This is a genomic window from Campylobacter sp. BCW_6468 (assembly GCF_001762865.1).
Classification (GTDB): Bacteria; Campylobacterota; Campylobacteria; order Campylobacterales; family Campylobacteraceae; genus Campylobacter_D; species Campylobacter_D jejuni.
In genome coordinates this window covers 1-114516 of sequence record NZ_MJXQ01000019.1, presented here as the reverse complement: position 1 = coordinate 114516, position 114516 = coordinate 1, and the positions used below count along the sequence as shown (strand labels likewise).

The 114516-nt window shown below is 30.8% G+C and carries 121 protein-coding genes, 9 tRNA genes and 4 pseudogenes (1 of these 134 only partly in view); 68 read left to right on the top strand and 66 right to left on the bottom strand.

The window, feature by feature from the left end; genetic code table 11:
* The 5 genes in view from rplF to secY are tightly spaced (at most 11 nt apart) and all read left to right on the top strand, a layout consistent with a single transcriptional unit that may run on beyond the window.
* Positions 1–143 carry the 3' end of a 50S ribosomal protein L6 gene (gene rplF / locus AJ889_RS01680; protein WP_002851302.1) on the top strand. The gene continues 394 nt to the left of window position 1, outside the view, so the window shows 143 of its 537 coding nt (coding positions 395–537); the start codon falls outside the window, past its left edge; the stop codon is at positions 141–143.
* A gap of 9 nt (positions 144–152) precedes the next feature.
* Positions 153–509, top strand: a complete 357-nt coding sequence (gene rplR / locus AJ889_RS01675) for a 50S ribosomal protein L18 (RefSeq protein ID WP_002785535.1) — start codon at positions 153–155, stop codon at positions 507–509.
* 11 nt (positions 510–520) lie between these two features.
* The gene (rpsE, locus tag AJ889_RS01670) at positions 521–964 is read left to right on the top strand and encodes a 30S ribosomal protein S5 (RefSeq protein ID WP_002779428.1); all 444 of its coding nucleotides are present in this window, start codon (positions 521–523) and stop codon (positions 962–964) included.
* A gap of 4 nt (positions 965–968) precedes the next feature.
* Complete coding sequence (rplO, locus tag AJ889_RS01665) at positions 969–1361, top strand: 50S ribosomal protein L15 (RefSeq protein ID WP_002851292.1); 393 nt, start codon at positions 969–971, stop codon at positions 1359–1361.
* Entirely contained in the window at positions 1361–2626 is a 1266-nt protein-coding gene (gene secY / locus AJ889_RS01660) for a preprotein translocase subunit SecY (protein WP_032584524.1), read from the top strand. The genes rplO and secY overlap by 1 nt, the downstream gene beginning before the upstream one ends.
* A gap of 27 nt (positions 2627–2653) precedes the next feature.
* Here the strand turns inward: secY and AJ889_RS01655 are convergent, their stop codons facing one another.
* Positions 2654–3925 carry an MFS transporter gene (locus tag AJ889_RS01655; RefSeq protein WP_002934799.1) on the bottom strand — a complete coding sequence of 424 codons (1272 nt, stop codon included), beginning with the start codon at positions 3923–3925 and terminating at the stop codon, positions 2654–2656.
* Between the two features lie 194 nt (positions 3926–4119).
* Here AJ889_RS01655 and topA point away from each other — a divergent pair, with 194 nt between their 5' ends.
* The 6 genes from topA to AJ889_RS01625 all read left to right on the top strand — a co-directional run bounded on the left by topA (position 4120) and on the right by AJ889_RS01625 (position 11253).
* A complete protein-coding gene (gene topA / locus AJ889_RS01650; protein ID WP_002867521.1) occupies positions 4120–6222 on the top strand; it encodes a type I DNA topoisomerase in 2103 nt (700 codons plus the stop codon).
* A 1-nt stretch (position 6223) separates the two neighbouring features.
* Positions 6224–7060 carry a biotin synthase gene (locus AJ889_RS01645; protein ID WP_002873256.1) on the top strand — a complete coding sequence of 279 codons (837 nt, stop codon included), beginning with the start codon at positions 6224–6226 and terminating at the stop codon, positions 7058–7060.
* Positions 7041–8216 (top strand): cation:proton antiporter, encoded by a 1176-nt coding sequence (locus tag AJ889_RS01640; protein ID WP_002892047.1) that lies wholly within the window; start codon positions 7041–7043, stop codon positions 8214–8216. Before AJ889_RS01645 ends, AJ889_RS01640 begins: the two co-directional genes overlap by 20 nt.
* Before the next feature lie 114 nt (positions 8217–8330).
* Positions 8331–9599 carry a citrate synthase gene (locus tag AJ889_RS01635; RefSeq protein WP_002851494.1) on the top strand — a complete coding sequence of 423 codons (1269 nt, stop codon included), beginning with the start codon at positions 8331–8333 and terminating at the stop codon, positions 9597–9599.
* Between the two features lie 79 nt (positions 9600–9678).
* Positions 9679–10443: a 3'(2'),5'-bisphosphate nucleotidase CysQ gene (locus tag AJ889_RS01630; RefSeq protein ID WP_002851337.1), complete on the top strand. Its 765-nt coding sequence runs from the start codon at positions 9679–9681 to the stop codon at positions 10441–10443.
* A gap of 39 nt (positions 10444–10482) precedes the next feature.
* A complete protein-coding gene (locus tag AJ889_RS01625) occupies positions 10483–11253 on the top strand; it encodes a hypothetical protein (RefSeq protein WP_074484720.1) in 771 nt (256 codons plus the stop codon).
* Positions 11254–11276: 23 nt separating this feature from the next.
* On the opposite strand, the gene AJ889_RS01620 is transcribed toward AJ889_RS01625, so the two are convergent.
* From AJ889_RS01620 to AJ889_RS01610, 3 genes are read right to left on the bottom strand one after another with little or no spacing between them, the layout of a single operon-like run.
* Positions 11277–12053 carry a UDP-N-acetylmuramate dehydrogenase gene (locus AJ889_RS01620; RefSeq protein ID WP_032584519.1) on the bottom strand — a complete coding sequence of 259 codons (777 nt, stop codon included), beginning with the start codon at positions 12051–12053 and terminating at the stop codon, positions 11277–11279.
* Positions 12050–12319 (bottom strand): flagellar biosynthesis protein FliQ, encoded by a 270-nt coding sequence (gene fliQ / locus AJ889_RS01615; RefSeq protein ID WP_002851290.1) that lies wholly within the window; start codon positions 12317–12319, stop codon positions 12050–12052. The genes AJ889_RS01620 and fliQ overlap by 4 nt, the downstream gene beginning before the upstream one ends.
* A gap of 11 nt (positions 12320–12330) precedes the next feature.
* Entirely contained in the window at positions 12331–13191 is an 861-nt protein-coding gene (locus AJ889_RS01610; RefSeq protein ID WP_032584517.1) for a menaquinone biosynthesis family protein, read from the bottom strand.
* Positions 13192–13297: 106 nt separating this feature from the next.
* Between AJ889_RS01610 and recA the strand changes: the two genes are divergently transcribed.
* From recA to AJ889_RS01545, 13 genes and pseudogenes are all read left to right on the top strand, one after another.
* A complete protein-coding gene (recA, locus tag AJ889_RS01605) occupies positions 13298–14329 on the top strand; it encodes a recombinase RecA (protein WP_002851424.1) in 1032 nt (343 codons plus the stop codon).
* The gene (eno, locus tag AJ889_RS01600) at positions 14329–15573 is read left to right on the top strand and encodes a phosphopyruvate hydratase (protein ID WP_032584515.1); all 1245 of its coding nucleotides are present in this window, start codon (positions 14329–14331) and stop codon (positions 15571–15573) included. The genes recA and eno overlap by 1 nt, the downstream gene beginning before the upstream one ends.
* Before the next feature lie 65 nt (positions 15574–15638).
* Complete coding sequence (locus AJ889_RS01595; RefSeq protein WP_002839177.1) at positions 15639–15842, top strand: hypothetical protein; 204 nt, start codon at positions 15639–15641, stop codon at positions 15840–15842.
* On the top strand, positions 15832–16494 hold the full coding sequence (gene cgpA / locus AJ889_RS01590; RefSeq protein WP_002851387.1) for a glycoprotein CgpA: 663 nt from the start codon (positions 15832–15834) through the stop codon (positions 16492–16494). Before AJ889_RS01595 ends, cgpA begins: the two co-directional genes overlap by 11 nt.
* A complete protein-coding gene (locus AJ889_RS01585) occupies positions 16494–17342 on the top strand; it encodes a DNA ligase (RefSeq protein WP_002860115.1) in 849 nt (282 codons plus the stop codon). The genes cgpA and AJ889_RS01585 overlap by 1 nt, the downstream gene beginning before the upstream one ends.
* A 42-nt stretch (positions 17343–17384) precedes the next feature.
* Positions 17385–17462 (top strand) — tRNA-Pro (locus tag AJ889_RS01580).
* A gap of 24 nt (positions 17463–17486) precedes the next feature.
* Positions 17487–17563, top strand: a tRNA-His gene (locus AJ889_RS01575).
* 3 nt (positions 17564–17566) lie between these two features.
* Positions 17567–17643: transfer RNA gene (locus AJ889_RS01570), tRNA-Arg, on the top strand.
* A gap of 14 nt (positions 17644–17657) precedes the next feature.
* Positions 17658–17734, top strand: a tRNA-Arg gene (locus AJ889_RS01565).
* 4 nt (positions 17735–17738) lie between these two features.
* Positions 17739–17823 (top strand) — tRNA-Leu (locus AJ889_RS01560).
* A gap of 175 nt (positions 17824–17998) precedes the next feature.
* Positions 17999–18408, top strand: a pseudogene (locus AJ889_RS01555) (hypothetical protein).
* 65 nt (positions 18409–18473) lie between these two features.
* The gene (locus AJ889_RS09485; protein ID WP_009883136.1) at positions 18474–18617 is read left to right on the top strand and encodes a hypothetical protein; all 144 of its coding nucleotides are present in this window, start codon (positions 18474–18476) and stop codon (positions 18615–18617) included.
* 90 nt (positions 18618–18707) lie between these two features.
* On the top strand, positions 18708–19145 hold the full coding sequence (locus tag AJ889_RS01545) for a DUF411 domain-containing protein (RefSeq protein WP_002867532.1): 438 nt from the start codon (positions 18708–18710) through the stop codon (positions 19143–19145).
* 9 nt (positions 19146–19154) lie between these two features.
* Here AJ889_RS01545 and AJ889_RS01540 read toward each other — a convergent pair whose 3' ends face one another.
* From AJ889_RS01540 to AJ889_RS09540, 9 genes and pseudogenes are all read right to left on the bottom strand, one after another.
* Positions 19155–19658, bottom strand: a complete 504-nt coding sequence (locus AJ889_RS01540) for a conjugal transfer protein TraF (protein WP_070293213.1) — start codon at positions 19656–19658, stop codon at positions 19155–19157.
* Entirely contained in the window at positions 19619–20107 is a 489-nt protein-coding gene (locus tag AJ889_RS01535; protein WP_002851267.1) for a TlpA disulfide reductase family protein, read from the bottom strand. The genes AJ889_RS01540 and AJ889_RS01535 overlap by 40 nt, the downstream gene beginning before the upstream one ends.
* The gene (locus tag AJ889_RS01530; protein WP_002860103.1) at positions 20104–20757 is read right to left on the bottom strand and encodes an ABC transporter ATP-binding protein; all 654 of its coding nucleotides are present in this window, start codon (positions 20755–20757) and stop codon (positions 20104–20106) included. Before AJ889_RS01530 ends, AJ889_RS01535 begins: the two co-directional genes overlap by 4 nt.
* The gene (locus tag AJ889_RS01525; protein ID WP_002858987.1) at positions 20754–21872 is read right to left on the bottom strand and encodes an FtsX-like permease family protein; all 1119 of its coding nucleotides are present in this window, start codon (positions 21870–21872) and stop codon (positions 20754–20756) included. The genes AJ889_RS01530 and AJ889_RS01525 overlap by 4 nt, the downstream gene beginning before the upstream one ends.
* Positions 21862–23154 carry an ABC transporter permease gene (locus tag AJ889_RS01520; protein ID WP_074484721.1) on the bottom strand — a complete coding sequence of 431 codons (1293 nt, stop codon included), beginning with the start codon at positions 23152–23154 and terminating at the stop codon, positions 21862–21864. The genes AJ889_RS01525 and AJ889_RS01520 overlap by 11 nt, the downstream gene beginning before the upstream one ends.
* Positions 23141–24544: a Fe-S-containing protein gene (locus tag AJ889_RS01515; protein ID WP_002910134.1), complete on the bottom strand. Its 1404-nt coding sequence runs from the start codon at positions 24542–24544 to the stop codon at positions 23141–23143. Before AJ889_RS01515 ends, AJ889_RS01520 begins: the two co-directional genes overlap by 14 nt.
* Before the next feature lie 88 nt (positions 24545–24632).
* Positions 24633–25172 carry an iron transporter gene (locus AJ889_RS01510; protein WP_002778842.1) on the bottom strand — a complete coding sequence of 180 codons (540 nt, stop codon included), beginning with the start codon at positions 25170–25172 and terminating at the stop codon, positions 24633–24635.
* Positions 25169–27259: an FTR1 family protein gene (locus tag AJ889_RS01505; RefSeq protein WP_032584512.1), complete on the bottom strand. Its 2091-nt coding sequence runs from the start codon at positions 27257–27259 to the stop codon at positions 25169–25171. The genes AJ889_RS01510 and AJ889_RS01505 overlap by 4 nt, the downstream gene beginning before the upstream one ends.
* A gap of 351 nt (positions 27260–27610) precedes the next feature.
* A pseudogene (locus AJ889_RS09540) lies at positions 27611–27813 on the bottom strand (hypothetical protein).
* A gap of 322 nt (positions 27814–28135) precedes the next feature.
* On the opposite strand from AJ889_RS09540, the gene AJ889_RS01500 reads away from it, so the two are divergent.
* From AJ889_RS01500 to map, 6 genes are all read left to right on the top strand, one after another.
* A complete protein-coding gene (locus tag AJ889_RS01500; RefSeq protein WP_002787583.1) occupies positions 28136–28318 on the top strand; it encodes a YjfB family protein in 183 nt (60 codons plus the stop codon).
* Between the two features lie 142 nt (positions 28319–28460).
* Positions 28461–29609: a Na+/H+ antiporter NhaA gene (gene nhaA, locus AJ889_RS01495; RefSeq protein WP_002787585.1), complete on the top strand. Its 1149-nt coding sequence runs from the start codon at positions 28461–28463 to the stop codon at positions 29607–29609.
* Positions 29606–30775, top strand: a complete 1170-nt coding sequence (nhaA, locus tag AJ889_RS01490) for a Na+/H+ antiporter NhaA (protein ID WP_002872280.1) — start codon at positions 29606–29608, stop codon at positions 30773–30775. Before nhaA (AJ889_RS01495) ends, nhaA (AJ889_RS01490) begins: the two co-directional genes overlap by 4 nt.
* Positions 30776–30783: 8 nt before the next feature.
* Positions 30784–31242 carry a C40 family peptidase gene (locus tag AJ889_RS01485; protein ID WP_002860097.1) on the top strand — a complete coding sequence of 153 codons (459 nt, stop codon included), beginning with the start codon at positions 30784–30786 and terminating at the stop codon, positions 31240–31242.
* A 1-nt stretch (position 31243) separates the two neighbouring features.
* Positions 31244–31987 (top strand): glutamate racemase, encoded by a 744-nt coding sequence (murI, locus tag AJ889_RS01480; protein WP_002935217.1) that lies wholly within the window; start codon positions 31244–31246, stop codon positions 31985–31987.
* 9 nt (positions 31988–31996) lie between these two features.
* On the top strand, positions 31997–32755 hold the full coding sequence (gene map, locus AJ889_RS01475; protein ID WP_002935216.1) for a type I methionyl aminopeptidase: 759 nt from the start codon (positions 31997–31999) through the stop codon (positions 32753–32755).
* Positions 32756–33125: 370 nt separating this feature from the next.
* On the opposite strand, the gene AJ889_RS01470 is transcribed toward map, so the two are convergent.
* The 13 genes from AJ889_RS01470 to dnaG form a co-directional block, all read right to left on the bottom strand.
* Entirely contained in the window at positions 33126–33626 is a 501-nt protein-coding gene (locus AJ889_RS01470; RefSeq protein WP_002851413.1) for a flagellar FLiS export co-chaperone, read from the bottom strand.
* Positions 33627–33681: 55 nt separating this feature from the next.
* Positions 33682–34281 (bottom strand): ABC-type transport auxiliary lipoprotein family protein, encoded by a 600-nt coding sequence (locus AJ889_RS01465; RefSeq protein WP_002867543.1) that lies wholly within the window; start codon positions 34279–34281, stop codon positions 33682–33684.
* Entirely contained in the window at positions 34281–35171 is an 891-nt protein-coding gene (locus AJ889_RS01460) for an MlaD family protein (RefSeq protein WP_002860094.1), read from the bottom strand. The genes AJ889_RS01465 and AJ889_RS01460 overlap by 1 nt, the downstream gene beginning before the upstream one ends.
* A 2-nt stretch (positions 35172–35173) precedes the next feature.
* Entirely contained in the window at positions 35174–35896 is a 723-nt protein-coding gene (locus AJ889_RS01455; RefSeq protein ID WP_032584509.1) for an ABC transporter ATP-binding protein, read from the bottom strand.
* Complete coding sequence (locus AJ889_RS01450; RefSeq protein ID WP_032584507.1) at positions 35897–37006, bottom strand: ABC transporter permease; 1110 nt, start codon at positions 37004–37006, stop codon at positions 35897–35899.
* A 1-nt stretch (position 37007) separates the two neighbouring features.
* Positions 37008–38906: a transketolase gene (tkt, locus tag AJ889_RS01445; protein ID WP_002858974.1), complete on the bottom strand. Its 1899-nt coding sequence runs from the start codon at positions 38904–38906 to the stop codon at positions 37008–37010.
* Between the two features lie 9 nt (positions 38907–38915).
* Positions 38916–39761, bottom strand: a complete 846-nt coding sequence (locus AJ889_RS01440) for a polyprenyl synthetase family protein (RefSeq protein ID WP_002851379.1) — start codon at positions 39759–39761, stop codon at positions 38916–38918.
* Positions 39758–40852, bottom strand: coding sequence for a PDZ domain-containing protein (locus AJ889_RS01435; RefSeq protein WP_002870243.1), 1095 nt, complete (start codon positions 40850–40852; stop codon positions 39758–39760). Before AJ889_RS01435 ends, AJ889_RS01440 begins: the two co-directional genes overlap by 4 nt.
* The gene (locus AJ889_RS01430; RefSeq protein WP_002870244.1) at positions 40849–41160 is read right to left on the bottom strand and encodes a YbaB/EbfC family nucleoid-associated protein; all 312 of its coding nucleotides are present in this window, start codon (positions 41158–41160) and stop codon (positions 40849–40851) included. The genes AJ889_RS01435 and AJ889_RS01430 overlap by 4 nt, the downstream gene beginning before the upstream one ends.
* Before the next feature lie 3 nt (positions 41161–41163).
* A complete protein-coding gene (locus tag AJ889_RS01425; RefSeq protein WP_032584505.1) occupies positions 41164–42447 on the bottom strand; it encodes a UDP-N-acetylmuramoyl-L-alanyl-D-glutamate--2,6-diaminopimelate ligase in 1284 nt (427 codons plus the stop codon).
* Positions 42431–42994: a hypothetical protein gene (locus tag AJ889_RS01420; RefSeq protein WP_002914268.1), complete on the bottom strand. Its 564-nt coding sequence runs from the start codon at positions 42992–42994 to the stop codon at positions 42431–42433. The genes AJ889_RS01425 and AJ889_RS01420 overlap by 17 nt, the downstream gene beginning before the upstream one ends.
* The gene (locus tag AJ889_RS01415) at positions 42981–43253 is read right to left on the bottom strand and encodes a NifU family protein (RefSeq protein ID WP_002858971.1); all 273 of its coding nucleotides are present in this window, start codon (positions 43251–43253) and stop codon (positions 42981–42983) included. Before AJ889_RS01415 ends, AJ889_RS01420 begins: the two co-directional genes overlap by 14 nt.
* An 81-nt stretch (positions 43254–43334) precedes the next feature.
* The gene (gene dnaG / locus AJ889_RS01410; protein ID WP_002870199.1) at positions 43335–45152 is read right to left on the bottom strand and encodes a DNA primase; all 1818 of its coding nucleotides are present in this window, start codon (positions 45150–45152) and stop codon (positions 43335–43337) included.
* A gap of 69 nt (positions 45153–45221) precedes the next feature.
* On the opposite strand from dnaG, the gene AJ889_RS01405 reads away from it, so the two are divergent.
* Genes AJ889_RS01405 through aroC form a run of 4 tightly spaced genes read left to right on the top strand, consistent with a single transcriptional unit; the run spans position 45222 to position 48384 of the window.
* Positions 45222–46208, top strand: coding sequence for a CDC27 family protein (locus tag AJ889_RS01405; protein WP_002858970.1), 987 nt, complete (start codon positions 45222–45224; stop codon positions 46206–46208).
* The gene (gene rnhA / locus AJ889_RS01400; RefSeq protein WP_002851277.1) at positions 46195–46635 is read left to right on the top strand and encodes a ribonuclease HI; all 441 of its coding nucleotides are present in this window, start codon (positions 46195–46197) and stop codon (positions 46633–46635) included. Before AJ889_RS01405 ends, rnhA begins: the two co-directional genes overlap by 14 nt.
* The gene (gene rnc / locus AJ889_RS01395) at positions 46622–47296 is read left to right on the top strand and encodes a ribonuclease III (RefSeq protein WP_002901704.1); all 675 of its coding nucleotides are present in this window, start codon (positions 46622–46624) and stop codon (positions 47294–47296) included. The genes rnhA and rnc overlap by 14 nt, the downstream gene beginning before the upstream one ends.
* Entirely contained in the window at positions 47296–48384 is a 1089-nt protein-coding gene (gene aroC, locus AJ889_RS01390) for a chorismate synthase (RefSeq protein WP_002901702.1), read from the top strand. The genes rnc and aroC overlap by 1 nt, the downstream gene beginning before the upstream one ends.
* Before the next feature lie 85 nt (positions 48385–48469).
* On the opposite strand, the gene AJ889_RS01385 is transcribed toward aroC, so the two are convergent.
* On the bottom strand, positions 48470–49453 hold the full coding sequence (locus AJ889_RS01385) for an MnmA/TRMU family protein (protein ID WP_002901700.1): 984 nt from the start codon (positions 49451–49453) through the stop codon (positions 48470–48472).
* A 94-nt stretch (positions 49454–49547) separates the two neighbouring features.
* Here AJ889_RS01385 and AJ889_RS01380 point away from each other — a divergent pair, with 94 nt between their 5' ends.
* Complete coding sequence (locus tag AJ889_RS01380) at positions 49548–49709, top strand: hypothetical protein (RefSeq protein ID WP_002804949.1); 162 nt, start codon at positions 49548–49550, stop codon at positions 49707–49709.
* Between the two features lie 3 nt (positions 49710–49712).
* The gene (locus tag AJ889_RS01375; protein ID WP_032584496.1) at positions 49713–50582 is read left to right on the top strand and encodes a hypothetical protein; all 870 of its coding nucleotides are present in this window, start codon (positions 49713–49715) and stop codon (positions 50580–50582) included.
* A gap of 12 nt (positions 50583–50594) precedes the next feature.
* Here AJ889_RS01375 and AJ889_RS01370 read toward each other — a convergent pair.
* The 3 genes and pseudogenes from AJ889_RS01370 to exbB form a co-directional block, all read right to left on the bottom strand.
* Positions 50595–51144 (bottom strand): annotated as a pseudogene (locus tag AJ889_RS01370) (TonB family protein).
* Positions 51141–51530 (bottom strand): TonB system transport protein ExbD, encoded by a 390-nt coding sequence (exbD, locus tag AJ889_RS01365; RefSeq protein WP_002901693.1) that lies wholly within the window; start codon positions 51528–51530, stop codon positions 51141–51143. Before exbD ends, AJ889_RS01370 begins: the two are co-directional and overlap by 4 nt.
* On the bottom strand, positions 51523–51948 hold the full coding sequence (exbB, locus tag AJ889_RS01360; RefSeq protein WP_002901691.1) for a TonB-system energizer ExbB: 426 nt from the start codon (positions 51946–51948) through the stop codon (positions 51523–51525). Before exbB ends, exbD begins: the two co-directional genes overlap by 8 nt.
* A gap of 157 nt (positions 51949–52105) precedes the next feature.
* Between exbB and AJ889_RS01355 the strand changes: the two genes are divergently transcribed.
* The 4 genes from AJ889_RS01355 (at position 52106) to AJ889_RS01340 (ending at position 56217) form a co-directional block, all read left to right on the top strand.
* Positions 52106–52807: a DUF4261 domain-containing protein gene (locus AJ889_RS01355; protein ID WP_070293211.1), complete on the top strand. Its 702-nt coding sequence runs from the start codon at positions 52106–52108 to the stop codon at positions 52805–52807.
* Positions 52808–52912: 105 nt separating this feature from the next.
* Positions 52913–53329, top strand: a complete 417-nt coding sequence (locus AJ889_RS01350) for a PepSY-like domain-containing protein (RefSeq protein ID WP_002843383.1) — start codon at positions 52913–52915, stop codon at positions 53327–53329.
* Positions 53330–53587: 258 nt separating this feature from the next.
* On the top strand, positions 53588–54838 hold the full coding sequence (locus tag AJ889_RS01345; RefSeq protein WP_002851351.1) for an amino acid transporter: 1251 nt from the start codon (positions 53588–53590) through the stop codon (positions 54836–54838).
* Positions 54839–54852: 14 nt separating this feature from the next.
* Positions 54853–56217: an L-serine ammonia-lyase gene (locus tag AJ889_RS01340; protein ID WP_002873884.1), complete on the top strand. Its 1365-nt coding sequence runs from the start codon at positions 54853–54855 to the stop codon at positions 56215–56217.
* A gap of 7 nt (positions 56218–56224) precedes the next feature.
* On the opposite strand, the gene AJ889_RS01335 is transcribed toward AJ889_RS01340, so the two are convergent.
* The 7 genes from AJ889_RS01335 to AJ889_RS01305 form a co-directional block, all read right to left on the bottom strand.
* On the bottom strand, positions 56225–56746 hold the full coding sequence (locus AJ889_RS01335; protein ID WP_002935061.1) for a hypothetical protein: 522 nt from the start codon (positions 56744–56746) through the stop codon (positions 56225–56227).
* Complete coding sequence (gene ribD, locus AJ889_RS01330; protein WP_002935060.1) at positions 56727–57707, bottom strand: bifunctional diaminohydroxyphosphoribosylaminopyrimidine deaminase/5-amino-6-(5-phosphoribosylamino)uracil reductase RibD; 981 nt, start codon at positions 57705–57707, stop codon at positions 56727–56729. The genes AJ889_RS01335 and ribD overlap by 20 nt, the downstream gene beginning before the upstream one ends.
* A 231-nt stretch (positions 57708–57938) precedes the next feature.
* Positions 57939–58026, bottom strand: a tRNA-Ser gene (locus tag AJ889_RS01325).
* Positions 58027–58047: 21 nt separating this feature from the next.
* A tRNA-Cys gene (locus tag AJ889_RS01320) sits at positions 58048–58121 on the bottom strand.
* 18 nt (positions 58122–58139) lie between these two features.
* A tRNA-Leu gene (locus AJ889_RS01315) sits at positions 58140–58228 on the bottom strand.
* Between the two features lie 9 nt (positions 58229–58237).
* Positions 58238–58312 (bottom strand) — tRNA-Gly (locus AJ889_RS01310).
* Between the two features lie 71 nt (positions 58313–58383).
* Entirely contained in the window at positions 58384–59136 is a 753-nt protein-coding gene (locus AJ889_RS01305) for a hypothetical protein (RefSeq protein WP_002909849.1), read from the bottom strand.
* A gap of 72 nt (positions 59137–59208) precedes the next feature.
* On the opposite strand from AJ889_RS01305, the gene mutY reads away from it, so the two are divergent.
* Entirely contained in the window at positions 59209–60228 is a 1020-nt protein-coding gene (mutY, locus tag AJ889_RS01300) for an A/G-specific adenine glycosylase (RefSeq protein WP_002860074.1), read from the top strand.
* Here mutY and AJ889_RS01295 read toward each other — a convergent pair.
* A complete protein-coding gene (locus AJ889_RS01295) occupies positions 60214–61473 on the bottom strand; it encodes an MFS transporter (RefSeq protein WP_002874088.1) in 1260 nt (419 codons plus the stop codon). The two genes, mutY and AJ889_RS01295, sit on opposite strands and share 15 nt — an antisense overlap.
* Positions 61474–61638: 165 nt before the next feature.
* Between AJ889_RS01295 and AJ889_RS01290 the strand changes: the two genes are divergently transcribed.
* Entirely contained in the window at positions 61639–62496 is an 858-nt protein-coding gene (locus AJ889_RS01290; protein ID WP_032584493.1) for a radical SAM/SPASM domain-containing protein, read from the top strand.
* Here AJ889_RS01290 and AJ889_RS01285 read toward each other — a convergent pair.
* The 4 genes from AJ889_RS01285 to AJ889_RS01270 are packed head-to-tail and all read right to left on the bottom strand — an operon-like array spanning position 62493 to position 67156.
* Positions 62493–63299: an ABC transporter substrate-binding protein gene (locus tag AJ889_RS01285; RefSeq protein WP_002868296.1), complete on the bottom strand. Its 807-nt coding sequence runs from the start codon at positions 63297–63299 to the stop codon at positions 62493–62495. The genes AJ889_RS01290 and AJ889_RS01285 overlap by 4 nt on opposite strands.
* Complete coding sequence (locus AJ889_RS01280; RefSeq protein WP_002868297.1) at positions 63296–64072, bottom strand: ABC transporter ATP-binding protein; 777 nt, start codon at positions 64070–64072, stop codon at positions 63296–63298. Before AJ889_RS01280 ends, AJ889_RS01285 begins: the two co-directional genes overlap by 4 nt.
* Positions 64072–65058 (bottom strand): iron ABC transporter permease, encoded by a 987-nt coding sequence (locus AJ889_RS01275; RefSeq protein WP_002851460.1) that lies wholly within the window; start codon positions 65056–65058, stop codon positions 64072–64074. Before AJ889_RS01275 ends, AJ889_RS01280 begins: the two co-directional genes overlap by 1 nt.
* Positions 65033–67156: a TonB-dependent receptor gene (locus AJ889_RS01270; RefSeq protein WP_002935133.1), complete on the bottom strand. Its 2124-nt coding sequence runs from the start codon at positions 67154–67156 to the stop codon at positions 65033–65035. Before AJ889_RS01270 ends, AJ889_RS01275 begins: the two co-directional genes overlap by 26 nt.
* Positions 67157–67349: 193 nt before the next feature.
* Between AJ889_RS01270 and AJ889_RS01265 the strand changes: the two genes are divergently transcribed.
* Entirely contained in the window at positions 67350–68105 is a 756-nt protein-coding gene (locus AJ889_RS01265) for a HugZ family heme oxygenase (protein ID WP_002856189.1), read from the top strand.
* A gap of 13 nt (positions 68106–68118) precedes the next feature.
* On the opposite strand, the gene prfA is transcribed toward AJ889_RS01265, so the two are convergent.
* The 6 genes from prfA to AJ889_RS01235 all read right to left on the bottom strand — a co-directional run bounded on the left by prfA (position 68119) and on the right by AJ889_RS01235 (position 73189).
* Complete coding sequence (prfA, locus tag AJ889_RS01260; protein ID WP_002868299.1) at positions 68119–69186, bottom strand: peptide chain release factor 1; 1068 nt, start codon at positions 69184–69186, stop codon at positions 68119–68121.
* An 18-nt stretch (positions 69187–69204) separates the two neighbouring features.
* Positions 69205–69468, bottom strand: coding sequence for a 30S ribosomal protein S20 (rpsT, locus tag AJ889_RS01255; protein ID WP_002856547.1), 264 nt, complete (start codon positions 69466–69468; stop codon positions 69205–69207).
* Between the two features lie 78 nt (positions 69469–69546).
* Positions 69547–70047 carry a phosphatidylglycerophosphatase A gene (locus tag AJ889_RS01250; protein WP_002851418.1) on the bottom strand — a complete coding sequence of 167 codons (501 nt, stop codon included), beginning with the start codon at positions 70045–70047 and terminating at the stop codon, positions 69547–69549.
* Positions 70048–70051: 4 nt separating this feature from the next.
* Entirely contained in the window at positions 70052–71212 is a 1161-nt protein-coding gene (locus AJ889_RS01245; RefSeq protein WP_002860066.1) for a sulfate adenylyltransferase, read from the bottom strand.
* Positions 71190–72077, bottom strand: coding sequence for a response regulator (locus AJ889_RS01240; protein ID WP_002868301.1), 888 nt, complete (start codon positions 72075–72077; stop codon positions 71190–71192). Before AJ889_RS01240 ends, AJ889_RS01245 begins: the two co-directional genes overlap by 23 nt.
* On the bottom strand, positions 72074–73189 hold the full coding sequence (locus AJ889_RS01235; RefSeq protein WP_002868302.1) for a bifunctional 2-C-methyl-D-erythritol 4-phosphate cytidylyltransferase/2-C-methyl-D-erythritol 2,4-cyclodiphosphate synthase: 1116 nt from the start codon (positions 73187–73189) through the stop codon (positions 72074–72076). The genes AJ889_RS01240 and AJ889_RS01235 overlap by 4 nt, the downstream gene beginning before the upstream one ends.
* A 122-nt stretch (positions 73190–73311) precedes the next feature.
* On the opposite strand from AJ889_RS01235, the gene AJ889_RS01230 reads away from it, so the two are divergent.
* Together AJ889_RS01230 and AJ889_RS01225 are read left to right on the top strand one after the other, a co-directional pair.
* Positions 73312–74418, top strand: a complete 1107-nt coding sequence (locus AJ889_RS01230; protein ID WP_002867572.1) for an Mrp/NBP35 family ATP-binding protein — start codon at positions 73312–73314, stop codon at positions 74416–74418.
* A gap of 25 nt (positions 74419–74443) precedes the next feature.
* Entirely contained in the window at positions 74444–75604 is a 1161-nt protein-coding gene (locus tag AJ889_RS01225; RefSeq protein ID WP_002851311.1) for a tetrahydrodipicolinate N-succinyltransferase N-terminal domain-containing protein, read from the top strand.
* A 24-nt stretch (positions 75605–75628) separates the two neighbouring features.
* Here the strand turns inward: AJ889_RS01225 and hisIE are convergent, their stop codons facing one another.
* The 16 genes and pseudogenes from hisIE to AJ889_RS09535 form a co-directional block, all read right to left on the bottom strand.
* A complete protein-coding gene (hisIE, locus tag AJ889_RS01220; protein WP_002935143.1) occupies positions 75629–76252 on the bottom strand; it encodes a bifunctional phosphoribosyl-AMP cyclohydrolase/phosphoribosyl-ATP diphosphatase HisIE in 624 nt (207 codons plus the stop codon).
* A gap of 1 nt (position 76253) precedes the next feature.
* A complete protein-coding gene (hisF, locus tag AJ889_RS01215) occupies positions 76254–77021 on the bottom strand; it encodes an imidazole glycerol phosphate synthase subunit HisF (RefSeq protein ID WP_032584491.1) in 768 nt (255 codons plus the stop codon).
* The gene (locus AJ889_RS01210) at positions 77022–77960 is read right to left on the bottom strand and encodes an HTH domain-containing protein (RefSeq protein ID WP_002935145.1); all 939 of its coding nucleotides are present in this window, start codon (positions 77958–77960) and stop codon (positions 77022–77024) included. It lies immediately after the preceding gene.
* On the bottom strand, positions 77945–78676 hold the full coding sequence (gene hisA, locus AJ889_RS01205) for a 1-(5-phosphoribosyl)-5-[(5-phosphoribosylamino)methylideneamino]imidazole-4-carboxamide isomerase (protein ID WP_002860060.1): 732 nt from the start codon (positions 78674–78676) through the stop codon (positions 77945–77947). The genes AJ889_RS01210 and hisA overlap by 16 nt, the downstream gene beginning before the upstream one ends.
* On the bottom strand, positions 78673–79260 hold the full coding sequence (hisH, locus tag AJ889_RS01200) for an imidazole glycerol phosphate synthase subunit HisH (RefSeq protein ID WP_002851270.1): 588 nt from the start codon (positions 79258–79260) through the stop codon (positions 78673–78675). The genes hisA and hisH overlap by 4 nt, the downstream gene beginning before the upstream one ends.
* Positions 79257–80315: a bifunctional histidinol-phosphatase/imidazoleglycerol-phosphate dehydratase HisB gene (hisB, locus tag AJ889_RS01195; RefSeq protein ID WP_070293210.1), complete on the bottom strand. Its 1059-nt coding sequence runs from the start codon at positions 80313–80315 to the stop codon at positions 79257–79259. The genes hisH and hisB overlap by 4 nt, the downstream gene beginning before the upstream one ends.
* Entirely contained in the window at positions 80312–81598 is a 1287-nt protein-coding gene (gene hisD, locus AJ889_RS01190; RefSeq protein WP_002867578.1) for a histidinol dehydrogenase, read from the bottom strand. Before hisD ends, hisB begins: the two co-directional genes overlap by 4 nt.
* 7 nt (positions 81599–81605) lie before the next feature.
* A complete protein-coding gene (gene hisG, locus AJ889_RS01185; protein WP_002886568.1) occupies positions 81606–82505 on the bottom strand; it encodes an ATP phosphoribosyltransferase in 900 nt (299 codons plus the stop codon).
* A 159-nt stretch (positions 82506–82664) separates the two neighbouring features.
* Positions 82665–83018: a 50S ribosomal protein L17 gene (gene rplQ, locus AJ889_RS01180; protein ID WP_002851332.1), complete on the bottom strand. Its 354-nt coding sequence runs from the start codon at positions 83016–83018 to the stop codon at positions 82665–82667.
* Between the two features lie 3 nt (positions 83019–83021).
* Positions 83022–84035, bottom strand: a complete 1014-nt coding sequence (locus AJ889_RS01175; protein WP_002855748.1) for a DNA-directed RNA polymerase subunit alpha — start codon at positions 84033–84035, stop codon at positions 83022–83024.
* A gap of 12 nt (positions 84036–84047) precedes the next feature.
* On the bottom strand, positions 84048–84674 hold the full coding sequence (gene rpsD, locus AJ889_RS01170) for a 30S ribosomal protein S4 (protein ID WP_002858938.1): 627 nt from the start codon (positions 84672–84674) through the stop codon (positions 84048–84050).
* A gap of 27 nt (positions 84675–84701) precedes the next feature.
* Positions 84702–85094, bottom strand: a complete 393-nt coding sequence (rpsK, locus tag AJ889_RS01165; protein WP_002779544.1) for a 30S ribosomal protein S11 — start codon at positions 85092–85094, stop codon at positions 84702–84704.
* Positions 85095–85103: 9 nt separating this feature from the next.
* On the bottom strand, positions 85104–85469 hold the full coding sequence (rpsM, locus tag AJ889_RS01160; protein ID WP_002800121.1) for a 30S ribosomal protein S13: 366 nt from the start codon (positions 85467–85469) through the stop codon (positions 85104–85106).
* Between the two features lie 2 nt (positions 85470–85471).
* Positions 85472–85585 (bottom strand): 50S ribosomal protein L36, encoded by a 114-nt coding sequence (rpmJ, locus tag AJ889_RS01155; RefSeq protein WP_002781429.1) that lies wholly within the window; start codon positions 85583–85585, stop codon positions 85472–85474.
* A 171-nt stretch (positions 85586–85756) separates the two neighbouring features.
* Complete coding sequence (infA, locus tag AJ889_RS01150; protein WP_002781436.1) at positions 85757–85975, bottom strand: translation initiation factor IF-1; 219 nt, start codon at positions 85973–85975, stop codon at positions 85757–85759.
* An 87-nt stretch (positions 85976–86062) separates the two neighbouring features.
* Positions 86063–86859: pseudogene (locus AJ889_RS09535) on the bottom strand (MBL fold metallo-hydrolase).
* An 87-nt stretch (positions 86860–86946) separates the two neighbouring features.
* Here AJ889_RS09535 and AJ889_RS01135 point away from each other — a divergent pair.
* Positions 86947–88242, top strand: a complete 1296-nt coding sequence (locus tag AJ889_RS01135) for an MFS transporter (protein WP_016818312.1) — start codon at positions 86947–86949, stop codon at positions 88240–88242.
* Between the two features lie 49 nt (positions 88243–88291).
* Positions 88292–89923 (top strand): multidrug ABC transporter permease/ATP-binding protein, encoded by a 1632-nt coding sequence (locus AJ889_RS01130; RefSeq protein ID WP_002851469.1) that lies wholly within the window; start codon positions 88292–88294, stop codon positions 89921–89923.
* A 19-nt stretch (positions 89924–89942) separates the two neighbouring features.
* Here the strand turns inward: AJ889_RS01130 and cgb are convergent, their stop codons facing one another.
* Positions 89943–90365: a single-domain globin Cgb gene (cgb, locus tag AJ889_RS01125; RefSeq protein ID WP_002862237.1), complete on the bottom strand. Its 423-nt coding sequence runs from the start codon at positions 90363–90365 to the stop codon at positions 89943–89945.
* Positions 90366–90517: 152 nt separating this feature from the next.
* On the opposite strand from cgb, the gene AJ889_RS01120 reads away from it, so the two are divergent.
* From AJ889_RS01120 to AJ889_RS01020, 21 genes are all read left to right on the top strand, one after another.
* Positions 90518–93289 (top strand): FAD-binding and (Fe-S)-binding domain-containing protein, encoded by a 2772-nt coding sequence (locus AJ889_RS01120; protein WP_070293209.1) that lies wholly within the window; start codon positions 90518–90520, stop codon positions 93287–93289.
* Positions 93290–93398: 109 nt separating this feature from the next.
* Complete coding sequence (locus AJ889_RS01115) at positions 93399–94934, top strand: ABC transporter substrate-binding protein (RefSeq protein ID WP_032584489.1); 1536 nt, start codon at positions 93399–93401, stop codon at positions 94932–94934.
* Entirely contained in the window at positions 94934–95878 is a 945-nt protein-coding gene (locus AJ889_RS01110) for an ABC transporter permease (RefSeq protein WP_032584486.1), read from the top strand. The genes AJ889_RS01115 and AJ889_RS01110 overlap by 1 nt, the downstream gene beginning before the upstream one ends.
* Positions 95865–96659, top strand: a complete 795-nt coding sequence (locus tag AJ889_RS01105) for an ABC transporter permease (RefSeq protein ID WP_074484724.1) — start codon at positions 95865–95867, stop codon at positions 96657–96659. The genes AJ889_RS01110 and AJ889_RS01105 overlap by 14 nt, the downstream gene beginning before the upstream one ends.
* A complete protein-coding gene (locus AJ889_RS01100) occupies positions 96656–97366 on the top strand; it encodes an ATP-binding cassette domain-containing protein (RefSeq protein WP_011050003.1) in 711 nt (236 codons plus the stop codon). Before AJ889_RS01105 ends, AJ889_RS01100 begins: the two co-directional genes overlap by 4 nt.
* Positions 97359–98024: an ATP-binding cassette domain-containing protein gene (locus AJ889_RS01095; RefSeq protein WP_002867588.1), complete on the top strand. Its 666-nt coding sequence runs from the start codon at positions 97359–97361 to the stop codon at positions 98022–98024. The genes AJ889_RS01100 and AJ889_RS01095 overlap by 8 nt, the downstream gene beginning before the upstream one ends.
* Positions 98025–98136: 112 nt before the next feature.
* Positions 98137–98526 carry an NAD(P)H-quinone oxidoreductase subunit 3 gene (locus AJ889_RS01090; RefSeq protein WP_002824972.1) on the top strand — a complete coding sequence of 130 codons (390 nt, stop codon included), beginning with the start codon at positions 98137–98139 and terminating at the stop codon, positions 98524–98526.
* The gene (locus AJ889_RS01085) at positions 98508–99011 is read left to right on the top strand and encodes an NADH-quinone oxidoreductase subunit B family protein (protein WP_002824974.1); all 504 of its coding nucleotides are present in this window, start codon (positions 98508–98510) and stop codon (positions 99009–99011) included. Before AJ889_RS01090 ends, AJ889_RS01085 begins: the two co-directional genes overlap by 19 nt.
* The gene (locus AJ889_RS01080; RefSeq protein ID WP_072224518.1) at positions 99008–99802 is read left to right on the top strand and encodes an NADH-quinone oxidoreductase subunit C; all 795 of its coding nucleotides are present in this window, start codon (positions 99008–99010) and stop codon (positions 99800–99802) included. The genes AJ889_RS01085 and AJ889_RS01080 overlap by 4 nt, the downstream gene beginning before the upstream one ends.
* A 1-nt stretch (position 99803) precedes the next feature.
* Positions 99804–101030 carry an NADH dehydrogenase (quinone) subunit D gene (nuoD, locus tag AJ889_RS01075; protein WP_002858926.1) on the top strand — a complete coding sequence of 409 codons (1227 nt, stop codon included), beginning with the start codon at positions 99804–99806 and terminating at the stop codon, positions 101028–101030.
* A complete protein-coding gene (locus tag AJ889_RS01070) occupies positions 101027–101254 on the top strand; it encodes an NADH-ubiquinone oxidoreductase subunit E family protein (protein WP_002824979.1) in 228 nt (75 codons plus the stop codon). The genes nuoD and AJ889_RS01070 overlap by 4 nt, the downstream gene beginning before the upstream one ends.
* Positions 101251–101943: a hypothetical protein gene (locus AJ889_RS01065; RefSeq protein ID WP_002870002.1), complete on the top strand. Its 693-nt coding sequence runs from the start codon at positions 101251–101253 to the stop codon at positions 101941–101943. Before AJ889_RS01070 ends, AJ889_RS01065 begins: the two co-directional genes overlap by 4 nt.
* Positions 101940–104402 (top strand): NADH-quinone oxidoreductase subunit G, encoded by a 2463-nt coding sequence (locus AJ889_RS01060; protein ID WP_032584482.1) that lies wholly within the window; start codon positions 101940–101942, stop codon positions 104400–104402. Before AJ889_RS01065 ends, AJ889_RS01060 begins: the two co-directional genes overlap by 4 nt.
* The gene (gene nuoH / locus AJ889_RS01055) at positions 104395–105393 is read left to right on the top strand and encodes an NADH-quinone oxidoreductase subunit NuoH (protein WP_032584480.1); all 999 of its coding nucleotides are present in this window, start codon (positions 104395–104397) and stop codon (positions 105391–105393) included. Before AJ889_RS01060 ends, nuoH begins: the two co-directional genes overlap by 8 nt.
* A 9-nt stretch (positions 105394–105402) precedes the next feature.
* Complete coding sequence (nuoI, locus tag AJ889_RS01050; RefSeq protein ID WP_002888214.1) at positions 105403–106044, top strand: NADH-quinone oxidoreductase subunit NuoI; 642 nt, start codon at positions 105403–105405, stop codon at positions 106042–106044.
* Positions 106041–106559, top strand: a complete 519-nt coding sequence (locus tag AJ889_RS01045; protein WP_032584477.1) for an NADH-quinone oxidoreductase subunit J — start codon at positions 106041–106043, stop codon at positions 106557–106559. The genes nuoI and AJ889_RS01045 overlap by 4 nt, the downstream gene beginning before the upstream one ends.
* The gene (gene nuoK, locus AJ889_RS01040; protein ID WP_002858921.1) at positions 106556–106852 is read left to right on the top strand and encodes an NADH-quinone oxidoreductase subunit NuoK; all 297 of its coding nucleotides are present in this window, start codon (positions 106556–106558) and stop codon (positions 106850–106852) included. The genes AJ889_RS01045 and nuoK overlap by 4 nt, the downstream gene beginning before the upstream one ends.
* Before the next feature lies 1 nt (position 106853).
* Positions 106854–108644: an NADH-quinone oxidoreductase subunit L gene (gene nuoL, locus AJ889_RS01035; protein WP_002860047.1), complete on the top strand. Its 1791-nt coding sequence runs from the start codon at positions 106854–106856 to the stop codon at positions 108642–108644.
* A gap of 1 nt (position 108645) precedes the next feature.
* Positions 108646–110133 carry an NADH-quinone oxidoreductase subunit M gene (locus AJ889_RS01030; RefSeq protein WP_002882849.1) on the top strand — a complete coding sequence of 496 codons (1488 nt, stop codon included), beginning with the start codon at positions 108646–108648 and terminating at the stop codon, positions 110131–110133.
* Entirely contained in the window at positions 110123–111511 is a 1389-nt protein-coding gene (locus tag AJ889_RS01025) for an NADH-quinone oxidoreductase subunit N (protein WP_032584474.1), read from the top strand. The genes AJ889_RS01030 and AJ889_RS01025 overlap by 11 nt, the downstream gene beginning before the upstream one ends.
* Before the next feature lie 21 nt (positions 111512–111532).
* Entirely contained in the window at positions 111533–113899 is a 2367-nt protein-coding gene (locus AJ889_RS01020) for a paralyzed flagella protein PflA (RefSeq protein WP_002934701.1), read from the top strand.
* 41 nt (positions 113900–113940) lie between these two features.
* On the opposite strand, the gene AJ889_RS01015 is transcribed toward AJ889_RS01020, so the two are convergent.
* The coding region (locus AJ889_RS01015) for a methyl-accepting chemotaxis protein (protein ID WP_074484689.1) at positions 113941–114516 on the bottom strand (576 nt) is incomplete at its 5' end.

Here is a 114516-nt window from a genome sequence, read left to right as displayed (position 1 = left end):
TTAAAGGAAGTGATAAACAAGTTGTAGGTCAAGTTGCTGCTCAAATTCGTGAATTTAGACCACCAGAGCCATATAAAGGAAAAGGCGTTAAGTATTCTGATGAACGCATTATCCGCAAAGCTGGTAAGACATCTAAGAAGTAAGGGTAGAATATGAGAGCAAATGTATTAAAAAGAAAACTAACTTTAAGAATCAAAAGAAAAAAAAGAATTAGAGCGAAAATTTCAGGTTGTGAAAATTTTCCAAGAATTTCTGTATTTAAATCAAACAGAACTCTATATATCCAAGCGATTGATGATGTAAAAGCTGTAACTTTAGCAGCAGTTGATGGACGCAAACTTGGCGTTAAAGCAAATAAAGAAGGTGCTAAAAAAATCGCTGCTGAATTTGCTAAAACTTTAAAAGCTAAAAAGATAGAACAAGCTGTTTTTGATAGAAATGGTTATGTATATCATGGTGTTATCGCAGCATTGGCTGAATCTTTAAGAGAAAATGGCATTAGGCTATAAGGGGTAAATCGATGGAAAAATATAATAGAGAAGAATTTGAAGAAGTAATCGTCGATATCGGCAGAGTTACTAAGGTTGTTAAAGGTGGTAGAAGATTTAGATTTACTGCTTTAGTTATCGTTGGAAACCGCAAAGGTTTAGTAGGTGTTGGTTATGGTAAGGCTAAGGAAGTTCCAGATGCCATCCGTAAAGCTGTTGACGATGCGTTTAAAAATATCGTTGAAGTTAAAACTAAAGGCTCAACTATCGCTCACGATGTAGAGGTAAAATATAACGCAAGTAGAATTTTACTTAAACCAGCTAGTGAAGGTACAGGAGTTATTGCAGGTGGTTCTACACGCCCTATCGTGGAACTTGCAGGTATTAAAGACATCTTAACCAAGTCTTTGGGTTCAAATAATTCAGCTAATGTGGTTCGTGCTACAATCAAAGCTTTAACAATGTTAAAAGGATAAGAAGATGAATTTAACAAAAGCAGCGGGTTCAACGCATAAAACTAAAAGAATTGGCCGTGGTCAAGGTTCTGGCATGGGTAAGACTGCTACTAAAGGGGGTAAAGGTCAAACTGCTAGAAAAGGTTATAATGAAAAAAGAGGTTTTGAAGGGGGTCAACAACCACTTCAAAGAAGACTACCAAAAGTAGGTTTTACTTCTAAAATTCAAAAACCTTATGTGATCAATGTTGAAAAAATCACAGCTGTAAAAGAGCTTAGTGAAATTACATTTGAGAGCATTAAAAGTGTTCACAAAATTTCAAAATCTGTGAATAAAATCAAATTAATTGGTGCAAGTGCAAAAGACTTAGTATCAAAAATCAAAGACGAGAATATTAGCGTCACCGGATCAAAATAATGAATAGAGCATTGACGAATAAGATTTTAATCACCTTAGCATTTTTATTTGCTTATAGGGTTCTGGCTTATGTGCCAGTTCCTGGCGTCAATGCTGATGTGATTGCGGAATTTTTTAATAACAATCAAAACAATGCTTTGGGTTTATTTAATGTTTTTAGTGGTGGAGCGGCTGAACGCTTTTCTATCATTTCTTTAGGTATTATGCCTTATATCACTGCTTCTATTATTATGGAGCTTCTTGCAGCAACTTTTCCAAATATTGGTAAGATGAAAAAAGAGCGTGATAGTATGCAAAAATATATGCAAATTATCCGTTATGCGACTATTGTGATTACTTTGGTTCAAAGTATAGGCGTTGCTATAGGTTTGCAAAGCTTGCACGGTCGTGGTGGTGCAGGGGCTATAATGGTGGAAGATTTAAATATGTTTATCGCACTTTGTGCTATTTCTATGCTTGCTGGAACTATGCTTTTAATGTGGCTTGGCGAACAAATCACACAAAGAGGTATAGGAAATGGTATTTCTTTAATCATTTTTGCAGGTATTGTTTCAGGTATTCCAAGAGCGATTTCAGGAACTGTAGGACAAATCAATTCAGGCGAGATGAATTTCTTAACCGCTTTTGCAATTTTTGCTTTGATTTTAATCACCATAGGGGTGATTATTTATATAGAACTTGGAGAAAGAAGAATTCCTATTTCTTATTCTCGTAAAGTTGTAATGCAAAATCAAAACAAACGCATTATGAATTATATTCCTATTAAACTCAATCTTAGTGGGGTTATTCCACCGATTTTTGCTAGTGCGATTTTGATGTTTCCAACAACAATTTTACAAACTAGTACAAATCCTTATCTACAAGCCATTAATGACTTTTTAAATCCAAATGGTTATTTGTTTCATATTCTAACTTTCTTGTTTGTAATTTTCTTTGCTTATTTTTATGCTTCTATCGTATTTAACGCTAAAGACATAGCAGAAAATTTGAAAAAACAAGGCGGTTTTATCCCTGGAATTCGTCCAGGTGAAGGAACTTCAAGTTATCTTAACGAAGTGGCTTCTCGTTTAACTTTATCAGGTTCTATTTATTTAGGGCTTGTTGCAACCTTACCTTGGGTTTTGGTGAAATTTATGGGTGTACCTTTTCATTTTGGCGGTACTTCTGTACTTATTGTAGTTCAAGTAGCACTTGATACGATGAGAAAAATTGAAGCTCAAATTTATATGAGTAAATACCAAACTTTAAGTGCGGTAGGTTTGTAATAAATAAAATTAGCAAGATTTTTCTTGCTAATTTATTCTAGGTTTTTGCTTTAAAAATAAAAACACAATGCACACTATAAAAATTACTATTGACCATATTAAAAAAGCATCTACAAGACCCATTTGTCTAACGATAGGTTGAGAGATAATAGGACTTAAAAATTGTCCTAAAAATATACAACTTGCTAAAATTCCATAAGCCCTAGAGCGAGCATTTTCAGGACAGATTGAAAAAAGATAAGCCGTATTATTTACAAGCATAATACCTCCACCCATTCCAAGCAAAGCTAAAGCGATTAAAACTGTGAAAAAGCTATCTGCTAAAAAAAGCAGCAAAAAAGAACAAGATACGATAAAAAGAGTTAAAACATAGATAGTTTTAATACTTAAGAATTTTATAATATATCTATAGCTTAGAGAGAAAAAACCATAACATAGTGCAGATACAGACATCGAAATACCTATATATTTAGGATCCAATCCCAAATGTTCTTCTATATAGTAAGGAAGTTGAGTTGGCGAAATATAATAAACTACCATGATAAAAAAACCTATAAAATAGATAGGGAAAAATTGCCAATAATTTGTTTTTGTTTCTATTTTTGTATGATTATAGAATTTAAATTTTCTAGGTTCAAAAAGATAAATGATAGCCATTAAGGTAATTAAAATTCCAAGTCCATATACCAAAAAAGGATAACGCCAAGAATAACTTGAAACAAATCCCGCAATAGAAATAAAAACAGCACCCCCTATCGCACAAAAAAATCCTTGAAGGCTTAAAGCATTTTCTCTGCGATTAAAGCCACCACGACTATAATAATCCCCAAGCAAAGCCGAAGCGCCTGTCATTATAAAAGCAGTTGCCATACCAAAAATAGCTCTTGAAGTCAGTATAGCATAAATATCATTTAAGAAAAAGCCACTTATCCCAGAAATAGTCCAAACCACCATAGCTGGAAGAATGAATTTTAATTTGCCAAATTTATCCATTAAAATACCAGCAAATGGAGATAAAATGACAACAAAAATAGCAGGGATGGTTAAAACTAAGCGAACAAGTATATCAAGATGAGCTAATGTGAAACTTGAAGCAAGAGTAGCGCCACTTTGGGTTAAAAGTTCTTCAAAATGTCTGTTGATAGCAGGCAGAGCAGATGAAATGACCACGCTTCCTAGCATAGTCATAGCAGCCATAGAAAACACAGCTGCTTTAAATCCGGACTTTTCAGTAATTTGAATTATTTTTTTATCCATTTTTGTGTCATTTGGATGAAATTTATAAGTTTTGTCATTCATAATTTTTACCTTTTTTATTTTATTATACTCCAAAAATTATGGTTTGTATTTAAAATTACTTAAAATTATATTTTATTTATTTTGTTATGATAGTTTTGTTTTTAAAATATTTTAGCTTGATTAAAATATATTTTATAAGTAGAATTTTAAATATTTTTAGCTAAATTCAGCTTTTTATTTAACAAGGGTGCAAAATGAAGAAAAATTTAATCATAGTAGAATCTCCTGCAAAAGCTAAAACCATAGGAAATTTTTTGGGAAAAGATTATGAAGTTATCGCTTCTAAAGGACATATTAGAGATTTGCCTAAATCAAGCTTTGGGATTAAAATAGAAGATGATGAATTTATCCCTGAGTATAGAATCACAAGTGATCATAGCGCCTTAGTTAAAGAACTTAAAAGCAAAGCCAAAGATGCCAAAGAAGTCTATCTTGCAACGGATGAAGATAGAGAAGGAGAGGCTATAGCCTATCATATTGCAAAAGCTATAGGAAAAGATGAAAACACCTTACCACGCATTGTTTTTCATGAAATCACTAAAAGCGCTATAGAAAATGCTTTAAAAAATCCAAGAAAATTAAACATGCACTCTGTAAATGCTCAGCAAACCAGACGTCTTTTAGATCGCATTGTAGGGTATAAGCTCAGCCCTTTATTAGGACAAAAAATTCAAAGAGGACTTAGTGCTGGGCGTGTTCAAAGTGCGGCTTTAAAGATCATAGTCGATCGTGAAAAAGAAATTCGTGCCTTTGTACCCCTAGAATACTTTAGTATTGATATGATTTTTCAAAAAGATTTAGATGCAGAACTAGTTGAGTTTGATAAAGCCAAGATAGAAAAACTTACCATTACCAACAAAGATCGTGCTAAACTTATACTAGAAGCTTGTAAAAATGAAGTTTATAGTATAAGTGACATTGAAAGCAAAGAAAGAAAAATCGCTCCGCCTCCTCCTTTTATGACTTCAACTTTACAACAAAGTGCCAGCAATCGCCTTGGTTTTAACCCTAAAAAAACCATGATGATAGCTCAAAAGCTCTATGAAGGAGTAAATACCCATGAAGGCGTGATGGGGGTTATTACTTATATGAGAACCGATAGTTTAAATTTAGCCAAAGAAGCAGTAGAAAATGCAAGAAAATTCATACAAGCAAATTTTGGCAAAGACTATCTTCCAAGCAAAGCAAATGTATATACTACAAAGACTAAAGGCGCTCAAGAAGCTCATGAAGCTATACGCCCTACAAATTTAAGTTTTACTCCAGAAATTGCGGCTAAATTTTTAGACAAAGATGAGTTAAAACTTTACACACTTATTTACAATCGCTTTTTAGCCTGTCAGATGAGTCCTGCTATCTCTCAAACTCAAAATGTATTTGTAAAAAATGATAGAGCAGTTTTTAAAATAAGCGGTAGAAAAATCCTTTTTGATGGATATTATAAAGTTTATGGTGATATGGATAAGGATAAAATTTTGCCAAATTTTAAAATAGGCCAAAATTTAAAAGTGCAAAATTTAGAAATGAACTCACATTTTACCGAACCACCTTCAAGGTATTCAGAAGCAGGACTTGTAAAAAAACTTGAAAGTTTAGGCATAGGTCGCCCTTCTACTTATGCACCAACCATTTCTATACTTACAAGCCGTGATTATGTAACAATAGATAAAAAACAACTCATTCCTAGCGATGTTGCTTTTAATGTAACCGAAGTGCTTGAGAAAAATTTTAGCGATATAGTAGATAGTAAATTTACTTCAAACCTTGAAAATACCCTAGATGAAATCGCAGAAGATAAGGCAGATTGGCAAGAAACTTTAAAAGAATTTTACTATCCTTTTATGAGAAAAATCGAAGAAGGAAAAACAAAAATAGCTAGTCAAAAAACTGTCACAAAACTAGGCGAAAGTTGTCCTGATTGTGGCGGAGAGCTTGCTATTAGAAAAGGGCGTTTTGGAGAATTTGTAGCGTGTTTAAATTTCCCAAAATGCAAGTATTCAAGAAATTTAAAAAGTGAAAGCAAAAACGAAAGCGAAAATACAGCCGCAAAAGCTAAAGCTAATGGTACAGGCATTACTTGTCCAAGTTGTCAAAAAGGTGAAATCGTAGAACGCTTTTCAAAACGCGGTAAATTTTATGGTTGTAGTGCTTATCCAAAATGCAATTTTATAAGCAAATACAAACCAAGTGAAGAAAAATGCGAAGAGTGTGGCGAAACTTTAGTGATAAAAGAGCTTAAAAAAGGTACATTCTTAGAATGCTTAAAGTGCAAAATCAAAAAAGAAATGAAGGATTAGAATGCAAATCATGCTTTGTGCTATTTCAAATATAGCGAGTGGAAATTGTTCAGAAGACTGTAAATACTGCACCCAAAGTGCCCATGTAAAAACAGATATTCAAAAATATCGTCGTAAAGAACTTTCACAAATCGTTTTAGAAGCGAAAATGGCAAAGAAAAATGAAGCCTTGGGTTTTTGTTTGGTTACAGCAGGACTTGGGCTTGATGATGAAAAGCTTGAGTATGTTTGTGAGGCTGCTAAGGCTGTGCAAAAAGAAGTGCCTAATTTGCTTTTAATTGCCTGTAATGGTATGGCAAGCGTGGAACAACTCAAAGAACTTAAAAAAGCAGGAATTTTTTCTTATAATCACAATCTTGAAAGTTCTAAGGAATTTTTTCCACAAATTTGCACCACTCATACTTGGGAAAGTAGATTTCAAACCAATTTAAATGCTAAAGAAGCAGGACTTATGCTTTGTTGTGGTGGAATTTATGGTATGGGTGAGAGTGAAGAAGATAGACTAAGTTTTAGAAAATCTTTGCAAGAATTACAGCCTTTTTCAACGCCTATTAATTTTTTTATAGCAAATGAAAATTTAAAACTACAAGTTCCAAGACTTAATGCTGATGAAGCCTTAAAAATTGTTCGTGATACCAAAGAGGCTTTACCGCAAAGCGTGGTAATGGTAGCAGGTGGGCGTGAAGTGGTGTTGCGAGAAAGGCAGTATGAAATTTTTCAAGCAGGTGCTGGGGCTATTGTTATAGGGGATTATTTAACCACTAAAGGTGAAGAACCAAGTCAAGATATAATAAAATTAAAAGAAATGGGATTTACTTTTGCATCAGAGTGTCATTGATCCACAAGGTTTAATTGATCTAAAAATTCTTATTGTTATAGCTTTATGCTTACTTTTTTCTCCGCATATTGCAAAAATTTTACGCTTGCCTCTTTCAGCTACTGAAATTATTTTAGGGGCAATAATAGCATATTTTGGTTTCATAGGAAAAAGTGAAAATTTTGCACTTTTAGCAAATGTAGGTTTTTATTATCTAATGTTTATAGCAGGTATGGAAGTAAATTTAAGAGCCTTTTTTAATATGGATAAAGAAGTCGCCAAAAAAAGTTTTTTTTATATTTTTTTACTTTACGCTTTATCTTCTCTTATAGTATGGATTTTTGGACTTTCTTTAGTATTTGTTATCATTATACCTGTGATGAGTGTAGGGCTTTTATCTTTGCTTTTTAAGGATTTTGGAAAAGAGTGTTATTGGCTAAATATTGCTATGATAGTGGCTACTTTAGCTGAGGTGATTTCTATTGTGCTTTTGACTATAGCGGGAGCTTTTTTGCGCGAAGGAACAGGTATTATTGATGTAGCGCAAAGTATTTTATATCTTAATATCTTTTTGGGACTTTGTTTGCTCGGATTTAAAATGCTTGGTGTGCTTTTTTGGTGGTATCCTCAGCTTAAAGTTGTGCTTATGCCATGGGAGGATAAAAATGAAAAAGATATAAGATTTTGTATGGCCATTTTTATACTGATCATTGTTGCTATGGTTATTACAAAACTTGAAATCGTTCTTGGTTCTTTTATAGCAGGCTCATTTATAGCTACTTTTTTTGATCATAAAAAAGATCTTGAGCATAAGCTTTCTACTTTTGGACATGGGTTTTTGATCCCTATTTTTTTTATCCATATAGGTTCAACCTTTGATCTTAAAATGATTTTAGATTATAAAATCGTTTTACAAGCATTTTTACTTATGTTTGTTATGGTGGGTTTAAGAATTTTATGTGCAAGTGTTTTTTTAAAAAGAATTGGTTTTAAAAATATGATTTTATTTGGTCTTAGTCATTCTATGCCTTTAACCTTGCTTATAGCAACAGCTACTTTGGGTTATTCGGGCAAGGTTATTGATGAGAAGCTTTATTCAGCACTTATTTTAACAGCGTTGTTTGAGGCTATTATTGTTATGAGTATGATCAAATTTCTTTCTAATTCTAAAAAATGAAAGTTACTTTTTTACTCAAAAAAGCAAACAAAATCTTAAAAATTTAATAATAAAAAAACTCATAATCGCCCTTTTTTGTTAGAATTAATAAAAGTAACAATAAAAGGAGCGAAAATGTCAAATTCCGTTACTATAACCGATAATAGAAATGGAAAAAGCTATGAATTTCCTATATATGATGGTACAACTGGGCCAAGCGTTGTAGATATGTCAAGTTTTTATAAACAAACAGGAATGTTTTCTTATGATGAGGGCTTAACTTCTACAGCTACTTGTAAATCAAAAATCACTTATATTGATGGAGAAAACGGAATTTTAATGCACCGTGGCTATCCTATAGAGTGGCTTGCTGAAAACAAACTTTATTTAGATGTGGTTCATCTTTTACTTTATAAAGAATTACCTGATGCTACGCGTCTTGAAGCATTTCGTTATGAAATGAAAAAGCGTTCTTTTATCCATGAAGGTATGCATCGTCTTTTTGATTCTTTCCCTGATAATGCTCATCCTATGGCAGTTTTACAAGGTGCTGTTTCATCGCTTAGTGCTTTTTATCCTGATCATTTAAACATGAATGTAAAAGAAGAATATATGGAAATGGCAGCTAGAATAGTAGCTAAAATCCCTACTATAGTGGCCACTGCTTATAGATATAAACACGGCTTTCCTATGGCTTATCCAAATTTAGATCGTGGTTTTACAGAAAATTTCTTATATATGTTAAGAACCTATCCTTACGATCATGTAGAGCTTAAACCTATAGAAGTAAAAGCACTTGATACAGTTTTTATGCTTCATGCAGATCATGAGCAAAATGCTTCAACTTCAACAGTTCGTGCTGTGGGTTCAACTCACGCTCATCCTTATGCCTGTATAGCAGCAGGTATTGGTGCGCTTTGGGGTCATGCACATGGTGGAGCTAATGAAGGTGTTATTAGAATGCTTGAGCAAATAGGTAGTGTTGATAGGGTAGATGAATTCATCAAAAGAGCTAAGGATAAAAACGATCCTTTCCGCTTGATGGGCTTTGGGCATAGGGTTTATAAAAATTTTGATCCTAGAGCAAAAGTACTTAAAAAACTTCGTGATCAACTTATTGATGAGTTGGGTATTGATACCAATCTTATTAAAGTAGCAACGCGTATAGAAGAGATTGCTTTAAGCGATGATTATTTTGTTCAAAGAGGGTTATATCCGAATGTTGATTTTCATAGTGGACTTATTTTAAAAGCCTTAGGTATTCCAAATGAAATGTTTGCTACTTTATTTGTTATAGGGCGCACCCCAGGATGGATAGCTCAGTGGATAGAACAAAAAGAGCAAGAAAGTCTTAAAATAGTCCGTCCAAGACAACTTTATTTGGGTGAAACTAGTAAAATTTAATTAAAATTTTTGTGGAAATTAAAAATTCCACAAAATCTTCTTGTATAATTTTAAAAAATCTTATAGAAAGTTTATAATCATGCTTAATCTTGATAAATTTTTAGAAATTGCTATAAATGCTAGCAATCAAGCTTCTAAAGCTATTTTAGAAGAGAGAAAAAATTTCAAAACTTGGGAAAAAGAAGATAAAAGCCCGCTTACATCAGCAGATCTTGCTTCTAATAAAATTCTAAATGATATTTTGGGTTCTACGGATATTAAAATTCTATCAGAAGAAAAATTACTCAGCAAAGAAGAGTGTGAAGAATTAAAAACTTTTTGGCTTATCGATCCTCTTGATGGAACAAGTGGTTTTTTAAAAGGCAGTGATGAATTTTGCGTTATGATAAGTTTGGTTCATGACAATCGCCCTGTTTTATCACTCATACAAAATCCATCAAAAGGTGATATATTCTATGCTCATGCAAAAACCAAGGTTTATAAAAACGATAAACCTTTGCAAATTGACCAGCAAGAATACGAGAAAAATAAATATAAAGCCTTATTGAGTGTTAATCATCTTAGCAAAGAAGATGAAGACTTTGCAAAAGAGCATCAATTAGAAGCTATTAATATAGGCTCTGGATTGAAATTTTGTGCTATTTTAGAGGCTAGGGCAGGAGTTTATAAAAGATTTGAAAAGCTTAATATTTGGGATATTGTAGCAGGAGATTTTTTGATTAATCAAAATGGAGGATTTATGGGAGATTTTTCTAAAAAATACATTTTATATAGCCCTTTAAATTATAAATCCAGTCCTTTTATTTGTGTTTCATCTAGGAATTTTTTACAAGATTTTTTATAAAATAAAGAGTATAATTTTATATTTAAATAGTTTATAAGGATGAAGATGAGGTATTGTTTCATTTTGTTTTTAAGTTTAGTTTTAAGTTCTAATCTTTTAGCGAATAATTTTTCTCAGAAAAAAGTTATTAAAATTGAAAAAAGCGCAGATAGTTTTGAAGTAATAGATCTAAATCAAAATGTTGCAAATCCAAATCTAAATCAACAAAAAGCATTGTTTGATAGTTCTACCTTGATTGAAAAAAAATCGCAAATCACCAAAGATAAAGATATTGATTTTGCCATTGTATTAACTTCTAGGAAAAATTTTGGTTATTTTTTAGATGGTTTTAGGGTGAGTGATAAGGAATTTTCTACATTATTTACTAAAAATTTGATTCAAAGTTTAAAGCTTAATTGGGTTAATTCTGCTGCAAATGGTATTTATCAAAGTCCTAAAACTTTGTCATATTTTAGCCCTAAGGATGCAAAACTTATAAATGTAAGTCCTTTTTTAACACAAGAAAAAGATAAGGCTAAAATGTATGCTAAATTTACAGATTATGTTGTGGTGGTAAATTTGCAAGATTTTTATGTAAATATTACAAATTATTTTATCACAACTAGTAAAGAGGGTGTGGCTAATGTTAATTTTAAAATTATTTCTACAAGCAATGGAAAAATTCTTGTAGCAAAAAATGCAGAATTAAATTTGACATTAAAAGATCAAGATGCAAAACAAAATTATCAAGATATTGTAAATCAAATGCCAAAAATGTTAGCTAGTGTTATAGATAATGAAATAAAAAAATTAAAATTAACTATCAATTAATTTAAAGATATATTGAAAAATTTTTAGATAATAATCACTTCATTTTCTAAGTTTATGCCAAATTCTTCAAAGACTTTTTTTCTAGCTAATTCGATAAGAAAAAACGCATCTTCAAAACTTGCATTTTTTTTATTGATTAAAAAATTTGCGTGTTTATCGCTTAACATAGCATCTCCCTTGTTAAATCCTTTAAGTCCTACAGCTTCGATTAAACGTCCTGCAAAGTCGTTTTTTGGATTTTTAAAGATAGAGCCAAAGCTTGCTCCATTAGGTTGGTTGCTTCTTGCATTTTTTAAAGCTTCATCTTTAAGGGTATCAAAGCCAAAATTTAGTTTAAATTCAGCCCAAAAAAAAGGCATATTTAAAGGACAAAAACGATAATCAAAATTTATATTTTCTCTTAGAATTTCGCCTTGAGAAGTAGCAATTTTGATTAAATTTTGACTGATACACTCTCCTTTAAGCCCTGCATTCATTTTCAAAAGACCACCAAGTGTGCCAGGAATTTTGCTTAAATACTCAAAACCCTTAAGATTATTTTCTTTAGCAAAGCGATATATTTTGCTTGATTTTGTTTTGCAGCCTATGCGAAGATGTATAAAATCTTTATTTTGATCTAAAATTTGTATAAAATCAAAACCATCTCCTAAAATTCCTATATTTTTAGGTTTTGGGCTAATTAAAAGGTTATTTGCACCACCTATTAAAAAACCATCAAAATCACAAATTTGATCCAAAACTAAAACTTCAAATTCATTTCCTATACACACAGAAGAGTATTTTTTAAAATCAATGATCATTTGATAAAAGTTGGAATTTGATTTAGTATATTCTCAGTAAAATCAATCATAGTTGTAGTCATCCAAGGCATTAAAAAGATTAAAATAACTACAACCAAGATGATTTTAGGAACAAAAGAAAGTGTCATTTCATTAATCTGTGTAGTTGCTTGAAAAATACTGATCACAAGCCCTGCAATAAGTCCTGCCAAAAGCATAGGCAAGGAAAGTAAAAGTGTGATTTTAAAGGTTTGCACTCCAAGAGCAACTAAGGTACTTTCGTCCATTTTTATCCTTTTTAAGAATTTCTAGCTTCTTCGTATTCGCTAGGGATAAGATAATCATTTACATGTATGATTTTATCATAAAATTTATAATCATATCCTAGTTTAAAAAGCGTATCTACAGCTAAAAGTTGAGTTTGATTCATGCTAATAGAGTTTTTATTGGCATATAAATTAAGATAAGTATCAAGTTTTTCTTCATCAACACGGATAAGTTTTCTTTCCATAAGCATAGGGGCTAAAATTTTACGATTTGCATCGGCAATTTTTACAGCATTGGTTAAATCTCTTTCGATCTTAATCGCGTCGCTTAAAGGTAAAGAACGACGCAAAGCCATTCCACCTAAAGGCAAAGGCAAATTTTCTTTAGCAAATTCAAGCCATATATCCCAAAGTTCTGCTTCCACGTAAAGACTTTGATCAAAATCTAAAATGCTTTCATGGATCAAAACTCCCGCATCTACTTCGCCACTTAAAACCGCATTTTCAATGTCTAAAAAATTCTTATAAATAATTCTTGCTTCAGGATATTTCATGCGAAAAATCAAAGCATTGGTGGTATTTGCTCCACTCAAAGCGACTTTAAAATTTCTTTTTAAATGCGTGTCTTTTTTCTTGATGAGTTTTGGCCCATAACCTTCACCAAAACTCACTGCTGTGCGTAAAAGTGCATACTCAGAAGCGATTAAAGGATAAAGCCCAAAAGAAATAGCCGTAGCATCAAATTCATTTTTCAAGGCAAATTCATTTAAAGTTTGTATATCTAAAGCTGTATTTTCATAAGCAAAATCATTCCCTATCCACCCAAATTTAATTGCCATATACATAAAAATATCATCAGCATCAGGAGAATGTGCAATAGTAATTTTTTTCATCTATACTTCCTTGTAAATCTTTGCTTTAATTCTAGCAAAATAAATCATTATTTAATTTTATTTTGTTAGAATTCTAACTAAAAATTTAGAATTTTTAAGGAAAGTTATGGATGATAATAAAAGAAAATCTCTAGACGCTGCCCTAAAAAGTTTAGATAAAACCTTTGGAAAAGGCACTATTTTAAGACTAGGGGATAAAGAAGTCGAGCAAATCGATAGCATAGGCACAGGTTCAGTTGGGCTTGATCTTGCTTTAGGTATAGGCGGTGTTCCAAAAGGAAGAATTATAGAAATTTATGGACCTGAAAGTTCAGGTAAAACCACTCTAACTTTACATATTATCGCAGAATGCCAAAAAGCAGGTGGAGTTTGTGCTTTTATCGATGCAGAACATGCGCTTGATGTAAAATATGCTAAAAATTTGGGTGTAAATACAGATGATTTGTATGTTTCTCAGCCTGATTTTGGAGAACAAGCCTTAGAAATTGTAGAAACTATAGCAAGAAGTGGCGCAGTAGATCTTATCGTAGTAGATAGCGTTGCAGCACTTACTCCAAAAGCAGAAATTGAAGGCGATATGGGCGATCAACATGTAGGACTTCAAGCAAGACTTATGTCTCAAGCTCTAAGAAAACTTACAGGTATAGTTCATAAAATGAATACCACAGTAATTTTTATCAACCAAATTCGTATGAAAATCGGTGCTATGGGTTATGGCACTCCTGAAACTACAACAGGTGGAAATGCATTAAAATTCTATGCTTCTGTGCGTTTAGATGTTAGAAAAGTAGCAACCTTAAAACAAAACGAAGAACCTATAGGAAACCGCGTTAAAGTAAAAGTAGTTAAAAATAAAGTTGCTCCTCCATTCAGACAAGCTGAATTTGATGTGATGTTTGGAGAGGGTTTAAGCCGTGAAGGTGAATTGATCGATTATGGTGTAAAACTTGATATCGTAGATAAAAGTGGTGCGTGGTTTTCTTATAAAGATAAAAAACTTGGACAAGGTAGAGAAAATTCAAAAGCTTTCTTAAAAGAAAACCCTGAAATTGCAGATGAAATCACAAAAGCAATTCAAAATTCTATGGGAATAGAAGGTATGATCAGCGGTAGCGAAGATGACGAAGGAGAAGAATAATGTTAGTAATTGAAGATGTTAGAGCCTATGAAGTTCTTGATAGTAGAGGAAATCCAACCGTAAAAGCCGAAGTTACGCTAAGCGATGGAAGTGTAGGTGCGGCCATAGTTCCAAGTGGTGCAAGTACAGGTTCAAAAGAAGCCTTAGAATTGCGTGATAATGATGAAAGATTTGGCGGAAAAGGCGTTTTAAAAGCTGTTGCAAATGTCAATGAGACCATTGCAGATGAAATTTTAGGACTAGATGCTTTTAATCAAACTCAACTTGATGATACTTTGCGTGAGCTTGATGGAACAAATAATTACTCAAATTTAGGTGCAAATGCGACTTTAGGCGTATCTATGGCAACAGCTCGTGCGGCTGCAGCTGCTTTGGGAATGCCTTTATATCGCTACTTAGGTGGTGCAAATGCGAGCATTTTACCCGTGCCAATGTGTAATATCATAAATGGCGGTGCTCATGCAAACAACAATGTAGATTTTCAAGAATTTATGATCATGCCTTTTGGTTTTACTAGCTTTAAAGAAGCTTTGCGTTCAGTTTGTGAAATTTATGCGATATTAAAAAAAGAACTCGCAAATTCTGAACATTCTACGGCTTTAGGTGATGAAGGCGGTTTTGCTCCAAATTTAGCTAACAACACAGAACCTATCGATCTTTTAATGACTTGTATCAAAAAAGCAGGTTATGAAAATCGTGTAAAAATCGCTCTTGATGTGGCAAGTACAGAATTTTTCAAAGATGGCAAATATCACATGGAAGGCAAGGCTTTTTCAAGCGAGGATTTGATCGAACGCTATGTAGAACTTTGTGCAAAATATCCAATTTGCAGTATCGAAGATGGCTTAGCTGAAAATGACTTTGAAGGTTGGATTAAGCTTACTGAAAAATTGGGCAATAAAATTCAGCTTGTAGGCGATGATTTGTTTGTAACTAATGAAGATATTTTAAGAGAAGGCATCATCAAAAAAATGGCAAATGCTGTGCTTATTAAACCAAATCAAATCGGAACTATTACCCAAACTATGAGAACTGTGCGTTTAGCGCAAAGAAATAACTATAAATGTGTGATGAGTCATAGAAGCGGCGAAAGTGAAGATGCTTTTATAGCGGATTTTGCTGTGGCTTTAAATACAGGACAAATCAAAACAGGAGCCCTAGCAAGAGGTGAAAGAACCGCAAAATACAATCGCTTGCTTGAAATTGAACTTGAAAGCGATGAATACTTAGGAGAAAAGCTCTGAGCGATTTACTTAAAGAATACGACGAAAGCACAAGAAAAAAAAGTTTTTATACCCATGTTATAAAAATGATTTTTTGGGCTTTTCTTGTTGTAATTGGAGCGATTTATTTTGGCAATATGTTTTTTGGGCAGTATTCTTTAGATACTTTATTAAGCTTAGAAAATACCAAAGAAGAGCTTAATAAAAAGATTATTTTGCTCAAAGAACAAAATGCTAAAGCACAAAAAGATTATTTTGAATTAAAAGGATTATACCCAAATGAAAACTAGAATTTTGGCAATATTTTTTATTTTTACCTCTCTTTTATATGCTGATGAAAATCCTTTTAAGACAGATCAAAATATAACCTTGGTTGCTCCACCTGAATTTCAAAAAGAGGAAGTTAAATTTAATTCTAGTGCAAGAATTTTAAAAAGCATCACTTTTAATTATATCAATTTAGACGGAAGTGAAGATAAGATCGATTTAGATGTCAATAAAAGTATTGATTGGCACGATACTTATACTATATCAAGATTTAAAAGTCCTGATCCTTCAAAAGTACTCGATGTTTCAGTTACTATACCTGAAAAAAATAGCTCCAAACAAGAATCAAACTCAACAGCCAATGTTGAAATACCTTTACAGGTTGCAAAGATTTATGATTTTATTTCTTATGCGGTTTATAAAAATAAAATAAAACTTAACACTAGTGATGAAATGATTACAGATTTTTCAGTAGGAAATCCAAGTAAAATCGTTATAGATTTTAGATCTAAAATGATTAGCCCTACAAAAAACATACGCCTTAGCAATTCTATTTTTAAACGCATAGACTTTGGATCTCATAAAGGATATTATCGACTTGTAATATATCTTGATGGAACTTATAATTATAATATTCAAAAAGATGCAACTGGATATATGATTAATCTGCTTTGATGAGGTTTGTTTTTTTAATATGTTGTGCTTGTTTAGTTTTTGCTAATGAAATTTTACTTCTTAGCAAATTCGATAAGCAAGATTTTAACTCTAAAGATTTTAATGCTTATTTGATGAGCGAAAAACTTGATGGAGTGCGTGGAATTTGGGATGGGAAATATCTAAAAACTCGCCAAAATTACAAAATAAAAACTCCTGACTTTTTTACAAAAAATTTCCCTCCTTTTGCTATTGATGGTGAGCTTTGGATAGCAAGAAATAAATTTGATGAAATTTCAGCTTTAATTCGTAGTGGCGATAGTAATTTGACCTTATGGAAGGAAGTAACTTATAATATTTTTGATGTGCCAAATGCTTGCGAAGAATTTCAAATTTCTACTTGTACTCTTAAAAATCGTTTGGCTGTTTTAGAAGAGTATTTGCAAAAATATCCTAGTGCCTATATAAAAATTATTCCTCAAATTCCAGTTGAAAATCAAAATAATTTAAATCAATTTTACGAAAGCATTATAAAAAATCAAGGTGAAGGTATTGTCATACGCAAAAATTTAAGTCCTTATGAAAAAGGCAGAAGTAAAAATGCTATGAAATTAAAACCCTATGATGATGCAGAGTGTGAGTTAGTAGGATTTCGCAAGGGCAAGGGTAAATTTGAAAATCAAGTAGGTGCCTTACTTTGTAAAATGCCTAATGGACAAATCATTAAAATAGGCAGTGGTTTAAAAGATGAAGATAGAAAAAATCCTCCAAAAATTGGTAGTATTGTGACTTATAAATTTAATGGATTGACCAAAAATTCCTTACCTCGCTTTCCAGTTTTTTTAAGACTAAGAGATGAAAATCCTTGACTTTAAAATTATTTTGTGATAAAATATTTCCTTTTATTTATTCGGGGTGTAGCGCAGTCTGGTTAGCGCACTTGGTTTGGGACCAAGGGGCCGAAGGTTCGAATCCTTTCACCCCGACCATTTTTTATAAATTTATACAAAATGGTGAGTGTAGCTCAGTCGGTTAGAGCATCAGATTGTGGTCCTGAGGGTCGTGGGTTCAATTCCCATCACTCACCCCACTAGCGCTCGTAGCTCAACTGGATAGAGCGACAGACTTCGGATCTGTAGGTTATGGGTTCGATTCCTATCGGGCGCACCACCAAGATTTTATATGCGTTCATAGCTCAGCTGGATAGAGCAACGGCCTTCTAAGCCGTAGGTCAGAGGTTCGAATCCTCTTGGGCGTACCACTTTGCGGATGTGGTGAAATTGGCAGACACGCCAGACTTAGGATCTGGTGCAGCAATGCGTGAAGGTTCAAGTCCTTTCATCCGCACCACTTACTTTTATCATTTTCAAACAAGAGTTGATTTCTCATAAATTTTTATTTCATTTTAAAATTTCTTATGATTGTTAGATAAAATGCAAATTTAATTTAGATAAATTTAAAAATTATCTTGCAAAAGATTTGAAAAATAATTAAAATATACAAAATTCAATTCAAGGAGATTAAAATGAAAAAATTAGCTTTAGCAGCTTTAGTTGCTTTAAATGTGTCAGCATTTGCAGATTTGATAGTTATTAATAAAAAAATTTAGTTCCAGTTTCAGCAAGCGAAATGCAAAACAAATATTTCCAAGAGAGTATCAAACCAATTATAGATCAGCCACTTTTTAAAAAGGCAACTTTTTATGAAGCAGATATTGTTGCAAAAGTTGATCCAAAAGAATATAATTCAACTCAAGCTATAATACAAAAAGAATATTTAGATAAAAGCAAATATGTTTATTATAAGACAGTTCTTATATTAACTAGTGATGGTAAAAGAGCTAAGCTCTCTACTCTTTCTTGCGAAATTGCAAGTTTTGATAAGAAGGGGTATTTATGTGGAGGAACAGCTGATCATAATTATTCTATTAAGTAAATATTGCAAATAAAAATCCGCCTTGAGTTTTCACTCTTAGTGGAAATCCACTATTAGAACATACTATGAAAAAACATAGTAAGTATAAAGTATATCTAAATTTTAAGCTTTTTAAGTTAAAAATTTCTAGTTTTTTAAATCGTTTTATCTTTTATATCTTTACCGTAAAGACAAAATCAGCACTCATTAAAAATCTTTTTCTTGATTAAATTTTTGTAAATTCATTTTTAGTGTTAAAAATGTGATGGTATTAACTTTATAAAAGTATTATTATATATTTTTTACTTAGGATAGCAATTATGAAAAAAATAATTTTAACCATTCTTTTTTTACTCACTCTTACGCAAGCTAAGGAAATACAAGTTTATGAAAGTCCTACTTGTGGCTGTTGTGATCTTTGGGCTGATTATATGAAAGCTAAGGGTTATGAGGTTAGTGTTCACAAAACCAATGATTTTCTTAAAATCAAAGAAAAAATGGGTATAAAAGATGAGTATCAAGGTTGCCATACGGGTGTGATCGAAGGCTATGCTATTGAAGGGCATGTTCCTGAAAGTGCTATAGCATGGTTGCTTGAAAACAAACCTAAAGATGTTATAGGAATTTCAGCTCCTGGCATGCCGCAAGGAAGCCCAGGAATGGAACAAGGTTATAGTGAAAAATATCCTGTAATTTTGATGAAAAAAGATGGAAGCTATGAGCTTTATGGATATTTTATAGGAGATAAAAAGCTTTAAAGTAAATTCTTAGCTTTTTACTTTTTTGATTTCTTTTTCAAGTATGCTATAAGGAGTTAAGCCTATGAATTTTTCATCCATTTTTCCTTCTTTGAAAAAACTAAGCACAGGCACTCCATATATTTCCCCAATGGCACTTGAAAGGTATTTAGCTACTCTTTTTTCATAAAACATTGCTAAATTAGATAAACCTTTTTCATCAGCCCAAGCTTTTGCATCATTTGCATCATTTGCATCACCTAAAACCACAAAGATATTAAAATCATAATTTTTAGCCAAATTCTGTAAAATAGGAATTTGTTCTTTACAAACTCCACAATCTTTTGTGAAAAATATTAAGGCAAAATTTTGTGCTTTATCATTTAGTTTTAGGCTTTTTTCAAAACCATTGTAGGCAAAATTATAGGTTTTATCACTATTTAAAGCTTTAAAATTTTCTCCACTATCACAAGCTACAAAAAATAAAGCTATGATTAAAGCAAAGAAATAAGCTTGGATTCGAAAAATTCCCATGGTTTTTCTCCTAAAATTCTATCTTTTATCATCCCATCTTTAATGATGATGGTAGTAGGGGTTGCAAACACAGCGTAACGATCATTGGTAATTTTAAGATCGTCTTTTAAAACTTTTACATTTTTAAAGTCAAATTGTTCGGCTAAAACCTTAACCACATTGGCATTATCGATGGAATTTATAGCATAAACACTGATTTTATTGGGGTGATTTTGTATGAATTCATCTAAAGAAGGGAGTTCTTTTAAGCAAGAAGGGCAACCATTTTGAAAAAAGACTAAGACTTTTAAACTTGTATTATCATCAGCAAGTTTTACAGCTTTTCCTAAGGTATCTTTAGCTGAAATTTCAGCGCTTTTTTCTCCAACTTTTCCAGTATCTTTTGAATTTTCAAAAGAACAAGCATTGAGCAAGAACAAAATGCTTAAGATTAAAAGGCTTTTTTTCATTTTAACACCCCATGTTGTAAGATAAGGGTTCGATCTGCGAATTTGGCTAAATCAGGATTGTGTGTGATTAAAACTATGGTTTTGCCTTCATTTTTTAATTTTTGCAAGGTTTGAAGAACGATTTGTTCATTGGCTTCATCTAAATTTCCTGTGGGTTCATCTGCGAGTAAAAGCTCTGGGTTGTTGATCAAAGCTCTTGCTATACAAACTCTTTGTTGTTCCCCGCCACTTAATTGGCTAGGTAAATGAGTGAGTCTATGTGAAAGTCCTACTTTTTCAAGAACCATTTTGGCATCTTCTTCATCTACGCTTGAGTGATAATACTGAGAAAGCATAACATTTTCTAAAGCGTTAAGATAGGGGATAAGATGAAATTGTTGAAAGACAAGTCCTATTTTTTCACGACGCAAGGTGATTTTTTGCTCCTCATCCATTTGCTCTAGGTTTTCATTGTCTAAGATATACTCTCCAGAGCTTGGAGTATCCATGAGTGATAGTATGTTTAAAAGCGTTGATTTTCCACTTCCTGATGGACCCATGATGGCAAGCCATTCTCCTTCATAGACGCTTAAGTTGATATTGTTTAAGGCTTTAACTTTGCCAAATTCTTTATTTAAGTTGTTTATTTTAATAAGTTCTTTTTTCATCATTCACCTTTCAAATTTTCACACACATTGATTTTTAATGCTCTTTTTATAGGAAAAAATGCAGCCAAAAAGGCAAAAATCAAAGAAATGATTAAGGCTATAAAAACAGCTATAAATCTAAAATCAATACCAGAATTAAAAATCAAATAACCAAAGACATTGGCTAAAAATATCCCACAAAAAGCTCCGATTAAACTAGCAAAAAAACTTACTATAAAGCATTCACTAGCAAAAAGTTTAAAAATTTCACTTTTTTTCGCACCCAAGGCTAAACGCAGTGCGATTTCTTTTTTGCGAGAAAATACAATAGAACTTAAAGTTGTATTAACGCTAGTAGTAACTATGATCAATACTACAAGTATGATTAAAAACATTAAAGCTTTGATTTTTCCAAGCACTAAACCTTCACTTAAGGATACTGAAGATATAGGTTTTGCATCGATGAATTCATTGCTGATTGCTTGTGTTTTGGCTTTAACTTCATCAAAATTTCCATAAACTACAGCATTAGCATAGTTAATACCGGCTCTATCGCTTAAATTTTGCACCACGCTTAAAGGGGCTAAAACAATGCTATCAAATTCATCATTGCTTGAAAGTATGCCTTTTATGGTAAGTTTTATGCTTTTTCCATTGTTTGGATTGTAAATTTGAAGTTCATTACCTGTTTTTAGGCCTAGTTGCTTGGCTAAATTAACCCCTAAAAAGGCTGAATTTTCATCAAAATCATTTAGAGAAAAGCTTCCTTCTTTAACTTCTAAAAAAGGTTTAGTGATTTTTAAAGCCTTAAAATCAGTGCCTAAAACCACTCCGCTTGTACTGCCTAAATTTAAAAAATCATACAAAAAAGGAGTTAAAGCCCTAGCCTTTAAATTTTCTTTTATTTTTTCATACTCAGCATTGGAGATAAAATTTTCATCCTGTTTAGGGCTTATCATTACATTTGCTCCATAAGCTTTTAATTCTTTAGAAAGTTTGGTGTCAATATCAAAATAAATATTTAAAAAAGCTGAGCAAGTAAGTGCTCCTATAAAAACACTTAAAACTATTATAAAAAGTCTTTGATAAGAAAAGCTAATGCTTTTAAAAAGCTCATTAAGGAAAAACTTATCTACCATAAAGCACTCCTGCAGCTGAAAGTTGTGTGATATTTTTGATAGGAAGCAAGCAACCTAGTAAGGCAATAAGTCCTGCAAAAATAAAGCTTAAAGGTAAAGCTATAAAGGCTATATCAATAAAATATCCAAAAATACTAAGGCTGATGATTTGAGAAAGTGCTGTGCCAAAAATAAATCCAAATAAAGCAGCAAATAAAGCTACGATTAAATTTTCACCAGCAAAGATGAGATAAATTTGAAAAGTATTAGCACCAAGTACTTTTAAAAGTCCTATTTCTTTTTTTCTACGATGAATTTCAGAACTCATTAGACTTGAAATCGCAATACTTGCAACAATAAGACAAATAATGCAAGTAATGCCCATTAAGGATTGGATCTTTTTAACCACCAAGCTTTGAGCATCGCTTATAGCATTTAGAGCTTTTGCATCAGCACCTGGTAAGCCATCGCTAATTTGACTAGCGATTGAGCCTACATAGGCTGAGCAATACCATTTGTCATATTCTAACTGATCTAATTTTTCTTCGCCCATGCGACGCACTTTTTCAGAAAGGGCTGATTCAGGTATGGTAAAAGCTCTTACTTCTGCACTTGAGTAAAATCCTTGTTTGTTGAGTAAATCTTGAGCTAAATTTAAAGGAGCGATGATTTTATTTGACATTTTAGGATTGGCATGAAGCAAAATACCTACGATTTTTGCTTCTTTGCTTTGATTGTTTTCTCCTATGAGTTTGATAGTATCTCCTAATTTTAATTTATTGTTTTTAGCAAAGTCTTCGCCTAGCATGATTTCATTGCTATCATCTTTTGCCCATTCTCCTTGCACTGCTAAATAAGGATAAAGACTTTTTATACCTGTGATAAAATCATCATCATCTTTAATTTTTATGGCTTTTTGAAAATAAGTACCATAAATAAGTGCTTTTTGTTGGGAGTTTTCAATTGTGATTTTACCTTCCAAAAAAGGAGCAAGTGCGGTGATGTTGTTACGCCAATAAATGTCTTTAATCATATATAAATTTTTTTCTTCTAGGTAGTTTTTGTTTTTTAAGGGTTCATAAAGTTCATTACCTATTTCTATACTAAGGCTTGAGCCTTTGGGTAAAACAAGGATATTAGAGCCATAGCTTTTGAGTTGTTTAGTTACTTCATCACCTATACTTAGGGTAATATTTAGCATAGTAGAGAGCAAAAGCGTGGCTAAAAAACAAGTAAGAAAGGCTAAAAATTTTTGAATTTTGTTTTTAAATATAGAGTTAAAAATCATTTTAGCCAACATCATTTCTCCTTTGGATTAAAAATTGGGCTTCGTTTTCTTCTACATATTTTGTAGGATCTTTTTTAAATTCTTCATAGTTGTTTTGATTTGAAAAATAATAAGTAATCCCTTTATAGCTATAAGAAAAAGGAGCTTGGGTGTTTATAACCTTTGTTTTTGATACAGGATCTTGCACTTCAATTTCTTTGATTTGACTAAAATAATTAGATCCTGCTATTACATCTTTAACATCTATGGTGATTTTTTTACCATCGTATTCGTATTTGAGTGGGATAGGATTACAACCCCCGCTTTTACCTACACTAGGTAAGAAAATACGCACATTGCAAGAAATGCAAATGAGTTGTCCATCTTTTTTGATATAGCCCATATCTCCACAAATCATACAAGCATCAAAAACAGCTACAGGAGAATCCCTATCTTCTCTTTTGTTGATAAGAAAAAACCTTATCACTTTGCCTTCAGCACTGATATAAGCAAAGCGGTGGAGTTTGTTGTCCCTTAAAAGAGCTATATCAAAGATAAATTTGCCATTCTTATCGGGTAAAATTTCTTTAGGCTCATCTATGGTTAAAGGCTTAGAGCTTACCATAAAAAAGTATAAAACAATGCAAAAACTTATAACACAAGAGATGAAAACACTGGAAAAATAGCGATTAATAAGACTTGTTTTAGCTTCGTTTTTGCGATAATTTATATCTAAAATTTGTTTTTTGCTTATATTTTTTTTGCGAATTTTTAAGCTTAAGAATGCCAAAAAAGTGATGAAAATTAAATAAACATAAATTCCAAAAACACCAAAATAATTACTTTTTCCTACAAAACTCACCAAAAAAGCATGAGTTTCTATGATGGAATTTCGCATTAAAGTAAGCAAGATATTGGCTAGAGCTTTATCGCTTTCTATAAGGATAAGCAGTAAAAACAGCATAAAGCTTGTTTTTTGATTAAAATTTTTTTGCCATTTTAAAAAGAAGAAAATCAAAATACAAACAAGCAAGGCTAAAGCAATAAAACCTAAAGAACTTATACCTTCGCTATCGATTAAAGAGCTAGTAAAAATAGGGAAATCTTGACTTAAAAAATAATAATGCAAAGCGGTGCAAAAACTTAAAATTCCCAATAAAATAAAATTTAAAATTTCAATTTTTTTCCAAAAATAAAATATAAAGCTTACTAGCAATAAACCTATAAAAACAAAATCAAAATTAAAGATTAAATTTTCGGTTTTTAAAAATTGTGCTGCGATAAAAAAAGCAAAATATCCAAATAAAAAGCCCAAAAAAACTACTAAAAAACTTTTAAAAATATATTTTTTATTAGGAGTGATAAAGGCCATTAAAATACTTAGCGGTAAAACACTGATAAGAAAATGCACAAAATATATACTCATAATTTACTCTTTAAACATTGTTATTTTAATTTTTCAAATAAAAATAAAAATAAAAATATTCAAACACTCGGAAAATCCGAGCGTAAAATTATTTTGGCGTGCCTGTGTATTTGAATTTATAATCTACTTTAAAAGGTTCAAACCACTTACCCACACCTGTTTCTTCATCAACATGGCGTCCAAAACCTTGTTTTTCTGGATTTGAGATATAAAAAGTAAGTTCATAATTTCCTACGCCAAAGCCACCTTTTTTATCTTTTTCCATAGCAATATTTGCACCATAGTGAGGACCATCATCAGCCACCATAGGCATCAAAGTTCCACGTTTAATTGCACCTGTGTCGGTATTTTTAAGTTCATAAGCTATAGTTAAATAAGGCATCCAAAAACCTTCTGGAAAACCATTTGGATTGTTTTTAAGTGCGTGAATGTCAGCTTCTAGGTGAATATCTGCTAAAGATGCAGCTAAATCAATACCTCTTGGCTCCATTTCAATAGGTTGTAAATAAACAGCGGCTATTTCCATGCCATTAAGTTCTTTTGGATCGCCGATTGGCACTTCGCCTGCAAATAAATTTGTACTAATAACCGCAGCTGCAGCAACTACTGATAAAACTTTTTTTATCATGATTTTACTCCTTTTTTTGAAATTTGTTTTGTTATTAAAATGCCAATAATTAGCATAATTAAAACTATAAATTGAGGGATTAAAGTTTCATAGTAAGGATAAATTCCAAGCCATAAAATCGGTTCAAAATTCATAGGTATAAGACTAGGAATGATGACTTTTCCTTCTATGAGTTCGGCTATGCCTTTGCCTGTAAAAACAAAAACCATGTAAAAAATAATGTAAGAAGTGATATAGAAAAATTGTTTTACAGGTATGCGAATGGCTCCTGCTTTTAAAAGAAAATATAAAACAATAAGTATTAAAATTCCAAGTCCAAGTCCGCCAAAAACAGCACCAAAATCAGTGCTTGTTTTAGCATCAAAAAGCAAGGCTTGATAAAAAAGCACAGTTTCTGCACCTTCTCTATAAACAGCTAAAAATACGGTGATCCAAAGGGTTTTTGCGCTATTATTTGATATAGCATCTATAGCACCTTGTTTGATAAAGCTTGTCCATTTTTTATTTTGTGCGTTTGAAAGTAGCCAAAAGCCCACATAAAAGAGTAGTAATACGGCTATAAGCATGGTAATACCTTCTATAAGCTCTCTACTTTGACCTGCATTTTCTTTAAATAGCCAAGAAACTCCAAAAGCGGTAATGAAACTTAAAATCACTCCTGTAAAAAGAGCACTATAGGCGATATTTAGACGATTTTTGTTGCCACTTTGCACAAGATAAGAAACAATGGCTACAATGATAATCAAAGCTTCCAAGCCTTCACGCAAAATAATACCTAAAGCCCATATAAACAACGAATAAGGAGTAGAATCTTGAATTTTATCCACGCTGCTGGCTATGAGTTGTTCTAAGTCATTAAAAGTAGCTTCAAGCTCTTTTTTATCTGCATTTGCTTTAATCAGTGCCACGCCTTTGGAAAATAAACTTTCTATTTTAAGTTTTAAGCCACTATCTACAGCACCGATTTTATTTTCCATACCGCTTGATTCAAAAATATCTAGATAAATTTCTTGTAAATCATCTACCATAGAAGTGCTAAAGCCATCATAATTTTTTAAAATTTCATCTAAAGCAAGTTTGATATCATTAGAAACTTTGGCATAATCTTTGCCTTTTGTTTCATCATTAAAGCCTGAAATTTGCAAACTTGAAAGTTCTGAATTTGGAATTTGCAAGAAAACATCAAAAATTTGTTCTTCTATGTTATCTAAGCCATCTCTTAAGCCTTTTTCATCTATTTTTGCATCGTTGATTTGGCGTATAAGGGTGCGTATGGCTTGTTGAATTTTTTGATCGTTTCCTGCTTTGGTAAATTTATTTACTAAAATTTCTACTTTGGTATTGCGATAATCACTAAATAAGGCATCATTTAAAAAATCTTTACTAGTTTGGTAGTTTTTTTCTTTAAAAGCATTAGCTGCCTGTGAAAATTTGGTAGAGATATTATCTAGTATAAATTGCAATCTTGCGTCCATTGCAGCGGCAGCTTGTAAATCAGCGCTTGCATTATTATCTGTAAGTTTGCTTGTATCATTATTTATAGGTATAGGAGCTTGGGTGGTTAAAGAGCTTTGTGCTAAATCTTTTTTATCCACACCCATCATTTGTGCGATTAAAGCTTCTGCATCAGCTTCGCGTTTGGCATTGGCTTCTAGGCTTGATTTTTCAGCTTTAGCCTTATCATAGTTTATATCGCTTGCTTCTGCTTTTAAACGATATCCATTTTGTAAAATCGGAGCTACTTCATCAAGATCATAATAAAGACTATCAATTAAAGCATTAATTTGTGTCAAAGGAGCTTCATCTTTATACATGCGACGCAAATTTACAAATTTACGTTCCATAGTGATAGCTTTTCTTCCTATGTTTCTTCCTATTGGGCCTTCCATATTTTCAAAATGTTGAAAATACGCATCTTCGCTAAGCTTTTTGGCGCCTAGATTATCGCCCTTTTTATAAGTTTCTATGCTTTGTTTTAGCATATCTTTGATAAGATTTGCTTCATTAATATAATCATCTACCCTAGCAAAAGCTGAGCTTGATAAAAAAATACTTATAATTAAAAATACAATTTTAAAAATTTTCATTATCATTATCCTTGATTTTTGATAAAAATAATATTTATTATCAAAATAAATAATGGCTAGTATAATACTAAAAATCTTAAATAGAACTAAAAAATAAGCTTTTATATTGATAATATTTTTTTATTAAATTATAAAATGTATTTTAATAAATATTTAAATATATTTTATTTTTGTGATTTAATATGGGTTGTTTTTAAGTATCGCAAGGTCTTCTTCTAAGCTATGGACTTTGGGATATTGTTTTTGTGTTTTTTAATTTTTCCTTTTTTCGATGTTTTAAAAGCTTAATAAAAATCAAAAAATCATTTATTGCGTATTCTTTAAGGAGATATAGCTATAGTATATTTTAGACTAAGCAGATATATCCAAAAGTTTATCTTTTTTATTGGTATTTGTGTTTGTAGAATCGCTATTGTCTTTATTTGCTTCTTCTTTCTCAGCCTTAGCTTCTACTTTTTCTTTTTTTCTTGAAATTTTAAAGTTGAAGTTATGCTAATTCTTTTGCTTTCAAAATTTGTATCTACTATCCCCCTGCAAGGCGTGTTAAGTAACATTAGCAAGCTCCTGATTTCTCATTTAAAATTATAATTTTAGATTATATTAAAAATTGTATAAAATAAGATAAAACTTAAATTTATTGAAATAAATTTTTATCCATTTAATTCGCTTTTAAAAGCATCAATTATTTATATTTTGCTTATTGTTTCATAGTGTAAAAATTTTTAAAATAGGATTTTATCTTAAAAAATTTATGATTTTTAATTTCAGATATTGGTTCCCTTGAAAAATTTTAAAAAGTTTAGTAAAAAATATTAAGTTTTAAAAATATCATCCGATTTAAATAAAGTCTTAAGACTCAATCTAAAAGGAGGATGTATGGTTTCAGATGTTTCTATGGGTAATGTTAATTTAATGACTGCTGTTAATACTTCAGTTTTGAAAAAATCTATGGACACAAACGAGGCATTGATGAATGAACTCATCGAAGGTATGGAAGGTGTCTCTCAAGCCTCCGCTCCACAAGCTTCTAGCTCTAGTGGTTTGGATATTTACGCTTAAATATCTTAAGAACAAGCTTAAGAACTTTTTGGTATCTTGGGCTTGTTTTTTTAAATAATTATTTCTTTAGTATTTTTTCGTTATAATTTTACCATTTTATTTATCGTATTAAATTTTTACAAATATTTACTTAGGAGCAAGGATGCAAATGATAAAGAAGATGGTTTTAAGTGAAACTTTCCCTGGTATTTTGCTTATATTTTTTACATTTTTAGCTTTATTATGTAAAAATTCTTCTTTAAGTGCTATTTATACAGATTTTTTTCATGCTAATTTTACAGTAGGATTTGATCATTTTCAAATTTCAAAGTCGTTGGATTTATGGATAAATGATGGTTTGATAGCTATATTTTTTCTATGTATAGGGCTTGAGTTAAAATATGAAATTTTACGTGGGCAACTTAAAAATATAAGAGCTGTATCTTTACCTATATTCGGAGCTTTAGGGGGTATGATTACTCCGGCTTTAATTTTTATTGCTATTAATTATTCTCATGATTTTGCTATGAAAGGTTGGGCAATACCTACAGCAACTGATATAGCTTTTGCAGTGGGTATTTTAATGCTTTTGGGAAATAAAATTCCTACAAGTTTAAAACTTTTTTTACTCTCTTTAGCTATTTTTGATGATTTGGGTGCTATTGTTATTATTGCTTTGTTTTATACAGATCAGCTTTCAGCTTTAGCAATTATTATTTGTTTGTTTTGTATATTTGCTCTGCTTTTGTTAAATTATTATCACATCACCCATCTTTCTTTGTACGTGTTGGTAGGTGTTGTGTTGTGGATAGCTATGCTTAAAAGTGGAGTACATGCAACTTTGGCTGGTGTGATCATTTCTTTGTTTATACCTCTTGATACAAAAAATAAAAAACCTTATTTACATGAAGTTCTTAAGGATTTAAATCCTTGGGTAGTTTATTTTATTTTACCTTTATTTGCTTTTGCCAATGCTGGAATTGATATTAGAGATATGCATCTTGGTTCAGTATTTTCTCCTGTAAGTCTTGGGATTATTTTAGGACTATTTTTAGGAAAACAATTAGGTGTTTTCACTTTTTGTTTTATTGCTATCAAACTTAAACTTGCAAAATTACCTGAAAATATTAAATATGGAAAATTTTATGGTATATGTATTTTAACAGGCATCGGTTTTACGATGAGCTTGTTTATTGATGGTTTGGCTTATAAAAATAGTGATATTTTTGAATATGCGGATAAACTTGCTATTTTAGTAGCTAGTTTTTTAAGTGCCATTGTTGGTTTTATTTATCTTAAGATTGTTAAATGAATAATATAGTACATAAATTAAAAACTTTAGTTTTAAATGAGGCTTTTGGCGGCGTTTTACTTATAGTTTGTACTTTGCTTGCTTTGCTTGTGCAAAATGGATCTTTTAGCGAACATTATCGAGAATTTCTAAATTTAAAAGTCGGATTTAGTGTAGGTGAATTTGAGCTTAATAAGCCTTTTTTACTTTGGATAAATGATGGGCTTATATCTATATTTTTCTTTGCTATAGGGCTTGAGCTTAAGAAGGAATTTTTGCACGGGGATTTTAAAAATCCTAAAAATATTGTTTTACCTTTTATGGCTGCTTTAGGGGGTATACTTATACCTGCGATGTTGTTTGCTTTGGTAAATATAGGAGATGCTTATACTTTAAAAGGTTGGGCTATACCTACAGCCACAGATACAGCGTTTGCCTTAGCGATTTTAATGATGTGTGGCAAGCACATTCCATCAAGTTTAAAAATTTTCTTACTTTCTTTGGCTATTTTTGATGATGTGGGTGCTATTTTAATTATAGCTATTTTTTATACGACAAAATTATCAATAGTTGCTTTTGTCGTTGCAGGACTTGCTATTTTGGTAATGCTTATTTTAAATCTTTTAGGGATAACAAGAAAGTCTTTTTATTTTATTTGCTCAGTTATTCTTTGGATTAGTGTTTTAAAAAGTGGAGTACATGCAACTTTAGCTGGAATCATAACAGCATTTTTTATACCGATGCAAACTAAAAATGGGGAAGCATTTTTAGAAGAAATTTATGAAAGCTTAAAATTTTGGATTGCTTTTATTATTTTACCTTTATTTGCTTTTGCTAACGCTGGAGTAAATTTATCCAATATCGATATAGGAGCAATTTTTTCAGGTGTAAGTGTAGGTATTTTCTTAGGGCTTTTTGTAGGTAAACAAGTGGGTGTATTTTTATTTTCTTATTTGGCAATCCGCTTTAAATTTGCAGCTTTGCCCCAAGGTTCAAATTTGAAACAACTTTATGGGGTTTGCATACTTACAGGAATTGGTTTTACAATGAGTTTGTTTATTGATGGATTGGCGTATGAAGTTAGTGATATTTTTAATTATGCAGATAACTTAGCTATTCTTATAGCCTCATTTTGTTCTGGGATTTGGGGTTTTATTTATCTTAAATTCTTTACTACTCGATCTTAAGGGGATTGATGAGGCATATTTTTTTTATTATTACGATTATATTTTTTATAAGTGGATGTAGTTTTTATCAGAATCTAAACTATCATCCTAGTTACAACACAAATAAAGAAGCAAGGCTCAAGGTTATTGCAAATGAATGGAAAAAAACCCCTTATGTTTTAGGTGGAACTAGTAAAAAAGGTGCTGATTGTTCAGGATTTACACAGAGCGCATTAGCTCAGCTTAATATACGCATACCTCGCACTACAAAAACTCAATTAGGTTCTGGAAGAAAAGTTTCTAAATCAAAATTGCAAACAGGAGATTTGGTATTTTTTAAGACAGGTAGAGGGCCAAATGGTATGCATGTTGGTATTTATATGAGCAAGGGAAAATTTATACATTTATCTACTAAAGGTGGAGTAAAAGAAGTCGAGCTAAATAGTTCTTATTGGAAGGCTCGTTATATAGGAGCAAGAAGGTATTAAAGTGAAAATAGGTGTATTTGATAGCGGGGTAGGGGGGCTTAGCGTTTTAAAATCTCTTTATGAAGCTAGACTTTTTGATGAAATTATCTATTATGGAGATACCGCAAGAGTTCCTTATGGAGTAAAAGATAAAGATACTATTATAAAGTTCTGTCTTGAAGCATTGGAATTTTTTGAACAATTTCAAATTGATATGCTTATCATTGCATGTAATACTGCTAGTGCTTATGCTTTAGATGTTTTAAGGACAAAAGCACATTTTCCAGTATATGGTGTAATTGATGCAGGGGTTGAAGCAACGATAAAAGCTTTGCATGATAAAAATAAAGAAATTTTAGTCATTGCAACAAAAGCAACCATTAAATCAGAAGAATACCAAAAGCGTTTATTATCCCAAGGATATACAAATATAAATGCTTTAGCTACAGGGCTTTTTGTGCCTATGGTTGAAGAAGGTATTTTTGAAGGAGATTTTTTGCAAAGTGCTATGGAGTATTATTTTAAAAATATCACAACTCCAGATGCTTTGATACTCGCTTGCACTCATTTCCCTTTACTAGGTCGTTCTTTAAGTAAGTATTTTGGTGATAAAACAAAATTAATTCATTCAGGAGATGCTATAGTTGAATTTCTTAAAGAAAGAGAAAATATAGATTTGAAAAATCATAAAGCAAAATTACATTTTTATGCTTCAAGCGATGTTGAATCTTTAAAAAATACTGCTAAAATTTGGCTAAATTTATAAGGAAATAAAATGATAGAATTGAAAAAACCAGATGAAATAGAAAAATTAAGAATAGCAAATCAAATTGTAGCAAAAACTTTAAATTTTTTAGAGAATGAAATTAAAATAGGAATGAGCTTAAAACAAATCGATAAAATGGCAGAAGATTATATTTTAAGCCTTGGCGCCAAGCCATCATTTAAGGGACTTTATGGTTTTCCAGGTGCCATTTGCACATCTTTAAATCAAGTTTGTATCCATGGAATTCCAGATGATAAAATTATCAAAGAGGGTGATATTTTAGGTCTTGATGTGGGAAGTTTGATTGATGGGTATTATGGGGATGCAGCAAGAACTATTGCTATAGGAGAAGTTTCACCCGCTGATAAAGCTTTAATCTCTTGTGCTAAAGACGCGTTATATCATGCTATAGATATTATTCGTGATGGAATACGTTTTAAGGAACTTTCAGCTGCTTTAGGCGAATTTATCCATGCAAGAGGTTTTGTCCCGCTTCGTGGATATTGCGGGCATGGTATAGGACGAAAGCCCCATGGAGAGCCTGAAATTTTAAACTATTTAGAAAAAGGTGCGAGTGCAAAAAGTGGCCCTAAAATTAAAAATGGAATGGTGTTTTGCATAGAGCCTATGATATGCCAAAAAGATGGAACACCAAAGCATTATAATGGAAAATGGGATGCTGGAAGTATTGATGGGCTTAATGCGGCTCATTATGAACATTGTGTTGCCGTGATTAATGGGCGTGCTGAAATTCTTTCTATGATATGATATTAAATTATAAAAATAATATTTTTTTCTTAAAATTCTAAAAATTTAAAATTTTTTAAATAATATTGTAGTAATATTCTTTAATAATTTAAGTTACTAAATGATATTTTTATAGCAGATTAAGTGTTTTTAGAATAAAATGTCACATCGTATTAAACTAAAACATAAATATGGTTTAGATAATTTAATAAAAATTGTTAAATTATCTAAATATTTATTTTAGTTTAAAGAGATCTTTTAAGATCTCGTTTGGGTTAGGCTATTTCCCTCCCCCTTTTTATTCGTAGCCTAACTCTCTTTTAGAGTTTGGAAAATCTCTTTAAGCTAAAATATATTATATTTGCTTAAAGAGAACAAACGATTACTATTCTTATTTAAATAAATTTTTAAAATCCATTGTAGAGTTATAAATTCCAGCATTATCCATAGTTTCGCCCATGGTAATTGCGGTTGATAATTCTGATAGAATGATTTTTATTTCATCTCTTTTATCTTGTATATAGGCCAATACACCTTCGTAATTACTTGTTTGAAGAATTAAAAGCGGATTAGCAATTTCAAATTCAAAAAGTTTTTTACCAACATAAACATTGAAAATATTTCCAAAAAGAGCTGTTCCCATGAAAGAGCAGTTTTGTATAAGTTGTGACGCTGTGGCATCAAGAGTTCTTTTTTGCATATCATCTGAATTTTCATCTATTCTTTCTAGAATGCTTTTTTCTATTTTTTTTAAAGACATATCAAGCACTTGAAGTGCTCCTATAAAATCATTTGCATCATTGATTTGAGAGCAAATTTGATTTGCTTTAAATTCATTCACGCCCTGAATTTCACCTAAGTGTTTTTTAAATATATCTAAATCACTTTTCATTGTTTACCTTTCAAAAATATTGCTAAATATTTAAAAAGCAAAAAGTGTTCCTAAATTAGGATAAGTTAGAATTTACCCAAAAAACAATCTCATTGCCAATTTTATTCAAGGCTTTTTGAAAAGCATTATAGGTAGAGCGGATATCTTTTTTTTCTATTTTTTCTTTAGTATTGAAAATTTTATGAGCTATTATTTGATTGTTTTCAAGATTTATGAAATTTACACTTACAGAAATTTGAGCGTAGTTTTCATTGTTATTAAGAATTTGCTCAAAAGAGTTAATCCTGCTTTCAAGAGCATAATCCGCACTTAAAGAGCTTGTTGAAGAAAGCAAGGTTGTAAAAATATTGCTTTGTTCAAATTTTGACAAAATTAAAAAAGAATAAAGATTGCTTGGTAAATCTCCCCAGAAATAATGTGCGTATTTGTTGCTAAAACCATTATCTATATAAATAATAGCCCGCGAGTTTAAATACAAAGGTGCATTTGCATTGCGAATTTTAAGAATTTTACCAGTTTTTTTAAAAAAAATATTTGAGTCTATTCCTTCATCTTTTAATATGATATTTTCATTTTTGTTGATGGTTTCGTGTCTTAAAGAGCATCCGCATAATATAAAAATAAAAGTCAAAATATAGAATAATTGCTTTAGCATTATTTTTCTCCTGGTCCTAGTTTAGGTTTGGTTTCTTTAAAAATCAAATCAGCAGGGCTGTTTTGTAAATTTTCTATTAGAATATTGCTTTCAATTAAAACTCGTTTAAAAAGCTCTAAATTTTGAATTAAAGATGCTTTAATATCATCATAAGTGTTTAATTTTTCATCAGCTTTTTTTATGAAATTTTTTAAAATCATTGTGCTTTCTTTTATGTCTTTAAGACTGGAGTTGAAATTTTGCGCACTAAGGCTTATATTATCAGCCATTTTTCCTATTTTTAAACTTGCGTTTGAAAGATTAAGGCTTAAATTTTTAGAATTAGCGTTTAAATTTGCACTTAGTTCTGCTAGATTTTGCAAAAGGATTTCTAGATTTTTAAGATTTTTTTCGCTTAAAAGTTCTTTTGATTTATCATCGGCCGTTTTAACCAAAGAAAAAATATGTTCACTTTGTCTGTCTATGGTCGCTAAAAAACTTTCTTTAAAAGGAATGACCGGAAGTTTTCCGTGGATAGATACTAGATCTTTGCTATTTTTACTTCCGCCTTGAAGTTGGACAAATTTAAGTCCTGTAATACCTTGAAGTTGCAAAGTAGCAAAAGTATCTTCTTTTATAGGGGTGTTATTTTTAACCTTAATGCGTATGTTAACGCCGAGTTCATCTTGATTATAAATGCCAATTTCTTCTACACTACCTACTTCCACGCCCAAAAGCCTTACGGGTGCTTTTACGCCAAGTCCTGCAACGGATTCTTGTGTGTGAATTTCATAATACTTAAAACTTTCTTCTTTAGAGTATCCACCAAGCCAAAGTATGAAACCAAGGCTTGCAAAAAATACTCCAAAAACAAAAAGTCCTACAAAAAAATAATTTGCTCTATTTTCCACTTTTACTCCATAAATCTTTTAAAAAGTCGTTCATTTTGCAAGCGTAATTCTTCATAAGTGCCGCAAAATCCAACTTTTTTATTTTCTAAAATGATAAAGCGATCGAGTAAATTTTTCATACTTTCTTTATCATGTGTAACCAAAATGATATTTAGATCAAAACTTTTTTTTAACTCTAAAACCAAATCGTCAAATTCACGACTACTATGAGGGTCAAGTCCTGAAGTAGGTTCATCTAAAAAAAGCAATTTACTATCAAGTGCTAAAGCTCTAGCAATTGCCACTCTTTTTTGCATACCGCCACTAAGTTCGCTTGGAAATTGTTTTAAAACACTTTCGTTTAAGCCTACCATTTTTAGCTTCATTAAAACCAGTTCTTGTATGCTATTTTCATCTAAATGAGTGTATTCTTTTAAAGGAATGGCGATATTTTCATAAACATTAAAAAAGCTAAAAAGTGCAGCAAACTGAAAAACCACACCCCATTTTTTACGCAAAGCAAGTGCATCTTTTTCGTTGATATTTTTAAGTTTATAGCCTAAAATTTCATATTCTCCACCATCAAGATGTTCAAGCATAAGCATTTGTTTTAAAAGGACGGATTTTCCACTTCCACTACCTCCTAAAATACCAAAAATTTCGTTTTTTTTGATTTCAAAACTTACGCCATCATGGACAATTTTTTCTCCAAATTTTGTAATGATATTTTGCGCTTTAATAACCATTTAAATTCCTGCAGAAGTTAAAACAACAGAGAATAAAGCATCAAAAGCTATCACCCAAAAAATAGCATTTACAACGCTTTTTGTTGTATAAATTCCTATGCTTTGTGTAGTGTTTTTTACCTCAAAACCACGAAAACAAGCAATAAGTCCTATTAAAAATCCAAAAATAGGTGCTTTTGCAAGTCCTATAAAGATATGTTTTATATCTACAGCCTCTCTAAAACGTCTTAAAAATTCGGCAAAAGAAATATCAAGATTTAATTTTGCAACCATCATTCCACCTATAATACTGATCGCATCACTAATGGCAACGATTAAAGGCATAGCCACTATCAAAGCCATGACACGTGGAATAATAATAAATTCAAAAGAACGAAAACCCATAGTATTCATAGCTGCAATTTCATCAGTAATTTTCATCACTCCAATTTGTGCGGTATAAGAACTTGCACTTCTTCCTGCGATCACTATGGCAGCGATTAAAGGTGCAAGTTCTCTAGTGGCTGAAATTCCCATCAAATCCACTATGAAAATATTGGCTCCAAATTGTGCGAGTTGATAAGCAGCCTGATAGGCTAAAACCACTCCTACTAAAAGAGCAGTTAAAATAACTATAGGTAAGGCTTTAAAAGCAGAATTTTCTATATGATATAAAAAAGCAATAAAGCGAAAATTTTTAGGATTTTTAAGGCATAAAAAAAGACTTGTGAAAAAAGCTCCTGTGAAATTGATGAATTTTCTTAAAATTTTTAAAAGTTCTAAACTTAATTTTCCAAGATCGATAAAGTATTCACTGAAATTTTTATGTGATTTTTTTGTTTTGCTTAGTCTTTGGTAGTTTTTTTCACAAAGTTCAAAAAGGGTTTGAAAGTGTGAATTTAAGCCTTCTTTGGCGATTTTAATATTTTTATCTTTAAGATCATTTTCCAAAGCAAGGAAAAATCTCACTCCAGCGGTATCGATTGCTTTTAGATCTTTAAAATCAAAAATCACTTCCTTGCTTTGGATCAAAGCTAAAAAATCTTTTATTTTTAACTTATAAATGCTTGTTTTATCCCAAATTCCAAAGATAAAAAGAGTGTTATTTTGAAATTTGAAATTTGTATTCATTTTATTTGCTAAGGATAAAATTTACAAGCTTTGAAACGCTAAATCCAAAGTGTTCAAACACATCTTTGTCTTTGCCACTTTCTCCAAAACTTTCTATGCCATACACTTTATGGCAAAATTTATAAAGTTCATTAGAATGTGCTGCTTCAACACCTATAACTTCACCTTTTAACAATCTTTCTTGATAAGCTTTATCTTGTTTTTCAAAAAGTTCAAAACAAGGCATGGAAACAACATTACAAGCAAAACCTTGTTTTTCAAGTTCGTTTGCACTTTCTAAACAAAGCCAAACTTCACTTCCACTTGCTAAAAGTGTAAATTTAGCCTCTTTGCTTTCTTTGAGTAAATACGCTCCATTTTTTACATCTCCAAAAACAGGTTCATTTAGAGCTTTGAGTTTTTGGCGTGAAAGCAGAAAAGCACTCGGAATATCAGCATTTAGGGCTATTTGCCAAGCTTTGACATTTTCCACCCCATCAGCAGGTCTAAAGGTTAAAAAATTTGGCATAGCTCTAAAAGTGCTAAGTTGTTCTATAGGTTGGTGTGTTGGTCCATCTTCGCCCACGCCTATGCTATCGTGTGTGAAAATGAAAAAATGTTTGATTTTCATTAGAGCTGCTATTCTTGCGGCAGGTTTTAAGTACTCGCTAAAGATGAAAAAAGTTGCCGAAAATGGTAAGAAAATTCCATATCTTGCAAAAGCATTGTTAATCGCTGCCATAGCGTGTTCTCTGATACCAAAATGGATATTTTTACCTTCTACAAAGTCTCCCATACTGTGAAGTTCTGTTTTATTCGAAGGGCCTAAGTCTGCACTTCCACCTAAAAATCCTTCTAAATTTTTAGCTAAAACATTTAAAATTTCACCATTACTATCTCTTGTAGCAAGATCTTTTCCTTTAAAATCAGGATAAGCTATCTTGTTAAAATCAGGATTTAATAGCCTTTCTAAAAGTTCTTTTTTAGCACTTTTTTCAAGCTTATCTTTCCATTTTGCTTCTTCTAAATCCCCAAGTTCTACAGCACTTTCAAAGCGGATTTTGCTTGCTTGTGGGATATGAAAACTGATATTTGGATCAAAACCCGCTTGTTCTTTGGCTTTTTTAATCACTTCTTCACCCAAAGGTGCGCCATGACTTTTATGACTGCCTTCAAGCTCTCCTGCACCCTTTGCTATAGTTGTTTTTGCGATGATAAGACAAGGTTTTGTGGATTTTTTAGCTTGTTCTAAGGCTTTATTGATTTCTTCATAATCGTGTCCATTTATACTTAAAACTTCAAATCCTTGTGCTTCAAAACGCATTTTTACATTTTCGTTAAAGGCTAAACCTACATCGCCTTCTATGGAGATATTGTTGCTATCATAAATAAGTATGAAGTTATCAAGTTTGTGAAGTCCTGCTAAAGAACAAGCTTCATAAGAAATGCCTTCTTGTAAATCCCCATCTCCGCAAAGACAATAAATTTTATGATCGATTAAATCACTGCCTAGCAAATTTTGTGCTTTTTTTGCTGCCATAGCAAAGCCTACAGCATTGGCAACGCCTTGTCCTAAAGGGCCTGTAGCGATTTCTACTCCAAGAGTTGAAATTTCAGGGTGTCCAGGGGTTTTAGAATGAAGTTGGCGGAAATTTTTAAGATCTTCTAAGCTTAAGTCATAGCCGCTTAAATGTAAAAAACTATAAAGCAAAGCACTTGCATGTCCGCCTGAAAATACAAGTCTATCGCGGTTTAGCCAAGTGGGATTTTTAGGATTGTGTTTTAAATGATAACTTAAAACACTTAAAATATCTGCTAAACCCAAAGGTGCACCTGGGTGTCCTGAGTTTGCTTTTTGCACCATATCAGCACTTAAAAATCTTAGAGTATTTGCCTGTTCTTGTAAAATTTGAATGTCCATTTTTTGCCTTTATAAGTATTGAATTATTAAATTTTGTATCATTTGTGCGAGTTTTTCATTAAGTTTTTCTAAGTCTTGTTCGCATTCACTAAGAAGATTTTCTTTTGTTTTTATGGCTTGTTCAAGTCCAAGTAAATTGACAAAAGAATTTTTATGAATATCGTTGTTAGTAGGCTTTCCGCTTTGTTCTTGACTTGTGGTTACATCGATAATATCATCATTGATTTGAAAAATCAGTCCTAGTTTTAAACCAAGTTTGTAAATTTGATTGCTTTCTTCGTTGTTAAGTTCGCAAATTTCACAACCCATTTTTAAAGCTGCAGCGATTAATCTTGCGGTTTTATGTGTGTGTAAAAACTCAAGTTCATTTAAACTCAGTCTTTTGTCTTCAAAAAAACAATCAATAGCTTGTCCTATGACCATTCCATTAAGTCCTGCATTAAAGGCAAGGGTTTTGATGAGTTTGATTTTGATTTCATCTTTTAAATGAGCATGACTTAGAACTAAAAAAGCTTCAGTATTTAAAGCATCACCCACTAAGATGGCTGTAGTTTCATCGTAGCTTTTGTGTAAGGTTGGAATTCCTCGTCTAAAGTCTGCATTATCCATAGCGGGTAAATCATCGTGTATGAGTGAATAAGTATGGATAAACTCTAAAGCTAAAGCCACATCTAAAGCTTGATTTAAAAGTTCAGGTTTATTGCTTTGTACTACGCTTAAAAGCAATTGTGCGCGAAAATGCTTTCCCCCCGCTTTTAACATAAGTGCTAAAGCTTCATTAAAAAAAGGATGAAAGCTTTCAACTTTAGGTAGATTTTTTTCTAAGTGATGGATAAAAAGTTCTTTTAAATTCACTTAGTAAGCCTTATGAAAAATTGAAATTTACCATCGCCACCTGAGTTGGCATTTCCGCCTAGTTCATTGTTGAAATTTGATAAAGGTAATTTAGTACTTTTGCGTTCAATTAAGATGCTAAAGTCATTACCAGCACTTAAAATATTTTGTAATTCTTTAAAATTATTTAAAATAATATTATTAACGCGTAAAATTTTATCTCCTACCATAAATCCTGCATTTGATGCTTTTGATTTTGGATCTATTTTGGTTACAACAAGACTAGTATTAACCGTTAAACCAAGATTGCTTGTGAAATTTGTAATTTTTGGTTTTGGTTTAGAATCAGGAAGGTTAAATTTGCTCAAATCTTTTGCAAAAACTTCAGTAGAAATATTTAAATCCATATTATCACGCAACACTTGAAAATAAAGAGTGCTTCCGCGATCTGCAAAAAGAATTTTTTCATTGAGTTTTCTTAAATCATTGGCGGGCAAGCCATCAACACTTATAACTTGATCGTTGATTAAAAATTGTGGATTTTTTCTTACATTGTTAACATAAATTTTATTTTCTCGAACAACAAAATCAACGCCAATATCCCCCCAATAAACATCGTTATATTTCATAAAATGTTTTAAATAGCGATTGCCTATAAAAGAGCTATTATTTAAAGCAATCCCCATCATTTCACAGCATGGAGTCCCTAAAAGTCCTATTTTAGAATTAAAATCAAGTTGATCTTTTTCATCAATATTTTGAGCTAAATACTTAATATGCCCTATATAAGGTTTATTAGGATCCCAAATTCCAACCCAATCATTACGAGTAAGTTTTTCTTCATCACCCATAGGAGTAGGGATTAGGCTAAAGTCAGTTCTTACAAGATATAAATTTAAAAATGGATCGTATTTTACATATTTGTTAAGCTTAGCATTAGGCTGTTTTAACACAGCAAGTAAATTTTCACTGAGTGCAAAAGCTGGCATTCCTTCATAGTTGAGCATGCTTGCCTTATTTCTTTCATAACCTGCTAAAAAATCTTCAAATTTAGGTCTTTCTATACCAAAAGACAAAGTAAAAAGCATGCAAATAATTAAAATTTTTTTCATAATTTCATACCTCCAAAACCGCCTAAAACATCATTCGCCATACTTGAACGATTTTGTGCAACCATAGCCAAAACATCATTAATTGCAGAAATAAGTAAAATTTGCAAGGATTCTTTATCTTCAAGTAAAGAATCATCAATGCTAACATCGATAATTTCACCCTTTCCATTGGCACTTATTTTAACAAGTCCTGCTCCACTTTTGGCACTAAATTCACGATTTGCAAGTTCTAGTTCTATATTTTTTGCTTTTTCTTGAACTTGATTTAAAAGTTCTCCCATTTTAGAAAAATCCATATTTTCAAACATTGATTATCCTTGATTTTTTAAAATTTCATTAACAACTACTTTATCACTAAAAGGATATTTTATCCCTTTAATTTCTTGAGTAGTTTCATCACCTTTGCCTAAAATAACGACTAAATCGTCATTTTCTTTTAGTTCTAAAGCTCTTTTTATAGCTTCTTTTCTATCTTCTATCATTAAAACTTTTTCTTTTTTAGTAAAGCCTGATAAAATTTCTTCCATGATGGTTTTTGGTTCTTCGCTGCGTGGATTGTCACTTGTAATGATAGCAATTTTTGCAAAATGTTCGACGATTTTTCCCATTAAAGGGCGTTTGGTTTTATCTCTATCTCCACCTGCTCCAAAAACAACGATGAGTTTTTTATTTTTAAGAGTGTCAAGCACTTTTTCAATGCCATCGGGCGTATGAGCAAAATCTACAATCACACCTTTTGCTACTTGTTCTACCCTGCCACAAACCCCGCCAAATCCACTGATAGCTTTTTCCAAGTCTTTTAAATCAGGCTTTACGAGTTCATTCACACAAGCACTAGCAACTAGAAGATTGTAAAGATTAAAAAGTCCTAGCAAGGGCGAGTCTATGTGAAAAGTTTGATTTTTATTTGTTACAATAGCACTAATGCCTTCTTCTAAAGAATAAGCTTTGATTTGATATAAAGCAGGATTTTCTATGCCATAAGTAAAAGCATTACGCACATTAAATTTAATAGCCAAAGCATCTTTGTTGATAAATTTTAAACTCTCATCGGTAAAAAAAAGTTCTTTTGCTTCTTTATAATTTTCAAAAGTACCGTGAAAATCTAAATGATCTTGAGTGATATTGGTAAAAATTTTAGCAGCAAAATTTAAGCCTTCGATGCGGTTTTGAACGAGCGCGTGTGAGCTTACTTCCATGATGAAAAAATCACATTTTTTTTGAGTGGCTATTTGTAGGTATTCTAAGGTTTTAAGAATAAGGGAGGTGGTTAAGGATTTTTCATCGATTTGTTCATCGTTGATAAAAGCTCCTCTTGTCCCACAAAGCCCACACTTATAACCTAAATCCAATAAGATAGAATAAATCGCTGCTGCGGTTGTGGTTTTGCCATTGGTTCCTGTGATTCCTATGATTTGAATCTTTTCATCGATTTTTAAAAGTTTTTTACACTCATTTACATCAATGATTTTTGCACCTTTTTCTAAGGCTTGAGCGTGAAATTTAGCATTTTGTGTGGTTTGCAAAAAAAAGCATTCTTTTTCACACTCTAAGGTGTTATCTGTAATGAATGAATTTTCAAGTTTTAATTTCACTTTTAAATCCCATGAGTTTTTCTTGGAGTTTGATAAATCTATTATTTGCCCAAAAATGAGGCATAACATTTTCTATGTAATTTAAAGTCATATCTTTATAGCCATTATCAAGTAATTTTTCCAAAAAATCTAAAAAATCATCACGATTATCAATAACTAATTTAGTGCTGTTAATGATATTTTCAAAACTTTTTTGAAAGCCAAGTTCTTCTTCGCTTTTTAAAAAATCTTGATAATTTAACGCATGCCCATCTTCAAATTCGTTTTCCTGTTTGTTTTCCTGTTTGTTTTCTTGTTTTTTAAATTCAATTGTACTTAAAATTTCTTCTAAGTCTTTATCAATGCTAGAGATTTTGTAATGTTCTATATAAAAATCAAAAAGTAAAGAAGCTTCTTTAGGAGATTTTAAAGCAAGATCACAAAGGCAGATAAAATTTAGCAAGCGTTTATTTTTGCGTTTTTCATAAGCCATAGAAAAATACATTTTTGCAGTTTTAAAATCTTTCTTGTAAAAATGTTCAATTCCAAGTTTTTTATAATTTTGCAAATTCGTCTGCTCCGCCGTTTAAATTGATTATAGTGATTTCCGGATGAATATCAATCTTAAGTTGCCTTTCAAGACCGTATTTTAGCGTTGTTCCACTCGATGCACAGCCTTTACAAGCTCCTATTAAATGGACATAAACGATCCCATTTTTAATTCCTAAAAATTCAAGCCCTCCGCCATCACGTTCAAGCATAGGCAAGCTCTTTTCTAAACTTGCTTTAACAGGATTTATAAGCTCTTCATCACTAAAAGGCATCATAATTTATCCTTAAAAATTTTTATATACTTTAGCGTGATTGTGTTTAAAAAAAGGTAAATTAAGGCTTGAAATTTAAATAAATTAAAAAGGTTCGTCATTATTTTGTATGCTAAATCCTAAATCATAAGCTGTAAAGTTTTTGTTACCAAAAATTCCATTTAAGTTTCTAAATGATTGTTGCAGAATTTCTTCGTTTTTTTCATATTTTAAGAAGCTTAAATATTCTTTTAAAAAATTATTTAATTCTTCGGTATTTAAATTTTTAATTAAAAGATTTAAATTTTTATCAATAAGCGTAAAAAGTTGTTTTTTTAATGCGAGTGTAGAATTTTTAATTTTTACATTGTTTAAAAAAGCTAAATTAACCTTGCAAATACCTAACAAGAATTCGCTATAGTTTAAATTTTTTCGAATATTTTTACTTTCAAATTCTCTAATATCACTATCTTCATAACCTTTTTTTTCTAAAATTTTATCCAATAAAATCTTATGTTTAAAACAAACACTATCACTAATTTGCTTAAAATCGTTACATATATCTGGATGCTGTTTTAAAAAGGCTATAAGTTCTAATTCTGCAATGTGAATTTTTTCTTTAGGAAAATTGTATTTATTTTGAGAAATTAAAGGGGTTTGTATGGTTTTTTTTGAATTTTGTGATAAGACAATAAATTTTTCATCCACTTTTAATAAATTTGAAACTAGACTAGTGTAAGAATTTGCCACTAAAGGTTCAAGATTAAAGGTGAATTTTTGTATAGTTTCTAAAGCTTTTTGTTTATCAAGAGCAGAAATTATGGAATGAGTGGATATTAAGCGTCTGATATAAAATTCACCAAGCTCTATTCCTTCATCGAGTATATTATGGAGTTTTGTGCTTTCATTTTTTGCTACGAGCTCAGCAGGATCTTTTCCGCCTTGCAAAATTGCCACTTTACCGTCTATTTTGTTTGTGCTTAATAAAAATGCAGATCGTGTCGCAGCTTTTAATCCTGCTTCATCATTGTCAAAACATAAAATCACTTTTGCATCATAACGGCGGATTAAGGGTAGATGATGTTCGGTTAATGCTGTTCCAAGAACTGCTACAGCATTGTTAAACCCTGCTTTGTGAAAAGCTATTGCATCCATGTAGCCTTCACATACTATTATTTCTTTTTTTTTGGCTATATTTTCTTTAGCGATGTTAAAAGCATAAAAAATTCTACTTTTATCAAAAAGTATATTTTGGGGTGAATTTACATACTTTGCCGGTACATTGGGATTTAAAGTGCGCCCTCCAAACCCTACCAATAAGTCTTTATGATCGTAGATTGGAAAGGTGATACGCCATATAAAACTTGCGTAAAATTCATTATTTTCATCTTTTTTTAAAGCTCCAACACTCATAGCATCTTCTAAAGGAATTTTTTGATTTTGCAATAATCTTATACTATCTTCACTTGCTCCTGCAAAACCTAATTCGAATTTGGCTATATCTTTGTCATTTAAAGCTCTCTGGTAAAGATAGGTTAAAACTTCTTTGTGGTGTTTGAGATTATCTTTAAAATACGCATTTAAGCTTGGTAGTATAGACTTTAGCTCTTTTTTATTTTCTTGTTTTTCTTTTGTATAACTCAAAGTAAAATTACTAAGGCTTGCAACTTTTTCAACTGCATCAGCAAAACTTAATTTTTCATAATCCATTACAAATTTAAAAGCATCTCCACCAGCCTTGCAGGCAAAACAATGATAAAAACCTTTGATAGGATTGATATGCATAGACGGGTTTTTATCTGCATGAAAAGGACAGATACATACAAAACTAGAGCCTTGTTTTTTTACTTCAATATAATTTTCTATAATATCAACAATATTAAGTCTTTGGGATAAATTTTCTATACTTTCTTTAGTTATCATTTTACAAACCTTGTTAAAATTATACAAAGATTTGGCTATAATTTGGCATAAAATTTTTAGAGCGAGACTATGGATTTTTTCTTTGTAGAATACAGAGACCCTTTAGTAGGGCTTATAATTTTAACCATTTTAGTATTTGTTGTAGCTGTTGCAAATTATATTTGGAAAATATTTGCTAGTAAAGATGAAGAACAAAAGCTTGAAAAATTTATAAAAAAATTTGAAATGGATAACGCTCATAAAGAGTTATTAAGAAATAGTAGCTTGAGTTTTGGAAATTTAAGTTTTTTGGCTGAAATTTTTACTAAAAGCGGGGAATTTGAAAAAGCAACTCAAATTTATTTGATTGCTCTTGAAAAATGTAAAGATAAACAAGAAAGAGAATTTATTTTCCTTTCTTTAGCAAAAGTTTATTTTAAAGCAGGATTTTTAGAGCGTGCAAAAGAAGTTTTATTACAAGCTTTAAAACTGCGTCCAAGAAATATACAAGCCTTAAAACTTTTAAAAATTGTTTATTTAAAACTTCGTTCTTATAAAGAAAATTTAGAACTTTTAGAATGTCTTTTTGAGCTTAATGAAGATGTACAAAAAGAGAGTGATTTTATCAAAGCTTTAGAACTTTGTACTTTTAATATTACTGATGAAGAAAAAAAGAAAAAACTTTTAGAATTTAAAATAGAAGATAATCCTATGTTGGGGCGTTTAGTTTTTGAAAAATATCATATGTTTTTAGGGCAAAATTTTTTTGATATTTGTGATTTGCTTTATAGAGAAAATGAAGCGTTTAATTTAGAAAATCAAGATTTTTTAGAATTCTTTTATGCTTTGGGTAAAATTTCAAAGCATGATGATACGCACCAGTTTGTTTTTAAAAATTCTAACTTTAAAATGTTAAAAATTTTAAAAGATAATTCTTTTAATGCGGGGTTAGAATTTTCATATCGTTGTTCTGAGTGTAAAAATGTAATGCCTTTGTTTTTTTATCACTGTCCTGTTTGTTATGAGTTTAATACTTGTAAAATTATTTATGAAGTGAAAAACAATGAAACACATTGAAATTTATACAGATGGCTCATGTCTTAATAATCCAGGTTTTGGCGGATGGGCTTATATTTTGCGTTATAAGGAGTATCAAAAGGAAGGTTTTGGAGCTGAGGCTAATACCACTAACAATAGAATGGAGCTAATGGCAATTATTGAATCTTTGAAGGCTTTAAAAGAGCCTTGTGAAATTTCGCTTTTTACAGATTCTAACCTAATGGTTCAAAGTATTAATGAATGGCTAGAAGGATGGATAAAAAAGGATTTTAAAGGTAAAAAAAATATAGATTTATGGAAGGAATATATTAAAGTGGCAAAATCTCATAAGATTAAGGCTTTTTGGGTAAAAGCACATAATGGACATTTGGAAAATGAAAGGTGTGATACATTGGCGCGTGAAGCTGCTTTGAAAATTGCAAGGGAAAATGATGAAAAACATTGAAAAGCTAGAGCAGAGTTTAACTTATGAATTTAAAGATAAAAATCTTCTTATACATGCTTTAACCCATAAAAGTTTTAAAAAATCTTACAACAACGAACGCTTGGAATTTTTAGGTGATGCCGTGCTTGATTTAGTTGTAGGTGAATACCTTTTTCATAAATTCGCCAAAGATGCCGAAGGAGATTTATCTAAGCTTAGAGCAGCTTTAGTGAATGAAAAGTCTTTTGCAAAAATTGCAAATAGTTTAAATTTGGGCGATTTTATTCTTATGAGTGTTGCTGAGGAAAACAATGGAGGAAAAGAAAAGCCTTCTATACTTTCAGATACGTTAGAAGCCATTATAGGTGCTATACATTTAGAAGCTGGGTTCGAGTTTGCAAAAACTATTGCTTTAAGGCTTATAGAAAAAAATTTCCCTCAAATTGATGCAAAAATTCTTATAAAAGATTATAAAACAAAATTACAAGAGATTACACAGGGAAAAATCGGACAAACTCCGCAGTATGAAACAGTGCGTGCTTTTGGTCCTGATCATTTAAAGCAATTTGAAATCGCTTTAATGCTTGATGGTAAAGAACTTGCAAGAGCTATTGCGGGAAGCAAAAAAGAAGCACAGCAAATGGCAGCAAAAATTGCACTTGAGAAATTAGGAGCTTTATAGTGAATACCTTTGGTACGAGATTGAAATTTACAAGTTTTGGTGAGTCTCATGGTGTGGCTGTTGGATGTATTATTGATGGAATGCCTGCTGGGGTTAAATTTGATGAAGAATTTTTGCAAAATGAGCTTGATAAACGCAAAGGCGGAAGTAAATTTGCAACACCAAGAAAAGAAAGCGATAAAGCTCAGGTTTTAAGCGGGGTTTTTGAAGGATATACAACGGGTCATCCCATAGCTATAGTAGTTTTTAATGAAAATGCTCATTCTAAGGATTATGATAATTTAAAAGATCTATTTCGTCCTGCTCATGCGGATTTTACTTATTTTTATAAATATGGCATAAGAGATCATAGGGGTGGGGGTAGATCAAGCGCTAGGGAAAGTGTTGCTAGAGTGGCTGGTGGTGCAGTTGCAGCGATGCTTTTGTGTGAATTTGGCATTTGTGTTCAAAGTGGTGTTTTTGGAATAGGAACTTTTGTATCAAATTTGAAAGAAGAAGAATTTGATTTTGAATTTGCTAAGAAAAGTGAAATTTTTTGCCTTGATCCAAAACTAGAAAGTGACTTTAAAAATGAAATTTTAAATGCTAGAAATTCAAAAGATAGTGTAGGCGCTGCTGTTTTTACAAAAGTTAGTGGTATGCTTGTGGGACTTGGAGAAGTTCTTTATGATAAGTTAGACTCTAAATTAGCTCATGCTTTAATGGGAATTAATGCTGTTAAAGCAGTTGAAATAGGCGAAGGTATTAATGCAAGCAAAATGCGCGGATCGTATAATAATGATGCTTTAAAAGATGGCAAGTTTTTAAGCAATCATAGTGGAGGAATTTTAGGAGGAATTTCAAATGGAGAAAATCTTATTTTAAAAACTTATTTTAAACCTACTCCTTCTATTTTTGCCAAGCAAGAAAGTATAGATAAATTTGGCAATAATTTGGAATTTGAACTCAAAGGTAGGCATGATCCTTGTGTAGGTGTTAGAGGAAGTGTTGTAGCTAGTGCTATGGTGCGTTTAGTTTTGGCTGATTGTTTGCTTTTGAATGCGAGTGCGAATTTAAACAATTTAAAAAATGCTTATGGATTAAAATAAAAAAAGCCCATTTTCATGGGCTTGATTGCAATATTTTGAAAAGATTCAAATACTATATCGCTTGTTTTGCTAAATACTTTATACTTTAACTAATAAAAAATTGATTAATATCAGCCTTATTTTCAAAAGCTATACTTGTATAAGCTTGATTTTTAAATTTAAGTTCATAGCTTTTTCCTACTTCGTGTTTAGTATAGGTAAGGGCTATTTTTAAGGCAAGTTCTAAGTCTTTTTCTGAAATTTTTTCATCTACCAAAGAGTAAGCTCCGATTAAATCTCCAAGTTCTATTACTTCATATTTAGGAGTTTTTAAACCTTTTAAAAGAGTATTTTCAAGTTCATTTCTACCTATGATCATTTTAGCTCCATTGGGTAATCTTAAATGACGACCATATTTTAAAAGTTGTGCGTCATTAACCTGCATATCTTTGTCAAATTCTATGAAATCTCGAATTTTTTTAGCAAAACTATCAAGAGTTAGCAAACAACCTCCACCTGGGCTTTCAAAGTCTTCTAATCCAAATTTAGCTGCAAGTTCAAGTTGTCTTTTACGACTTCTTCCGCTAATACCTTCGAGTTTTTCTCTATCTACCCAACCTTCTCTTTCAGGTTTGGTTAGAGGTAGGTTTTTTGCACACATAGGACGCAAGATTAAATCTTCTTCATCAAGAGCAAGTTTTTTAACCTTTGCCATCGCATCACTTCTTTGACTCATAGGGCGTTGTCCTAAAACTTCTCCTGTGATGATAAAACTTGCATTTTCTTCTTTTAACATAGCAAGAGCAGTTTTAAACATAAAAGCATGACAATCTATACAAGGATTAAAATGTTTGCCATAGCCATATTGTGGATTAAAAAGCACTTCTTGAAGATAGGAATTTCTTACATCTATCATTTCAAAATCTGCACCTACCATCGCTGCACGCTTTTTCATGATTTTACTTTTATCGCTTGTGCTTCCAAAACCTATGTTGATATTCAGAGCTTTAACTTCTATGCCTTGTGCAGTGATGAGTTTCATTGCAAGCATACTATCAAGCCCACCGCTAAAAAGAGCTAATGCTTTCATTGATTCCTTTCTGAGATTATAAAATTTTTTAAGATTTTGTCGATTATAAAAGATATAATTTTAACTAAAAAATCTTTAAAATAAGGATTGGAAAGTGTTAAAAATAATTTTGGTTTTAAGCATTTTGAGTTCTTTTGCTTTTGCAAATTCTTGTGCTAACTACGAGCAGGAACTTAAAAAGTGTAATTCTTTAAAAAATTCACATGAGAGAAAAATATGTCGTTTAGGTTTATTTGCAAAATGTAAAAAAGGATAAATAATGAAAATCGATACTTCTACTAGTTTAACCCATTTTTTAACTAATAATGTTGATAAAAAAGAGCTTAGCGTATTAAAAAAAGAAGATCAAGATAAAATTCCCGTGCAAGATCTTTCGAGTTTAAATAGCGATGGTGTTAAGGTTGTTTTTGAAAATAAGCAAGGTGAACTTATAGCTTTAAATTTAAGCGATGAAAATTATAGTAGTTTACAAAAAAATTTCGGTTCTTATACGAATTATGTTGCTAGAAATGATGGTAGTATAAGGCTTAATGGCAAAGCAAATCAATTTGTTTCAAATTGGTTTGAAAGTGTAAAAGATAATTTTGGTTCTTTAAATTCAAATTTAAATAATAAACAACAAAGTGTAAAATTAAATTTTAATACAAGTACCCTTCAACAAAGTATGCAAAATTTAGGCTTTAAAACAAGCGATGAAAAAATATCTGATGATGCAAATATAGAAGAAAAATTAAATTTTTTTATTGATAAAGATGTAAATAAAGATGGTAAAGTTGATGATAGTGATGTTAAAGAACCTAGCATGAGAGAAATTTTAAGCGACATTAAAGAAGCATCAGGTGGTGGAGCTAATGCTATGAAAACCATAGATCCGCAAAAAATCAATAAAAAAGATGATAAGGAAAATAATATCAAAGAAAAAGAAGACGAAGATTTGCTTCAAAAAGCTCAAGAAAAAGGTTTAAGTGCTTTAAGTGCTGATGAGCAGGCAAAGCTTGAGGCTAGCAATCCTGAAGAATTTGAAAAACTGAAGCAAAAATCTTTGCAAGAATTAAGTCAGAATTTAAGTAAAGATTTTCAAAATAAAATTGAAAATCAAGAAGCACAAATTGTAGATAAGAGAGTGTAGCAAATTATAATTTTATCCTCTTAGGGTTTTAAAATCATATATAATAGGTAGTGTAATTCTTAAATCTCCATTATAGTGTGGAAAATTTAAAGAAGCTTTTCTTATGCTTTCTAAAGCACTTTTATCTAATAAATCATATCCTGAGCTTTCGATGATTTTTAAATCTGCTAAAGTTGTGTTAATTGAGTGATCTTAGGTTTGACATTTGTATCAGTTGTTTTTGCAAAAGTTTTAACTTCTTGAGTTGGTGCTATTGGGGTTTTATTTGGTATTGGGTGTGGAGGTGTTTTTTTTATCTTTTTTTGCATTTTTTCAGGAGTTTTTTAATAACTTTTGGCTGAGGTTTTGGTTTGATAGGTTCTATAATGGATTCTGTTGGTTTAGTCTCATTTGTTGGATTAGTTTGGGTAAATTGTTTTATTGCTAAAGAAAAAGAATCTTCATTTTTAATTTCCATTTTAAAAAAGTCATTCGAGTGAAAAATGACAAAAAGTAAAGGTATAAAGACTATAAAAGTTATATAAGAAGCTTGGTATTTATGATTTAAAAATAAAGTTTTCATTTGTTTTTCTCAGTAAGAATCTGAAAATTTTCATGTTCTTTGGCTTTTAAAAAATCTATAATTTTTACAAAGCTTTCAAATTTAGCATTTTTATCGCTTTTTAGTTCTACTATGGTTTTTTTATCAAGTGAAAAAATAGCATTTTGAACTTCATTTAAATCAGCTAATTTATCATTTAAATAAAAAGTATTTTTTTCGTCTATGATTATAAGAAGTTTTTTTTCATTATTGCTTATATTGGTAGCATTTTCACTTGAAGGAAGTGAGATTTGAATTTTTCCATGTGCAATAAAGGTTGAAATACTAAGCACTATAGCAAGCAAAACAAGCATAATGTCTATAAATGGGACTATATTTAAACCTTCATTTTTTGGTAGTTTAAGCATTTTTATTTGCCTTATAAGCATTGCTTAAGAGAGAAACTCTTCTAAGTAAGGCATTATAAGCCATTAAAGCAGGAATAGCAACCAAAAGTCCTAAGGCTGTAGCTTTAAGAGCTAAAGAAAGTCCCACGATTATAGATTTGACATCTATATTGCCCGCCAAGCCCATTTCGTAAAATGTAACCATGATGCCTATTACAGTGCCTAAAAGTCCTATATAAGGGGCATTGGAATAGATGATATATATAGTGGTTAAATTTTCACTAATCGCATCATCAAATTGCTCTTGATTCTCATAATTTTTAAAGTTAATTTTTCTAAAAAATAGCATTCTTTCTACAACACACCAAAAAGCTATAAATGCCATAATTCCTAGAATTAAAAAGATAATTAAATCGATGTAATCTTTTAAAAATTCCATATTTTTCTCCAAAAATATACTTATAAATTTTAAAAGATTATACTGTATAAAAAATAAATTTATAATTAATATCAATTATCATAATTTTTAAGAAATTCTTGTTTATAGTATTTATTTTTATTAGGTTATAATTTATAAAAATTTAATAGGGTTTAACATGACTATAGATTTAAATCACAATTTTACCTCTTTTGTTCTTCTTGATGAAGTTGATTTTAATTTTTCGGAGTTAAAAAGCATTTTAGAAGATAAATTTAATATAAAAATAGCTGATGAAAATTTTACCAAAGAGGGTGTGATTTTTTCATATGAAAATATGTTGGTTACTCTAAATTTGATTAAAAATCCTATACCTAATCACGAAGCAGAATACTATGCAAATTTTAATTTTATGTGGAAAGATGCCTTAGAGCAAACTAAAAAACATAAAGCTCATCTTCTTATAGCGGTGCTAAGTCAAGATCAAAGCAAATTAGAACAAGCTAAAATGTTTACAAAAATTGCAGCTTTATGTTTGGATAATAAACATGCTTTAGGTTTTTATACAGGTGCAGTTGTTTTAGAGCCCAGTTTTTATATAGAAAATGCAAAAATGTTAGATGATAATCGCTTGCCGGTATATAATTGGATATATGTTAGTGTTTATCCTAGTGAAAATGGAGTTAATGCTTATACTTATGGGCTTAGAAATTTTGATAAATTAGAACTTGAAGTTTGTGATTTAAACATAGAAGAAAAAGAACTTTTCTTTTGTATTTATGATATTGTTTTGCATATTTTAACTTATGATATTAATCTAAAAGATAAAGATATTTTAAAATTTGAAGATGGAAAAGAAATAAAATTTATAAAAAGTTAAGGTATAAGTGTTGAGAATGAAAGCTTGAAAATTATTTTTTAAGTTTCACATTCACTTCACAGTTTTGAGTTAAACTTTCGCCAACCAAGAAAAAAAGGAGAAATTATGAAAGCAAAACTAACTTTACTTGCTTTGTTGGGTACTACGGTGCTTTTAGCTAAAGATATGGTTGTTCCTGCTAGCGAACTTCCAAATAATGCCAAAGAATTTATTTCTAAAAATTTTAAAACCGCTCAAATTGGTTTAGTGAAAAAAGATATAGATTCTTATGATGTGATTTTAAATGATGGAACTGAAATTGATTTTATGATCAATGGAGAGTGGAAAGAAGTTGATGGAAAATATAAGGCTTTGCCACATACTATCTTACCTAATGTTATGAAAAAAGTGAGTGCAACTCAACCAAATGCTCAAATTCTTGAAGTAGACAAAGAAATTAATGGTTATAAATTTAAGTTTAATAACAATATGGAAGTTTATACAGATATGCAAGGAAATATCCTAGGTCAAAAATTAGATTAATTTTTGAAAATTTAACTCCCTTAGAAAATTTGATGCAAAAATTTGGAAGCATAGTCTTCCAAATTTTTATTTTTTGATTGCAAAACTCAAAATATATTTAGTTTTAAAATAATACTGTATTGATACAAGTGATTGTTTTTTTATAAAATTAAATTTACAAAATGTTACATAAGATTTAAAATATTTTTTTAAAAAATAATTATTTATAAATATTTTGCTAAAATAAAAGAGATGTAATCTTAAATTTAAGGAAGAATAATGAATACTCCTAAATGGACTAGTCACGATACAAGGTGGGTTTTATCTCTTTTTGGAACAGCTATTGGAGCCGGCGTACTTTTGTTGCCTATTAGTGCTGGGCTTGGTGGATTGATACCTTTGTTAGTTATACTTGTTTTAGCTTTTCCTATGACTTACTTAGCTCATAGAAATTTATGTCGCTTTGTGCTTTCAAGTTCTAATCCAAAAGATGATATTACTTTTGTTGCAGAAAGTTATTTTGGCAAGGGCGGTGGATTTTTAATTACACTTTTGTATTTTTTTGCTATTTTGCCTATTTTATTGGTTTATAGTGCTAATCTTACAACAACTTTGCTTGAGTTCTTAATCAATCAGTTCAATTTCAATGCAGATCTTACTCATGCTGCTCGTTGGTGGGTGAGTTTTTTGATTGTTGGAGTTTTGGTTTTGATTTCTATTCTTGGTGAAAATGTTGTAACAAAAGCAATGAGTTTTCTTGTTTTTCCTTTTATTATATTTTTATTTATTTTTTCATTGCTTTTAATTCCACAATGGAATTTATCGTTATTTGCAAATGTTGATTTTTCCGTAATTTCAACAAGTAATTTTTGGGTTACTTTATGGCTTGTTATTCCTGTGATGGTATTTAGTTTTAATCACTCTCCTATCATTTCTTCACTTGCTTGTTATTGTAAAAAAGAATATGGTGGTTATGCTGAACCTCGCGCTAGAAAAATTATTTCTTTGGCAATTATTCTTATGGTTTTTGTTGTAATGTTTTTTGTTTTTTCTTGTGCTTTAACCTTTACACCAGAAGATTTTGCATCAGCAAAAGATCAAAATATCAATATTCTTACTTTTATAGCAAATAAATTTCCTGAAGTTTCTTTGCTAGCTTATGTTGGACCTATTGTTGCACTTGTGGCTATTAGCAAAAGTTTCTTAGGGCATTATCTTGGTTCTCAAGAAGGCTTAAATGGTATTTTATATAAAGCAAGTAATGGTAGAATTCAAGGTAAATTCGCTCAAACTTTAACAGCGATCATTACCTTTGCTATCGCGTGGCTTGTTGCGTATAAAAATCCAAGTGTTATAGGAATTATCGAGGCTATTGGTGGTCCTGTTTTGGCTATTTTGCTTTTCTTAATGCCGCTTTATTGTATTTATCGTTTTGATATTTTGGCAAGGTTTCGTAATAAATTTTTAGATCTTTTTGTTTTGGTAATGGGGATAGTTGCAATTTCTGCTGCAATTCATGATCTTTTATAAATTAAGGATAAAAAATGAGTAATTTAAGCATTTTTAAAATAGGTGTTGGCCCTTCTTCTTCTCATACTTTAGGGCCTATGCTTGCTGGAAATTTATTTTGTAAAAAAGTTGCTAAAAAGCTTGATGAAATTGATAGAGTTGAGGTTACTCTTTATGGTTCTTTGTCGTTAACAGGCAAAGGACACTTGAGTGATAAGGCTGTGATTTGGGGGTTAAATGGCTTAGAAGCTAAAAATTTAAGTGCGGCAATACAAGATGAAGTAAATAAAAATGCTATTGAAAATGCTCAAATTGATTTTTGTGGCGAGAAAAAACTTAGTTTTAATTATGAAAAAGATTTGATATTTTCTAAAGATTTTTTACCTTTACATGAGAATGGTATGAAAATTAAAGCTTATGATTGTAAAGGTGGGTTAGTTGATGAGGAAACTTATTATTCTGTAGGTGGAGGCTTTGTTTTAACAGCTGCGGAATTAGAAAAAAAAGGTAAAAATTCTAACCAAAATAAAAAGAAAAAACTAGATATAGAGCTTAATAACGCTAAAGAAGCTTTAGAGCTTTGCGATAAAAGAGATTGGGATTTGGCAGAGCTTTCTTATCGTTATGAATTGCAATTTCACACTAAAGAGGAAATTTGTGCTTATTGTCTTGAAATTTGGGAAGTGATGCAAGAAGTGTATTATAATGGTACGCACCCGAATGAAGATTATTTGCCTGGAAAACTTCATTTAAAGCGTAGAGCTAAAGGACTTAAAGAAAGAGTAGCGATGACAGCTGATCCTATGGGTATTATCGATTTTATTTCTTTATATGCTATTGCGATTGCTGAAGAAAATGCTAGCGGAGCAAAAGTCGTAACCGCACCAACAAATGGAGCATGTGCTGTTATCCCTGCTGTTATGCTTTATCTTAAAAATCATACTATAGGTTTTAGTGATGAAAAGGCTATAGAGTTTTTATTAACAGCAATGCTTATAGGTTCTTTTTATAAGAAAAATGCAAGTATTAGCGGAGCAGAAGCAGGTTGTCAAGCAGAAATTGGTAGTGCTAGTTCTATGGCAGCTGCGGCTATGGCAACAGTTTTAGGAGCTAATGCTTTTAAAGCATGTAATGCTGCTGAAATGGCAATGGAACATCATCTAGGTCTAACTTGCGATCCAGTTGCAGGACTTGTGCAAATTCCTTGCATAGAAAGAAATGCCTTTGGAGCCATTAAGGCCATAAGTGCTGCTAGAATGGCAATGACACGCAAATCCACTCCTATGGTAAGCCTTGATGAGGTTATAGAAACCATGTATGAAACAGGAAAAGATATGAATTATAAATATAAAGAAACTTCTTTAGGTGGTCTTGCTACAAATTTAAAAACAGTATGCTAAAGTGTTTTTACACTTTAGTGTATTTTTTCATTCTTTGACTTAAAAATTCTTTCATTTCTTCTTTGGAAAAACTTTTAAGAATGCGAATTTGCTTAAAAAGCAAGCCAAGATTGATTACTCCCATCACTAAAAGCAATAAGCAAATCATTAAAAAAAGAAGATCTATGGCTCCAAATTCATTAATCATAGCCAAACTTGCAAAAAATACACTCGCTAATAACAAAAAAAATAAAAGCAATATTTGTTTTAATTTTGCCTCATTAAAATTATCGCAATTTTGAGTGAAATTTCTAAAAAGTATGATCTTTTTACCCAAATTTGAAACTAAAATTTCATCATTTTCCTTAAATAAGCCTTCTTTTAAACTTTGATAAAAAAAGATTTCATTATTTAAATTTAAAGCATCTTTGTAGCTTGATAAGGTGTAGTCTTTGTAAAAAAAGGATTTTAATTCATTTTTCTTTTCTATTTTAAATAATCTTAAATCATTTCTCGCATAAAAAAATCCACTAAAGTTCATAAATGCCATAAGTATCACTCCCTAAAAAATTCCTATAAAGTGGCTTGAAATTTAAAGGTATTGTAACATTTTTTTCATCATTTAAACTTGAACTTTGGAAAATCAAAAACATATCTATTTCATCTTTAAAGGTTTTGAGAAAATTTTCTCCACCCTCATACATTAAAAATTTAGCTTCACTTGGAATTTGGGTATAAATTTGGCGGTTTGGAACTTTAAATAAAGGGATATTTTTATCAAAATTATCTATATTTTGACGGCTTAAGATACAAAGATTAGGCGCTTTTGCTTTGCAAAGCCTAGCATCTAATATAGGGCAATCTTTTCTTATGGTTTCTCCACCGACTACAAGCAAATCAATCACCGCTCTAATTTCATGTGCATAAGTGCGACTTAGCTCATTGCTTACGATTTTGCCAAAAGGCGAGCCATTCATAGAAAGGGCTAATTTAAAAAGTTTAAATTGCCCTTTTTGCCATTTTAAAAAAGGTTTTAAAAGTTTTTTTCCTTCTTCTTTAAGTATGTCAAATTCAACCTCTATGCCTTGTTTTTTTAAAAATTCAGCCCCACCACTTGCGATTTTATTTCCATCTTTAACGCTGATGAAAATTTTTTTAAAACCTAGCTCGCTAAAGAGTTTTGCACAAGGAGGCGTTTTTCCTTGATGAGAGCAAGGCTCAAGTGTGACAAAAGCTATGCTATCTTTAAATACACCTTGATGGTTTTTGCAAATAAACTCATGCAAGGCGTTTGCTTCTTTGGGCAATGAAATTTCAGGTCTTAAGCTTTTAAAAGCATGAGCTATGGCATTAAGTTCCGCATGAGCTAATCCAGCTTTTTCATGAGCTTTTATGGCTAAAATTTTTTCATTTTTATCTAAGATTACACAGCCTACAGCCGGATTTGGATAGGTTAAAAACTGATATTTCCAAGCCTCATTTAAAGCTAAATTCATATAAAATTCTTTCATTTGCCTACCTTATATTTTAAAATTTGACATATTTTTAAAATTTTATATTTTTGTTTTAAGATAACAAATTCTAAATTTTCCATTTGTATTTCTTATTTTTAATTATATTAGCCATAGTTTTTTTAAGTTTTTTAGGATATAACGAAAATAGTAAGATTGAAGTATTATTTTTCATTTGTAGTATCCTTTAAATTAGGAATGATATAAGCTTGATAAACTAGAAAGTTTTGGTGGCCGGGAGAAAGGGATTCGAACCCCTGGAGGTGTGACCCTCAACGGTTTTCAAGACCGCCGCTTTCGACCACTCAGCCATCTCCCGATAAAGTAAAGTTTTGCCTTTTGGAGGCGACATCCGGATTCGAACCGGAGATCAAGGCTTTGCAGGCCCATGCCTTACCGCTTGGCTATGTCGCCCTGATAATGTTGAAAAAGTGGTGCCCGAGGCCGGACTTGAACCGGCACGGAAGAAAAATTCCGAGGGATTTTAAGTCCCTTGTGTCTACCAATTCCACCACCCGGGCGGGTGATTATGGAGCGGGAAACGAGATTCGAACTCGCGACCCCAACCTTGGCAAGGTTGTGCTCTACCCCTGAGCTATTCCCGCATAAATTTCTGAAAGAATTGAAGATAAAAGTATAGCAAAATAAACTTAAAAGGAGTTTATTTTGCCTTAAGTTATTTGCAAATAAATAAAGCTTTCGCGCTTAAAATTTGTTCTTTTTCGCTGATAATTGGAGATGAAAGTTCTATATTGTCAGATTTTGCATTTAACATTCTAGGTGCGATATTGGCATTTGTATTTACTTGTAAATTTTTCAATACACAAGTTTTATTAAGATCTAAAGAGTAAGTTTTTTCATATTCGTATGATGTTTTTAAAAGCTCTTTGTAGAGATTTTCTTTGTTGTTGTTTAGTGTATCTTTTGAAAATTTTGTTTGTATGGCTGGTGTTGAAACGCTGATGAAATTATTTTTAGCTATGATAGAATTGATGTCATTTAAAAGCTTGTTAAAATCTGCAAGTTGGTTTTCTTTAAATTCACATTCTAAATTCGCATCAAATCTTTGACCTTTTGGAGTTTGTATACCATCTTTATAGGAAAAATTAGGCTCTAAAGAAAAACTTCCTCCGCTACAAAAATTTTCTTTTTTTGAGCGTTCTAAAATTTGATTGAAAGTATTTGTGATTTCGGCTTTTTCACTATTGTCTAATGTAATTTTTGAACTTAAATTTTCATTTGCCCAAAAATTAATATTTGCATATAAAATATCGGGTTTTAGCGTATTGCTTACTTCTATATTTCTTGAAAAATATAAATCATGATTAGAGTCTTTTTTGCCTAAAAATTCTACATTAAAAACTACTCCTGCAACAAAAAGTAATAAACATAAAAAACCTACACCTAAACCTTTAAAAAAAGCTAACATGGATATCCTTAATAATTTAATTTGAGCTAATTTTAGCAAAAAATTTTAAAATTTTTTGTTATACTCTCATTTATGCAAAAAAAAGAGCTTGAAAAACTACAAGAAAATTTACTTCTTTGGTATGAAAAAAATGGACGCAAAACTTTGCCTTGGCGTAATTTACAAAGTCAAAATTGTGATGAAAGTTTAAAGCATATTGATAGAGCTTATGGGGTTTATATCAGCGAAATTATGCTTCAGCAAACTCAAGTTAAATCAGTTTTAGAAAGGTTTTATTTCCCCTTTTTGCAAAAATTTCCTACTTTAGAAAGTTTGGCTAATGCTAATGAAGACGAGCTTTTAAAGGCTTGGCAAGGACTTGGTTATTACACTCGTGCTAGAAATTTAAAAAAGGCAGCTTTAGAATGCGTGGATAAGTTTGGGGCTAAATTACCTAAAGAAGTTGAGGATCTAAAAAAATTAAGCGGTATAGGAGCTTATACAGCAGGCGCTATAGCTTGTTTTGGCTACGATCAAAAGGTTTCTTTTGTTGATGGCAATATACGCCGTGTGCTTTCTCGTCTTTTTGCTTTAGAAAATCCTAGCATGAAAGAACTTGAAAAAAGAGCTAAAGAGCTTTTAAATTTAAATCATGCCTTTGATCACAACCAAGCTTTGCTTGATATAGGGGCTTTGGTTTGTGTGGGTAAAAATGCAAAGTGTGGGATTTGTCCTTTGTATGATTTTTGTCAAGGCAAATTTCATACAGAGCTTTATCCAAGAGCTAAAAAAATACTTTATGAGAGTTTAAATTTAAATCTTTTTTTGTTTGAATTTAATAAAAAATTTGCGATACAGAAAAGCCAAGATAAGCTTTATAAGGGTATGTATAATTTTCCTTTTTTTAAAGAAGGAGAGTATAAACTTTCTAAAGATATGGGTTTTGTAGGGGAGTTTAAGCACAACTATACTAAGTATAAACTTAATATCAAGGTTTATCATCAAATTTTAAACAATGAAAATAAAAATTATGAATTTAAAACCTTAAAAGAGTTAGAAAGTACCGCACTTTCGGCACTTTCTTTAAAAGCGTTAAAATTAATTAAGCTCTGATTTTTTAGGCAAACATAAAGTAGCTATAAGCATGATGATTGTAAAAATAGCTATATATATAAAAAAGCCATTTTCTATACCTGCATTTTTAAATTGTAAAGCAACCCAAGGAGCAGATCCTCCAAAAACAGCATTTGAAATAGCATAACCCAAACCTGTCCCTAAAGCTCTTACATGTTCAGGAAAAAGTTTTGCTTTAAAAATCCCAGCAACTGAAGTATAAAAACTTAAAATAACAAACAATAATACCACCAACATAAATGTCAAAGAAGGATTATTTTGTGCGTTATTGGCTATAAGTGAAAAAATAGGATAAATTCCTACCAATGCCAAAATACAAAATACAATTAAAGATCGTTTGTGACCTATTTTATCTCCTATATATCCAAAAAGAGGTTGAATGATCATTAGTATAAATAAAGCACCTAAGAAAAGATTATTAACAAGCATTTTATCCATACCTGTATTTTCCATAAAAGTTTTAGTATAAGTTGTAATAGTATAAAAAGCTAAAGAACCTCCAGAGGTAACCCCAAGTACCATTAAAAAAGGTTTCCAAGATTTGCATAATGCCTTTAAAGTACCACGATCTTCATGCTGGTGAAGTTTTGTAGCACTTTCATTCATCATTTTTCTTACAAAAAGCGAGCCTAGTGCTAAAATTCCGCCTATTGCAAAAAGTATTCTCCAAGCATAATCTTTCATATCATCAATGCTAAAAAATAAAAACATTATACTAATGCTTGCAACGGCCAAAAGTTGACCACCTATTAGGGTTACATACTGAAAAGATGAGTAAAAACCGCGTTTTCCTTCCGTAGCAAGTTCTGAAAGATAAGTAGCTGCTATGCCATACTCCCCGCCTACACTAAGACCTTGAATAAGTCTTGCTATTAAAAGCAAGATAATAGCAAGATCGCCCACTGTATCTTTGCTTGGTAAGGCTGCTATCATAAAAGAGCCCAAAGCCATTAAAACCACTGATATAACCATAGATTTCTTACGACCTACTTTATCAGCCAAAGAACCAAAAAGCCAAGAACCTATAGGACGCATAAAAAATCCTGCTGCAAAAACTCCAAAGGCATTGATTTGCTGGATAACAGGATTATCTGAAGTTGAAAAAGTATGAGCAAAATAAGTTGCTGTAAAAGCATAGATATAAAAGTCAAACCACTCTACTAAATTTCCGCTACTTGCAGCAATAATAGAGCGAATTTTTTTCGTGCGAGTAAGCTCTTGCATAAACCCTTCCTTAATTTTAGATTTTTATTTAAGTATAGTGTGATTTTTGTTTAATATATTTAAAAATAAAGAAGAGAAATAAAAAAGATAAAAATATCGATAAAAATGTTACATATTTTAATAAATTTCATAAATTTTGGTAAAATGTTTACTCTAGGAAATATAATGAAATTTAAAAAAATATATATAGAATTAAGTGATATTTGTGGTTTAAAATGCGATTTTTGTCCTTCTCGAAAAGGAATTCGCGGGGTAATGAGTGAAGAAAAATTTCAAAACTTAGCTTATGAAATTTCTAATAAAGCTGAGCTTTTTACCTTTCATCTTTTGGGCGATCCTTTGCTTTTACCTAATTTGGGAAATTATCTAAAAATCGCAAAAGATGAAGCTATGAAACTTGAAATCACTACAAGTGGCTTTTATCTAAATTCTAAAAATCAAGCTTTATTGTTAGGGTATGAGAATATCCATCAAATCAATATTTCTTTAATGTCTTTTTTAAGTCAAAGCAAAATTTCTTTAGAACAGTATTTTAAGCCTATTTTAGAACTTTGCAAAAAGCATTTAGAGCAAAAAAGCCTTTCTTTTATCAATCTAAGACTTTGGAATTTAGATGCTAATTTTAAAGCACCTAAGTCAAATTTAAAAATTTATGAGTTTTTAGCCAAAGAATTTGAAGCTAAGATCGATGCAAACTTAAGTAAAAATCGCTTACAAAGACATATTTTGCTTCATCAAAATAAACTTTTTAAATGGCCAAATTTAAAAGATAAACCCCTTTATAAAAAAGGAAAATGCCATGCTTTAAAAGAGCAAATTGGGATTTTAAGTGATGGAAGTTTAGTGCCTTGCTGTTTGGATACTAAGGCAGATATTCACTTGGGAAATGTTTTTGAAAATAACTTTGATAAGCTTTTTAAATCACCGCGTATAAAGATGATGAAAAAAGCTTTTGAAGAAGATAAACGCATAGAAAAACTTTGTCAAACTTGCGAATTTTTTAAAGCAAGATTGAGTGATTAAAAATTGTTATTTTCTAGCTTTGTTTTAAATTCTTGAATTCTATCTATTATCTTAGGACTAAGACGTAATAATATAGGTGTATCTTTGTTAAAATAAATACTTCCTGTTTTAACTGCTTTGGTATTTTTCAATAAAGCATTTGTATCTAAAAGATTATTTTTGACATCCATTCCAAGAATGAGTATATCTGGATTTTGTTTCAGTATATATTCTGCTGATATAACAGGTCTTGAAATTTGACTTTGCGGACTTAAATTTTTAATCCCTATAAGTCTTAAAATATCAGCTATTAAAGAATTATCATTAAAGGCCATTAAAGGGTTGCTAGAATAAAGATAAATCGCACTTTTATTTAGGGGTTTATCGCTTAATTTTTTTAAATTTTGAGCAAATTCTTGTTTTAAAAGCTCTGCTTCTTTTTCTTTTTTGGTGATTTGGCCTAAGGTTGTGATATTTTTTGTTATATCTTCTAAACGCTCGGCTTTTAAATTGATACTTTTGATACCAAAATTTTTAAGTCCTTCTTCTAAATTTAAAGAATAAGAGCTTAAAATCACCAAACTTGGTTTTAGTGCTACTATTTTTTCAAGTGAAGGATTTGAAAAAGTGCCTACGCTTGTAAGTTTTGAGGTTTGATCTTTAGGATAGATATTTGAGTGTTGTAAAGTGGCAATGCCTACGATTTGATCTTCAGCCTTAAGCATAAAAAGGGTTTCTATGCTTGCAGGATCAAGCACTACAAGGCGTTCTTTTGCATTTAGTGTGATTAAAAACAAACTCATAATAATTAAAATTTTTTTCATTTTTTCTCCTTTAAAGCTAAAATATAAGGTTTAGAATTTTTATAAATAATCTCGCAGTTTAAATCATAAATTTCTTTTAAAATTTCTTGAGTAAAAAGCTCTTTACTCGTTCCAAAATACTTTATCTCCCCTTCTTTTAAAAAAAGGATTTTATCGCAGAACATAGAAGCTAAATTTAAATCATGCAAGATAGCAACAACGGCTATATTTTTTTCTTTAACTAGTTTTTCGCAAAGGCTTAAAAGCTCTATAGCATAGTTTAAATCAAGGGCTGAAGTGGGTTCATCTAAAAAAAGAATTTTTGGCTTTTTAAGTAAAGCTCTTGCTAAAAGCATTCTTTGAAATTCACCTCCGCTTAAAGAAAGTATGCTTCTTTCTAGAAAATTTTCAAGTCTTAAATCCTTAGCAAATTCTTTAATTTCTAAAATATCTTCTTTAGAATAAGAACTAAAAGCATGTTTTAAATTCGCATATTTGCTCATTAAAAGCACATCGATGACTTTTAAAGGGGTGTTTAATTCTGATTTTTGAGGCACAAAGCCACAAATTTTGGCAAATTCTTTAAGAGAAAAATCCTTGATATTTGTGTTAAAAAGACTTATCTCTCCTTTATTTGGACTTAAATTTTTAAGTATAAGTTTTAAAAGAGTGCTTTTACCTGAGCCATTTGGCCCTAAAATTCCTATAAAAGCCTGATTTTTAAGTTTTAAATGAATGTTTTTTAGTAAATCTTTTTGGTGATAAGCAAAGCTTAAATCATGTATTTTTAGCATTATAAAAATCTCCTAGCACTTAAAGCCAAGTATAAAAAAATAGGAGCTCCAAAAAATGCAGTTAAAATTCCAATCGGAATTTGCACAGGAGCTAAAAGAGTTCTTGCTAAAGTATCACAAATAAGTAAAAATAATCCTCCAAATGCTGTACATAAAGGGATAACTAAGGCATTATTATAATTTTTAAGCAAAAGTCTTATAGTATGAGGAATGATGAGTCCAACAAAGCCTATAAGTCCGCTAAAAGCAACCGCAAAAGATACAGCCAAGGATGAGACAATGAGTAAATTTATCTTTAATTTTTGAGCATTTACCCCTAGATTTCTAGCTTCATCATCTCCGCTTAAAAGTATGTTTAATTCGTTTTTATGAGCGTAAAAATAAAACAAACAAAAAATTAAAGGCAAGATTAAAATTCCCACACGAAACCAAGAAGCATTGCCTATATTTCCCATAAGCCAAGCGACTATTTTAAAAGAATCCTCGCCTATAAGATAAGTGAAAAAAGAAGTGAAAGCCCCTAAAAAAGATGAAGCTGCTATGCCGATAATGAGTAAAGTTGCTATAGAAGCTTTAGAAGAAATTTTAAAAACTCCTAGGGCAAAAAAGGCAGAGCAAACAAAACCTAAAATTCCATAATAATAATCATTCAATTTTAACAAATACGCCAAAACCGCTCCAAAGGTTGCCGCAGAAGCTATACCTATGATATAAGGATCAGCTATAGGATTTGAAAATACATTTTGAGTGATAGCCCCACTACTAGCTAAAAGCATACCGATTAAAATCGCCATTATAATCCGTGGTAAGCGTCCATCTATGATTATTTGTCTTAAAATTTCATCTTGGCTAAAGATATATGAAAAAAGCTCTTTTGGATTTAAATTCTCATCTCCTAAGCAAAGTGCTGTAAAAGAAGCGATTATATAAGCTACCAAAAGCCCTATAATCACTAAAATTTTAGAATGCGTATTTAAATTCAACATAGTAGTTTCTGCCATTTCCAACTAGGTATTGATCATTTATACTGTCTTGATAGGTGTAGTATCTTTTATCGAAAAGATTGCGAATTCCTGCTAAAATTTGTAATTTTTTATAATTATATTTCATGCCAATATCTGTTAAAAAATAATCCCTTATCCAAGAATTTTTAGACATTTTTCCTGTATTTTCATCTATAGTTCCACCATCTTTTGCTCTAGAAAAATAGGTTAAATCAATAAAATTTGAGAAATTTTTATTCCAAGCGTATTCAAGCCCAGCTGTGGCTTTGATTTTTGAAACATAAGGAATTCTCATGCCGTCATTAACACCTTTAGAAATTTTAGCATCAAGATAAGTTAGACTTTCTCTAAAGATTAAATCATCATCTAAAAAATTTTGACTCAGGCTTAATTCTACTCCTAAACGGCGAGTTTGATCTATATTATAATATTTCCACCAAGATCCACTAGTAGAATGAGGGTTTCCAAGATAAGAAATTTCATCTTTGCTTAGGGTGTAAAATAAAGTTAGATTAAAGCCGTAAAAATCCCACCAAAAATCATCAATACCTAGTTCAAAGGTATCAAAGATCTCAGGATTTAAATTTGCAGAATAATACTTTTGTGAATTTTTATCCTTGTTGACAAATTGTGCTGGACTTGGAGAGACAAAACCTCTTTCGTATTTGATATAAAGCTTTCCTGTGTCTGAGTATTTAAAATTTGGAGTGATTTCAAAAGCAAAATTATTGGTGTTTTTATCGGTATCAAAAAGGGTTGTTTGGTCTGTGATCATAGGATTTGATGATGACGGTTTTCCGTTCATACTCATTTCATTTCTATAAGATCTATTGGTATTATAAGTGCTAAATTCATATCTTGCTCCACCTGAAATACTAAAAATATCATTAAATTCATGAGAATCAAGAGCGAAAATAGAATGGCTTTGTTTATCCATATCCATTAAAGTTGTCATCCTGTGATAATTTATGACACCTGGAACGCTATAATACACCAAACTCTTTCTTTTTGCATCATGGTTTGCAAATTCATAACCAAAAATAAAATAAGAATTATTTGCATAATTTAGCTTGTTTTTTAAACTTATCCCTGTAAGTGTGTCTTCAAAGCCACTTCCATTTTGATAAGCTGTAGTTCCCTTCATAGAAATTTCATCTTTTAGATAATTGATTTTTTGATTTTGCCAAAAAGCTTCTAGGTTAAATTCCCATATATCATCAAAATAGTAATGATAATCCAAAGAAATTTCAGGGCGATTGATTTGTGTGATATTATCACTCTTACCTTTTTGGGTTGGATTGCTTTGAGCTTGTGCTTTTGTTAGATAACCACTGCTAGTATTTTTGCTTTTAAAATAATTATAACCCAAAGTTAAATCGCTATTATCATTGATATCAATATAGGTTTTTGTGTTGATAAAATAACCTTTTTCATTATAACCTTCTTGATATCCATCAAGGTTAAAACTTTGTATATCAAAGCTAAAAGCTAAATTTTCATTTATTTGTTTGACGCCATTGATACCTAAATTCCCACCTAATCTACCATGATCATAAGCACTGCTTTTTAAATTTATAGCAAAAGCATCTGATTTTTGTTTTTTTGTAATGATATTAATCACACCCCCTCTAGTACCATTTCCATAAAGCACAGACCCACCCCCAGGTATGATTTCTATGCGTTCTACATTATCTAAATTGATACTATTTAGCGGGGTTACACCATGGGAATTATCAAGAACATTAATAGCACGCCCATCGATCATAACTTTTACAGCTATATTGGACTTATTTCCTTGTCCACGCATATCTATATTGCGTCCAAGTCCAAAATTTACAAAACTAATGCCCGAAATTCTTTCTAAGGCTTGTTCTAAGGAAACATAACCTTTATTTTGCAGATCTTTGCCTTCAATGCTGATTACATTGCGTAAATTTGAGTCTGCATCTTGTTCAAAACCTGTTGCACTAACAACAACTTTTTGTAGATTGATAGCTTTATTTGATTCTTGTGCATTTAAATTAGTTATTAGCAATAATGCAAATAAAGATAATTTAAAAGCTTTTTTATTTGGGTGCAAATTTTACTCCTTAAATAAAATAAATAATGATAATTTATATCATAATAATTTAGAAATAAATTTATCCTTTATTAACTTAATCTAGTATAAATTTTTGTTAAAATAGATAATTTATATATTTTAAGTGCTTTTTAATTTGATAATTGATACCATTTTTTTTAATATTTTATTTTAAAATCAAGAAAGGATAAAAATGAATTTTGAAAGCATTATTTCTCATATGAATGATCATCATAAATCAAATTTAGTCGATCTTTGTAAAAAATTTGGTGGTATTGAGCAAGTACAAGATGTTTTTCTAAAAAGTGTTGATTTTAATGGCTTAGATCTTGTTTACAATGATAAAGAAAATTTACGAGTGGAATTTCCTAAAAAAGCCGATGAAAACACGATTAAAGATGCTATAATATCCCTTTGCATGAGTGCAAAGAGCGAGCAAAATTTTAGTGGCGTAGAAAAAGAATTAAATGAATTTATGCTAAGTTTTAATTCTGTAGCTTTGGCAACTTTAAATGCAAATGGAGAAGTTGTTTGCTCGTATGCACCTTTTGTAAGCACACAATGGGGAAATTATATTTATATAAGTGAAGTAAGCGAACATTTTAACAACATCAAAGTAAATCCAAACAATATAGAAATAATGTTTTTAGAGGATGAGAGTAAAGCCGCTTCTGTGATACTTCGCAAAAGATTGCGCTATAGAGTAAATGCAAGCTTTTTAGAGAGAGGTGAAAGATTTGATCAAATTTATGATGAGTTTGAAAAACAAACCGGAGGAGAAGGAGGCATTAAAACTATACGCAAGATGCTTGATTTTCATCTAGTAAAGCTTGAATTTAAAAAAGGACGCTTTGTAAAAGGTTTTGGTCAAGCTTATGATATAGAAAATGGAAATGTTACACATGTAGGTGCTAGTGGAAATCCACATAAATTCCTACATAAGCATTAATTTATATAAAATCTTATAAATTTTGTTCTTGTAAAGCTTGGGCTTGATGATGAGTGATTAAAGGTTCTATGATTTCATCAAAAAGCCCATCTTGCATAATGGCATCTAAGCGATATAAAGTAAGATTTATTCTATGATCGCTGATACGATTTTGTGGAAAATTGTAAGTGCGAATGCGTTCACTTCTATCTCCGCTTCCTACTTGTGATTTTCTTGCTTCACTTTCTTTTGCCAGTCTTTCACTCTCTTGCATTTCATAAAGCCTTGCTTTTAGGACTTTCATCGCACTTTCTTTATTTTTGTGTTGGCTTTTTCCATCTTGATTGACTACAACTATACCTGTAGGGATATGAGTGATACGAACAGCTGAATCAGTAGTATTTACACTTTGTCCACCATGTCCTGAAGATCGCATAACATCAACTTTAAGATCGTTTGGATTGATTTCGATTTCTATATCATCAACTTCTGGCATTACTGCCACGGTGATAGCAGAAGTATGCACGCGTCCTTGGGATTCTGTTTGAGGAACTCTTTGAACACGGTGCGTTCCACCTTCATATTTAAGTCTTGAATAAGCTCCTGTTCCTTTAACAAGCATGATGATTTCTTTAAATCCACCTACACTTCCTTCACTAGAACTTACAATCTCAAGTTTATAGCCACGATTTTCAGCATATCTTGCATAAGCTTTTACAAGATCTCCTACAAATAAAGATGCCTCATCGCCACCTGCGCCTGCACGAATTTCAAGAAAAATATTTCTTTCATCATTGGGATCCTTAGGAAGAAGTAAAATTTTAATCTCTTCTTCAAGCTTTGGTTTTAATTCTTCTAAAGTTTTTAGTTCTTCTTTCGCAAGTTCCCCAAGTTCTGGATCGTTTAGCAAAGCTTTATTTTCTTCTATATTGTCTAAAGTTTTTAAATACTCTTTAGCTTTTAAAACGATAGGTTCTAAATTTTTTTGTTCTTTAGAGAGTGTAGTCATTTTACTGATATCGTTGATTATATCAGAACTGCTAAGAAGAGAATTTAACTCTTCAAAGCGTTTTAAAAAAGGATCTAGTTTGCTAGCTAACATTAAAAACTATATAGAAAATTATGCGATTTTATTTACTAAAAGGGCTAAGCGGCTTACACGGCGAGAAGCAGTTTGTTTTTTAATGAAACCGCGACTTACCATAGCATGAATGCTTTTATTAGCTACTTTTAAAGCTTCATTAGCAGCATTTTTATCTCCATTTGCTGCAGCTTCTCTTACGGCTTTAGTTATATTTTTAAGTCTTGTTCTATAGAATCTATTTCTTTCTGTTTTTTTAATAGTTTGTCTTGCTCTTTTTTCAGCAGATTTATGGTTTGCCATTTATATTTTCCTTTTTTGAAATTAAAGACTAAATTATATAAGAATAAAATTTAAAATTTAATTAATTTAAGCAAAATTTCAAAATAAGTCTTTTAAATTTATATCCCAAAAAACTAAATTAAATTTAAGTAAAAATCCATAAATTACCGCACTTAAAAGTCCAGCAAACAATCCTGCTAACATATCATCAAGCATTACACCTAGTCCGCCTTTGACTTTTTTATCTATCTTACCAATAATAGAAGGTTTTGTAATGTCAAAGAGTCTGAATAAAACAAAAGCCAAAATAAAATTGACTATCGAGTTTTCAACACTTGCTGCAATAGCACAAGCAAGAAAAACTCCAGCAACCTCATCGATAACTATGTGTTTGTCATCGTGAATTCCTGTTTTTTTTTCATAATCATCTATAACACGAATACTTGCAACAAAAATTAAAATGCTTAGTAAAAACAAAGTATTAATCCCGAGATATTTAAGTATAAAAAAAGCAGGTATTAAAGCAGCGATAGTACCAAAAGTCCCACTTGCCTTTTTTACAGAACCTGAATAAAAAAAAGTTAAAAATAATTTTTGCATTTTATTACACCATATAAGACATTTGATGAATTTCTAAAAGTTTTTGATAAAATTCTTCATCATTTTTGTATTCTAAAATTCCATCAGTTGGAAAAAGCTCATTATAAATTTTTTGCATATTTTTTAATCTATTTGGAAAAAGAGAAGTTAAGATAACACTAGATACTTCCTTGCGCATGAAAATTGCTGGAGGAATGATACCCGCTCTTAGTAAATCTTTTAAAGACTGAGAATTATAGTGCAAATGGTGATGACAACCATGAGGGCAAGATCTCGTGCTAACAATCATGCGACATTGATCGCAAAATACAAATTCAGGCAAAACAATCACTTCTATGCCATAATCCTTGGAAAAATCATCAAGTATGGTTTTTGGTTGATTATCATCATAAAACATTCCAAGTCCTGTATGATTTTGTCCTACTACTAGTTTGGTACAACCTAGACTTTTTGCGATAATGCTTTCTAAGCCAGGATTTAAATGGGCGTGAAAAATATTAATATTTTTTAATGGAAAAATGAAAATTCTATCCGGTGGAAGATAGTTTTGAATAAATTTTTTCAAATAAGCTTCTTTAAGTTCGAATTCAAACCCATTTGCATCAAAAGATTCTACAAGAAAAATTACAACTAAATCTGCTTTATCAATAGTCCAACGAAACATTCTTTCATGGGCACGATGCAAAGGATCAAAACTTGAAACTATAGCGGTAATTTTTTGTGCATTAAGATTGTTTTTGATTTGTTGAAAATTTTCTTTTATTTTTTCAATTTGAGAATTATAAATTTCTATTTTTCCACTTATGCAAGTTGTTCCCATGTCTTCTAAAGAGCAAGTGTTAGGACTGAAAATATCAGAAAAATTTTTATTATTTTTAAATTGGCTTTTAAAATCTATATGTCCTACTACTTTTTCATCTAGTATGAGATCGATTCTATCGCCAGATTTTATATCATTTAGTGCTTCTTCAGCATTTTTTGGTGCAAAGCTTAAGGGATAGGGAAAACTTTCTCCTTTAAATTTTCCTGATTTAATGATTTCATTGACTTCTTTTTCATTCATTAAATGAGTGCAAGTACCTAGCAAACCTTCTTTAATAAGTGACAAGATGCCAAATTCATTTTGATCTATGGTAATGTTTTTATTTTTTCTTGCTGATTTCATATTTCTTCCTTTTTTCCCATAAAGATTTACGTGAAATGCCTAATTTTTTTGAAAGATCAGTATCAGGAAATATATTTTGGTAATTTATAATAACATATTTTACATACTCATCTATAGTTAAAATTTCATTGCTATTGATATTTTTTTCATTATCATTTAAATTAATGCAGTTTATTTTTAAATCATCTGTATTTGAATTGGTATGCAAAATAACATTTTTGTTTTGTATAAAATCTAGGAGTTTTTCCTTTTCTGTTGCTTTTAATGCTTGAAAATTACTCAAAAATAAGAGATTGTTTTCTGTGGGAAGTTTCATAACTTTTTCAACTGAATTTGTAGATGTTAAATCAATAAAAGAAAGAGTAATGTCACATTCATTTGCATAATTAAAAACAAAAGCATCAGCACTGCTTTGCTTGTTGGATTTTAATATCAATGGAAGTTTTAATTTTTTATAATTATACTCTGGAATTTTGATTGTTTCTAATCTTGATTTGATATAGCTTTGATAAGCTTTATTAAGGATTGAAAGTTTTCTAAAATCCTGATAATGCTTTATTTTTCTAATCAGCTCTTCTATCATAAAGGGTTTTTGAATATAATCACTAGCACCTAATTTCAAAGGATTTGAAACTGTATCTGTACTTATATAAGAAATAAGCAAAATAATAATACTATGTTTAAACTGACCTACGGCTTTTAGAAAATTATTAGTATTTGTAGAAAGCAGTATAATGTCATAGTATTTTTCACCATTGTATTCATCAAACGAGTTAATAATTTCACAGCTATATCCAGCATCACTTAGTTTAATGCTAATGCTTTGCGCTAGATAAATTTCATTTTCAATAATTAAAACTTTCATAATCTTGTCCAATCAAAATATTTTAAATTTACATTACTAAGCACCGCCATACCTTCTTTTCTTCCAATAAAACCCAATTTTTCCGTTGTTGTGGCTTTAACATTGATTCTAAATTCATCTAAATCTAAAGTATGAGCTATATTGCTTTGCATAGCTTGTTTAAAGTCTTTAAGTTTAGGGCTTTGTGCCATGACGCAAATGTCTATATTAATGAGTTCAAAACCTATTTCTCTGACTTTATCATAAGCTTGTTTTAAAAGCTCCATGGAGTTGGCATTTTTAAATTTCATATCAGTATCAGGATAAAGCTCTCCTATATCTCCAAGTCCTGCAGCACCTAAAATCGCATCGGTTAAAGAGTGAGCTAAAACATCTCCATCGCTGTGTGCTTTAAGCCCCATAGTAGGATGAATTTGCACTCCTGCTAAAAGCAAAGGGCGATTCTCTCCAAATTCATGCACATCAAAACCATTGCCAGTAAAAATTTCAAAGCTAGGTGTAGGCAAATCAAGTTTTTTAAGATCTTCTTTAAAGGTTAGTTTTCTTGCATTTTCTTCACCTTCAACAAACCAAATTTTTCCACCCATTGCAGCTATAGCTGTGCTATCATCTGTAAATTCTAGGTTTTGATCCAAGGCTTTTTTAAGCAATTTGGTTTTAGAAATTTGCGGGGTTTGAATGAGTTTGATTTTTTCTCTTTGCAAGGCTTCATTGTCAAAAAGTGTTGTATCTGCAACTTTTAAAGCAGGGGTAATACAATCTGCTTTATCTAAATTTTCAATCAAACGATCAAACAAATTTTTACTCACCAATACCCTTGCTACATCACTTACCATAACAAATTCGCTATCTATGAGCTCTAAGGCTTTTTTTAAGGATTCTGCTCTGGTATCACCACCTTCTATGAATTCATAGTTTTTAGTAAATTTTTTCATATAAGTGATATTACTAGAGGTAACAACTATTTTTTTAAAAGGATAAAAAGAGCTTAAATTTTTTGTTGCATAAAGCCAAAGAGGGTCATTTCCAAGTCGTAAAAATTGTTTTTTTACCTTTGTATTAAAACGAGTAGAATTTCCAGCTGCTAACATAATGAGGCTCATTTCACTCATTTTTTCATTCCTCTTTTTAATATTGTTGGTTTTTATAATGTTACCATATTATACACTTATAAAAAGCTAAATTTTATCATTTTATTAGTAAAATTGATTTTTTTAAAAGACAAGGAAAAAATATGAAAGAACAAATTTTAGAGAAATTAAAAACTGTAAAATATCCTGGTTTTGAAAAGGATATAGTGAGTTTTAACTTTGTAAAAGATATTAAAATTCAAGATGATGGTGTATTCATTGATATAGAAATCGTTTCAGCAAATCCTGAAGTAGCTAATGAAATTCGTAAAAATATTATTGAAGCTTTATCGAGTTTGGCTTTAAAAAATATTGAACTTAATATCATTACTCCAAAAATTCCTGAAGAAAAAAGTAATTCAAGAAGTGGAAAAAATATCGCTCCACAAGTAAAAAATTTCATCATGGTTTCAAGTGGAAAAGGTGGTGTGGGTAAATCTACAACTACAGTAAATTTAGCAATTTCCATGGCTAAAATGGGAAAAAGAGTAGGTATTTTAGACGCGGATATTTATGGGCCAAATATTCCAAGAATGCTAGGTGAAACCAAAACTCAGCCTGAAGTAGTAGGGCAGAGATTAAAGCCTATTTTAACTCATGGTGTTTATATGATGAGTATGGGGGTTTTGATCGAAGAGGGTCAAGGCCTTATGTGGCGTGGAGCTATGATTATGAAAGCAATCGAGCAACTTTTAGCTGATGTGATTTGGCCTGAACTTGATGTATTGTTTTTAGATATGCCTCCAGGAACAGGCGATGCACAAATTACTTCTGCGCAAAGTATTCCTATTACTGCAGGAGTTTGTGTAAGCACGCCTCAAACCGTATCTTTAGACGATAGCAAAAGAGCTTTAGATATGTTTAATAAACTTCATATTCCTATAGCGGGTGTGATTGAAAATATGAGTGGATTTTTATGTCCTGATAATGGTAAAGAGTATGATATTTTTGGTAAAGGAACAGCTGAAGATATGGCAAAAGCCTATAAAAGTGAAGTTTTAGCACAAATTCCTATAGAAATGATAGTAAGAGAAGGTGGAGATGAAGGCAAGCCTGTGAGTTTTTATCACCCTGAAAGTGTGAGTTCAAGGCGTTATTTAATGGCGGCTGAAAAAATTTGGAGTTTTATAGAAAAGATTAACAATGAAGGTGGTGCGGATAATTCTGCTATACAACCTGTGATGAATGGAAAAAGTGCGTGTTCGCATTAAAAATTAAGTGGATAAGGAAAAGAAAATGATTAATACTAAAGAAGATTTTTTACTTTTAATCAAACAAATCGAGCAAAAAAGTGGCTATAAAAAACCTAAAGCTTTTGGTATAGCAAGGCTTGATAGAGGACAGTTAAATAAAAATAAAATCTTACAAGCAAGTTTTGCTTTGATTAACTATGAGCAAAATTTTGGCTCAGCGGCAATCATGCTTGAAGCTTTTATGCAAAGGGGCGTGGAGATTGATTTTAATGCGAGTGAGTTTGTGCAAACTTTGAAATTAGAAGATATTGATTTTGCACTTTCTTGTTTTAAACCTTTTTTAGAAGAAGATGGGCATCAAAATATTGATTTATTAAAGATTATCAAAGATAAATTTAAAGACGATGAATTTTCTTTTGTTTGTCTTTTTGAAGATAAAGAACCTTTAAGTGTAGAAAGTATTTATCTAAAACTTTATTTGCTTTCTACTAAAAAAGTACCTTTAAGAAGTATCAATTTAAATGGAGCTTTTGGACTTTTAAGCAATGTAGCTTGGAGTGATGATAAGCCTATCGAGCTTGAGTATTTAAGAGCAAATGAAATGCGTTTAAAAATGAGCAATCAATATCCAAAAATCGATTTTGTTGATAAATTCCCAAGATTTTTAGCACATATTATCCCTGAGGATAATACAAGAATTTTAGAAAGTTCTAAAGTAAGAATGGGTGCGTCTTTAGCAGCAGGAACAACCATCATGCCAGGGGCAAGTTATGTGAATTTTAACGCAGGTACAACAGGAGCTTGTATGGTTGAAGGGCGTATTAGTTCAAGTGCTATAGTAGGAGAGGGTTCTGATGTAGGTGGCGGAGCTTCGATTTTAGGTGTTTTAAGTGGAACAAGTGGCAATGCTATAAGCGTAGGCAAGGCTTGTCTTTTAGGGGCTAATTCAGTGACAGGAATTCCTTTAGGGGATAATTGTATAGTTGATGCAGGTATTGCAGTGCTAGAAGGAACGAAATTTTTACTCAAAGATGCCGAAGAACTTGCTAAACTTAATCCTTATTTTAATTTTGATAAAGAAATTTACAAAGGCTTAGAGCTTAAAGGTTTAAATGGACTACATTTCCGTCAAGATTCTATAAGTGGTGCTATGATAGTAGCTTTAAATAAAAAAGCAGTCAAACTTAATGAAGCCTTGCATTGATATAAATTTATTTTACATAAAGCTTTAAGCTTTATGTCTTTCTTTCAACTTTGAAATCACATCTGAGAAACTAAGATTTGCATCTGCAAGTAAAACACTTAAATGATACATTAAATCCGCTGCTTCACAAATAAGCTCTTCTTTATCTTTTACTGTCGCTGCTAAAGCTGTTTCTACGCCTTCTTCACCAACTTTTTGTGCGATGCGTTTTGTACCACTTTTGAAAAGTTTTGCTGTATAAGAAGTATTTTCATCGGCATTTTTGCGTGCATTAATAAGTTTTTCAAGTCTGTCTAGAAAAACAAAATCTGCATTTTTAGAAATTTTTTCAAAACAAGAAATATCGCCCGTATGACAAGTAGGCCCTACAGGATTTGCTAAAATTAAAAGCGTGTCATTATCACAATCTAAGCTTAAATCTATGATATTTAAGAAATTTCCACTTTCTTCACCCTTCATCCAAAGACGCTGTTTTGTGCGTGAAAAAAAGACTACTTTGCCACTTTCTAAGCTTTTTTCTAAGGCTTCATTATTCATAAAGCCTAGCATTAAAACTTCGCAAGTTTTTGCATCTTGGATGATGACAGGTAAAAGATTATCCACTTTTTGCCAAGCGATTTTTTCATTAAGTTCTTTGAAATTTTGCATATTATATCCTTATACTTAAGCCTTGATTTTTAAGATAAATTTTTAATTCTTTAATGTCTATAAGTTTTTGATGAAAAACAGAAGCAGCTAAAGCCCCATCTATACCTAGTTTAAAAGCTTCTAAAAAATGTTCCATTTTTCCCGCTCCCCCACTTGCGATCAAAGGTACTTTACAAATTTTATATACAGCTTCTAATTGTTCTAAATCATAGCCATTTTTAACACCATCTTGATTCATCATATTTAAAACAATTTCGCCTGCACCTAGATCTTGCACTTTTTTAACCCATTCTAAAGTGCTTTTTCCACTATGTTTACTTGTTTTTTCATCCCCTGTGTATTGAAATACTTTTAAATTTCCATTTTCATCTTTAAAACTATCAATCCCTACTACTACGCATTGCACGCCAAAGCTTTTAGCAAGGCGTGTGATTAGGCTTGGATCATTTAAAGCAGGAGAATTGATAGAAATTTTATCTGCCCCATTAGCCAAAAGTTCAGCTGCATCTTCTTCGCTTTTAATACCCCCTGCAACACAAAAAGGAATATTGATATTTTTTGCTACTTCACTTACCCATTCTCTTGATATGCGTTCTTTTCTAGCACTTGCAGCAATATCATAAAAAACAAGCTCATCAATATCATTTTGAGAATAATACCTAGCAAGCTCTATGATATCTCCCATATCTTTATGGTTTTTAAATTGTGTTCCTTTTACTACTCTGCCATCTTTGACATCTAAACATGCAATTATGCGTTTTGTAAGCATTTATTTCTCCAAAATACATTTTTCTTTAAGATATTTTTCCATTTCTTCATCGCTTTTAATTTCATCAAAATTAGCTTGAATTTTTGCTTCTTTGCCCACTTTAATTTGTTTGTTTATATCATCAATAAATTCTTTAAAATTTGGATTTTTATTGATCAGCATATTTAGTGTTTGAATATCAAGTTCTTTTTCTTTTGCACTAATTAAAATTTGAGAATTTGAAATATCTTTTTCAAGTTTTATCACTCCTATGCCAAAACTTTGATTTAAGCGTCTTAACTCGCTTAAAACTTCGCTATCAATTTCTTGTAAAACAACCAAGTAGCCTTCATTTGCCCAGCTAGAATTACTTACAGCTTGAAAATAGCATTCTTTTAAATTTGAAAAATTTAAAGCAATTTTAAGTTCAAAAGAAAAAAGTTTATAGCTGTTTTGTTTGATATTTTCTAAAAGTGTTATGGTTTCTTTTTCATAATCATCATAAGGAAAATAAACCCCTATAATATCAGGATAATTCCACTTATCTTCCCCACCTTTACCCTTTTTGCTTTGTTCATGGTAAATTGTTTTGCAATTTAAATTAAAATCTAAATTTTCATATAAAAATTTTACAAGCAAGGGGTGTAAATCTCTTTCATGAAATTTATTTTTTTCTTGTTTTTCGTTAGTAATTTCATTTTTATTATCAAGCTTTAAAAGTTCATTTTCTCTTTCTTTTAGCCAAAAAGTTGTAGGTTTTATTGAGGTTTTAAGAAAGTTAATTTTATCTGTAAGCAACCTATTCCAAATTGTTTGAGTGGGTGTTTGTCCTATACTAGAAAGCTTTTTATCTAAGCCTTTTTCAAGAGCTTTTTGCCAAATTTCACTCACATTTAAAGGCTTTTTAGTTTGTTTTAAAACTTCTATAATTAATTCTTTATAGGTCAATTTTCCAGACATCTTATCCCTTCTTCTACACTAAAAACTCCGTCTAATAAAGCTTTTCCTACGATAACCCCACTACAAATTCCTTTTAAGTTTTCAAGGTCTTTTAAGCTTGCTACTCCACCACTTGCCTGAATGCAAATATGAGGAAAAATTTCATGGATAAGTTTATAAAGTCTTGCATTTACTCCTTGCATGGTGCCATCTTTTGAAATATCTGTGCAAAGTATGTGTTTTAAGCCTTTATTGCTATAAAAATCTAAAACTTCCATAAGCTTTTTATCGCTTGCTTCTTGCCAAGCATTTACAGCCACAACATAATCTTCTTTTAAAATCGTATCTAAGGCTAAAACTATAGCTTCACTACCAAATTCTTTTAAAATTTCAAGACATAAAGTCGCATCTTTAATTGCCATAGATCCTATAACTACTCTTTTTACTCCACAATCAAGCAAAGCTCTAACTTCTGCTTTAGAGCGTATACCTCCACCTACTTGCAAATTGACACTGACCTCTTTGGCTAATTTTTCTATCAAAGCAAATTGTCTTTTGCTAGGATCTTTTGCACCTGTAAGATCTACAAGATGAAGTTCTTTCGCTCCTGCTTTTTCGTATTCTTTAAATTTCTTTAAGGGATTGTATTTATATACTTTTTTTTGTTCGTAATCCCCTTTTACAAGACGCACCACTTCGCCATCTATAAGATCGAGTGCGGGTATGATTTGAGTCATCCTATATCCTTAATAAAATTTGAAATTAAAATTTCCCCAGCCTCGCTACTTCTTTCAGGGTGAAATTGCACTCCGTAAAAATTATCTTTCATTACGCTTGCGCTAAATTTTTGCGAATACTCACAATCTGCTATAGTGTATTTCCCAAGTCCTACACAATAACTATGCACAAAATAAAAATAAGCCCCTTCTAAGCCTTTAAACAAAGCATGAGAGCTATAAACTTCATTCCATCCCATATGTGGAAAAGTAAAGCCTTCTTTAGCTTTAAATTTTTGAGTTGTAAAATCTATGAGTTTTAAGGTTTCTTGATTTAATTCTTCAGAAAAATTTCCTAAAATTTGCATACCTAAACAAATACCAAGCAAAGGTTTTTTGGTATTTTGAATAAAATCAATAAGATTAAATTGTTCTAAATTTTTCATTGCTTCTTTTGCGGTACCCACTCCAGGTAAAAAAAGCTTATCCGCACTTTCAAGTTCTTTTAAATCCCTACTGATAGTTGCATTAAAACCTAATCTATCTAGACAAAATTTCAAAGATGCTAAATTCGCACAGGCTGTATCGATGATGATGATTTTCATATCACTCCTTTAGAGCTGGCTAAATTTTCACTTTCTATTTTTACTGCCATTTTCAAAGCTTTTGCAAAGGCTTTAAAAAGCCCTTCGGCTTTATGATGATCGTTTTTGCCTTTAACTTTTAAATGCAAACTCAGGCCCATAGCATAGCTTAAAGAATAAAAAAAGTGCTCGATCATTTCTGTGCTTAAAGCCCCTAAATGAGATTTTTTAAATTTGGCTTTATAGACTAAATGGGGACGATTGCAAAAATCCATCGCACAACTTGCCAAACACTCATCCATAGGTAAAGCAAAACCATATCTTGCAATGCCGATTTTATCCCCTAAAGCTTTTTTGATACAAGCTCCAAGTGCTAAGGCTACATCTTCAACGCTATGATGCTCATCGATTTCCAAATCTCCTTTACAAGAAATTTCAAGCCCTATACCTCCATGTACAGCGATTTGCTCTAACATGTGATCAAAAAAATCAATACCTGTTTTAATGCTAACCTTACCCCCATTTAAGCATACCTTTACTTTTATATCTGTTTCTTTAGTAGTTCTTTGATAACTCGCGCTTCTAAAAGAACTTAAAATTTCATTTTCTATTTCTTTCCAAGAAAGTTCGCCGTATTTTAAACCACGCACGCCTAAATTTGAAGCCAAGATCATATCACTCTCACGATCTCCTATAACAAAACTTTGCTCCTTATCATAAAGTTCGTGTTTGATATACTCTTCTAACATAGCAGTTTTAGGTTTTCTGCAAGCACAATTTTCATTTTCAAAATGCGGACAAATAAAAATATCTTGAAATTCTATACCGCAACTTTTTAAAATATCAAGCATTTTTTCATGAGCGATTTCAAAATTTTCCTTTGGAAAACTTGGTGTTCCAAGACCGTCTTGATTGCTTACCATAACAAATTTAAATCCAAATTTTTTTAGTTTTAAAAGAGTGGGAATAGCATCTTTTTCAAAACGCAATTTTTCAAGAGTATCGATTTGAAAATCGCTTTTTGGCTCCTCTATTAAAGTGCCATCTCTATCTATAAAAAGGATTTTTTGACTCATTTTAAGCTTTCTAAACGAAAAGTTACTGCATTTTTGTGCGCGTCTAAATGCTCATTTTGTGCTAAAATTTCAACACTTTTACCTAAAGCTAAAAAACCTTCTTTACTTAACTCTTGAACGGTCATTCTTTTACTAAAATCTGCCAAACCTAAACTAGAATGCGTTTTAGTAAGTCCATAAGTAGGTAAAACATGATTTGTCCCACTTGCATAATCACCCATAGACTCTGGGGAATAAGCTCCTAAAAATACTGATCCTGCGTGTTTTACACCTTTTAAAAGTTCTCGTGGATTTTGAGTTTGTATGATCAAATGTTCAGGGGCGTAAAGATTTGAAATTTCTAAGGCTTGATTTAAATCTTTAGCTATGATAATGCGTGAATTAGCAATGCTTTTGCTTGCAAGTTCTTTGCGAGGCAAAAGTTCTAATTGACTTTGGACTTCATCACTTGCTTTTTTAGCAAAATCTTGACTTAAACACACTAAAATCACTTGAGAATCTGCACCATGTTCAGCTTGTGAAAGCAAATCACTAGCTACAAATTTTTCATTAGCTAAATCATCAGCTATGACTAAAACTTCACTAGGTCCTGCTTGCATATCAATAGCTGCTCCGTTTATATCACTACTTACTTGGCGTTTTGCTTCGGTTACAAAGGCATTTCCTGGGCCAAAAATTTTATCCACCTTTAAAACACTTTGGGTACCGTAAGCCAAAGCTGCTATAGCTCCTGCACCGCCCATTTGATAAATTTCATCCACGCCACAAAGCTTAGCACAAAAAAGCACAGCATCATTGATTTTTGCAGGACTTGCTAAAACGATTTTTTCACAACCTGCAATTTTTGCAGGAATAGCTAGCATTAAAACCGTTGAAAACAAAGGTGCCAAACCCCCTGGTATGTAAAGTCCTACTTTTTCTATAGGGCGTGTTAAAACTTCACATTTAACGCCTTTTGTAGTTTCAAGAGCGATTTCATGTGGGATTTGGGCTTCGTGAAATTTTTTGATATTTTCATAAGCCACTAAAATAGCTTCTTGTAAATCTTTATCTAAACGCTTGCTTGCTTGAGTGATTTCTTCTTGAGTGATTTTAATCTTTGAAATTTCAGCCTTATCAAATTTCAAAGCTTGTTCTATCAAAGCTTCATCGCCTTTTTCTTGCACTTCTTTAATGATAGAACTTACTATTTTTGAAATTTCATCTTTCGCACTTATAGCAGGGCGTTTTAACGCTTCTTCTTTTTGTTTTTCATCCAAATTATCATATACTAAAATTTGCATTTTTTACTCACTTTAACATTTTTTCTATAGGCAGAACTAAAATCGAACTCGCACCTTCTTCTTTTAAAGCCTCCATGGTTTCCCAAAAAAGATTTTCTTTACTTACCATATGTAAAGCTACATTTTTTTCATCGTGTGCTAAAGGTAAGATAGTCGGTCTTTCAACTCCTGGAAGTAGGGCTTGAATTTTATCAAGCTTTTCTTTTGGAGCATGAAGCATAATGTATTTAGATTCTCTTGCTTGCATTACTCCTGCTACACGCAACATAATTTTATCCACTAAGGCTTGTTTTTCTTTACTTAAAGCATTTTCTTTTTGAATCAAACAAGCATGAGATTCATAAATGACTTTAACTTCTTTAAGATTGTTTGCTTGTAAAGTTGCCCCGCTTGAAACAAGATCGCAAATCGCATCGGCTAAATTTGCCCTAGGGGCTACTTCAACAGAACCTGTAAGCGTACAATTTTTATAATTAATCCCATTTTCTTTCATAAAACGCTTTAAAAGTTGTGGATAAGAAGTAGCTATCCTTAAGCCTTCAAAATCTTTCAAATTTTGAAATTTATTTTCTTGAGGTAAGGCAAGAGAAAGACGGCAATATCCAAAATCTAGCTTTTTTAAAAGCTTATAGCTTGGATTTTCTCCTAAAGACTGGCGTTCAAGTTCATTTTCTTCTAAAACATTTTCCCCTATAATGCCTAAATCTACAACTCCATCAAAAATAAGCCCAGGGATATCATCATCTCTAACGCGTAAAATATCTATGGGTAAATTTGTAGAAAAAGCGATCAAGCTTTGTTCATGGATATGCATTTTAACACCACATTCTGAAAGAAGCTCTATGGATTCTTTTGAAAGTCTACCTGATTTTTGTATCGCAATGCGTAAACGAGTGTTTTCTTGCATAACATATCCTTGAAATTAAAAATTAAAAACTTATATTAGCATAAGTAGTTGAATTTTTAGCAAGGGTTTTAGAAAATAAATAAATTTAATTTTATTTAAAACTTTTTATTTTTAAGGTATTTAATTGAAGTATTAATCCTAGCAAAAGCTAGGATTTGATTAAGCTACAAATTCGATGAAAGCCATTTCAGCAGCATCACCACGGCGAATTCTTGTTTTGATGATTCTTGTATATCCACCATTGCGATCTTTGAATTTTGGAGCAATTTCAGTCACTAATTTATTAGTAGCGTTTTTATCTTGTAATGAAGCAAAAACTGCTCTATGAGCGTTAAAATCTCCAAGTCTTGCTCTAGTAATCAATCTTTCTACATAACCTCTTAATTCTTTAGCTTTTGGTAGAGTAGTTTCGATTTTTCCGCTATTTACTAAAGCTATAGTTAAATTTTTTAATAAGGCAGCACGATGAGATGAAGTTCTGCCAAGTTTTCTATATCCATGTTTATGTCTCATTCTTTATCCTTCGTTTTGTGCTTTTAATTCTGCGATTTTATTTTTAAGTATTTCTTTATTATCGCTAAGCTTAGAAGTTCCCACAGGAAAACCTATGCTTTCCATGATGTTTTTAATTTCATCAAGAGATTTTTTACCTAAATTTTTAAGCCCTGCAAGTTCACTTACACTCATCAAAGCAAGCTCGCCTATGTAAACTACTCCTGCTTTTTCAAGACAATTATAACTTCTAGCACTTAAATTTAAATCTGTAATGTTTTGCAATAATTTAGTATTTTCTAGTTCATTGCTTGTTGCTTGATTTTTAATTACGCTTCTAACATTGGTGATTTTATCAAATACTGATAATTGTTTATACATAGCTTCTAGAGCATTTTGAAAAGCTTCATTTGGAGTGATTTGTCCATCAGTTGTTACAGTTAAAACCACTTTTTCATAATCAGGATTATCTTCAAACAAAACTTTTTCAATATCATAGGTTGCTTCTCTTACAGGTGTAAAGAAAGCATCTAAAGCTATAAATTTAGGATCATTTATAAGCTCTTTAATTTCTTCGCTTGGTACATAGCCAATACCTTTTTCAACGATCAATGTGAATTTGAGTTCAGCATCTTCGTTGATAGTTGCTAGATAGGCGTCTTTGTTTACTACCTCTACTTGATCATTATTTAGATCTTTGCCGTAAATTTCTTTTGAGCCTTTAAAGCTAAATTCTACTATTTCTTTATTTGATTCGCCTTTAATTTTAAAGCGTAGTTTTTTTAGATTAATGATAAAAAGTGCTACATCTTCAAGCATACCACGCATGCTATCAAATTCATGAGCTACGCCATCAATATGGATCGCAGTTGGAGCATATCCTATGGTGCTAGTGTAAAGCAAACGGCGTAAAGGATGGGCTAGGGTGATTCCATAGCCGATCTCAAAAGGCCAAGCACTGATTTTAGCCACAGTATCACTAATGTTTTCTATTGTAAATTCTGTTGGCGTATAAGCAGATGTTGTAATATTTCTCATATTTAGCCCCTATTACTTAGAGTAAAGCTCAACGATAAATCTTTCCTCAACCGGAATGACAACTTCTTCTCTTTCAGGTTTTCTTGTGAAAATTCCAAATCTCTTATCTTTTTCAACATCAACCCAAGCAACGATTCCAGTTTGTGCTGTAAGTTCGATAGCTCTTGTTATTTGAGGATTGTTTTTGCTTTTTTCGATGATTTCGATTTTAGCACCTGCTTCTACTCTAAAGCTAGGAATATCCACTCTTTTACCATTTACTAAAATATGTCCATGTGTTACAAGTTGTCTTGCAAAACGACGTGTTGTAGCAAAACCCATTCTATATACCACATTGTCTAATCTTTGTTCTAAAAGCTGGATAAGTAATACCCCTGTATTTCCTTCTCTTCTTGCTGCTTCAGCAAATAAACGACGGAATTGCTTTTCGCTTACTCCATACATAAATTTAGCTTTTTGTTTTTCTCTTAATTGAAGTCCATACTCACTAATTTTACCTTTTCTTGCTCCGTGTTGTCCTGGCGCATAAGGGCGTTTGTCTAGTGCACTTTTGCCAGCTAGTCTTCTTTCTCCTTTTAATGCTAAGCTAACACCAAAGCGTCTTTCTAATTTTTCTACTGGTCCTCTATATCTTGCCATAATATTCTCCTAAATTTTTCTTATATCTTAGACACGACGACGCTTAGGCGGTCTGCAACCATTGTGAGCTAATGGAGTGATATCTTTTAAGAAAGTTACTTTGATTCCTTCCATAGCACCTACACTCTTAACAGCAGTTTCTCTACCGCTTCCTGGTCCTTGTACTTTAATGCCTACTTCTTTAATTCCGTGTTCTTTTGCTTTATTTAAAGCGTCTTCTACTGCTTGTTGTGCTGCATAAGGAGTTGATTTTTTAGAACCTTTAAATCCTAAACCACCTGCACTACTCCAAGCGATAGCATTTCCCATTTCATCAGTCACTGTAACCATAGTATTGTTAAAAGTCGCACTGATATAAACAATACCTTTTGCTATATTTTTTTTAACTACTTTTTTCTTTACGATTTTTCTTTTTGCCATGATTTATCCTTATGATTTTGCACCAACAGTTTTTCTCTTACCTTTTCTAGTTCTTGCGTTTGTTTTTGTTTTTTGTCCGCGAACTGGTAAGCCTTTTCTGTGTCTTAAGCCTCTAAAGCTTCCTAAATCCATAAGTGCTTTAATATCCATAGCAACTTGTTTTCTCAAATCCCCTTCAACCATATAGTTTTCTTGAATTTCTTTACGGATAGCTGCTGCTTCATCTTCACTTAACTCATGAACTCTTTTATCATAAGAAATTCCTACTTTATCTAGAATTTTTCTTGAAGTGAAAAGTCCTATACCATAAATATAGGTTAGTCCATACTCAATTCTTTTTTTCTTTGGTAAATCCACACCTGCGATACGAGCCATGTTTATCCTTGTCTTTGTTTATGTTTTGGATTTTCGCAAATAATGCGAACCACGCCTTTACGGCGAACTACTTTGCACTTGTCGCACATCTTTTTAACCGATGGTCTCACTTTCATGAGCGTCTCCTTGAATGAATTCCACTTGATTTACGACTACATCAGGTTTTATGAATAACCAACTATTTTCAAAATAAGTGGTGGATTTTAAAAATACTTCTTCATATAGTTCGATGTAATTTGTCGCAAAAACTCTAATTTTATCTAAAATTAGCTTTTAAATAACTTAGATTATTTATATCTAAAAGTTATACGCCCTTTATCAAGGCTATAAGGTGTAAGTTCTACTTTTACTTTATCACCTGGCATTATTCTTATATAATGCATACGCATTTTTCCTGCAATATGACATAAAATTACATGTTTGTTGTCAAGTTCAACCTTGAAATTTGCATTAGGCAATGCTTCAAGTACGGTGCCATCAATTTCAATTACATCATCTTTTGCCAAAATTTTCTCCTTTCATGAAATAAAAAGGCTATAATTTTAGCAAAAATTATTAAAATTTTTACTTAATTTTTAGTAATTTTTAAGTAATTAATCTAAAAATTCAGGTTCGATAAAAGATGCATGAGTCCCTATAACTTTGAGTTTTCTTTCTTTAAATTCTTTAAGTAGTTTTTCCCTTGTTTGTATAGCCTCATTTTGATCTATATCAAATTTTATAGCGATTTTAGGTTTTGGGATTTGTATATCATAAAGATGAAGTAAATCTCCCCAAAAGACTATTTTATCATCAATTATGATAGCATTTTGACCTGGGGTATGCCCGTAAGCAGGTATGGCTTTAATGCCTGAATTTTGAAAGATCAAATCTTTAGAGTGGTTAATAAATTCTATATTTTTAAGTTTAAGCAAGGTGTTTTTAATTTCTTGTCTATCACTTTTGATCCAAAAATCATATTCTTTTTTATCGATTAAAATTTGAGCTTTTGGAAAAAGATTTTCTTCGCTCATTAAAGCTTCTATATGATCAGGATGTGCATGTGTTAAGATAATATGAGTGATATCTTTAAAATCGGTTTTGTGGATATGTAATTTTTCTTTAATGTATCAATAGTATCTAAAAACCCTGTGTCTATTAAAGCATTAAAATTTGGATTTTTTATCAGAGCAATATTATGCTCATTTCTTTTGATTTTTGTGCGAGTTTTTTCTATAAAATTCTTATCTTCATCGTTTTGTGGCACTAAAAAAGAAAATAATAAATTTAAAAATTCATCATCAGATTGTTTAAGCGAGATTATATGGGTTTGATTTGAACTTTTGCTTGTGGTTTTTTCTTCTAAAAAATAAAGATTGGTTTTTAAAAGGGTGGTTATAAAATTAAACATATTTATCCTTAAATTTTTTAGATAATATTTTGGAAATGATTATAGTATAATAAAAACAATGTTTTTAAAATTTAAGGTAATTAATCAATGAGAAAATCAAAATTTGGAACAAAGGAAATTAAGATCTTAGGACTTTCTTCACTAGGAGGAACTTTAGAATTTTATGATTTTATTATTTTTGTCTTTTTTGCTGAATATATAGCCAATGTATTTTTTCCTAAAGATATGGGTGAATTTTGGGCTTTATTAAATACTTATGGAGCATTTGCAGCTGGATATTTAGCACGTCCTTTAGGTGGTATAGTTATGGCACATTTTGGAGATAAATTTGGGCGTAAAAATATGTTTATGCTAAGTATTTTACTAATGGTTCTTCCTACCTTTGTCTTAGCTTTTATTCCAGGTTATGAAACTCTTGGGTTTTTAGCTCCTGTTTTATTGATACTTATAAGAATTTTTCAAGGCATAGCTATAGGTGGAGAATTGCCTGGAGCTTGGGTTTTTGTAAGAGAACATTGTCAAGAAAAACAAAAAGCTTTCTTTTTAAGCTGTTTAAATTCAGCTATGGCTTTAGGAATTTTGTTAGGAAGTATAGTATTTTTAATCATTAATGCTTTTTTTAGTATAGAAGAAATTGCTACTTATGCATGGCGTATTGCTTTTTTTGTAGGTGGAATTTTTGGGATTATTTCTATTTATTTGCGTAGATTTTTGCAAGAAACTCCTGTTTTTAAACAAATGAAAAAAGAATCATCGCTTAGTTCTTTTCCGCTTAAAGATTTATTTAAAGAAAAGGATATTGTAAAAAAATTATTTTCATCAATGATGATGACTTGGGTTTTAACAGGTTGTGTTATTGTGCTTGTTTTATTAATGCCTAAATTTATGCCTAGTATTTTAAATTTAAGTGGGGTTGAAGGAAGTTATTTACAGATATTAGGAATTTTGGGAATAGCTTTAGGCGGGGCTTTTATGGGTTATCTTGTAGATAAATTTGGTTTATTTAAAATTTGCATTTTCTTTTCTTTAACTTTTGTATTTTTTTCTTTTTTATATTTTTATGCTTTATATGAGCTTAAAAATTTGGTTTTGGTGTGTATTTTGTATTCGATTGTTTGTTTTTTAGGTGGAATTAATGTGTTTGCACCTATTTTAATGAGTGAAGTTTTTAGAGCTAAAATAAGATTTTCAGGAATTTCTTTTTCTTATAATATTGCTTATGCAATTTCAGGCGGTATTACTCCGCAACTCGTTTTTTGGCTTAATACACTCGCGAGTAAAAATGAAAATCCATTTTTATATGGTATGAGTATATATATGATTTTTTTAGCGTTATTGGCTATTTGTGCTGTTTTTATAGTAAAAGATAAAATAAAATTTTGATAATCACTCTTAAAATGTTATAATTAAAATTATATTTTGGAGTTTATAAATGCCTTTTATTATGGAATTACTTAAACAAAATAAATTAAAGTTGATTTCTTTTTTGCTTTTTTCTTTTATTACAAGTGCTGTTGGAGTTTTAACTCTTGTTTTTATCAATGATTATTTGCTTAAAAATGCACAAAACATTCCTATTTTTTATTTTATTGTTTTGCTTTTGATATTTTTTATAAGTTCTACCATAGTTGAACTTGGACTTAGTATTTTTGGACAAAATTTTATTTTTAAAATGCAAAGGCGTGTAGTAAAGCAGATATTAGATACCCCTTTGTTAAGAGTGGCTAAAGTAGGTAAGGCTAGAATTTTAGCTTCTTTAGGAAGTGATGTGAGAAATATATCTTTTGGGCTTTTAAGATTGCCTGATTTTTTACAATCAAGTATATTGATTTTATGCACTAGTGTTTATTTATGTTATCTTTCACCACAAATTTTTGCTTTGTGTGTGGTATGGATTATGGTTATTTTTATTACTAATAATTTTTTGATGATGAAAGTATATCAGTATTTTAGAAAGGCAAGGGAAAATGATGATGCTTTGCAAAATAATTACCAAAATATACTAGATGGACATAAAGAACTTTTGATCAATCGTGATAGAGCCAAACTTTACTATGAAGATGAATTTGAAAATAATGCAAGATTGAAAAAGAAAAATAGTACTTTAGGCAATCTTTTTAACAATCTCTCAAACAACTGGACAAATGTAACTCTTTTGGCTTTAGTGGGTGTAGAGTTTTACTTAGCTTTAAAATTTGAATGGGCAAGTGTTGCAGATGCTACAACTATAGCTCTTTCTATTTTGTTTTTACGAACCCCTTTAGTATCTATGATAGGATCTTTTCCTACTTTGCTTTTGGCAAAAATTGCTTTGGATAAGATCGCAAAATTGGAATTAGATGATTATATAGAAGGTTTTAAAAAAACACATTATATTAGCGAATGGAAAAAAATTTCTTTTAGAAATACTCAATTTGCTTATGAAGAAAATTTTCACTTAAATCCTGTAAATATAGAACTTAAAAAAGGTGAATTGGTATTTTTAATAGGTAAAAATGGAAGTGGTAAATCCACTTTTTGTATGCTTTTGACAGGACTTTTTAAGCCAAGCAAAGGCGGAATTTATGTTGATGATACGCTTATAGATGATAAAAATTTAGATGAGTATAGATCTCTTATTTCTGCTGTTTTTAGCGATTTTCATCTTTTTACTAAAACCTTAAATAAAGAAAATTTTGCAAGCGAAGAAAAAATTGCTTTTTGGTTGGAGTTTTTAGAACTTAAAAATAAAACAAGTGTCAAAGATAATGAACTGACCTTAACTAAACTTTCTACAGGGCAAAAAAAGCGTTTAGCTATGCTTATAGCCTTGCTTGAAGAAAGGGATATTTTAGTGCTTGATGAATGGGCGGCTGATCAAGATCCTGTTTTTAGAAGATTTTTTTATAAAAAACTTTTACCTTTGCTAAAAGAGCAAGGTAAAACAATCTTTGCTATCACACATGATGATGCATATTTTGATAGTGCTGATAGAATTTTCTTGGCTCAAAATGGTGAAATCAGCGAATTAAAGGGTGAGAATATAAAGGAATTAGCTAAAAATTTAGTAGAAAAATTTGATTAAAGCCCAAAATGGGCTTATATTATTTATCATAGAGCTTTTTTTCTATATCGATATAAAATTCAGCAATTTTTCCATAAGCAACTTCCCAAGCTTTAAGAGTGGCTTCATCAGGATTTAAAAGATTTTTAATAGCCTTTAAAAGGCAAGCTCCAACTATAGGATAATGCTCTTCTTTAACTCCTAAATTAACATGAGTTATGGCAACTTTATCAACAAAGCTTCTCATATTTTCCAAATTTTCTATATTTTTGGCTGCCATTAAAATCGCCATCGCTAAAGCTTTTGGTTGTTCTCCTGAAATTTGTTTTTCCATATTAAACATAGGTTTTACCTCAGGATAATCATTAAACATTATTTTATAAAACTCATTGGTTAAATCCTCTCCATTTTTTTGCAAAATAGGCACACAATCTTTGATGATTTGAATTTGTTCTTTTGTCATAGTTTCTCCTTTTTTGTTGTAAAAGAGATATTTTATATCTTAAAAAGGAGAAAAAAATTGACTTGTGTTAAAATTATGCTCAAAAATATAAATTTAAAATTATCTTTAAATTATTAAATTATATAATTGATAATAAATTAAAAAGAGGGACTATGGCAAATTTTAAAGCTTTTTATAATGAGGCTAAGTATATTTTTAAGGATAGAATTTTTAATGATTATGCTAGATGCTATGCTTATGGCATTGATGCGTCGTGTTATTTTTATATTCCAAAAATAGTGATTATTGCTAAAAATGAAGATGAAATTAAGCAAATTATTCAATTAGCAAATACTTATAAAACTCCTATAACATTTAGAGCAGCAGGTACAAGTTTAAGTGGACAAAGCTCTTGTGATGGAGTACTTGTAGTGATTAAATTTGCCTTTAAAAAAATAAAAATTAACAAAGACGCTAACGAAATTACTTTAGGATGCGGTGTAGTAGGCATTCATGCTAATGAAAGTCTTGCTTTTTTGAAGAAAAAAATAGGACCTGATCCAGCTACTATAAATTCAGCTTTAATTGGAGGGATTATAAATAACAATTCAAGCGGAATGTGCTGTGGAACTAAGGATAATAGCTATAAAACCTTAAGAAGTATTAGGGTGATTTTGGCAAATGGTAGTATGCTTGATACCAGCGATGCTTTAAGTGTGGCTCGATTTAAAGATGAAAATAAAAAATTAATTAATGAACTTAGAGAGATCAAAGAAGAGATTAATGCCAATAAAGAATTAAAAGATTTAATAATCAAAAAATTTAAAATCAAAAACACTACAGGTTATAGCCTTAATGCCTTTGTTGATTATGATGATGAAATAGATATTTTAGCACACTTGCTTATTGGCTCTGAAGGAACTTTGGGATTTGTAAGCGAAGTTAAGCTTGCTGTTTTGGATGATTTGGAATTTAAGGCCTGTGCTTTATTGTTTTTTGATAATATCAATAATGCTGCAAACACTATAAAAGAATTTGCTAAAGTTGATTTTGTAAGTTCTGCTGAAATAATGGACTATGCAAGTTTAAAAGCTGCATCAAATTATGATGAGTTAAGAGATATTTTAGCTGATATTAAAGAGGGTAACACTTGTGTATTGATCCAAAGTGAGCATAGTAATGAGCTTAAGCTTGATGAAAATATAAATAAAATAAAAGAAATTTCCAAACTGGCTTATAAGTCATATTTTAGCAAGAATAAGGCCGAATATGATTTATGGTGGAAGATTAGAAAAGCACTCTTGCCTATAGCAGCTAGTCTTAGAAAGGCAGGTTCAACGGTAATTACTGAAGATGTGTGTTTTAATATCGAGGATTTAGCTGATGGAATTAAAAGCATTCAAGAATTGTTTTATAAATATGGCTTTGGTGATAATGGAATCATTTTTGGCCATGCATTAGCAGGCAATATCCATTTTATTATCACACCGGATTTAAACAATAAGCTTGAATTTGATAATTTTTCAAATCTAGTTAAAGAAATGTCTAATATAGTAGCTTCTTATGGTGGAAGTATAAAAGCTGAACACGGCACAGGGCGTATGGTGGCACCTTTTGTGGAGGTAGAGTGGGGTAAGCAAGCTTATTTGATCAATAAAAAAATCAAAAGTATCTTTGATAAGGATAGTTTATTTAATCCCGATGTAATCATTAGCGATGATAAAGATATTTATAAGAAAAATATCAAACAAGTCAGTTGGATTGATGAGAAATTAAATACCTGTATGGAATGTGGATTTTGCGAAAGATTTTGTCCATCAAATGAATATACAATTACTCCAAGACAAAGAATTGCGATCTTACGAGAGATTAAACGCCTTGAAAGCTTAAATGATGATGAGTCAAAAGCAAAATTAAAGGATATTAAAAAATATTACAATCATTTAGTAGACAGCTCTTGTGCTGCTTGTGGGGTGTGCTCTTTTTCATGTCCTTTGGGGATTAATTTTGCTGATTTTTCATTAAAATATAGAAAAAATAATATAGGATTTATATCTAAAATTTTAGGAAATCTAGCATATAAAAATCATGAAAAAACTCTAAAAATTGCTAAATTTTCATTAAGTATCGCAAATAAATTTGATAATTTAAGTCTTGATAATAAGCTTGAAAAAGCAAGCAATTTTCTTAGCATTATACCAAGAACTAGGGCGTATTTGCCTAAGGTGAATGATTATGAGCTAAAAAGTCATAAAAGAGTTTGCAATGTGGTTTATTTTACAAGCTGTCTTAATAAAAGCTTTAAACCAAATGAAAAAATGCATGATAAAAGAAGTTTGCAAGAAGTATTTGAAAGCTTGTGTAAAAAAGCAAATATAGGCATTATTTATGCACCCAATGATTTATGTTGTGGTAAGGCTTATGAGAATTTTCAAGATATTCAAGATAAAAATATACAAAAAATCAATGACTTTTTAAGCAATATAGACTCACCCATAGTGTTAGATCATAGTGCTTGTAGTGCTAAGTTAATTAGTGATCATTCAAAGTATGAAATTTATGATTTAAGCGAGTATTTATTAAAATTTATTGCTCCCAAGTTACGCATTAATAAAATCAATGAGAATGTAGGATTATATATCATGTGTGCTGCTAGAAAGCTTGGTTTAAATGAAAATATAATTAAGCTTACAAAGCTATGTACGAATGGAAAAGTATTAATAGATAATGATACCTATTGTTGTGGGTTTGCTGGATACAAGGGCTTTTTCAAGCCTCAATTAAATATTAGTGCTACAAAGGGCTTTAAAAAATTTTATGCCAAAACAAATATTAAGCGCGGGTTTAGTACATCAAGCACTTGCGAGATAGGATTAAGCGATGCTACGGGTATACCTTGGCAGCATATAGCGTATTTATTGGATGAATGCAGTGAAGCAATTTAATTGATAAATAAAACTCCATAATTTAAAGCAAATTATCCCCCCATAGAGCTTGTGGCTTCTTATTTTTTATTTTATAATTCTTTAAAATTTTAAATTTGAGGAGTTACAAGTGCTTAGATGGTTTGTTTTACTATTTTTATTGTTTTTCAATCTTGAGGCTAAAATTCCAAAAGATACACTTATTATAGCAGTTGAAAATGAAATCGCAAGGATAAATCCTGCTTATAGCGAGGATCATGATGCAGTGATTAATCTTGTATTTTCAGGACTTACGCGTTTTGATGAAAATATGAGTTTAAAACCTGATTTGGCTAAGTCTTGGGATGTTGGTAAAGACGGGCTTGTTTATGATATTTTTTTAAGAGATGATGTTTTATGGCATGATGGAGTCAAATTTAGTGCTGATGATGTGAAATTTAGTATAGAAGCCTTTAAAGATCCTAAAAACAATTCTTCTATTTATGTCAATTTTAAAGACATTAAAAGTGTGGAAATTTTAAATCCTTCTCATGTGAAAATCACACTTTTTAAGCCTTATCCTGCATTTTTAGATGCTTTAAGCATAGGTATGCTTCCTAAACATTTGCTTGAAAATGAGAATTTAAATACAAGCTCTTTTAATCAAAATCCTATAGGTACAGGTCCTTATAAATTTGTAAAATGGAAAAAAGGTGAATATGTTGAATTTAAAGCCAATGAACATTTTTATCTTGATAAGGTAAAAACTCCAAGACTTATTATAAAACACATTTTTGATCCTTCTATAGCTAGTGCTCAGCTTAAAAATGGCAAGATAGACGCAGCTTTAATCGATGTTTCTCTGCTAAATATTTTTAAAAATGATGAAAATTTTGGAATTTTACGTGAAAAATCGGCCGATTATCGGGCTTTAATGTTTAATTTTGATAATGAATTTTTAAAAGATTTAAAAGTAAGACAAGCCTTAAATTACGCAGTTGATAAAGAAAGTATAGTAAAAAATCTTTTACATGATTATGCTTTTGTAGCTAATCACCCTTTAGAGCGTTCTTGGGCAAATTCTAAGAATTTTAAAATTTACAAATATGATCCTAAAAAAGCCGAGGACTTGCTTGTAAGTGCAGGTTTTAAGAAAAATAAAGATGGAAATTTTGAAAAAGATGGGAAAATTTTAGAATTTGAAATTTGGGCGATGAGTAATGATCCTTTAAGGGTAAGTTTAGCTGGAATTTTGCAAAGCGAATTTAGAAAAATAGGAGTTGTAAGCAAGGTGGTGGCTAAACCTGCTGGAAGTTTTGATTATTCTAAAGTAGATAGTTTTTTAATAGGCTGGGGAAGTCCTTTAGATCCTGATTTTCACACTTTTAGGGTATTTGAAAGTTCGCAAGATAGTGCTTTAAATGATGAGGGTTGGAATTTTGGACATTATCATGATAAAAAAGTGGATATAGCCTTGCAAAAAGCAAGAAATACTTCAAATTTAGAAGAGAGAAAAAAATATTATAAAGATTTTATAGATGCTTTGTATGAAAATCCACCTTTTATTTTCTTGACCTATCTTGATTTTGCTTTGGTTTATAATAACGATTTAAAAGGTATCAAAACAAGGACTTTAGGTCATCACGGAGTGGGTTTTACTTGGAATGTTTATGAGTGGAGTAAATAGTGCTAAAACGCTTAGTTTTTAGTATTTTCATAGCATTTTTTAGCACTTTTTTATGTTTTGTTTTACTTCATTTTAGCAAAGGTAGTATAGCTTATGCTAATGGAGGTAATTTACAAAGTAAAGAATTTATTCAAAGAATAGAACAAAATTTAGGGCTTGATAAGTCTTTGTTAGAGCAGTATAAAATTTGGCTTTTTAAGGCTTTAAAAGGAGATTTAGGAGTTTCTTTTTTAAGTGGAGAAAGTGCTTTAAAGCTTATAAAAGAAAGAATTTTTAATACTTTTATTTTGGGTTTTGGTGCCTTAATGCTTTTGTTTTTACTCAGCGTTTTTTTGGCACTTTTGGGATATTATTATAAAGAAAGTTTTATAGATAAAATCATCACTTTTTTAGCTTTTAATTTTTTTGCTTTACCTCCTTTTGTTTTGGCTTTATTGTTTGTTTTGATTTTTGGAATTTTTTGGAAAATTTTACCTGTTATGGGAAGTAGTGATATAGGCTTTGAAGATGATTTTTTAAATCGTTTAGAGCATTTGATTTTGCCTGTTTTGGTGCTCGTTTTATCACATTTGGCGTTATTTTTAAGGATTGCTAGAAATTTTATCAATGAAAGTTTTTCTCAAATTTTTATTCAAAATTTATACGCTAGGGCTTTAAGGGAGAAAGATATTTATTTTTTAGTTTTGAAATATTCTTTAAGTCCTATTGTAGCTTATTTTGGGGGAAGTGCTTTAAGTTTTATGATGGGAACTTATGTGGTAGAAAGTGTCTTTGCTTACGAGGGGCTTGGATCTTTACTTTTTAAAAGTATTATTTTTAAAGATTATCCTGTTGTGCTTGCACTTATATTTTTTAGTGTTTTGCTTGCAGCATTTTTTACATTTTTAAGTGATATTGTAGCTAGGATTTTAAATCCTAGATTAAGAAGGCTTGATTTTGTTTAAATTTCTTATCATTCTTGCGCCTTTAATTTTTTTATTTTTATGTGCCTTGTTTGCACCTTGTTTGACTCCTTTTGATATTTTAAGTACTCATTTAGAAAATTTGCATCAAGCTCCTAATTTTACTTATATTTTAGGGACTGATTTTTTAGGCAGGGATTTGTTTTCTCGTTTGCTTTTTGCTTTGAGAAATTCTTTGATTATAGGTGTTGGTGGATCTTTATTGTCTATTATCTTTGCTTTGTGTTATTTGTTTTTAGCACGATGTTTTTTTTATGTTTTTTGGATGCGTATTTTAGAGTTTTTTTTAGCCTTGCCTGCTTTTTTACTTATGATGTTTTTTCAAAGTATGATAACTTCTGATGTATTTTTGATGATTTTTTTAATCGCTTTAATTCATTGGTGTTTCATAGCAAGAATTATAGAAAGTGAATTAAAAAGACTTGAAAATTTAGATTTTTACAAAGCAAATATAGTGCTTGGAAGAACTAAATTTAGAGCTTTTTTTAAAGATTTAATACCTGCTTTAAAAACACTGATTTTTACACTTTTTATATTTAATATCGTTCATGCTATAGCCACAGAAGCTACTTTGAGTTTTTTTGGACTGGGTTTAGGATTTGAAATTCCAACTTTAGGTACTCTTTTGAGTGAGTCTTCAAAAGCAGTTTTTATAGGTGCTTGGTGGATGATACTTTTTCCACTTTTAAGCTTGCTTTTGTTGTTTTTACCTCTTTTATGGTTGGGTAATTTTTTACAAAAAATTTGGGGTATAAGATCTTGAAGGTAAGAAATTTAAATATCAGTTTGAAGAATAATTTATTGCTTAAGGATATTAATTTAGATATAAAAACAGGCAAAACTTTAATGATACTAGGACAAAGTGGAGTGGGCAAAAGTTTGTTGGGAAAAGCTTTGGTAAGACTTTTAGATTCTAATTTCACAATAAGTTTTGATGAATTAAGTTTTCATAATTCTTGTATTTTTAATTTTAACAAAGAAGAGCTTAGAAATTTTCGTTCTAAGGTGGCACTTGTTTTGCAAGATGCAGAGCTTAGTCTTTATCCTTATTTGGATATTGGAAATTTATGTCATCTTGTTTTAAAAACTCATACAAAATTAAAACAAAAAGAAAGAAAAGATTACGCTTTTTCTTATTTTCAAAAATTAGGATTTGAAAATCTTGATCGTTTGTGGCATTCTTATGCTAATGAATTAAGTTTGGGTATGGCAAGAAGGGTGAGCCTAGCTTTGGCATTATTAAATCAACCCCAAATTTTAATTTGTGATGAAATCACAGCTTCTTTGGATAAAGAAAACGCTTCAAAGATCATATCGATTTTAGAAGAATTAAAAAATACTGCAGCCTTAGTTTGTATCACTCATGATTTAAATTTGGTAAATTCTTTAGCAGATGAAATTCTTATGCTAGAAAAAAATAGTTCAAATTTATATAGCTTAGATGAGTTTTTAAGGTATTATAATGCTTAAAGTTTGTAATTTAAGTAAGTTTTATGAGCTTAAAAAGCATTGGTATTTAAAAAAAGAAAGACATATTATTTTTGATAATGTCAATTTTTCTTTAAATGAAAATGACAATTTAATAATTTTAGGTAAAAGTGGTGCAGGTAAAAGCACATTAGCTAGAATTCTTTGTTTTTTAGAAGATCCAAGTGAAGGTGAGGTATGGTATGAAAATCTTAACTTGCACAAGCTTGATAAAAACAAACAAAGACTTTTAAGAAAGCAAATTCAGTATTGCTTTCAAGATCAAAAAATGGCTTTAAACCCTTATAAAAAAATCAGAAATCTTATACAAGATGGTTTGGAAAATTTTAATTTACAAAAGAATGATAACTTGATTTTAGAATTTTTTGATTTTTTTAGTCTAAAAAAACAAATTTTAGAACAAAAGCCCTATGAGTTAAGCGGAGGAGAAGCCACACGTGTAGGTCTTATCCGTGCTTTGGTTTTAAATCCTAAATTGTTGATTTTAGATGAAATTACTTCAGCGCTTGATATTAAAACTTCTAAAGAAATTTTAACTTTTTTATATGACTATCAGCAAAAAAATAATATTTCTTATATATTTATAAGCCATCAAAGTGATCTTTTTTATAAATTTAATCATAAAAAATTAAAACTTTAAAAAATATTTTTTAATATAAGTTTCAATATAGAAAATTTAGAGTAAAATAAAGAAAAGTGTAAATTTAATTTTTGTTGTGGAGTGATTAAAGTGCTTTAAAAAAGGAGAATAAATGTCTCATATAGATGCTTCGCATCCTTATTTTGGTATTTTTTTAATGCTAGTACTTGCTAGTGTTATTTTTTTTGGACTGGTTTTTTTAGCTTCAAAAATCGGTAATAATTTTGCCGCAAAAAATCGTAAAAAATTAGGACTTGGAATTTATGAATGTGGTCCTATTCCTGTTAAACAAGCTAACAAGATTAACTCTCAATTTTTCATCATCGCCTTAATCTTCATACTTTTGGATATAGAAGTTGTATTTTTGTTTCCTTGGGCATTGATTTTTAAAGATTTAGGTTGGTTTGGACTTTTAGAAGTTTTTGTTTTTATCGTACTTTTAGGAGTTGGATTTTTATATGCTTATAAAAAAGGAGCGTTTGCATGGCAGAGCATCAAATAAATTATGCAAGTGGTTTACCTGTAGTTTTAACTAGTGTTGATAAACTAGTTCAATGGGGTAGGAGTAATTCTTTATGGGCTTTATCTTATGGACTTGCCTGTTGTGCGATTGAGATGATGGCGGCTGGGGGTTCAAGATATGATTTTGATAGATTTGGAACGATTTTTAGAGCTTCGCCACGCCATAGTGAAGTAATGATTATTGCAGGAACTTTATGTAAAAAGCATGCTGAATTTACAAGAAGACTTTACGATCAAATGCCTGATCCTAAATGGGTGATTTCTATGGGAAGTTGTGCCAATACAGGCGGTATGTTTAATACTTATTCTACGGTTCAAGGAGTGGATAGAATTATACCTGTAGATATTTATGTGCCAGGCTGTGCTCCACGCCCCGAAAGTTTTCAGTTTGCTTTGATGATTTTGCAAAAAAAGATCCGCAAAGAAAAAGCAAGTCGTAAAATCGCACCTAAAAGGTTGGTATAATGAGAAAGTATAGCGATAAAAAAAATGCTCAAACTCAAAATTATTACAAAGATAGATTTTATCACGCGCCACACACTGTAAAATCTGATGTTAATGAAAGTGTTTTTAAAGAGGATTTTGAAGTTTTAAAAACTCAAGTAGAAATTTTAAATTCCTTTGTAGAGCTTGATTTTTGGGTAATAGAAATTAAAAAAGAAGACAATGTTAAAACCTTGCAAATGCTTAAAACTTTAGGGTATTTAAGTTTTACAGAGGCAAGTGCTATTGATTTTGTAGCAGATAAAAATGGTTTTGAAGTGTTTTATCAGCTTTTAAATTTAGAAAAAAGATTAAGAGTGAGAATAAAAACTTTTGTAGGCGTAAAAGAGCGTTTGCAAAGCGTGGCTCATATTTTTAAAGGAGCAAATTGGAGTGAGAGAGAAATTTATGATATGTTTGGAATTTTCATCATAAATCATCCCAATTTAAAACGCATTTTAATGCCTGATGATTGGTTTGGACATCCGCTTTTGAAAACTTATCCTTTAAAGGGCGATGAGTTTGCAAGATGGTATGAGATTGATAAAATTTTTGGCAAAGAATACCGCGAAGTAGTGGGCGAAGAACAAAGAGATTCTGGTTTTGCTGATGATAAAGATACGCTAAATTTTGCAAGACTTTATCATGAAGTGCCAAAAGGTGGTCAAAAGAAGGAAATTTCCTTTAAACAAGAATATCAAGAAGATGAAGGCGTGGCTTTTGTAAAAAAAGTAAAACGTGATGAAGCAAAAATTTTAGAGAAAAGGCGTTAAAATGCAAATTCCTAGCAAGTTAAAACCTTATTATGAAAATATAGCTTTTGAGCAAGAAGACTCAAAAATGATTATCAACTTAGGCCCTCAACACCCTTCAGCACACGGAAATTTACGCCTTATTTTAGAACTTGATGGAGAGCAAGTTGTAAAAGCGCGTCCTTGTATAGGTTATATGCATCGTGGTATGGAAAAAATGGCTGAAAATATGATTTATCAAGAGTTTATTCCTACTACTGATAGAATGGATTATATCGCTGCTTCAGCGAATAATTATGCTTATTGTGCAGCGGTTGAAAAGCTTTGTGGTTTAGAGATTCCACGCCGTGCCGCAGTGATACGCATGATACTTTTAGAATTAAACCGTATCACATCACATTTGCTTTGGCTTGCCACTCATGCGCTTGATATTGGTGCGATGAGTGTGTTTTTATACTGCTTTAGAGAACGTGAGTATGTTTTGGATTTGATAGAAAAGTATTGTGGTGCAAGGCTTACGCATTCTTCTATGAGAATAGGTGGGGTTATGCTTGATTTACCTGAGAATTATTTAGAAGAAATGCTTGCATTTTGCGATAAATTTCCAAATGATTTAAAAGATTATGAAGATCTTTTAGATGATAATAGAATTTGGCGTTTAAGAACTGAAAATGTAGGTGTAGTTACTAAAGAACAAGCTTTAAACTGGGGTTGTACGGGTGTGATGCTAAGAGGAAGTGGCATAAAATACGATATACGCAAAGAAGAGCCTTATTTGCTTTATAATGAAGTCGAATTTGGCGTGCCTTATGCTACGCAAGGGGATTCTTATGCAAGATATAAAGTTTATATGCAAGAATTTCGTGAAAGTTTGAAAATCCTTAGACAATGTGCCATGCTTTATAAAGATACTCCACCTGAAATTTTAGCTACGCATCCTGAGTATGTAAGTGCTTCAAAGGAACAAATTTTAACGCAGAATTATTCTTTAATGCAGCATTTTGTTTTAATCACTCAAGGTTTAAAACCCCCTAAAGGCGAAGTTTATGTGCCTACTGAAAGTCCAAAAGGTGAGCTTGGCTTTTTTATCCATAGTGATGGTACAGGAAGACCTTATCGTTTAAAGGCTAGAACGCCTAGTTATTGGCATTGTGCGTTTTTTGAAGAAATGCTTGTAGGTACTTATTTAGCTGATGTTGTAGCCATTATGGGTAATGTAAATATAGTTTTAGGTGAGATAGATCGATGAGAAGGGTAGATTTAAGAAAAAGCAAAGAGCTTTTTGAAGATTTAGCACAAATCATAAAAGAAGCAAAACAAGGTGAGGTTTTAGTGGTGCTTTTTGAAATCGGCGATTTTTCTCCTGTTGAAAAAAGTTTTTCTTTTGTAAAAGAACAAGGCTGTGAGCTTTTAAATTCTTTGAAATTTAATCAAGTGGATTGGACTATTGTTATAAAAAAGGAGAGAGTATGATTTATGATAATGCTCTTTGTTTTTTAGATATGCCAAGCCTTAAAAACAAAAATTTATGTGAAAAAATAGGTGTAAATAGTATTAATATTTCTTGTTTGGAAGATAAAAACTTAAAAGCTAAATTTTACAAATGCGAAATTGCAAGTTTGAGTTTTGTTTTGGCCTTGCTTTGTAAATTAAGCGATGAAGGACAATTTTGCGATTTAGATGAGGGATATTTAAGTGCTGAATCTTGTTTTGGAGAGGAAGAAGCAGGCGAAGTGCTTGCTTTTTTAAAAGAGACTAAGTATTTAATTATAGATAAAAATATCCATTCTTATAAAGATAGTGAAAATATCAAATATTTTTTGAATTTCCTAAGTGTAAAATATGGATTAAAGATTTTAGATAGCGATGAAGAAGAATGCGATTTTAAAAAGGCAAAATTAAACACCCTAAAAGAACTCGATAATTATGACGGGTTAGTGCTTTTTAGAGCAAATTTGCAAGATAAAAATTTACATTGTTCAAAGCAATTTTTACAAATTGCAAAATGCAAAGATCAAAGTGAAGTTGAAATTTTGGCTAAAGATTTTAGTCTTAAAACCAAGCTTTGTTTAGATGAAAATTTACAAGGCACTATAGCTTTTTTAAATTATGAAAACAATGGTTTTGATTTTACTCCAATTCGCATAAAGGAAGCAAAATGACAGTTAAGATTAATGGTATAGATTGCGCCTTTGAAGAAGGCGAATATATTTTAAATATAGCAAGAAGAAATGATATTTTTATCCCAGCGATTTGCTATCTTTCGGGCTGTAGTCCTACTTTGGCTTGTCGTATGTGTATGGTTGAAGCTGATGGTAAAAAGGTATATTCTTGCAATACTAAAGCAAAAGAGGGCATGGTTGTAGAAAGTGATTTACAAAATCTTTGGGATGAAAGAAATGAGATCATGCAAGCTTATTGTATCAATCATCCTTTAGAATGTGGAGTTTGTGATAAATCAGGCGAGTGTGAATTGCAAAATTTCACTCATAAAAGTCGTGTAAATGTTCAAAAATATTGGATTAAAGACACGCATAAACCGCATAAACATTGGGGAATGATTAATTACGATCCCGCACTTTGCATAGTGTGTGAGCGTTGTATTACAGTTTGTAAGGATAAAATCGGAGAAAGTGCTTTAAAGACTGTTCCTCGTGGCGGAGATAGTGTGGATAATAGCTTTAAAGAGAGCATGGGAAAAGATGCTTATGCGATTTGGACTAAATTTCAAAAAAGTTTGATAGGCCCTACAAATGGCGACACGCTTGATTGTTCATTTTGTGGAGAATGTACAAGCGTATGCCCAACAGGAGCTTTAATAGGTTCGAAATTTCAATACACTTCAAATATTTGGGAACTTAAAAGAATCCCTGCTTCAAATCCGCATTCAAGCGATTGTGAGTTGATGTATTATGATATTAAGCAAAGCGGCATTAGCAATCAAAAAGAAAAAATTTATCGTGTGAGTAATGATTTTGCCTTTGCAAGTTTAAATAAGGCTGCAAGATTTGCTTTTGATACGCAAAATGAGGCGGATAAAGATGAAAAAGCCTTTAAAGAACTTGTGGAACTTTTTGAGAAAAATGAAATTAAAAACATTAAATTTAATAGTTTTATTACCAATGAAGAAGCTTTGATTTTACAAAATTTAAAAAAGAAATTTAATCTTTCTTTGATCAATGAAGAAGCTTTGAAATTTAAAGAATTTTTACAAGAATTTATCGCTAATTCTGGTGAGTTTTATAGCGCTAATACTCAAGATATAACAAAAAGTGATTTTTTGGTTGTAGCTGGAATGCTTTTAAGATATGATGCTCCAACGCTTAGCTATAAAATCAATAATGCTTTAGTGATGAATAAAGGCTCAGGGCTTTATTTTCATCCTATGGAAGATATGGGTATAGCAAAATATTCTAAAAATTTTATCTCGCACATTCATAAAAGTGGCGATGAAGAGCAAATTTTATATTTTTTACTTCAAAAATTTAGCCAAGATGAAGGTATCAAAACTCATTTAGCAGAGTTTTTTGTTAGTGAAAATAAAGAAATAGAAGAAAGTATCAACGAAGAAGTTGTAGAACAAGTCATAGAAAAAGATGAAGAAGGCAATGAAATTCAAAAAGAAGTAAAAAAAGTCGTGCCTAAGAAAGTGAAAAGCAACATAGAAGTACAACGCTCTGTTTTTGCTAAAAATTTAGGCATAGATGAAGATAAATTAGAAGATTTATTGCTTAAAAAAGCAAATTTTACTCTTGTTATAGGGAGTGATTTTTATTTTCATAAAAATGCGAAAAAACTTGCTAAATTACTTGCTTTGATCCAAAATACCACTCCTTTTAAAGTCTTTTTAAATCCTACGCATACTAATACCTTAGGTGTGGCTATGATTTGTGATTTGGATAACAATACACAAGAAGGCAAGACTTTAGGCTACAATGAAAAAGGTGATTTTAGTTTTTCTTATGAAGAGCATGCAAATTTAGCTAGTGCGAGTTTAAATCAGCAAGAAGGAACTTTTTTAAATTATGATAAAAGAGTGGTACCAACTAACGCTGCTTTAGAATTTAAGGGATATTTTTTAAATGATTTGGCTAATGCTTTAGGTTTTGATGAGGAATATACTATAAATTATACTAAGAGACTCCCTATAAATAAAGGTTTTTCTCCGATTGATTTTGATCATTTAGACAATTTTTATACCAATGCAGGCGATTGTAAAAGGGGATATGAGCTTAATTTAGAATGTTTCAAACAAGTTGCTAAAAAAGAATTCATCTCTCCAAATTTTGAAAATTTAAGCCTAAAAGAAGATGAAATTTTGCTTTATAGTGCTAATCCTAGCTATCAATTTGGTAGATTTTCAAATCGTGCTAGTGCGATTAATGAGGTGATTTTTTTAGGTGTAAGTGAAAATTTAGCTAAAGAGAAAAATTTAAAAGATAAAGATCTTGTAAAACTTAAAATAAAAGATAAAGAATTAAGCCTTAGTGTGCGTGTGGATAAGGATATAAAAAATGGAGCTTTCTTGCCGTATTTTGATGAAAAACTTGACACGCTAAGCTTTTTTGATGAAAGATTTGTTGTGGCGAATTTAGAAAAATTAGGAGCAAACCATGAGTGATTTTGCTTTTTTTGCTTTAGAGACTTTGATTAAATGTATTATTATCATTGCAATATTTGCGAGTTTAGCAGGTCTTGCAACTTATGCTGAAAGAAAGGTTTTAGCTTATTTTCAAAGACGCATAGGGCCTGATATGGTAGGGCCTTTTGGGTTTATTCAACTTGTAGCTGATATGATAAAGCTTTTTACTAAAGAAGATATAATCCCTTCAAATTCGCAAAAATTTATTTTTGCTATAGCACCTTTGATTTCTGCTATTTGTGCTTTTATTTCTTTAGCAGCTATTCCTATGCTACCTGAATTTACTTTATTTGGAAGGGTTATTCAGCCTATAGTGGCAGATATCAATGTAGCTTTGCTTTTTGTCATCGGTACTTCAGGACTTTGCTTTTATGCGGTGTTTTTGGGTGGACTTGCAAGTAATAATAAATGGTCGATTTTAGGGGCTGCAAGAGGGCTTGTAGCGATTATTTCCTATGAAAGCGTAGGAGCTTTAGCTTTGATTGCTATTATAATGCTTGTAGGTTCTTTTTCTTTGGTGGATATTAACAATTATCAAAGCGATGGATTTTTTTCTTGGCTTATTTTTAAACAACCTTTGGCTTTTGTGCTTTTTATAATTGCTTTATTTATAGAGACTAATAGAACTCCGCTTTGTTTGACGGAAAATGATGCTGAAATTGTAGCGGGTTATGGAACGGAGTATTCGGGTTTAAGATGGGGTATGTTTTTCATAGGTGAATATACTTCTATGATAGCTGGAGCTATTTTGGTCACTCTTTTGTTTTTAGGGGGTTTTAATAGCTTTTGGATTATTCCTGGTTGGATTATGATGATAGTAAAATCAAGTTTTATTTTCTTTTGGTATTTTTGGGCAAGAGCTGCTTTTCCGCAATTGCGTCCAGATCAAGTGATGAAAATGTGCTATTTGATCTTAATCCCTTTAGCTGTTTTAAACCTTTTAATCACTGCTTTGACAGTTCTTTTATAGGAGTTTGATATGAAAAATTATTATTTAGTAGATGAGAAAAGAAAAACTCCTGTTAGCACTTGGGAGAAAATTTCACAAGCTTTGCGTAGAAGCGTTAAACTAGAGCTTTTTGTAGGGCTTTTTGTGATGATGAGAGAATTACTTAAGAGAAATAATAGCGCTACGATTAAATATCCTTTTGAAAAGGTAAAGCTTGACAATCGTTACCGTGCTGTTCATCGTTTGATGCGTTTTATAGAAAGCGAAAATGAAAGATGTATAGGTTGTGGGCTTTGCGAAAAAATTTGCATTAGCAATTGTATTAGAATGGAAACTTCTTTAGATGAAAATGGGCGTAAAAAAGTAGGAAATTATAGTATTAATTTAGGGCGTTGTATTTATTGTGGTTTTTGTGCTGAGGTTTGTCCTGAACTTGCTATAGTACATGGAATAGAGTATGAAAATGCAGCCGAGCAAAGGTCTTATTTTGGCTATAAGCAAGATTTTTTAACTCCTATTGATAAGCTTAAAAATCAAGTTGAATTTGAAGGAGCAGGAAGTCTTAGAAAGGATGCAAATTTGTGGGTTAAAAAAACACCAAATTATTATGATGTGATGCAAGAAAGAGCCTTAGAAAATCAAAACACACAAGAGCAAGGAGAAAATAAATGATAGAAAATTTGGCTTTTTTATTTTTTAGTGTAGTGGTTTTAGGCTTTTTTGGCATCGCGGTTTTAAGTAAAAATATGCTTTATTCTCTTTCGGCTTTAGCAGGTGGAATGGTGTTTTTATCGGGATTTTATTTTTTGCTTGATGCAGAGTTTTTAGGCGTGATACAAATTATTGTTTATAGTGGAGCTGTACTTGGACTTTATAGTTTTGCGATGATGTTTTTTGATGCTTCTAAAGAATTTAAAGAACAACTTAAAGCTAAAAAAAGTTTTTTTACTTTGGTGGTTTTAAGTGCGATTTTACTTTTGACTATGCTTATAGGTTTTAAATACCAAAATATCAGCACGGATTTGCCTTTAAATGATCCTGCTTTGTTTGATTTTAATAAACAACTGGCTTTAGCGATTTTTTCAAAATATCTTTTAGCTTTTGAGTTTATAGCTATTTTGCTTTTGATCGCTTTAGTTTGTGCTATCACTCTTACTCATAAAGAGCTTAAAAAGGAAAAACAATGATAGAAAAGTATTTTTTCGTTGCTATTTTAATGTTTGTCATAGGGCTTGTAGGGATTTTAAAAAGACAAAATCTCATTATGCTTTTTATTTCGAGTGAAATTTTATTAAATAGTGCTAATTTAGCTTTAGTAGCAGCTTCTAAAATGCACAATGATTTAAATGGACAGGTTTTTGCGCTTTTTATCATGGGTGTAGCGGCTTGTGAAGTAGCTGTTGGTATAGCTTTGTGTGTGCTTTGGTATAGAAGAAAAGGCACTTTAGAATTAAAAAGCTTAAAAGAAGTGGAGGCTTAGTATGCAAAATTTGGCTTTGATTTCTCTTTTTAGTCCCTTTGTAGCTTTTTTGTTTGCAAGTTGTTTTGCTTTGAGTGAGAAAAAACAATTCGTAGGGATATTTTGTTCACTTCTAGTAGCTTTGAGTACTTTTTGTTCTTTGTATTTGCTTTTTTGCAATGAAGCTTTTAATGTGAGTTTGTTTGAATGGTTTGCTGGAGTAAATTTTGGTTTTGATATAGATGCTATTTCGCTTACTATGATGAGTATTGTAGGTATTGTAGCCACTTGTGTGCATTTTTATAGTATTTTTTATATGGCTCATGATGAAGGTTTTAATAAATTTTTTGCTTATTTGGGGCTTTTTGTCTTTTCTATGCTTTTTTTAGTCATGAGTGATAATTTTTTAGGACTTTTCGTAGGTTGGGAAGGCGTTGGGCTTTGCTCTTGGTTGCTCATAGGTTTTTGGTATAAAAATGATACTTATTCTTTTGCGGCTAATGAAGCTTTTATTATGAATCGTATTGCGGATTTGGGTATGCTTTTAGGAATTTTTTGGCTTTATTTGCAAGCAGGAACTTTAAAATATGATGAAGTTTTTTCCATGGCACAAAGCCTAGATCACAATGCTTTGATCTTAATCGCAACTTGTTTATTTATAGGGGCTATGGGAAAATCTGCACAATTTCCTTTTCACACTTGGCTTGCTGATGCTATGGCAGGGCCAACTCCTGTTTCTGCATTAATCCATGCAGCAACCATGGTAACAGCGGGGGTTTATTTGGTAATTCGTGCGAGTACGCTTTATGATTTAGTTCCTGAAGTTTCTTATATTATTGCCTTACTCGGAGCTTTTGTAGCGATTTTTGCAGCCTCTATGGCTTTGGTGGTTAGGGATTTAAAACGCATTATTGCTTACTCTACCTTATCGCAACTTGGATATATGTTTGTGGCTGCAGGACTTGGGGCTTATGGTATAGCTTTATTTCACTTAGCTACGCATGCTTTTTTTAAATCTTTACTTTTCTTAGGCGCTGGAAATGTAATGCATGCTATGAATGATAAATTAGATATTAAAAAAATGGGTGGACTTTTTAAACCTTTAAAAATTACAGCTATTTTAATGTGTATAGGATCTTTAGCTTTAGCAGGAATTTATCCTTTTGCAGGATTTTTCTCTAAAGATTTGATTTTGGGATATTCTTTCATTTCTTTTCACCATGGTATTTTTTTAGTGCTCTTAATCGCAGCTTTTTTAACAGCATTTTATAGCTTTAGACTTTTAATGTTGGTATTTTTTACCCCTGCAAGACATGATGAACATCCACATGAAGCAAGTAAAATCGCACTTTTGGCTATGAGTCCTTTGATGGTTTTAGCTATTATTGCAGGATTTTTCGAACATAGTTTTTTTGAATATTTAAGCACAAAATTAGTTTTTATTGATGCGCAAAATCAAATTGTAATGATTTGTGCGAGTGTAGCAGCTATTTTGGGTGCAATTTTGGCTATTTTTGCTTATAAAAATTCTTGGTTTAAGGAAAGTATTGAAGAAAATAAAATTCATAAACTTTTAAGTAATGATTATTTTATTCCTAGGTTTTATCATCAATTTATCGTTTCAAAATATGAAAGCTTATGTGCGATTTTAAAGCATTGTGATCTTTATATTTTTGATAGAATAGTTGAAAAAATTGCTTTGTATTCTCAAAATATTTCACAAAAAATGATTATGCCAAACAGCTTAAACTTAATGCTTAGGTTTTTGGTGGCAGCTTTTGTGATTTTGTTGATTTTAGTATGGATGGTGTAAAATGCTAAATTATTTGATATTTTTTCCTTTAATTTCTGCTTTTGTGGTTTTGCTATTAAATCGCGGAGGCGTTAAGGTTTTTAGCGTTGTTGTAAGTTTTATGATTTTGGCTTTAAATTTGGATATTTTTGCGGATTTTTTACAAGGGGTAAGCTTTGATTATAATCTCTCTTTTAAAATTTTGAAATTTTTTAGCTTTCATGTAGGAGTAGACAGTATTGCACTTGTATTGATGCTTTTAAGTTCTTTGATGATATTTTTAAGCTTTTTATTTTTGAAACTAGAACAAAAAGCGCTTATATCTTGTATATTCTTTTTAGAATTTGCTATTATGGGACTTTTTAGCGCAAAAGATGGTTTGTTGTTTTATGTTTTTTGGGAATTTTCTCTTTTGCCTTTGCTTTATATTATGGGAGTTTATGGTAAAGATTTTAGAGCAGGGGTGAAATTTTTTATCTATGCTTTTGCGGGTTCAATTTTAATGCTTGTAGCATTGATTTATCAAGCTTATTTAAATTATCAGCTTTTAAATATCTTCACTTTTGACTTGGAAATTTGGAAAAATAATGCCTCAGCAGCAAATTTTACAGAGCAACTTTTACTTTTTGGAGCATTTTTTATCGCTTTTGCTATCAAAGCTCCTTTATTTCCACTTCATACTTGGGCACCTAAGGTTTATGCAAATTCGCCTATACTTGTTTCTGTAATGCTTGTAGTTTTTAAAATGGCTCCTTTTGGATTTTTACTTTTTTGTTTACCACTTTTTCCAGATGCGAGTGTGTATTTTATGCCTTTAATTGTAGCTTTATGTATAGTAAGTATCGTTTATAATGCTTTAATTGCTTATAGAGCAGAAAATATTAAAGAATTGATTGCTTATAGTTCTATTTCACATCTTGGTGTGATGATTTTGGGAATTTTTTCTTTAAATGCTTTGGGTATTAGTGGTGCAGTTTTTTATATGTTTGCACACGGTATTGTAACAGGAACTTTATTTTTAATGGTTGAACTTTTATACCAAAGATATCATACTTATGATATTTCTTTTTACCATTCTTTGGCCAAAAAAGCACCTTTATTTTCAATTTTCTTTATGTTAATTTTACTCGCAAGCGTTTCTTTGCCTTTAACTGTTTCTTTTGTGGGAGAGTTTTTAATTCTTTTAGGTATAGCAAAGATTAATTTATTTTACGCTTTGTTGGCAGGTTTGGTGATTATTTTAGGAGCGATTTATATGTTCGCAGTATTTAGAAAAATATTTTTCATGCAAAAACAAAGCTTTATAGAGGGTTTTTCTTTACGTTTTAGAGAAATAGTAGCGCTTGTGTGCATTGTAGTAATGATTTTTGGACTAGGGCTTATGCCAAATATACTTTTAAAGCCGATACAAAAAGATGTGGATAATCTTATAAAAACAATGAATATTAGAGCTGTTGAGCAAAATACTTTAGATTTTTTATCTAAAATAGGAGAGGCAAATGTTAAATAATTTTTTAAATTTAGAACTTTTAAATATAAGCTTATCTTATCCATTTTTATTTTTAATTACAACTGCAATAGTTCTTTTGCTTTGCTCTGGTTTTTGGAAATTTCATCGATCGTTTTATATCGGCATAAGTTCTTTGTCTTTGATTGTAAGTGCTTTTTTGATTTTAAATAATGCAAATGCTCAAGGTTTAGAAGCAAAAGCTTTTTTGGCTACTTTAAATAATGATATTGTTTCATTTTATGCTTCTTTGGTGATTTTGTGTTTTTCATTTTTATATCTTTTAATGCAAAAAGAAGAAAATCAAGGTGAATTTTATGCTTTATTTTTATTTATGATTGCATCTTTGCTTTTGATGGTTTCAAGCTCAAATTTAGTACTTATTTTTATAGGACTTGAAAGTTCTTCTTTAGCGCTTTATACTTTAATAGCAATGCGTGGAAGTGATAATGCTATTTCAAGTGCGATAAAATACTTTAGTATAGCGGCTGTAGGAGCTGGATTTTTTGTTATGGCTGTAGCTTTTATTTATTTAAAAACAGGAACTTTAGATTTATCTGCTAATTTAGCGTTAAAAAATGAGTTTCAAAAAGATCCCATGCTTTTGGGTGCTGGAGTGATGATTTTTGTTCTTTGTGCAATCAAGCTTTCTTTGGCACCTTTTCATTTTTGGCTTAAAGATGTGTATTATGCAGCACATACAAATTTGGTTGCTTTTATTTCAGTTGTGCCAAAAGTTGCCATGTTGGTTGTGGTTATTCGTTTGTTTGATTTTTTAAATAATACAGGTTTTGAATATATCATAATAGTTCTAGCGATTTTTTCTATGCTTATAGGCGCTTTTGCGGCTTTAAGTCAAAACAATATCAAAAAAATGTTTGCTTATAGTTCTGTAGTGCATTCTTCTTTGGTTTTGATAGCTTGCATTCCTTTATTAAAAGAACAAAATTTTGATGGAATTTTGCTTGCTATTTTTGGATATTGGACTTTATTTGCTTTTGCAAATTATGCTGTATTTATGATTTTAAGTAATTATGAGAATAATTCTTATGAGAGTTTAAATGGGCTTTTGGTTAAAAAACCTTTAATTGCTTTTTGTTTAAGCATTAGTGTGCTTTCTTTAGCAGGTATCCCGCCTTTTGGAGTGTTTTGGGGTAAATTTATGATTTTAAATACAGCAATTTTAAATGGATATTGGTATTTGGCGCTTTTTGTGGCTTTATCTTCTGTTATTATGCTTTATGCGTATTTAAAGATTTTAATTCATGTTTTATTTATGAAAAATGATAGGGTTTATAATATTAAGTTTAGTTTTATACAAAATTTTATTTTAGCTTTTTGTGTTTGTGTAAGCATTTTTGCTATATTGTTAATGTTATAAGAGTTTTGCTATAATTATTTTATGAGAATATTATTTTTAATTTTATTAAGTTTTTTAAATGCTTTTGCTTTTGAGCTTGTTTTAAACACGGGTCGCGAAAATAATCAAGCTTTTGCAGTTTTACATGCGAGTAATGATTTAGAATTTACATGTCAAAAATTTATTACCGAAGCAAAAGTTCATTTTGAATGTGATATTGCAGGTATGGTTGATAATAAATTAAAAGATCAGAGTTTTTCTGCTTTTGATTTAAAATTTATACAAGAAGCTCAAAAAATTAAAATGATCATTTTGCCAAAAATACAAGCAAGAATGTTTGACACTTCTCAAAATATTTATATAGATAAAGAACTCAGTTCATCAAGTTCGCATAAAAGTAAGGCTTTTACTTTTATTTTTACACCAGAACTAGCACCTATTAAAGACTATGATGGACTCGATTTTAATATCAATTTTCCACATGAGAGTTTGCCTTATGTTGGAGCTTTGGATTTAAATTCTGATCCTGTTGTTATTCCTCAAAGTGCAGATATCAATACTTATTTACGCATCAAAAAAGAATACGATAAGGCTAATTACAATCAAGTGGTGATTGATGCACAAAATGCTATCAATAGATATCGTGGCAGTATTTTTACTAGTGAATTTATACTTTATAAATTAAGAGCTCAAAATAAACTTTACACTCAAGATCCAAGCATGCGTGATCAACAAATTTTAGAAAAGATGATTGATGATGCTAAAAATTGGACGCGTACTTTTACAAGTGATAAAAATTTTTCAGAAGTTTTACATATAATGTTAAGAACTTATATCGCTTTAGCTCAGCGTGCTGATGTAGAGTATACAATGTCGATTTTGGATAATGAACAACCTAATAATTATTTTACTCAGTTATCAAAACTTGATTATGCAGACTATATTTATAATTTAAATGAAAAAGAAAAAGCTGTAAATATTTATGAAAATACTTATTTTAATACAAAAAATTTAGATTTAGCTGCAAGAGCAGCTATGAGTTTGGCAAAGAATTTGCTTTCAAATGAGCAAGTAAATAAAGCTATAGAATATATTAATACCATTTTAAAAGCCAATCCTGAATATTTTGGAAAAGATATTCCAAGATCTTTAGAACTTGCTAAATTATTTAATCAAAAGGGACAATTTGATATAAGTGCAAGTATTTATGAAGATGCCTTTGCTAAAATGTCCAAACTTGATCCAAGTTATGAAGAAACTTTAAAAGATTTAGCCTTGGTTTTATCACATGCTAACAGATCTAGTGATGCTAAAAAATACCTTGATTTGTATATGGATGATTATTTAGATGGTAAGTATTTAGATGAAATTAAAAAAGCAAGTGATGAGGTATTCTTTGCTTTAGGTGATAATAATGCAAGCTTTTTGCATCAGCGTTATACAGATTTAATGAAGCAATATGCAAATAAAGATGAGAATATTGCAAATAAAGCTTTAGATGAAGATGTTGCACTTTATTATAAAGAGGGAAATTTTAGTGCTATTTTAGCTTATAAAGATCTTATAGAAAGTAAAAAAATTCCAAATGCTACTCAATTTTTAGAGAAAGCAGCCATTAATGATTTAAAAAATGCGATAAAAGCTGATAATTGTATCAATGCTGCAAATATTTTTATGCGTTTTAGTGCTTATGATATAGGTCAGAAAATTGAGAATAAAAAACAAATGTTAGCTTGTCTTATCAGAACTTCTAATGTTGAACAAGCACTTGATTATATAGATAAAAATTATAATGAAGATTCTATATTTTACGGTCTTCAAAAAGCATCTATTCTTTTTGACAATAAACAATATCCTCAGGTGATTAAAATTTCTAAAGACATAGCTAATTCTAGAATTTTAAAAAGTGATGATGAGAATTTTAAGGCTTATTATTTGCAATTTTTATCTTTATTGCGTTTAAATGACTATAATCAAGCCATTAAAATTTTGCAAATTTTAGAAAGTTTTCCAATGAATTTTAGTATGGTGGAAGCTTATGATGCTTTACTTTCTTACGCTAATGATCATAATATGCAAACAACTATTTTAACTTACGCACCTAAGGCCATTGACTATCAAAATTTTAAAGGTATAAATCTTTTTAGTCCTAATTTAGAATTTATATATCTTGATGCTTTGACTAAAATCAATAAAAATGAAGAAAGTTTAGCTGTTTTAACAGATTTGCTTAAATTAAAACTTTCAGATGAGGATAAGGCAAGAGCTTTATATATCCAAGCTTTAACTTATGAAAGAATGCAAAATATACAAGCTGAAAAAGAAAGTTTAAAACAATGTCTTGAAATCAAAGGTGTTTCAAATTGGCAGAATTTATGTAAGAGTAAAAATCAAATTTTAAATCAATAAGTAAATTAGAGATAACTAGCTTTTTAGCTAGTTATCTAAGATTAAAACCTCTTCTTCTTAACATCTTCTAAGATATTATTAGCTATATCACTTACTGTACTAGAAATAATAGCTGATTCATTAGCAATTTCAACATTATCTTTAGTAGTTTGATCAATTTGAGCTACGCTATCATTGATTTGAGTGATACCTGCAGTTTGTTCTTTAATACTTTCTGCCATATCATTGATAGATTGAACAAGTAAATTAGTATTAGCTTCAATTTCTGATAAAGACTTTTGAGTTCTTTCAGCTAACTTTCTAACTTCATCAGCTACCACTGCAAAGCCTCTACCATGTTCTCCAGCACGAGCTGCTTCAATAGCTGCATTTAAAGCTAAAAGATTGATTTGATCTGCAATATCACCTATAATACCTGTAACATTTTTAATCTCTTCAGATTGAGTGATAACATCACTAGTTTTAACTGAAACATTTTGCATAGAAGAAGTGATCTCTTCTAAAGCTGCTGCAGTTTCTTCTAAAGATTGAGCTTGAGAATTTGAAGAAGTGGTTAAGCTTTGAACAGCAGTTTGTAATTTTCCACTTTCATTAGCTAAAGCATTAGCAAAGTCTGA

Excerpts from the sequence above, each read along its gene's own strand:
- AJ889_RS01510 (WP_002778842.1), bottom strand. The coding sequence starts at position 25,172 with ATGATAAAAAAAGTTTTATCAGTAGTTGCTGCAGCTGCGGTTATTAGT.
- AJ889_RS01620 (WP_032584519.1), bottom strand. The coding sequence starts at position 12,053 with ATGATCATTGATTTTAAAAAATACTCTTCTGTGTGTATAGGAAATGAA.
- mutY (WP_002860074.1), top strand. The coding sequence starts at position 59,209 with ATGCAAAAAAAAGAGCTTGAAAAACTACAAGAAAATTTACTTCTTTGG.
- AJ889_RS01435 (WP_002870243.1), bottom strand. The coding sequence starts at position 40,852 with ATGAAAAAAATTTTAATTATTTGCATGCTTTTTACTTTGTCTTTTGGT.
- AJ889_RS01635 (WP_002851494.1), top strand. The coding sequence starts at position 8,331 with ATGTCAAATTCCGTTACTATAACCGATAATAGAAATGGAAAAAGCTAT.
- hisD (WP_002867578.1), bottom strand. The coding sequence starts at position 81,598 with ATGCAAATTTTAGTATATGATAATTTGGATGAAAAACAAAAAGAAGAA.
- eno (WP_032584515.1), top strand. The coding sequence starts at position 14,329 with ATGTTAGTAATTGAAGATGTTAGAGCCTATGAAGTTCTTGATAGTAGA.
- AJ889_RS01070 (WP_002824979.1), top strand. The coding sequence starts at position 101,027 with ATGAGAAGGGTAGATTTAAGAAAAAGCAAAGAGCTTTTTGAAGATTTA.
- AJ889_RS01130 (WP_002851469.1), top strand. The coding sequence starts at position 88,292 with ATGCCTTTTATTATGGAATTACTTAAACAAAATAAATTAAAGTTGATT.
- rplR (WP_002785535.1), top strand. The coding sequence starts at position 153 with ATGAGAGCAAATGTATTAAAAAGAAAACTAACTTTAAGAATCAAAAGA.
- AJ889_RS01645 (WP_002873256.1), top strand. The coding sequence starts at position 6,224 with ATGCAAATCATGCTTTGTGCTATTTCAAATATAGCGAGTGGAAATTGT.
- AJ889_RS01280 (WP_002868297.1), bottom strand. The coding sequence starts at position 64,072 with ATGCTAAAAATACATGATTTAAGCTTTGCTTATCACCAAAAAGATTTA.
- secY (WP_032584524.1), top strand. The coding sequence starts at position 1,361 with ATGAATAGAGCATTGACGAATAAGATTTTAATCACCTTAGCATTTTTA.
- rplO (WP_002851292.1), top strand. The coding sequence starts at position 969 with ATGAATTTAACAAAAGCAGCGGGTTCAACGCATAAAACTAAAAGAATT.
- AJ889_RS01285 (WP_002868296.1), bottom strand. The coding sequence starts at position 63,299 with ATGAAAAAAATTTTAATTATTATGAGTTTGTTTTTAATCACACTAAAT.
- AJ889_RS01455 (WP_032584509.1), bottom strand. The coding sequence starts at position 35,896 with ATGGTTATTAAAGCGCAAAATATCATTACAAAATTTGGAGAAAAAATT.
- AJ889_RS01375 (WP_032584496.1), top strand. The coding sequence starts at position 49,713 with ATGAAAATCGATACTTCTACTAGTTTAACCCATTTTTTAACTAATAAT.
- AJ889_RS01340 (WP_002873884.1), top strand. The coding sequence starts at position 54,853 with ATGAGTAATTTAAGCATTTTTAAAATAGGTGTTGGCCCTTCTTCTTCT.
- hisB (WP_070293210.1), bottom strand. The coding sequence starts at position 80,315 with ATGAGTCAAAAAATCCTTTTTATAGATAGAGATGGCACTTTAATAGAG.
- AJ889_RS01530 (WP_002860103.1), bottom strand. The coding sequence starts at position 20,757 with ATGATGAAAAAAGAACTTATTAAAATAAACAACTTAAATAAAGAATTT.
- AJ889_RS01470 (WP_002851413.1), bottom strand. The coding sequence starts at position 33,626 with ATGAAAAGTGATTTAGATATATTTAAAAAACACTTAGGTGAAATTCAG.
- nuoH (WP_032584480.1), top strand. The coding sequence starts at position 104,395 with ATGAGTGATTTTGCTTTTTTTGCTTTAGAGACTTTGATTAAATGTATT.
- AJ889_RS01415 (WP_002858971.1), bottom strand. The coding sequence starts at position 43,253 with ATGATGCCTTTTAGTGATGAAGAGCTTATAAATCCTGTTAAAGCAAGT.
- AJ889_RS01405 (WP_002858970.1), top strand. The coding sequence starts at position 45,222 with ATGGATTTTTTCTTTGTAGAATACAGAGACCCTTTAGTAGGGCTTATA.
- AJ889_RS01120 (WP_070293209.1), top strand. The coding sequence starts at position 90,518 with ATGGCAAATTTTAAAGCTTTTTATAATGAGGCTAAGTATATTTTTAAG.
- AJ889_RS09485 (WP_009883136.1), top strand. The coding sequence starts at position 18,474 with ATGAAAAAACATAGTAAGTATAAAGTATATCTAAATTTTAAGCTTTTT.
- nuoL (WP_002860047.1), top strand. The coding sequence starts at position 106,854 with ATGCAAAATTTGGCTTTGATTTCTCTTTTTAGTCCCTTTGTAGCTTTT.
- AJ889_RS01245 (WP_002860066.1), bottom strand. The coding sequence starts at position 71,212 with ATGAAATCAGCAAGAAAAAATAAAAACATTACCATAGATCAAAATGAA.
- rplQ (WP_002851332.1), bottom strand. The coding sequence starts at position 83,018 with ATGAGACATAAACATGGATATAGAAAACTTGGCAGAACTTCATCTCAT.
- tkt (WP_002858974.1), bottom strand. The coding sequence starts at position 38,906 with ATGGACATTCAAATTTTACAAGAACAGGCAAATACTCTAAGATTTTTA.
- AJ889_RS01485 (WP_002860097.1), top strand. The coding sequence starts at position 30,784 with ATGAGGCATATTTTTTTTATTATTACGATTATATTTTTTATAAGTGGA.
- AJ889_RS01210 (WP_002935145.1), bottom strand. The coding sequence starts at position 77,960 with ATGTCTGGAAAATTGACCTATAAAGAATTAATTATAGAAGTTTTAAAA.
- AJ889_RS01525 (WP_002858987.1), bottom strand. The coding sequence starts at position 21,872 with ATGGTAGATAAGTTTTTCCTTAATGAGCTTTTTAAAAGCATTAGCTTT.
- AJ889_RS01430 (WP_002870244.1), bottom strand. The coding sequence starts at position 41,160 with ATGTTTGAAAATATGGATTTTTCTAAAATGGGAGAACTTTTAAATCAA.
- AJ889_RS01465 (WP_002867543.1), bottom strand. The coding sequence starts at position 34,281 with ATGCTAAAGCAATTATTCTATATTTTGACTTTTATTTTTATATTATGC.
- AJ889_RS01090 (WP_002824972.1), top strand. The coding sequence starts at position 98,137 with ATGTCTCATATAGATGCTTCGCATCCTTATTTTGGTATTTTTTTAATG.
- AJ889_RS01230 (WP_002867572.1), top strand. The coding sequence starts at position 73,312 with ATGAAAGAACAAATTTTAGAGAAATTAAAAACTGTAAAATATCCTGGT.
- rpsT (WP_002856547.1), bottom strand. The coding sequence starts at position 69,468 with ATGGCAAACCATAAATCTGCTGAAAAAAGAGCAAGACAAACTATTAAA.
- AJ889_RS01025 (WP_032584474.1), top strand. The coding sequence starts at position 110,123 with ATGTTAAATAATTTTTTAAATTTAGAACTTTTAAATATAAGCTTATCT.
- AJ889_RS01045 (WP_032584477.1), top strand. The coding sequence starts at position 106,041 with ATGATAGAAAATTTGGCTTTTTTATTTTTTAGTGTAGTGGTTTTAGGC.
- AJ889_RS01540 (WP_070293213.1), bottom strand. The coding sequence starts at position 19,658 with ATGGGAATTTTTCGAATCCAAGCTTATTTCTTTGCTTTAATCATAGCT.
- AJ889_RS01655 (WP_002934799.1), bottom strand. The coding sequence starts at position 3,925 with ATGAATGACAAAACTTATAAATTTCATCCAAATGACACAAAAATGGAT.
- AJ889_RS01385 (WP_002901700.1), bottom strand. The coding sequence starts at position 49,453 with ATGAAAGCATTAGCTCTTTTTAGCGGTGGGCTTGATAGTATGCTTGCA.
- topA (WP_002867521.1), top strand. The coding sequence starts at position 4,120 with ATGAAGAAAAATTTAATCATAGTAGAATCTCCTGCAAAAGCTAAAACC.
- AJ889_RS01610 (WP_032584517.1), bottom strand. The coding sequence starts at position 13,191 with ATGAAAAAAATTACTATTGCACATTCTCCTGATGCTGATGATATTTTT.
- cgpA (WP_002851387.1), top strand. The coding sequence starts at position 15,832 with ATGAAAACTAGAATTTTGGCAATATTTTTTATTTTTACCTCTCTTTTA.
- AJ889_RS01265 (WP_002856189.1), top strand. The coding sequence starts at position 67,350 with ATGAATTTTGAAAGCATTATTTCTCATATGAATGATCATCATAAATCA.
- ribD (WP_002935060.1), bottom strand. The coding sequence starts at position 57,707 with ATGAAAGAATTTTATATGAATTTAGCTTTAAATGAGGCTTGGAAATAT.
- exbD (WP_002901693.1), bottom strand. The coding sequence starts at position 51,530 with ATGCTTAAACTACCAAAAAATGAAGGTTTAAATATAGTCCCATTTATA.
- AJ889_RS01290 (WP_032584493.1), top strand. The coding sequence starts at position 61,639 with ATGAAATTTAAAAAAATATATATAGAATTAAGTGATATTTGTGGTTTA.
- rpsK (WP_002779544.1), bottom strand. The coding sequence starts at position 85,094 with ATGGCAAAAAGAAAAATCGTAAAGAAAAAAGTAGTTAAAAAAAATATA.
- AJ889_RS01625 (WP_074484720.1), top strand. The coding sequence starts at position 10,483 with ATGAAGATGAGGTATTGTTTCATTTTGTTTTTAAGTTTAGTTTTAAGT.
- AJ889_RS01060 (WP_032584482.1), top strand. The coding sequence starts at position 101,940 with ATGACAGTTAAGATTAATGGTATAGATTGCGCCTTTGAAGAAGGCGAA.
- AJ889_RS01515 (WP_002910134.1), bottom strand. The coding sequence starts at position 24,544 with ATGAGTATATATTTTGTGCATTTTCTTATCAGTGTTTTACCGCTAAGT.
- hisIE (WP_002935143.1), bottom strand. The coding sequence starts at position 76,252 with ATGCAAAATTTCAAAGAACTTAATGAAAAAATCGCTTGGCAAAAAGTG.
- AJ889_RS01305 (WP_002909849.1), bottom strand. The coding sequence starts at position 59,136 with ATGTTAGCTTTTTTTAAAGGTTTAGGTGTAGGTTTTTTATGTTTATTA.
- AJ889_RS01235 (WP_002868302.1), bottom strand. The coding sequence starts at position 73,189 with ATGAGTGAAATGAGCCTCATTATGTTAGCAGCTGGAAATTCTACTCGT.
- AJ889_RS01585 (WP_002860115.1), top strand. The coding sequence starts at position 16,494 with ATGAGGTTTGTTTTTTTAATATGTTGTGCTTGTTTAGTTTTTGCTAAT.
- nuoI (WP_002888214.1), top strand. The coding sequence starts at position 105,403 with ATGAAAAATTATTATTTAGTAGATGAGAAAAGAAAAACTCCTGTTAGC.
- AJ889_RS01345 (WP_002851351.1), top strand. The coding sequence starts at position 53,588 with ATGAATACTCCTAAATGGACTAGTCACGATACAAGGTGGGTTTTATCT.
- AJ889_RS01545 (WP_002867532.1), top strand. The coding sequence starts at position 18,708 with ATGAAAAAAATAATTTTAACCATTCTTTTTTTACTCACTCTTACGCAA.
- hisA (WP_002860060.1), bottom strand. The coding sequence starts at position 78,676 with ATGACTCAAATCATACCCGCACTCGATCTTATAGATGGCGAAGTGGTG.
- hisF (WP_032584491.1), bottom strand. The coding sequence starts at position 77,021 with ATGCTTACAAAACGCATAATTGCATGTTTAGATGTCAAAGATGGCAGA.
- rnc (WP_002901704.1), top strand. The coding sequence starts at position 46,622 with ATGAAAAACATTGAAAAGCTAGAGCAGAGTTTAACTTATGAATTTAAA.
- fliQ (WP_002851290.1), bottom strand. The coding sequence starts at position 12,319 with ATGGACGAAAGTACCTTAGTTGCTCTTGGAGTGCAAACCTTTAAAATC.
- AJ889_RS01520 (WP_074484721.1), bottom strand. The coding sequence starts at position 23,154 with ATGATGTTGGCTAAAATGATTTTTAACTCTATATTTAAAAACAAAATT.
- AJ889_RS01240 (WP_002868301.1), bottom strand. The coding sequence starts at position 72,077 with ATGAAAGTTTTAATTATTGAAAATGAAATTTATCTAGCGCAAAGCATT.
- rpmJ (WP_002781429.1), bottom strand. The coding sequence starts at position 85,585 with ATGAAAGTGAGACCATCGGTTAAAAAGATGTGCGACAAGTGCAAAGTA.
- AJ889_RS01225 (WP_002851311.1), top strand. The coding sequence starts at position 74,444 with ATGATTAATACTAAAGAAGATTTTTTACTTTTAATCAAACAAATCGAG.
- AJ889_RS01500 (WP_002787583.1), top strand. The coding sequence starts at position 28,136 with ATGGTTTCAGATGTTTCTATGGGTAATGTTAATTTAATGACTGCTGTT.
- AJ889_RS01250 (WP_002851418.1), bottom strand. The coding sequence starts at position 70,047 with ATGCAAAAATTATTTTTAACTTTTTTTTATTCAGGTTCTGTAAAAAAG.
- exbB (WP_002901691.1), bottom strand. The coding sequence starts at position 51,948 with ATGGAATTTTTAAAAGATTACATCGATTTAATTATCTTTTTAATTCTA.
- AJ889_RS01020 (WP_002934701.1), top strand. The coding sequence starts at position 111,533 with ATGAGAATATTATTTTTAATTTTATTAAGTTTTTTAAATGCTTTTGCT.
- AJ889_RS01355 (WP_070293211.1), top strand. The coding sequence starts at position 52,106 with ATGACTATAGATTTAAATCACAATTTTACCTCTTTTGTTCTTCTTGAT.
- AJ889_RS01630 (WP_002851337.1), top strand. The coding sequence starts at position 9,679 with ATGCTTAATCTTGATAAATTTTTAGAAATTGCTATAAATGCTAGCAAT.
- nuoK (WP_002858921.1), top strand. The coding sequence starts at position 106,556 with ATGATAGAAAAGTATTTTTTCGTTGCTATTTTAATGTTTGTCATAGGG.
- hisG (WP_002886568.1), bottom strand. The coding sequence starts at position 82,505 with ATGCAAGAAAACACTCGTTTACGCATTGCGATACAAAAATCAGGTAGA.
- AJ889_RS01450 (WP_032584507.1), bottom strand. The coding sequence starts at position 37,006 with ATGAATACAAATTTCAAATTTCAAAATAACACTCTTTTTATCTTTGGA.
- nuoD (WP_002858926.1), top strand. The coding sequence starts at position 99,804 with ATGCAAATTCCTAGCAAGTTAAAACCTTATTATGAAAATATAGCTTTT.
- AJ889_RS01095 (WP_002867588.1), top strand. The coding sequence starts at position 97,359 with ATGCTTAAAGTTTGTAATTTAAGTAAGTTTTATGAGCTTAAAAAGCAT.
- AJ889_RS01135 (WP_016818312.1), top strand. The coding sequence starts at position 86,947 with ATGAGAAAATCAAAATTTGGAACAAAGGAAATTAAGATCTTAGGACTT.
- hisH (WP_002851270.1), bottom strand. The coding sequence starts at position 79,260 with ATGAAAATCATCATCATCGATACAGCCTGTGCGAATTTAGCATCTTTG.
- AJ889_RS01595 (WP_002839177.1), top strand. The coding sequence starts at position 15,639 with ATGATTTTTTGGGCTTTTCTTGTTGTAATTGGAGCGATTTATTTTGGC.
- nhaA (WP_002872280.1), top strand. The coding sequence starts at position 29,606 with ATGAATAATATAGTACATAAATTAAAAACTTTAGTTTTAAATGAGGCT.
- AJ889_RS01030 (WP_002882849.1), top strand. The coding sequence starts at position 108,646 with ATGCTAAATTATTTGATATTTTTTCCTTTAATTTCTGCTTTTGTGGTT.
- rpsE (WP_002779428.1), top strand. The coding sequence starts at position 521 with ATGGAAAAATATAATAGAGAAGAATTTGAAGAAGTAATCGTCGATATC.
- AJ889_RS01335 (WP_002935061.1), bottom strand. The coding sequence starts at position 56,746 with ATGGCATTTATGAACTTTAGTGGATTTTTTTATGCGAGAAATGATTTA.
- AJ889_RS01065 (WP_002870002.1), top strand. The coding sequence starts at position 101,251 with ATGATTTATGATAATGCTCTTTGTTTTTTAGATATGCCAAGCCTTAAA.
- map (WP_002935216.1), top strand. The coding sequence starts at position 31,997 with ATGATAGAATTGAAAAAACCAGATGAAATAGAAAAATTAAGAATAGCA.
- prfA (WP_002868299.1), bottom strand. The coding sequence starts at position 69,186 with ATGTTAGCTAGCAAACTAGATCCTTTTTTAAAACGCTTTGAAGAGTTA.
- AJ889_RS01275 (WP_002851460.1), bottom strand. The coding sequence starts at position 65,058 with ATGTTGAATTTAAATACGCATTCTAAAATTTTAGTGATTATAGGGCTT.
- nhaA (WP_002787585.1), top strand. The coding sequence starts at position 28,461 with ATGCAAATGATAAAGAAGATGGTTTTAAGTGAAACTTTCCCTGGTATT.
- AJ889_RS01535 (WP_002851267.1), bottom strand. The coding sequence starts at position 20,107 with ATGAAAAAAAGCCTTTTAATCTTAAGCATTTTGTTCTTGCTCAATGCT.
- rpsM (WP_002800121.1), bottom strand. The coding sequence starts at position 85,469 with ATGGCTCGTATCGCAGGTGTGGATTTACCAAAGAAAAAAAGAATTGAG.
- AJ889_RS01085 (WP_002824974.1), top strand. The coding sequence starts at position 98,508 with ATGGCAGAGCATCAAATAAATTATGCAAGTGGTTTACCTGTAGTTTTA.
- rnhA (WP_002851277.1), top strand. The coding sequence starts at position 46,195 with ATGAAACACATTGAAATTTATACAGATGGCTCATGTCTTAATAATCCA.
- AJ889_RS01505 (WP_032584512.1), bottom strand. The coding sequence starts at position 27,259 with ATGAAAATTTTTAAAATTGTATTTTTAATTATAAGTATTTTTTTATCA.
- recA (WP_002851424.1), top strand. The coding sequence starts at position 13,298 with ATGGATGATAATAAAAGAAAATCTCTAGACGCTGCCCTAAAAAGTTTA.
- AJ889_RS01175 (WP_002855748.1), bottom strand. The coding sequence starts at position 84,035 with ATGAGAAATATTACAACATCTGCTTATACGCCAACAGAATTTACAATA.
- AJ889_RS01295 (WP_002874088.1), bottom strand. The coding sequence starts at position 61,473 with ATGCAAGAGCTTACTCGCACGAAAAAAATTCGCTCTATTATTGCTGCA.
- dnaG (WP_002870199.1), bottom strand. The coding sequence starts at position 45,152 with ATGATAACTAAAGAAAGTATAGAAAATTTATCCCAAAGACTTAATATT.
- rpsD (WP_002858938.1), bottom strand. The coding sequence starts at position 84,674 with ATGGCAAGATATAGAGGACCAGTAGAAAAATTAGAAAGACGCTTTGGT.
- cgb (WP_002862237.1), bottom strand. The coding sequence starts at position 90,365 with ATGACAAAAGAACAAATTCAAATCATCAAAGATTGTGTGCCTATTTTG.
- AJ889_RS01350 (WP_002843383.1), top strand. The coding sequence starts at position 52,913 with ATGAAAGCAAAACTAACTTTACTTGCTTTGTTGGGTACTACGGTGCTT.